Source organism: Psychrobacillus sp., from assembly GCF_032154225.1.
Lineage (GTDB): Bacteria > Bacillota > Bacilli > Bacillales_A > Planococcaceae > Psychrobacillus.
In genome coordinates this window covers 1-115,343 of sequence record NZ_JALDYF010000009.1, presented here as the reverse complement: position 1 = coordinate 115,343, position 115,343 = coordinate 1, and the positions used below count along the sequence as shown (strand labels likewise).

The window sequence follows — 115,343 nt, the reverse complement described above, 5'->3', positions numbered from 1 at the left end:
TTCTTGCTGTAGCCAAATCGAATAATCCGATACTCTCTGTCAATTCCAAACATATATATTTCGGATCAATACCGTGATCTGAAACCATTCTCACTAAATTCTTGACAAAATTAGGGACATAAAAATGATTCGTTGAAATATTAACAGAGATTTTAAATAGCTGTAATTTCTCCGCTTTCCTTCGCACTAACCAACTTAAAACTTGCTCGATAATTTGTATTTCTAACTCTTGTATTTTCCCCAAAGATTCCGCTTCGTGTATAAATACATCTGGTCTCACTGATCCCAAACTGCTTGAATCCCATCTCGCTAGTGCTTCAAAACTCTCTATTAAACCTGTTTGCACATTTACCTTAGGCTGAAAATGCACGTAAAACTCTTTGTTTTTAATAGCGTAAATCAGCGCATTTTGTATTGCCATTTTTTCTTGAATTTCAGTGCCGAACCTATCTTCATAAAATACAACAGATTCACCAGCTTGTAATTTTGTACGTGTAAGTGCAATATCCGCAAGTCTTACAATATCCCCTGAGCTCCCCGAATACTTACTAAGTGAAACTACCCCAATTCTTAGCGAGATGAAAAGCTCCATTCCATCCAATATAATGGGATCCTTTGCTGCTTGCAAAAATCTGCTCATGCAAAGTGGAATATCTTCTTCCTCACATTCTCCTGCAATAATAAGCGATGCTTCTGAACTTCTAGAAATAATTATTTCCATTTTATGCGCTAACTTTCGAATACGGCCACTCAATTGACTGAGTAAAGATGCTAACTGCTTTTTCCCATATGAATCTACAATATTCGTATATCCCGAAGGCTGTATTAACAATAAAAATCCACTTGGCTTATCACTCATCATCTCTTCAAATTCCGACAAAAAATAATTGTAATTTGTTAATTTGGAAAAAGGATCAATATATGCAAGATTAAGTATTTTCTCTTGATTTTCTGCATTTTTTAATGCTAATAAAACTAAAGGAGTCACTTTTCGAATAAATTCTAATTCTAATTCTTTCGCTTTTCTTTTTTCCGAAAAATAAATTCCAAATGTCGCAATGACACAATTCTCATGATTTATAACTGGGAAACTCCAACAAGCTTTTAAATGGTGCTTTTCCGTAATTTCTCTAAAATCCTTCCAGCATTCAGCATGTTGAATATCATCTACTATTACATTTCGTTTTGTATAGGCAGCATTTCCACAAGATCCCATATTCGTACCAATGCTTAGCCCATGAACAATTTCATTGAATTCTGTTGGTAATGACTTTGCTGCTGCAATTCTCATCGTTTCATCGTTTGCAATTTGCAATATGCTGCATTTAGCACCTGCTGGGAAAAAAGTTTCGGTCATATCACAAATTTTTTGAAGAGAAATACTAAGGGCATATCCCTTTTCAATTCCTTTATATATTTCTTGTTGCAATAGCACGATAGCCTCTTGCTGTTTTTCTCTCGTAATATCGCTAAATATTGCTATATTATATATATTTTTTTGTTCTTCATTATGTAAAGCTTGGATAACTAAATCATTCCAAAAAGGTGTTCCATCTTTTTTATAATGTAATATTTCCACTTTCGCAATTGCATCATTCTTTATACTTTCTGCAATTTGCACTAATGTGTTCAAACATGTATCTTTTCCGTTCAAAAAATGATTGGTTTCCCCAAGTACCTCTTGTTCGGTATATCCCGTTATTTCAGTAAACTTTTCATTTGCAAAAACAATCGGTTCATTTGGAAAATCTGGATCTGTTATAAGAAAAGCAGAATTAAATTGAGAACCTATATGACATAGCCATACAAATAGATCTTCTTTATCTATTTTCTTTGTATCTATCATTGCCCCATTCGCCCCATTCATACCCTTTCAATTTATTCTAATCAATAGCATAAAAATAATCTACCTTATCTTTCGACAAAGGTAGATTATTTTCTTACTATTCTATTAATTATATAATGGGAACCTAGAAGTTAAAGCAGAAACTCTATCTTTTGATTCGTTAATAACTGCTTCGTCTTCATGATTTTTCAATAGTTTCGCAATAATAGAAGCAATTTCTTTCATTTCGTCTTCTTTAAAACCACGTGAAGTAACAGCTGGAGTTCCAATTCGAACTCCCGAAGTGATGAACGGGCTTGCTGTATCGAATGGAATTGTATTTTTGTTTACTGTAATTCCAACTTCGTCTAATACATGCTCCGCAACTTTACCTGTTAAACCAAGTGCAGTTACGTCTAATAACATAAGGTGATTGTCCGTTCCACCAGAAACGATACGAACTCCTTCTTCTATTAAACTACTTGCTAACACTTTCGCATTTGCAATTACTTGTGCTTGGTATTCTTTGAAACTTGGTTGAAGCGCTTCGCCAAATGCAACAGCTTTCGCAGCGATTACGTGCATTAACGGACCACCTTGAATTCCAGGGAAAATTGTTTTATCAATTTTTTTCGCAAATTCTTCTGTCGTTAAAATAAGCCCACCACGAGGTCCTCGTAATGTTTTATGTGTTGTTGAAGTAACAAAATGTGCATGTGGAACTGGATTTGGATGAAGACCAGCAGCAACTAGGCCTGCAATATGAGCCATATCTACAAAAAGATACGCCCCTATTTCATCAGCGATTTCACGGAATTTAGCAAAGTCGATTATACGTGCATATGCACTCGCTCCCGCTACGATCATTTTCGGTTTGTGCTCTAATGCAATTGCACGAACTTCATCATAATCAATTAGTTCCGTTCCTTTATTAACACCGTATTCGATAAAGTTATATTGTAATCCACTAAAGTTAACAGGAGAACCATGTGTTAAGTGACCACCATGTGATAAATTCATTCCTAAAATCGTGTCACCCTGTTGTAAAGCCGTCATATAAACAGCCATATTTGCTTGAGAACCTGAATGCGGCTGCACATTTGCATGCTCAGCTCCAAAAATTTCTTTCAAACGATCACGAGCAATATCTTCTACTACATCAACATGCTCACAGCCACCATAGTAGCGTTTACCTGGGTAACCTTCAGCATATTTATTTGTTAAAACAGAACCTTGTGCTTCCATAACTGCTTCGGATACAAAGTTTTCTGATGCGATTAACTCAATATTTACTTGCTGACGCTTTTTCTCTGCTTGCATTGCCTCATATACTGCTGGATCTTGTGATAAAATTTTCTCCACTTTTGTTCTCCTCCAATATCATCCGTAAAATGCACGTTCTCCGCCAATTAGCTTTGGACGTGTTTTCGCAATCGTAACAATTGCTTCCCCAATTTGTTTTGTAGACACACGAATTGGTACGGCAACTGGTGCCAGCTGCATACCAATAAGAGTTTGTCCTATATCAATGCCAGCACGTGCTTGAACATGCTCGACTACTACTGGGTCATGGAATTTAGTATACGCGTATGCAGACATAGAACCCCCTGCACGAGCAACTGGAATGACCGAAACTTCTGGTAATCTATATAGTGTTTGCGCATTTCGTTCCATTGTAATTGCCCTATTTATATGTTCACACCCTTGAAAAGCTAAATGAACTCTATTTCTTTCGGCAAATGCATACAAAGGTTCGAATAGCACTTCTGCTACTTCTAATCCACCGGCAGTTCCTATTTTTTCGCCTATTATTTCCGAGGTCGAACAGCCAATGACAAATATATCATTTTCTCTTAAAAAAGCTTGCTGCTCTACTTCGATAAGAAGCTGTTCTATTTGTTGTTTCCACAAATGTTTTGCTTCCATCTGAAATCCCCTCTTCTTAAATTATGCGTTCTCAATTGCAGTGATTTTTTCTACGCGTTGTACATGGCGACCACCTTCAAAATCTTGAGCAAGCCAAGTAGCAACGATTTCTCTCGCTAGCCCTGGACCGATTACTCGTTCTCCCATCGCAAGGATGTTCGAGTCATTATGACATCTAGTAGCTTTTGCAGAAAATACGTCATGTACTAATGCACAACGAATGCCTTTTACTTTATTTGCAGCAATCGACATACCAATGCCTGTACCACAAATTAGTATTCCGCGATCAAATTTACCACTTGCAACACCTTCTGAAACTGGCTTTGCATAATCTGGATAATCTACCGAATCATTATTTGTTGGACCGAAATCCTCATAGGAAAGCCCAAGCTCTTCTAACTGTTGAATAATTTCTTTACGAAGGTTATTACCACCGTGATCTGAAGAAATTGCGATTTTCAACTCGTTCCCTCTTTTCTGTTTGAATTCTAATCCATCATACCATTTTTCAGAATAAAAAAATACAATTCACACAAAGTGAATTGTATTTTATATTAAAAATCAAATGAATTTCTGACATTTTTTTTAATTACGCTTCATTTTTTCCACCAAAAAACTCCGAAATACGAACATTTTATAGTTATTTCTTTTTTATGTTCGTTAATTTATTGAGACGTTCGATCGAATTGATTGATCACTTTATACAGATCTTCCGATTGGTGTTTAAGATCCACGGATAAACGATCGATTTCTCCAATTGAACGAGCTTGCTCGTCTGTTGCACTTCTTACTTCCTCTGCACCAGCAGATGTTTCTTCCGCAATTGCTGCAACTTCTTGAGATTGACGTGCTGTATTTTCGATATTCGTTAATTGTTTTTCAACAAATGTAGAAATTTCTACGACGGAATCTGCCATCTCGTGAATTTTATTGGACATACCTTCCACGGCAGCATTCGTTTCAGAAACTCGTTTCGCTTCTCCAACCGCAAAGCTTACTTGATCTGTCATTTGGTGCACAACGGTTTGCACATTGGATTGAATCGCTTGGATTAATTCTGTAATTCCTTGCACTGCTTTCGCGCTTTCATCTGCTAGTTTACGAACTTCTTCTGCTACAACTGCAAAACCCTTACCATGCTCCCCTGCACGCGCGGCTTCAATAGATGCATTTAGCGCAAGTAAATTCGTTTGCGCCGCAATATCTCCAACAAGTTGGATAATGTTTTCGACTTTTACAGCATTTTCTTCTAATTGATGAATATTTCCAAGCGCTGATTCATTACCTGTAGCAATTTTTTGAATGCCACTAACAAGGGATTGAATTACTACTGTTGTTTGTGTAAGCTCTTGGATCATTTCTTTCGATTGAAGAGTCGATTTTTCTGCCCTATTATTCACTTCTGATGCAAGAACACGTACATCTTCTATCGATTCGGCTGTATCTTGAATAGCCGCTGCTGAGTTTTCCGCACCTTCCGAAATTTGTGCGATCGTTGATGCTATTGCGTCCGCTTGTTCAGATGCAATTGCCGATTCCTTCGAAAGTTGTTGAACAGTATTATTTGTTTTATCAAAGTTGTTTTCAATACTTTGGACCATATCTCTTAAATTAACGAGCATCGCTTGAAAAGCAATAGCTACAGATTGAATTTCATCTTTTGAATTCGGTACTTCTACTTCTACCCCAATTTTACCTTCCGAAGCTAAAGTAGCTGCCTTTTCTAAACTAAATAACGGTTTGATAATAATGCCACTGAAAAAATAAGCTAAAATTCCGGACCACAAAATACCCGCAGCATATGTCAGAATTTCAAATTGCACAGTTGCTGCTCCGCTCCCAAAGACAAACGCTTGTACATAATGAATAAAAAATGCACTTGTTGAGTATGTAATTAAAGCTAAAATCGCAACGAATAACACAATTTTCTTTTGTATTCCAAACGAATACCTTTTCTTCTTTTCCCTCATCACAAATCCCCCTGAATTTTTTTCACTAGTTCATCTGTTAGTGCGTTCAATTCTTGAAACGTTTTTTCATAAGTTTGCAAACTTCCTCCATAAGGATCTGACACATCACGCACATTTTGTGGAGTAACAAACTCTTTATACATATAGATTTTCGATATTGCATGTGGAAATGCTAGAATAATATTCTGTCTATGCGAGGCTGTCATCGTAAGTACAATATCTGCCCATTCTATCATTTCTTCTTGCAAAGAGGAAGATTCATGAGTAAATGGAATGAGGGCATTTTCTAATACCAATTGCCCATTCAAAGACATTTCCTCTCCATTCATCGCATAAATTCCTGCTGAGCGAACATGTACATTTTCAAGATTCCGAGCTTTCAATATCGCTTCCGCCATAGGACTACGACAAGTATTCCCAGTACAGACAAATAAAATATTCATCGATCATTTCCCCATCTCTAGTATATAGTAAATTGTTCTAAAATAGATTGAAAATTGTTAAATATTTTTGAAAACTAAATAACCCATTACAATTAATAATAAACCAGCTAGTTTCATAATGATACTTCGATTCATAAAGGTATATTTAAAAATAAACTGCTGTGCAATAAATACGGCAATAAACGAAAATACTCCCGAGCTTATAATAAACAATAATTTCTCTAATTTAAGCATACCAAATGAAATACTTACTGAAAAGGTGTCCAAGCTTGCGAGTACCGCAATTAAATAAGGAGAAAATAAAGGAGATTTTTTAGGTGACTGTGTGAGAAGCATTTGTAGCCCAACTAGAATAAGCAATACTGCCGATAAGTAAGGACTTGCATATTGTAAATATTGTTGCACAATCGTTCCTGCTAAATAGCCGATTAAAGGAAGAATCATATGTAATATCGCTGTCCATATCGCAAGCAAAACTACTTGTTTTCTATACGATACGAGAGAAAATAAAATAAGTACATCCACAGACACCAAAACCCCAGCTAAAATTTCCTTCCACAAAAAAATCTCCCCCGTTCGTTCGCATAATTAAATGTATGCAAACAACTAGAAGAGAATACAATTATTGAATAACACGCCTGTTGATTAACCATTTTATTCAATTTTGTATTTCCGTACGTTTTCTACATAAAGTACGAATGAGGACGTAACGCAAATAGAAAACGAGTTTTTTAGCACTAAAAGGTATTAGTTTTTTTCCTATTAGCACAAATTTTCAAGAAATTAGATAACCAACAGACGGGATTGAATAAGTGCATACTGGGATTGATTGATTCTGCAATACACCACTATTCATAATAATTTCCATCTGCAGCTTTCTCTAGGCGATTCATAATAGCACTTCCCACATCTTGCTTCGTAAAAACGGGTGCTAGTACGATATCGGCATCTGTACCATCACAATTTCTAAGTGCATCAAATAATAACGCCGCTGCATCTTCTAGCTGATTTTCTTTTCCTAATGAAAAAAAATAATCAGCTGCTGTTTGACCAAACTGCTCACTTGCAATTAGCGCTACTTTTTTATGTTCCTTATGTATGTCCGCAACTGCATTTTTCACCACTTCAATAGAAGATTCAATTAAATACACAGGTGCATTCGGTGCATAGTGTGCGTACTTCATTCCAGGAGCACGTGGTGCTTTTACATCGTCAGTAAATTTAGATTCATTCACTTGCCCAATTACTTTTTCAAGCATCTCTTTTGTGACACCACCCGGTCGAAGAATTGTCGGGATGTCCGTAGTGAAGTCTAATACTGTTGATTCTAACCCAATTCCAGTCGTACCTCCATCCACGATAAACGGAATTTTGCCATTTAAGTCATCCCATACATGGATTGCTTTCGTCGGGCTCGGTTTACCACTTTTATTTGCGCTAGGGGCAGCTACTGGTTGTTTTAAACGCTTCAATAATTCCAGTGCTACTGGATGTTCTGGTATGCGTACACCAACTGTATCTAAACCTGCCGTAACATTTTTCGCAAGTGAAAATTCTTTTAACGGCAACACAAGTGTAAGTGGTCCTGGCCAAAAAGCATCGATGCATACGTATGCCAAAGATGAGATATTCGTTGTAAATGCCTCTAGTTCTGCCACTTCTCCAATATGAACAATAAGTGGATTATCTTGAGGTCTACCTTTTGCTCCAAAAATTTTGCGAACCGCCGCTTCATCCGTCGCAACTGCACCTAATCCATATACAGTTTCTGTTGGAAAAGCGACTACTTCTCCAGATTTCAACAAATCCACAGCCTGTGTATAACCCTGTTCTTTTGTGGATAAGTTATCCACATTCACCATTCCAGTTTTCATCTTGTTTTTTCTCCTCTCTTCTATACTTATACACAATTTGTTGATAACTTCACTCTCTTTGTGGATAACTACGTGGAAAACTTTTTCTTTAACCATTCCCATACAAAAAACTTTGGCTTTTCCTCTACTTCTTCTTTAAAGCAAGCTTTTGGAAATACTGAGCACCACCAGTTATCCCCACGACCAGCACCAATTTTTATGACAATCGAATCCACTAATGCTTGCGGTGCAATGCCGTCATTCCACTCTTTCGGCGGAAATAATGCTTGTCCGATTGAAATATTTATTGGTTTGTTTAATTTTTCTGACAACTTATCCACAGCTTGTTCGAGTTCTGCATATGTCTCGCGTTGATTATTATTGTATTTCATTAAAATCGGTTCGATTGACTGCTTCACTTCATTTTTTACTTGTTGATCTGCCGTTGTGTTGCTGTTTGCGATTAGTCGGAAACGTAAACCGTCTGTATTTTGGTCTTCTTGGAATAAAAGAAATAAAAACATTTGTATGATAAGAAGCACCCATACAAAGAAAATAATGGAATCTATTTTTTGTCTAGTAGTAGTCGCTCTTTTTATCTCGTAATCTGGTAACATTGTGCATTCCCCCTTAGGAACATTGTTACCAGTAGATTCATATTTTATTCATTGATTGTGCAAAATACAAAACGATTTTTTTTATTAATATCTTGGACTACTTCTACCAAAGCAGTAGGAAATGCGTGTTGAAGCATTTTTTGGACTGCCGGACCTTGTTCATAACCAATCTCAAATGCTATGAAACTCGGATTATTCATAAGAGGCGGTAGCTGTTCTGCCATTTTTCTATACAACTGCAAACCATCTTCTTCAGCGAATAAAGCAAGATGTGGCTCGTAGTCAATAACCGTATCAGACATCGTTTCCGCTTCATGATTTCCTATATATGGTGGGTTCGATACAATAACATCCCACTTACGTTCAGCAATAGGTGCAAGTAAATCACCTTGTTTAAATTCTAGATTTACTTCTAAAAGTTGTGCATTTTTTGTTGCGATTTCAAGTGCTCCGTCGGAAATATCTGTTGCAGTAACGTGGGCATATGGAATTTCTTTTTTTATCGTAATAGCAATTGCACCACTGCCTGTCCCTATATCGGCAATTTGTAGTGGTTCATGCGCTTTAAAAAGTGATTGTACTCGTTGTTTTACTTCTTCTATTAACTCTTCTGTTTCAGGTCGTGGGATTAAAACATTTTCATTGACGAAGAAATCTCGACCGTAAAATGTTTCCTGCCCAATAATATATTGAAAAGGTCGCCCTGTTGCATGCTCCTCCACATAGGTCCAAAATGTTTCGTAATCTTCTGTGGATATCTTCTCTTGCATTCCCATCACGAGCTGTGAATAACTTTTTTGGAGTATATGCTGCAATAAGTGGCGCGCTACTTCCTTTTCTCTATTTTTCTCCTCTAAAAAAGAAGAAGCCCGTTTTAGGGCCTCAAAAATTGTCTTAGACATTCGCATCATTCAATCTATCTAATTTATCTGCTTGATCCTCTAGGATTAATGCATCAACTACTTCATTTAGCTTACCTTCCAAGATTTGGTCAAGTTTTTGAATCGTTAATCCTATACGATGATCCGTTACTCGATTCTGTGGATAATTATATGTGCGAATTCGTTCTGAACGGTCCCCAGTACCTACCGCTGATTTTCGAACAGCATCATATTCCGCTTGTGCTTCTCGTAGGAATTTATCTGCAACACGCGCACGAAGAATCTTCATCGCTTTTTCTCTGTTTTTAATTTGTGATTTCTCATCTTGCATAGAAACCGTTATACCTGTTGGAAGATGCGTCATACGAACCGCCGACATCGTCGTATTAACCGATTGTCCACCAGCACCTGATGATGCAAATGTATCGACACGCACATCTTTCTCGTGAATATCCACATCTACCTCTTCTACTTCAGGAAGTACTGCAACTGTCGCGGTTGACGTATGTATTCGCCCGCCTGATTCTGTCTCTGGAACACGTTGTACACGATGCGCTCCGTTTTCGTATTTCATTTTTGAAAAAGCGTTGTTTCCGTTAATCATGAAAATAATTTCTTTGAAGCCACCAAGCCCTGTTGGAGAAGCTTCCATCACTTCAACTTTCCAATTTTGAGTTTCCGCATAACGGCTGTACATACGGAATAGATTACCAGCAAATAACGCCGCTTCATCTCCACCAGCTGCTCCACGAATTTCCATAATTACGTTTTTATCATCATTCGGATCTTTCGGGATCAATAAAATCTTTAAACGCTCTTCTAATTGTTCGATTTGTTCTTCCAGATCATTTACTTCTTCTTTTACCATATCGCGCATTTCAGCATCTAGCTTTTCTTCTAGCATAAGCTTTGCATCTGCATACTGCGATTTGACATCTTTGTATTCACGATAAGCATCTACCGTATTTTGCAAATCCGATTGTTCCTTCGAATATTGTCTTAGTTTATTTGTGTCATTGACCACATCTGGGTCACTTAGCATTTCATTTAATTTATCATAACGATCTTCTACCGATTGTAATCGATCAAACATCGAGCTCACCTCGTTCGTTTCAAGTGTTTAACATTCTTATTATAAAGAAAAATAGTAGTAACCGCTACTTTTTTCACATAAATCAAAAGAAAAGAGCAGCGACGGCTACTCTTCAAAATATTATTGTTCTAATGCGGTTGTCCCAACAAGTACTTCATGATGATGACGACATCTAGGCTCGTAAGCTTCAGCTGCACCTACTAGAATAATCGGATCTTCTGCTCCCGCAGGTTGTCCATTAATAAGTCTTTGCGTTCTACTAGCTTCTGAACCACAAACCGCACATACTGCATGAAGCTTTGTTACTTGCTCCGCCATACATAAAATAGCTGCCATCGGTCCAAACGGCTTCCCACGGAAATCTTGATCAAGCCCCGCAACAATTACACGATAGCCGTGATTCGCAAATTGCGATACAACCTCTATTATGCCTTCATCGAAAAATTGTGCCTCATCAACTGCAATGACATCGACTTCATCTGAAATATGCTGCCACATTTCTTCTGAATGTTGAATGGGAATCGCAATTGTTGATGTTCCATCATGACTTACTACTGCTTCTTCACTATACCTATTATCAATCATCGGCTTAAACACGACAATTTTCTGTTTGGCAAATTGTACACGTCTAATACGACGAATTAATTCTTCTGATTTCCCAGAAAACATACTTCCACATATAACTTCTACCCAGCCCATTTGGGATGTAATAAACATTTAAATAATCCCCTTTCAAATAACCTTTACTCATCATACCTAAAAAAAAAATAAAAATCTTGTCTTTTATTTATACTGGAAATGTGCTTCATGGCAGATAGTCACTTTTTATAGTTAGAGCCACCCTTTCTCACTTGCACTATTTACAGCTTGTTGTCTAGACTCTACATGAAGTTTTTGAATAGAAGTAGATAAATAGTTTCGAATCGTTCCTTTTGTTAAAAATAGTTTCTTACTAATCTCCGTTGTCGTTAAACCCTCTTTAACTAATCTTAGTACTACAATCTCTCGTTCATTCAATGGGTTTTGTTCTTTCATAAACAGAGTAGCAGCTAAATCTCGACTGACAACATTCTCCCCAGCCATTACCTTTCGAATTGCTTCAATTAAATAATCAATCGGCTCATCCTTCAGCAAATAGCCACTTACCTGATAGTCCATCGCCTTTTGCAAGTAACCAGGACGCGCAAATGTTGTAACAATCATAACTTTACAAGGTAAATGAGCATCTCTAATTCTTCCTGCAAGTTCTAGTCCAGTAATATGAGGCATTTCAATATCTAAAATGCAAACATCAGGTGTTTCGCTCTGAATATATTCCCAAGCTTGTTGCCCGTCTGACACTTCTGCCACTACTTCTATATCAGGCTCAAACGATAATAATGATGTTAATGCTCCGCGTAGCATCTGTTGATCTTCTGCTATTATCACACGTATCATGAAAGTAACTCATCCTTTCTTAATGAGGGATAGGGAATTTTATAGTTACAACAGTTCCTCCAATTGAAGTATCTTCAATAAAGGCGGTTCCTTGTAGCGCATGCATACGCTCCTTCATGGAAGTAATACCATTCCCACGACCTTCACTTGCCGATCCAATACCATCGTCTATTATTTGAAGAGTATAAACTTGATTTGATATTTCAATGTGAACAGCACAATGCTTTGCTTGACTATGTTTTATAATATTTGTCATAGCTTCTCTAACACATAATGAGACCATTGTTTCTTCCACACTCGATAAAAGAACGGATGAATCTTTCTTATGAAGGGTAAAGGAAATACCAGCTGTTTTCATTAGTTTACTCGAATTTATTAACTCACTTTCTAAGGAAATGAACCTCATATCTGAAACAAGTTCCCTCACTTGTTTTAAAGCTGTTCTAGTTGTAGTTAATATATCATCTAGCTCATTTTTTACCCTAAGCAGATCTTTATCCACTAGTTTTGTTGTCAGCTCGGTTTTTAATTTGATCATTGTTAATGTATGACCAATTGTATCATGAAGGTCTCTTGCAATTCGGTGCCTTTCTTCTTGCAGAACAAACTGTTTGTTAACTTCTGCTAACTCGCCTTGTAGTTTTTTTGTTTTTTCAAGAAAGTAGATAAGGCCAGGTAATACTATTTGAATCATCATAATCGGAATTAAAATCGGTGGATCTATTTTTAGGAACTGACCAGTCTCAAACCATAAAACGACGACAAACATAAGCGCAATCACTATCATTGCTAGACCGATATGCCATTTCACTCTAGCTCTTCCGACTAAATCAGCAAATAGAAATCCAAAGGTTAGCATTATGGCTCCTTCAAAAATACTAACAATCGTAAGTAACGAGAAACCTAATAATGAAGCTATCAATAGCCGCCAATCTCTATACCATAATGCAATATAAAATGAAATTAGTATTAGTACTATTAGAACAATCTTTGATAATAGTGATAAATCAGAGTTCGAGCTTAGTACCATCGTAATAAAGAATATAATTGTGATTACATCAATTATTAAATATTGTTTCGCTTGTTCCCTTGGATAAATTTTAATTTTTACCACCAGCCTTATCGAATTATCTAGACACGACAGCTTGGATTGCACGTCTTCGAACCCATTCTAATGGTCCGAATTGAAATCTTTTTATACATATGTGAGCAAACAAAAGCTGTATTAGCGAGATAAATCCCCAACTAATAATAATCTCTATGCTACCAAGTTTTCCACCTAAACCAAAGCCCCAACCATAAAAAATAGTAGATGCTATTAAGTTTTGTAGTACGTAGCAACTTAAAGACATTTTCCCGACTTCTTCAAAACGTTTCCACAGCCAGTCCCACTTCTTATATTCTATCAACTTTCCTAAAAGCCCTATATAGCCGAGTGACATGATAGGCGCAAATAAATAACGAACAGGAAAATCAAAAGCTCCACCTGGAATAAAAATGAACAAATTTAATGGCACACCAATATATATCCCAATTGAAAATAGCTTTTTCCGACATGCACGACCATTTTCATCTGGGGAAAATACACCCGCACGCATTAGGCGTACACCAAGTAAAAACAAAAAGATGTTCATCGGTATAATTAAAATCGCTTCTGATCTAAAATAAACAAAATTAGCTAAACGATTTTGAACTTGCTCGAACCAAGCACCTTGTTGATATAACGTTACAATCCAATCAAAGCTACCTACTGACATATTCGCCCCTAATAATGCGCTTATTAAAACAAGTACAATAATGGCCACATGAAAACTTCCAATAATAATTAGAGCACGTTTTATAAAACGGTCTCCACCTTTCAAAATCAATGAAACGATGATCGCTGTCACAGCATAGCTCATTAAAATGTCATATTCCATTACTAGTGTAAAATGAATGAATCCTTCTAACAGTAAAAACAAAATAGTCCAAACATATACACCCGGCCAAGCAGTCCCTTTTCGAATCGCTTGCTGGTACTTCATTTCTAAGCCAACACCAAACATAATCGTTAAAAGTCCAAGCAGTTTTCCATTTACCAAAAATAGTACGAGCATTCTAAAAAAATCTTCGAATGACCACCAACCCGAATAATTACTAGTCGTTATGTAAGATAAGTCTCCTAAATATGCAAAAATCCAAATGTTTGTACCGAGCGTTCCTAATACTGCAAAGCCACGCAAAATATCTATTAAAGGTAACCTTTTGTTAATTTCCATCATCGATATCACTCTTCTCTTAATTTTTCTTATAAGAAAATGATACCGATTAATGTATTGTAATCACATTCACATTAGTCAAAAGTATTTTATGACAGGTGTCATAAAATACTTTTGAGACGAGTAACTACAAAAGATTCATTTAAAATAATGAAAATAAGGCCAAGTATAAAATTAGCCCAAATTATTAAGGAAAACGTAAGTGCCTTTTAAAACCAAAACATTAGTTTCCGGCTCGCTCTAGGTTTCTCATTAGGCTATACGATGAACGGGGATGCGTTGGAAGCGGTTACGCCACTTCCAACGCACTTTTTGTTCGGTCATCGTATGGCAAATATTCGCCTTCAACTCCCACGCCAAGTAGTTAAATATTTTTGGCAATAGAAGAAGCAAGTGACATTCTATATCATTTGAAGCCGCCAAAGATGCAATTTTGGCGGCTCTTGTATTTTTTTCAAAGAGACACATCTACATCTTGATTTAGTGTGCTGTATGAGTACTTGCTACTTACAAAAATAAACTTTACCTTTTTAACAAGAAAGAAGGAATGACAAATTATTCTCGTTCCCAACAGATTCGATTCTCTGCTTACTATCTAAAAAAACAGAAAAATAAGTACTTCGTAAAAAAAACTAGATTTGAAAAAATATGATTACATTCTTCTAAACTAGTTGGATGGAGTGGAAAGCAGCGACTCGGGCGGGAACAGCGGGTGTTTTATGCGACGAGTAATCGCAGGAGCACTCTTTTTTCGACGAGGAGATTGAAGCTACGTCCGCTAGGAACGGAATCCTTGCTAACTAATTCATATACTTTTTTGGCCATTTAAAAATACCTGCAAAGCACAGTGTGCCTTACAGGTACTAGGTTCTTAGTTTTGAATTTCTTCTTTGATGCCGTATTTTTTGTTGAAGCGATCAACACGACCATCTGCTGCTGCGAATTTTTGACGTCCAGTGTAAAATGGATGACATTCGTTACAGAACTCGACTTTAATGTCTGATTTTACAGAACCAGTTGTAAATGCGTTACCACATGAACATGATACTGTTGCTTCTTTGTATTCCGGATGAATTCCTGCTTTCATCTGTATCTCTCCTCTCGCCCTGAACCATCTGGAACAGAGTTGGCTATGAAACTGATACCTTACACGATCCGTAAATGCCAATCGTATATGTAGCAGAAAAATTTATTCTTACGAATGATATAATACCATATCATTCTTTTCTATGCAAGCTTTCGTACATACAAAAAAGCCTTATAGTGATACTTTTCCGCTGCGGTGAGCCTTCATCTCTTCTGCTAATTGCTCGAAGAAAGCTTCGTTTGTTTTTGTTTGACGTAACTTTTTCAAGAAACGTTCTGCAAAATCAGAGGTGTCAGAGAAAGTTTTACGAATAGCCCAAAGTTTATCAAGCTGTTCTTTTGGAATAAGTAGTTCTTCTTTTCGTGTCCCTGAACGACGGATATCTAACGCTGGGAAAATCCGACGTTCTGCAAGGTTTCTATCCAGATGAAGTTCCATGTTTCCAGTTCCTTTAAACTCTTCATAAATAACTTCGTCCATACGGGATCCAGTATCTACTAAAGCAGTAGCCAAAATTGTTAAGCTTCCACCTTCTTCAATATTACGCGCTGCACCGAAAAATCGTTTCGGACGATGGAATGCTGCCGGATCAATACCACCAGATAATGTACGTCCGCTTGGTGGAATAACTAAGTTATACGCACGAGCAAGTCTAGTAATAGAGTCCATCAAAATAACTACGTCTCTCTTATGCTCTACTAAACGCATTGCTCTTTCTAATACAAGCTCCGCTACTTTTACGTGATTTTCTGGAACTTCATCAAATGTTGAACTAACAACATCCGCTTTTACAGAACGCTCAATATCTGTCACTTCTTCTGGACGTTCATCTATCAATAAAACAATCAATTCTGCATCCGGGTGATTCGTAGTAATAGAGTTAGCAATTTCTTTTATTAATAATGTTTTCCCAGCTTTTGGTGGAGCAACGATTAACCCACGTTGTCCAAATCCAACTGGTGATACTAAATCCATAATACGCGTCGATAAGTGTTCCGCATCCGTTTCTAACTTAATATGGCGATCAGGATACAATGCTGTAAGCCCTGGGAAATGTACACGTTCTTTTGCTATTTCTGGATCTTCTCCATTTACTAGCTCAACATGTAATAAACCATAATAACGTTCACTTTCCTTCGGAGGTCGCACTTTTCCTGTTACTTTGTCTCCGTTACGAAGGTCAAATCTTCTAATTTGGGAAGCGGAAATATAAATATCTTCCGAACTAGGAGAGTAATTTATTGGACGTAAAAATCCAAAGCCTTCTTGTTGGATAATTTCTAAAACACCTTCCATGAAGAAAAAGCCTTCTTGCTCTGCACGAGTTTTTAAAATAGCAAAAATAAGTTCTTTTTTTGTTAACTTACTGTATGAAGCAATTTTAAATTTTCGCGCTAGTGCATAAAGTTCTTTTAACGTCATGTTTTCTAATTCATTGATTGTAGTTTGGGTCATCGGTAAGGCACCACTCTTTATAATATTTTATTGTGTTATCTTTTTTGGGTTAAATAGGGATGAAGTTTACTAAGAGGATACCCGGTTTTAAATAACCGGGTATACATAAGGAAAGTTAAAGCTTATAAAACTAAATTCGGTTTTTTGTTTAAGCTATGACGGCCTTCAACAAATCGAATTGTTCCTGATTTTGCACGCATAACGATAGAATGAGTAGAACCGAAAGCACCTTTAAACTGTACCCCTCTTAGAAGCTCTCCATCTGTTACTCCCGTTGCTGCAAAAATTGCATCGTCGCCTTTTACTAAGTCTTCCATACGTAAAATTTTATTTACATCTAGACCCATTTTAATACAACGAGCTAATTCTGATTCATCTTGTGGCATAAGTCTTCCTTGTATTTCTCCACCTAAGCATTTTAAACCTACTGCAGAAATAACTCCTTCAGGTGCTCCACCCATACCAAATAGTATATCGACACCAGTATTATCAAATGCCGTATTAATAGCCCCAGCTACATCACCATCTGTAATTAGCTTAATACGAGCTCCAGCAGCTCTGATTTCCTCGATAATTTTTTCGTGGCGTGGACGGCCTAAAATAGTTGCCACCACATCTTCAATGTCTTTATTTTTTGCACGAGCTACTGCTCTTAAGTTATCAACAACAGATGCGTTAATATCTACTTGTCCAACAGATTCCGGACCTACAGCGAGTTTTTCCATATACATATCTGGAGCATGAAGTAAATTTCCACGATCTGCAACTGCAAGTACTGCTAATGCATTCCAGCCGCCTGCTGCAACTATATTCGTTCCTTCCAAAGGATCTACTGCTACATCTACTTGAGGACCACCAATGCTATGACCAAGTTTTTCTCCGATATACAACATCGGTGCTTCGTCCATTTCACCTTCCCCAATTACGACAATACCTTCCATTGGAATAGTATCGAAAACTGTACGCATCGCAGTAGTTGCTGCGTCGTCTGCTTCATTTTTTAATCCGCGTCCCATCCAACGTGCAGATGCAAGTGCCGCTGCTTCTGTAACGCGAACTAACTCCATTGATAAACTACGTTCCATCTAATATATGCCTCCCGTTTTACGGTTTATTAATCCGTCCTGTCTTACTTCCTGTTACATTGTAGCATATTTTTAAAATAAAATAAGATGGAATTTACTCATTATTAACTTCTATTTCTTTGATTTCCACTCGTCTTATATCTGCTCCAATTCCTTGAAGCTTTTCGATAATTGAGCTATAACCCCGCTCAATATGAAAAATATCTTGAATTTCTGTTTCTCCATCAGCCAACAAACCTGCAATGACAAGTGCTGCACCAGCACGCAAATCACTTGCGCGTACAGTTGCTGCTTCTAGAGGTACTGGACCTGTAATAATAGCTGTTCTGCCATCTACACGTCCATTTGCATTCATTCTTCGAAGCTCATCAATCTGTTTGAAACGAGCAGAGTAAATTGTATCTGTAATAACAGAAGTACCTGTTGCTTGCGTCATTAACACAGAAAAGGGTTGTTGTAAATCTGTTGGGAAGCCTGGGTAAACAAGCGTTTTAACATCAACAGCTTGCAAGTTTGTCGTTTTCGGAATGAAAATCTTTTCCTCATATTCTTCGACTTTAACTCCCATTTCACGAAGCTTGGCAGTTAATGCTTCGACGTGAAAAGGAATGACATTATCAATTACAACACCGTCGCCTGCAACTGCGGCCATAATCATGAATGTGCCTGCTTCAATACGATCTGGAATAATTGTATGCTTTGTTCCATGTAATTCTTCTACGCCATCTATACGAATAACATTTGTTCCTGCACCTTTTATGTTAGCACCCATATTCGATAATAGTGTAGCAACATCGATAATTTCTGGCTCTTTTGCAGCATTTTCAATAATCGTTCTACCTTTTGCCAGAACGGCTGCCAGCATAATATTAATCGTTGCACCAACACTCACAACGTCTAAGTATATTTTGGAGCCGACTAATTCTTCTGCTCGCAAGTAAATAGCTCCATACTCATTCGATACAGAAGCACCCAATGCTTCAAACCCTTTAATATGCTGATCAATTGGACGTGGGCCTAGATGACATCCACCTGGAAGTCCAATTGCAGCCTTTTTAAATCGGCCAAGAAGTGCTCCCATTAAATAATAGGATGCTCGAAGCTTTTTAATATTGCCATTCGGGAGGGCCATGTCTACTACATTTGTCGGATCTATTGTCATCGTTCCATCTGCAAACGTAACATGAGCTCCTAGTTCTTCTAAAATTTCTTTCAATGTCCAAACGTCTAAAATTTCAGGTAAACCTTCTATAGTTACTGGGGAATTCGCCAATAAAGAAGCGGGAATAAGTGCCACTGCACTATTCTTAGCACCACTTACTTTAATCGTTCCTTGCAGACGATTTCCCCCTTTTACTTTATAAACATCCATATGTTTCTCCTTCATCCTGTTACTCGCTTTTACGATTGTTCCAGTCAGCTAAAAATCCTTCAATTCCTTTATCCGTCAGAGGGTGGTGGAATAATTGTTGCAATACTTTAAATGGTGTTGTAGAAATATGCGCACCGTTTAATGCAGCATCTGTAATATGTTGTGGGTGTCTAATAGAAGCAGCAATAATTTCTGTATCAATATTATGAATATCAAAAATGGTAGCAATTTTTGCGATTAGCTCCATACCATCATGCCCAATATCATCTAAACGTCCTAAGAAAGGAGATACATATGTCGCACCTGCACGAGCTGCAAGCAATGCTTGGTTTGCACTAAAAATTAAAGTAACATTCGTTTTAATTCCTTCTGCACGGAAAACCGAACAAGCTTTAAGTCCTTCAGGAGTCATTGGTAATTTCACTGTAATATTTGGTGCAATTGCAGCAAGTTCTCTTCCTTCTTTAATCATACCTTCAGCATCTAATGCGATTACTTCTGCACTAACAGATCCATCTACTAATGCAGTGATTTCACGAAGACGATCGTGAAAAGAAATGTTCTCTTTTGCTACTAATGATGGGTTCGTCGTAACACCCGATAAAATCCCCCATGCGTGCGCTTCTTTTATTTCCTCAAAGTTTGCTGTGTCGATAAAAAATTTCATGTTAATATGTCCTCCTCAGGATGGAAAAATAGGAGAAGGTTCTTTTGGTTACGAACTCTTCTCCTTTATTTTTTATATTTGTCCGTTATTATGCTTTGTTTGAACTACCAAATTCGCGCATTTTGCCAGCAACAGTTGCTTTAATCGCTTCACGTGCTGGGATTAAATATTTACGTGGATCATATTGATCTAAGTTTGCATTCAAATAGTCACGAATTGCTTTTGTAGCAGAAATTTGGTTTTCTGTATTTACGTTAATTTTTGCAGTTCCAAGAGAAATAGCACGTGTAATATCATGTGTTGGGATTCCTGTACCGCCGTGAAGTACTAGTGGAAGGTCTGCTAATTGAGAAATTTCTTCCATTTCTTTAAAACCTAAGTTCGGTTCACCTTTATATGGACCATGAACTGACCCTAGTGCTGGTGCTAAACAGTCGATAGCTGTACGTTTTACAAGATCCGCACATTCAGCAGGATCCGCATAAATAACGCCCTCTGCAATTACGTCGTCTTCTTGTCCGCCAACTGTTCCAAGCTCAGCTTCTACAGATACATTGCGTTCATGCGCATATTCTACTACTTTTGAAGTAATTTCTACATTCTCTTCAAATGGATGATGAGATGCGTCAATCATAACAGAAGTGAAGCCTGCATCAATTGCAGCTTTACATTTATCAAAGCTTGAACCGTGGTCTAAATGAATTGCTACTGGTACCGTTGTTTGATAATCTACCATCAGACCTTTTACCATATGTACAACTGTTGTGAAGCCACCCATATATTTTGCAGCACCTTCTGAAACACCTAAAATAACTGGTGATTTCTCTTCTTCAGCCGCTTGTAAAATAGCTTGTGTGAATTCAAGATTATTAATATTAAACTGCCCTACTGCATATCCTTCTTTTTTCCCTTTTTCAAGCATTTCTTTCATCGATACTAAAGCCATTGAAATGGACCTCCTCTATTATGTTTCTCAATTCTTTTTTCATCATAACAAAAACAGGCGATGTTTTCCACTGCCTGTATGTATACTATCTATTTAATTCTTTATTCACCGCATCCCGAACTTCAAATATGTCAAAAGGCTTTGTAAAATAAAGAGCTGCACCTAAGCTGATTGACTCTTGGATTAAGTTTAACTCTCCATAAGCAGTCATCATCATAACTGGAAGCTTCGGCCACTTTTCCTTCAACTTTTTCAAAATTTGAATGCCATCCATTCCAGGTATTTTCATATCTAATAAAACACCATCTATTTTTTGCTCTTCCATAATTTGAAGCGCCTCAAAACCATTAGACGCTAAACTTACTTCGTACCCTTCTTGCGAAAAGACTTCTTTTAAAAGCATCCTAATCCCCAATTGATCATCAACAATTAATAAGTGCTTCACAATATTTAATCTCCTTTTTTATTTCCCCCATCCCTTACTATTACCTATTCGCCAAAAGTTTCCACATTCCTTCATAAATTTTATAAAATTACTTATTTTGCGTTTTTCATTTCCTCTTCTATAATTGAGGAGAGGTGATTATACAATGAAAATGTTAACTACACAGCTTTCCGGGCTCATTCAAAAAATTGCTACTTCCGAAGAAGAAAATATAGAAGAAACTGCCCGACTGCTTGCACAAGCTGCTGCAAGAGAAGGTTTTATTTATTTTGCGACGTTTGGAGAAATGGAAAGTATTACGGTAAATGCAAAGTATGCTGCCGAATCTTTTCCAAGTATGAAAATTTGGACAGCCGATAAACAGCTGACGAGTGCAGACCGTGTCTGGATTATTGCAAGATCAAGTAAGGATATTGATGTTTTGGCACTTGCAAAGCAGTTACATGATGCATTTATTCCTTTTAGCGTAACTGCCGCAGAGCCTGCAAGTGATGAAAATGAGTTGTCTAATTTGGCTTATACGTATGTTTCATTGAAGCTTGCGAAAGGGTTGCTTCCTGCTGAGGATGGTAGTCGTATTGTTTTGCCGTATGCACTTAGTGCCATGTTTGTGTATGAGGCAGTGAAAATGAAGCTAGATGAAATGCTTATTGGGGAAGAAGATTAAGGGATAATGTTCTTGGGCATTTTTTTGTTGTGTTTTGGTTTTTTTTGAGGCTTTATTTGGCTTTATGGAGCTTTCGCTTGCCTCTTTGCACCTTTCAGTTTATTTTCCCCATAAAAAGCAAAAAGCAGTTCGACAAGTCGAACTGCTTTTCTATATTTTAGTTACCTACTGCAGCTCTGATGAACTCTCGGAATAATGGTTGTGGACGTTGTGGACGTGACACAAACTCCGGATGGAACTGAGAAGCTACGAAGAATGGGTGATCTGGAAGCTCGATAATTTCGATTAAACGACCATCTGGGCTTGTACCAGAGAACACAAATCCTGCTGCTTCGAACTGCTCACGGTATTCATTGTTAAACTCATAACGGTGACGGTGACGTTCGTATACTAATTCTTCACCATATGCTTCATACGCTTTTGAACCAACAGTTAATTTACATGGGAAGAGGCCAAGACGAAGCGTTCCACCTAAGTCTTCCACATCTTTTTGTTCTGGCAATAAATCAATAATTGGGTGTGCCGTTTTTGGATTTAATTCAGAAGAATGAGCACCTTGAAGTTCTAAAATAGAACGTGCAAATTCAACTGTTGCTAATTGCATTCCTAAACAAATACCAAAGAAAGGTACATTGTTTTCACGCGCAAATTTTGTAGCAGAGATTTTACCTTCAACACCACGGTCACCGAATCCACCTGGGACAATGATTCCGTCAACGTCTGAAAGGATTTCTGCAACGTTCGCATCATTTACTTCTTCCGCATTAACCCATTTCACTTCTACATCTGCGTCGAATTTATAGCCTGCATGTTTCATTGCTTCTACTACAGAAATGTATGCATCTTGCAGTTCTACGTACTTACCAACTAAACCAATTCGAACTTTTTTCGATAGTGATTTTACTTGGTCAACTAGTGCTTTCCAGTCTGTCATATCCGCATCTTTTGTTTCCATTTGTAAATGATCTACAACGATTTGATCCAAATTTTGTGCTTGAAGTGCTAATGGAATTTCGTATAGCGTATCTGCATCGATACATTCAATTACTTCACTTGCCTCGATATCACAGAAAAGAGCAATTTTATCTTTCATATCTTGAGGAACTGGCATTTCAGAACGCACAACAATAACATTTGGTTGAATACCTAGACTGCGTAATTCTTTTACACTATGTTGTGTTGGTTTTGTTTTAATCTCACCAGCAGCTTTGATAAAAGGAACAAGAGTACAGTGAATATACATAACATTTCGGCTACCTACATCACGTTTCATTTGGCGAATCGTTTCTAGGAATGGAAGTGATTCGATATCTCCAACTGTTCCACCGATTTCTGTAATAACGATATCTGCATTCGTTTCTTTTGCAGCTAAAAATAAGCGATCTTTAATTTCGTTTGTAATATGTGGAATAACTTGTACAGTTCCACCATTATAATCTCCACGACGCTCTTTTCTTAAAACAGAAGAATACACTTTTCCTGTTGTAATATTCGAGTATTTGTTTAAATTAATATCGATGAAACGCTCATAGTGACCTAAGTCTAAATCTGTTTCAGCACCATCATCTGTTACAAAAACTTCTCCGTGTTGGTATGGACTCATCGTCCCTGGGTCTAAGTTAATATACGGATCAAATTTTTGAATCGTTACGTTTAACCCTCTGTTTTTCAATAAACGTCCTAGTGATGCTGCTGTAATTCCTTTTCCTAATGAAGATACAACTCCACCAGTAACAAAAATAAATTTTGTCATTTTTTGTTCCTCCTCTAATTGTTGTATATACAATAACAAAAAGCGCCCCGCCTGCTGTTCGGCAGGGGAGCGCATATGCACATGAGTAATGTCTCTTCAAAAAGAGCCCAATAGAATCTTATAGCGTACAGAAGAAGAAGTCAAGAATTATTCTTCGTCTTCTAAATCTTCATCATCTAAATCCTCATCTTCGTCGATAACTTCGAACTCATCTTCGTCTTCATCGATTAAATCTTCTTCGATTACTTCATCGATTTCAGCTCCAACAAAGTCGACTACCTCTTCCTCTTCATCGTCTTCTTCAACAAATTCATCGAATTCTTCTTCAAATACAATTTCATCTTCTTCAATATCATCCAGATCATCATCGTCTGCATTTTTGGCTTTCTTTTTACGCACTTTAACTGTAGGGGCTGTTTCTTCTTCAATTTGATCAACTGGGTACCACTCTCTAAGTCCCCATTGGTTTTCAGCAGTTGCTAAAAAACGGCCATCGATATTCATGTCCGTGTAAAATTGTGGTTTACGTGCTGCCATATCTTCATCTGTAAATTCATTTAACTTTTGGATTGCCTCAAATAGCTCCGTTAATGTTAATGAACTTTTCTTATCTTCTAAAATTGCAAATCCTAAATCTATTAGCGATTCTTCCTGTAGTTGTGCTGTCGTCATTTTACGAAAATTCAAATCGTGCACGTCCTTTCTCTGTCCGTTTGCATACTTTCCATTATATACAAACATTTATGTTCTATGCTACATTCATTTGTTCTTTTTGGAAAGGGAAATCTTCGCTCCCGCTAATGTAAATAAATAAAAAGAAAGCACGAGTAAAGGAATTGATCCCAATTGTCTATTATATAGGAAAACTGTGAGTAGTAGGAGTATTATAATGACCATTATGTGAATAGACGTTTTCATCCCAACTCTCCTCCACTGCTTATTCATTTCATTATACAAAAAAAGAAGAAAAGTGTCCCGAAAATACATCGAGACACTCATTTTTTTTACATATTTCTTCTATATTGTCCGCCTACTTCGTAAAGGGCATTCGTAATTTGACCTAAACTTGCTTTTTGAACCGTTGACATTAGTTCTTCAAAAATATTGCCACCTGTAATAGCTACTTGCTTCAATTGACTAAGAGCTTCTGCTGTTTCGGCTTCGTGCTTCTCTTGAAAGTTTCGGAGATTAGCAATTTGCGTTTCCTTTTCTTCTGTTGTTGCACGTGCAATTTCCATATTATTAATATCCTCTTCAGAAGCAGGATTTGGATTCAAATAAGTATTTACACCGATAATTGGTAGCTCACCAGTATGTTTTTTCATTTCGTAATGCATGGACTCTTCTTGAATTTTGCCTCGTTGATATTGCGTTTCCATCGCGCCTAGAACACCGCCACGATCATTCATGCGATCAAATTCAGCCAAAACAGCTTCTTCTACAAGGTCAGTCATTTCTTCCACAATGAATGCTCCTTGTAATGGATTTTCATTTTTTGATAATCCATGCTCTTTTGTAATAATCATTTGAATCGCCATTGCTCGACGAACCGATTCCTCCGTTGGTGTTGTAATTGCTTCGTCATAAGCATTTGTATGAAGCGAGTTACAATTATCTTGTAATGCCATCAATGCTTGTAATGTTGTACGAATATCGTTGAAGTCAATTTCCTGCGCATGTAAGCTTCTACCCGAAGTTTGTACATGGTATTTCAGTTTTTGACTGCGATCATTCGCACCATATTTGTCACGCATAACGACAGCCCAAATACGGCGAGCAACTCGGCCAATTACCGTATATTCTGGATCTAAACCATTCGAGAAGAAGAATGATAGATTTGGTGCAAAATCATCGATATTCATGCCGCGGCTTAAATAATACTCCACATACGTAAAGCCGTTTGCTAGTGTAAATGCTAGCTGCGAAATCGGATTGGCTCCAGCTTCTGCAATATGATAGCCAGAAATCGACACAGAATAATAGTTACGAACCTTTTGGTCAATAAAATACTGTTGAATATCGCCCATCATACGAAGTGCAAATTCTGTAGAGAAAATACAAGTATTTTGACCTTGATCTTCTTTCAAAATATCCGCTTGCACCGTTCCACGCACAACTTGTAATGTTGCAGCTTTTACTTCCGTAAATTCTTCCATCGTAAGTGTGCGACCAAGTGCTTCTTCACGGATACGTACTTGCTGATCAATTGCCGTATTCATAAACATCGCTAAAATAATTGGAGCAGGCCCATTAATCGTCATCGATACGGATGTCGATGGTGCGCATAAATCAAATCCATCATAAAGCTTTTTCATATCTTCTAATGTACAAATACTGACACCAGATTCTCCCACTTTTCCATATATATCTGGACGGTGATCTGGATCTTCCCCATATAAAGTTACTGAGTCAAACGCAGTAGAAAGACGTTTGGCATCATCATCTTTTGATAAATAGTGAAATCTGCGATTAGTACGCTCTGGCGTCCCTTCCCCAGCAAATTGGCGCTTCGGATCTTCCCCTTCCCGTTTAAACGGGAATACTCCAGCTGTATATGGGAATGAACCCGGAACATTTTCCTTATACACCCATCTTAATATTTCACCAAAATCGACAAACTTCGGAAGCACTACTTTTGGTATTTTTAAGCCTGATAAACTTTCTGTACGAAGAATCGTGCGCAGCTCTTTATCACGAACTTTCGTTACAAATTCATCGCCAGCATATGCTTCTTTCAAAGCTGCCCAATTTTCTAATATACGTTTTGACTCCGCAGTTAATTCATCACGAACACCTGCTGCTAAAGACTGTAGAGATTGTACTAGTACATCATCCGCTGCTTTTTCATTGACTACTTCGATTGCTCCTTCTAGCTGGAACAGTCTTCTTGCAAAGCTAACTTGCTCTTCTGATTTACTATGATACCCGCGAACAGCATCTGTAATTTCACGAAGATAATAACGTCTATCGTTTGGAATAATAACATTTTGTTTTTGTGTTTTGATAAATTGCTCATAAGAAGTTTCCCATGCAGAGCCAGTTTTTTCATTCAATGTAGCAACAAGTGCTGCGAATAAAGAATTCGTTCCTTTATCATTGAATTGACTCGCAATGGTTCCATATACCGGCATACCATCCAAATTATCATGCCATAGCTCACGGCTTCGTTGATACTGTTTTTGTACTTGGCGAAGCGCATCTTCCGAGCCTTTTCTTTCGAATTTATTGATAACGATTAAATCGGCATAGTCGATCATATCAATTTTTTCTAATTGTGACGGTGCACCAAATTCGCTTGTCATTACATACATCGAAACATCCGATACATTTGTAATTTCAGCATCTCCTTGCCCGATTCCACTTGTTTCTACAACAATTAAATCATAGCCTGCTACTTTCACAACATCCAGTACATCTGCAAGAGCACCAGATAATTCCGTACGAGAGCCACGTGTTGCCAAGCTGCGCATAAATACACGCTTATTGAAAATCGCGTTCATACGAATACGGTCACCAAGTAAAGCCCCACCTGTTTTTTGTTTCGTTGGATCAATTGAAACAATTGCAATTTTTTTGTCTGGAAGCTCTTGAAGGAAACGACGAATTAATTCATCTGTTAAAGAACTTTTCCCTGCTCCACCTGTTCCCGTAATACCAAGGACAGGAGTGCCTTTAGAAAGCATTTTCGCTTGTTCCAACATTACTTTTACGTCGGCATCTTCTGTTTTATATGCTTCTTCTGCAACTGTTATTAAATGTGCTAGTAATTCTGGGTTTTCTGTCGAAACTGTAGCAATTTCTTCTTTTGCACCAGATGCTTTCGTTGGTACATCACACTCGACTAGCATTCGATTGATCATGCCTTGCAAGCCTAGTTTACGGCCATCTTCCGGTGAGAAAATGCCAGAAATACCGTACTCTTGTAGTTCTCTTATTTCTTTTGGAATGATTACTCCACCGCCACCACCGTAAATACGGATATGTGGTGCTCCACGCTCAACGAGTAAATCTTTCATGTATTTGAAGTATTCAACATGTCCTCCTTGATAGGAAGATATTGCAATCCCTTGAACATCCTCTTGAATAGCAGCATTGACTACTTCTTCTACTGAACGATTATGACCTAAGTGGATTACTTCTGCTCCACTTGCTTGTAAAATACGACGCATAATATTAATCGAAGCATCATGTCCATCAAAAAGACTAGATGCTGTTACAAAACGAACATGATTTATTGGACGATATACTTCTACCGTAGACATGTTGTTCCTCCTTTGATTGTGATAGATCTTCCATCCCAAATAAAACTTCCGTTCTTCTTTAATTCATTTCCCCATCCCACTGAGTACAAATTGAATTTGAAGTTCTGTAAATTGTTCGATAGTATGTTCCTTGCGTAAAGCCCATCGTCGGAATGCCCACATTTGCCCTTGAACGACAAGTGTATGAGCATAGAGATGTATTTGCGCTTCTGTTAGCACAAGTTCCCCAACTTGAATACAGCCAACGAGAATTTTTTGGAAGATATCTACCATCTCTAATTCTTTTTTCAATACATATTCAAGCGCACCTCTTGGCAAAGACTTCGATTCTTGATACATAACAACGAACTCATCCTGCATGTCATCTATTACCCCATAATAGTGACGGATCGCCGTTTTCAAGTCTTCAATTGTGCCTTTTTCCAATGATATTTGCGATAGTTTATCATGCACTTCATTGTAAATACTATCGCAAACTAAATAGAGTACATCTTCCTTTGTCCGAATATATTCATACAATGTTCCGATACTAAAGCCAGCTTCTTTTGCAATCTCTCTAGTTGTTGTTCTGTGGAAGCCTTTTTCTTTAAATAAAGTAACAGCTGCACGAATCATTTGTTGACGCCTTTTTTCGATAAGACTTTCATCTTTCACGGTTGTTAGGACTTCATGTTTTTTTTCCATAGTCACTGATTACTTTGTCAACATACGAGAAATAACAAGTCGTTGAATTTCTTGCGTTCCCTCGTAAATTTGTGTAATTTTCGCATCACGCATATAACGCTCTACTGGATAGTCTTTTGTATACCCGTAACCACCAAAAACTTGTACGGCCTCAACTGTTACTTTCATCGCTGTATCTCCAGCCATTAGTTTTGCCATGGCAGATTCTTTTCCGTAAGGCAGACCGTTTGACTCAAGCCATGCTGCTTGATACGTCAGTAAACGAGAAGCTTCTATAGAAGTTGCCATATCTGCAAGTTTGAATGATACCCCTTGGTTTGCAACAATTGGCTTGCCGAATTGAACGCGTTCTTTTGCATATGTCACGGATGCGTCTAGTGCACCTTGTGCAATTCCAACTGCTTGAGCTGCAATTCCATTACGTCCGCCGTCTAATGTTTTCATCGCAATGATGAAGCCATCTCCTTCTTCTCCAAGAAGGTTTTCTTTTGGTATGCGACAGTTTTCGAAAATAATTTCTGTTGTTGGTGAAGAACGGATTCCTAATTTCTTTTCTTTTTTCCCTACAGAAAATCCTTCGAAACCAGCTTCTACGATAAACGCACTCGTTCCTTTATGCTTCGATTCTGGATCTGTTACAGCAAACACGACATAAATATCTGCAATTCCACCATTTGTAATGAAAATCTTAGAACCATTTAGTACATAGTGATCACCATCTAATTTAGCCGTTGTTTTCATGCCACCTGCATCTGATCCTGAACCTGCTTCTGTTAAGCCATATCCACCAATTTTAGTTCCTTCTGCCATTGGACGAAGGTATTTTTGTTTTTGCTCTTCCGTACCATATTTAAAAACTGGCCATCCAGCAAGTGATGTATGAGCAGAAAGCGTTACACCTGTTGATGCACAAACGCGTGATAGTTCTTCTACTGCGATACAATACGCAAGATAATCAGAGCCAATTCCACCGTATTCTTCAGGCCATGGAATTCCCGTTAAACCTAGCTCTGCCATTTTATCGAAAATTTCACGGTCAAAACGCTCTTCTTCATCACGTTCAGCAGCTGTTGGAGCTACTTCATTTTCCGCAAAGTCACGTACCATTTTACGAATCATTTCATGTTCTTCTGAAAGTTGAAAATTCATTGTCAATCCCGCCTTTGTTAGTTTAATCAAATTCGCCTTGGCGTATTTGCGTCCAAATTTTGCATCGAACTTGTTCGATGCAAAATTTGTGACATCCGCCGGAGGCTCTAACTTAATCTAGCAAATTTTTACATGCTAAATTAAGTTAGATGTTTTGCAATTACTATTTTCTGAATCTCACTAGTGCCTTCGTAAATTTCCGTTATTTTAGCGTCACGGAAGTAGCGTTCCACAGGATAATCTTCTGTATATCCGTAGCCACCGAATACTTGCACTGCTTCTATTGCTACATTTACTGCTGTTTGTGAAGCAAATAGTTTAGCCATGGAAGCTTCTTTTCCACAAGGAAGTCCTTGCTCTCTTAAACTAGCTGCTCGGTAAACAAGAAGTCTAGCTGCCTCTACTGCTGTCCCCATATCAGCCAGCTTAAAGCCGACTCCTTGGTTTGCAGCAATTGGCTTACCAAATTGCACACGTTCTTTCGAATACTCCACTGCCGCCTCGAACGCCGCTTCTGCAATTCCAAGTGCCTGAGTAGCAATCCCAATACGGCCTGTATTTAAGTTGGCCATGGCGATCTTAAAACCATCGCCTTCTTCACCTAGTAAATTCTCAACTGGTATTTTCATATTTTCAAATGTAATTTGTACCGTTCGAGAACCGTGCAAGCCCATTTTCTTTTCATCTTTACCGACAATAAAACCTGGTGTATCCTTCTCTACGATAAATGCGGAAATCCCTCTTGATCCTTGAGTCAGATCTGTTGAAGCAAAAACGATGTTTACATCTGCTTCTCCACCATTTGTTATAAATACTTTTGAACCATTTAATACATAATGATCGTCTTGCTTAACTGCTTTCGTTTTTAATGCACCAGCATCTGAACCAGCAGAAGCTTCTGTTAAACAAAATGCACCTAAATGTTCTCCAGAAGCAAGCTTTGGAATGTACTTGTTTTTTTGCTCTTCATTTCCAAAATATAAAATTGGATTCGTGCCGACAGATGTATGAACAGATAAAATTACACCAACAACTGCACTTACTTTAGAAAGTTCATTTATCGCAATCACATAACTAGTGAAATCCATTTCTGAGCCACCGTATTGTTCAGGAACGGTAATTCCCATTAATCCTAGTTCACCCATTTTTCGAATAATTTCGCGTGGAAATTCTCCTTGCTCCATTTTTTCGATAAATGGTTCAATTTCTGTTTTGGCGAAATCTCGAACCATGTTTCGCATCATTAGTTGTTCATCTGTAAATTTCAATTCCATATTTTCGTCCCTCTATTCATAAATGTAAAAGCCACGACCCGATTTCTTCCCTAGCCAACCAGCTTTTACGTATTTTCTAAGCAATGGGCATGGACGGTATTTACTGTCCCCAAAGCCTTCATGCAAAATTTCCATAATGTATAAGCAAGTATCTAAACCGATGAAATCTGCAAGTTGCAGTGGCCCCATTGGATGATTCATACCCATTTTCATGACATCGTCGATTGCTTCTTTAGAGGCAACTCCCTCGTAAAGTGTATAAATTGCTTCATTGATCATTGGCATTAAAATACGGTTAGAAACGAATCCTGGGAAATCATTTACTTCCACTGGCACTTTGCCAATTTTTTTCGTCATTTCTTCAATTGCCGTATACACTTCATCCGACGTTGCAAGGCCGCGAATTATCTCGACTAACTTCATCACTGGCACTGGGTTCATAAAATGCATCCCAATTACTTGTTCCGGGCGGTTCGTTACTGCTGCGATTTCCGTAATTGGTAATGAAGATGTATTTGTTGCTAGAATCGTATGCTTTGGCGTAATTTCGTCTAGTTGTTTGAAAATAGATTGTTTAATTTCCATGTTTTCTACTGCTGCTTCAATCACGATATCCACGTCATTAGCATCTTCGATAGACAATGATTTTGTAATATTATTTAGTACTGCGAGTTTTTCGTCTTCTGTCATACGACCTTTTTCGACATTACGATCTAAATTTTTCGTAATTGTTTGAAGACCACGTTGAAAAAATTGTTCTTCTCGGTCATTCAGTTTTACTTCAAATCCAGCTTGCGCACATACTTGAGCAATACCTGCTCCCATTTGTCCTGCTCCAATAACCATTACCTTTTGGATTGTCATTCGTTGCTTCCTCCTGTTTTTGGAACTTCAATCATGATCGCGTCGCCCTGTCCTCCACCGGAACAAATTGCAGCAATTCCAATACCACCACCACGGCGTTTCAGCTCATAAGCTAGTGTTAGAATAATGCGAGCTCCAGAGGCTCCAATTGGATGACCTAGTGCTACTGCTCCACCATTCACATTTACTTTTTCTTCGTCCAAGTTAGCGAGTTTGCAACTAGCAAGTGCTACTGCCGCAAAAGCTTCATTTATTTCAAATAAATCGATTTCTGCAAGTGACTTACCTGTTTTCTCTAGTAATTTATTAATTACTAATCCTGGAGTTTGAGGAAAGTTTTCTGGTTCAATTGCAACTTCCGCATGCCCGATTACATATGCAAGTGGCTCTTTTCCAAGATCTTTCGCTTTTGCTTCATTTGTTAAAACGATTGCACAAGCACCGTCATTTATACCAGGTGCATTACCTGCTGTAATTGTTCCGTCACTTCCGAATGCAGGCTTTAGCTTAGCTAATGATTCCAATGATGAATCACGTCGCGGTGCTTCATCTTCTTGGACATGAACGGGCTCACCTTTACGTTGTGGAATACTAACAGAAACAATTTCTTCTGCAAAAATTCCATTATCGATTGCCTGTAATGCACGTTCGTGGCTTCGCAATGACCAAGCATCTTGATTTTCACGACTTAGTTCAAAAGCTTCCGCTGTAGTGTTTCCGTACGTTCCCATATGCACATGTTTTGGATGGAATGAACAAGAAAGTCCGTCATAGATCATGCCGTCTACCATTGACGCATCTCCCATACGAAGTCCAAATCTACCTTTTGGTAAATAATACGGAGCATTTGACATAGACTCCATGCCGCCCGCTACGACTATTTCTTCATCCCCGAGACGAATCAACTGGTCTGCTAAAGTAACGCTTCGCATACCTGAAGCACACACTTTATTGATCGTTTCCGTTTTAACTGACCAAGGAATCCCTGCTTTTGTTGCTGCTTGTCTGGAAGGAATTTGCCCTTGCCCTGCTTGTAATACGGATCCCATAATGACTTCATCTACTTGGTCTGCTGCGATTCCTGTTCGAGTTAGCGCCTCTTTAATCGCAACCCCACCTAAATCAGAAGCAGTTAGACTACTTAATGCTCCACCGAACTTTCCAAATGCTGTACGTGCCCCATCCAAAATAACTGTTTTCGTCAACACAGCCACCCCTTGCTTCATTTTGTATACGCTTTCATTGCCTATAAAATAAAAAACGTTGACTGAACGCTCGCTCGATTTAATGAGAAATAAAAAGGGAGCACAATACTCCCTTTTCTGTTAATGCAAGTTTACGAAATTATTATATATTTTGCAATCTAAATTTGTCTAATTATTGAACGATTGCAATTTCCTCTTCCATTACGGGAAGATTTTCTCCAAAGATTGATTTTTCAAGTAGCTCTGCGATATCGTACGTTCCAACTGTTTCTTCTACTTCCTTCGCTTTCGTACCGTCTGATAACATCGTTAAGCAATACGGACATCCCGAAGAAATAATTGTTGGGTTCACTTCTAATGCTTGTTCTGTACGAGCAACGTTAATGCGATTTCCTACATGTTCTTCCATCCACATTAGTCCACCACCAGCTCCACAGCACATTCCTGTTTCACGGTTGCGTTGCATTTCTACTAATTTCACACCAGGAATCGCTTTTAACACTTCACGAGGTGCGTCATATACATCATTGTATCGACCTAAATAACACGAATCATGGAATGTTATTGTTTCATTTACTGCATATTGTGGCTTCAAACGACCTGCTTGCACTAAGTCATACAGCATTTCCGTATGGTGAAGCACTTCTCCACTCCAACCAAAATCACTATATTCGTTTTTAAAAATATTATATGCATGCGGATCGATTGTAACTATTTTCGTTACCCCAGCTTTTTCGAATTCATCAATATTCGAAGTTGCTAACTCTTGGAATAAAAACTCGTTTCCAAGACGACGCGGTGTGTCACCAGAGTTCTTTTCTTTATTGCCAAGAATGGCGAACTTCACGCCAGCTTCGTTCATCAAATGTGCAAATGCTAAAGCAATTTTTTGTGAACGGCTGTCGAATGATCCCATTGAACCCACCCAGAATAAGTATTCAAATTCTTCTCCAGCTTTCGAAACTTCTTTCACTGTTGGAATATGAACTTCTGGACGTGCATCTCTCCAATTTTCTTTTTCTTTACGGTTTAAGCCCCATGGATTTCCTTGACGTTCAATGTTTGTCATTGCGCGTTGTGCATCCGGATCTACTCTTCCTTCTGTCATTACTAAGTAACGACGAAGGTCAATAATTTTATCCACATGCTCATTCATTACTGGACATTGGTCTTCACAGTTACGGCAAGTTGTACAAGCCCAAATTTCTTCTTCTGTAATAACGTCCCCAATAAGTGATGGGCTATAAATATCTCCGATAATTGCACCTTCTGCACCAGCAGCCATTGCAAGTTGATTACCTTTTGTTCCTTGGAAAGCAAGTGCTGGAACCCATGGCTTTTGTTTTGTTTCCACAGCCCCAGTAAATGTTAAATGATCACGAAGTTTTACAATTAAGTCCATAGGAGACAGCATTTTACCTGTACCTGTTGCTGGACACATATTTGTACAACGCCCACACTCTACGCATGCATAGAAGTCGATCATTTGCGCTTGTGTAAAGTCATGAATATCGCCGACACCAAACGAAGGCATTACTTCTTCATCAGACTCTTCGTCTTCTTCCTCTTCAAAATTGATCGGACGTAACTTCCCAACATTGTCTAAACGGTTAAAGTAAACGTTTGCAGGACCAGTGATTAAATGGAAATGCTTTGATTGTGGAACATATACTAAAAATGATAGTAGGAATAATAAGTGCACCCACCACATGATATAGAAAATTGTTGTTGCGACTACTTCTGGTACGAATGCAAAAACTACACTAATAGCGGATGCAATTGGCTCTGACCAAGCTGCTGCATGACCATGCCAAACCATTCCCATACCATTACCAACAAGTACAGATACCATTAATCCACCGATGAAAATAAGCACAAGTCCACTTTTCCATCCTCGTTTTAAACGAACTAGCTTTTCAATATAGCGGCGGTAGAAAGCCCACACAACTGCTACTAAAATGGTAAATGTCACGATTTCTTGGAAAAATGTAAACGCTGGGTATAGCGGACCTAATGGCAAATGTGAACCCGGTGCTAAGCCTTTCCAAATAAAATCAATTGCTCCAAATTGAACAAGTAAAAAACCATAAAAAAACATAACATGGATTGCTCCACTTTTTTTATCTTTTAAAAGTTTCTTTTGACCAAACACATACACCCAAATCTTTTGAAGCCTTTCTTTCAAATTGTCTTCAAATTCGACTTTTTTCCCCAGTTTGATATATGCATATCTAGTTTTCAACAAATACGCAAATAATCCGATTGCATACAAAGTTACTGCTACAAACAATATCCAGTTTGCGATTAATAATGGACTCATCTTATTCTCCCCCTCTAAGACGTAAAATGACGTTATTGATAGAATAACATTATGATAACTAATTTTTAAGAATTATTTTAATAATAAAACTGAATGAGCATTCAGTCAACACTTATTTTAAAATGGTGCCAGTTGCTGCCACAATTCAAAATACACAAATTGTGTCAGTAACTAGCACCAAATATTGTTCTAGCAATTAATTTTCTCTAAATATCTTCCAAAATGAAGTACTGCTTCGTCTATTCGATCAGTTACAATTCCAAGTAGAGTAGAAGTTGCTGGTCCCGCAGATTTTAAAACATCCCAGCCTTCTACTTCTCCCTGCAGCCCGAGTCGCTTACATTCTGCTAATATCCCAGTAGAGCCAACCGGCCAGACTTGCACAACTAAACCATTCGTCAGACCGTCCCAAATTTTTTTCAAATCCGCCACTTTTTCTGACTCGTTCAGCACTTCATCTCCGACACATGGCACCCCGTAAACATACCATACAAATTCCTCGCTACTTCCAAACACTTTTTCACCAATCATCGTAACCGCTACCGCCGACTGTAGCATTTCTATATTAGATTCTGTGCTCCCCGTAATAGCAGGACAAGGCTCGCCTATCGTCGCAAATAGATGCTCAATACCAGCTACATAGTTATCCCAACTTTTATTGCCAGAAAAATTATGCACAACGATAGACAGCGGAGTTGCCCTGGCCGCCCATTGCTCGAGCAATGCTACTCTTGCCGCAAAATAGGACACAATTTCATCATCTACCCGAACAACATCTGCCGCTTTTCCACCAATTCCAGCTGAATTATCAGTTGTTAGCACCAAATCATTTGGCAATAAAATCGCATTACGCATGCATTTTCACTCGCCCCATCACTCTTACAATTACTGGTAAAATGACTATAGCAATCGCCGCATTAATAACTGTTGCAATCGTAATTCCAGGTACTGCCGCTACAAAAAACGCTGGCGAAATAAGCCAATAAAAAGGAAGCGTCGCTAAAATGCTGTTTGCAAAAATGAAAAACACCCATTTCCATACATGATGACCAGCTCGATGGAGCTTCGTAAACACGAATAGTATGATAAACATTTCAAGCGCAATAATGATATGCAAAGGTCCAAATGGAAAGCCCGCATATAAAGACGAAGATAAATGACCGATTAATGACGCAGCCCCAGCATAAACGGGTGGTAAAAATGCAGCTGATACTAGTGCTGGCACTGTATCAAGTGCTGCACTCCCGATTCCAACTGGTATTTTAATAAATGCACCAATCGCTGATAATGCTGCAAACATGGCCGCTAGAGTAAGTAATCGAAGTTTCATCCTACTTACTCCCCCTCTTTTTTCACACTTCCTACGTTTTTAAACACTTTTGCACTTCGAACATATTCTACATCCGACACATTCATTCTCGCATTCGCCACACGAGCAGCTGCAAATAAATAATCAGATAAACGATTCAAATAGCGTTGAACAACAGCAGGAACATCTTCCTCTGTTTTCATAAGCGTAACCATCAATCTTTCTGCACGTCTCGTAATCGTGCGAGCAATATGAAGCGTTGCCGCTGCCGGTGTACCCCCTGGTAAGATAAAGCGTTCTAAAGCTGGACCTTCTTCTACTAACACATCAATCCGCTTTTCCATTGCTTCAATTGGCTCATCTGACATTTTATACACACGACGATTCGATACATTCGCTAAATCTCCCCCACAATCGAAAAGCTCATGCTGAATTGTTTCCAAATCCTCTAACATATCCGAGAAAATAGTAGGATCTAGTTCCGACACTGCTTTTCCGATGAACGAATTTAGCTCATCAATTGTGCCGTACGTTTCTATACGAATATTGTCTTTATCCGCTCTTGCCCCTATTAAACTCGTTTGCCCTTTATCGCCCGTTTTTGTGTAAATTTTCATCCTTGTCATCTCCCTTTTATCGTTTGTGGAATCCCATACCAAATTCTCGTAACTTGCTCTGCCTTTGCAAAAATTTGTTGATAAAATCTGCCGACATCATCTCGTAATATGCGTAGACTAGCACTCATCGGCACAATGCCTCGACCAATTTCCGTTGCAATGACATACACTTGCACAGTTTCACCCCAACTCTCTAACTGATCAATCCATCTCGTCAAAGTGCTTTCTGTTACCGTTTCTACCCCACTCAAAACAATCGCTTCTGTTGTTGGCAATAAAACCGGAGCCTCCGCTGCTGCATCAAGCCATTGAACAACCTGAATATCCTGTTCTATTAATAACTTTTCTACATGCGCTCGTTTTCCATTAAATGCTCCACCGAAAATGATGTGCACAGCTTCCCCTCCAGTATGTCTTCTTTACTCGCCCAACTTAAATTATACATACAACCATGTGGTACATCCCATTCCCAAAAAGACTTCTCGTTATTCGCAAACTTCGTTAATAAAAAACGAATTGGGCCACCATGCGTTAGTATAATTGGCGATGAAACTTCTTCCACCGACTCCATCAGCCCTTGTAAAACTCGTTTTTCCATCGTCGTTAACGACTCTCCATTCGGCGGTGTAACTCCTCTTGGGTTAGCAATCCATGCCCTATACAAAACGTTTTCTTTTAACTCATTATATATTTTTTCTTCCCAATCTCCAAAGGAACATTCTCTCCAGTTTGCATTTGCTAAATAAGGAGTTTCACCGAATAATTGCTTAGCCGTTTGCCTGCAACGAAGTAAATCACTGCCGACCACTTGCTTTACTTCTTCGTTCATTTCTTTCGTTCGAACTGCTGCAATAATCGGCTCATCCGTCCAACCAATATACCGCTTTTCTCGATTTCCTTTCGTCGGCAAATGTCTTATGAGAGTAATAGTAAAAGCGTCAGCCAAAGTACCACCTCCGATATTTCTACACTAGCCCCAAGTAAATCACCCGTAACGCCACCAAAATGCTTCAAAGCCCAACTGCGAAAATAACAAATAAACACGAACAACACAGCTGCGAATGTAACCGAAATCATCCAATTAACAAGCAAACCAATCACAATAAAACCTATAACAAAATGAAGAACAGCAGCATATTGAACAGCAACCGCACTCATCTTCTTTTTAAAATAATGAGCAAGTCCACTCGTCTTTGCATTAGTCGTTAAAGAAAATAACATCGTCAAAGTTGCTCTTGAGAAAAAAGGAATGAGTAATACAAAGGCCCAATGAAACGATTCCGCAGCCAAAACTTCTGAGACAATAATCACTTTACCAACAATAAGTAAAACGACTGCCATTGTACCGAATGCCCCAACTCTTGGATCATCTAATATTTCGAATCGCTTTAGCCGATCTTTATACGAAAAAAAAGCATCCGAAGTGTCTATAAAACCATCTAGATGAAGTCCACCTGAAAAGAAAATACCGAAAAGAACAATACCAAACGCTATCATGAGCGGACTCCACTCAAAGTAAAGCAACAAACAAGCAAAAGCACCTATTGCAGCCCCAATTAAAGGAAAAAGACTATACATCCCCGTAATATGGCGCTTTTCCATCGGCAAATTTTTATGCACTGGAATAATCGTGAAAAACTGAAGTGTTAACAAAAAACTGGTCATGACTTCACCTCATCATTTTCCAAAACAGCCAAGACTTTATCCCATTTCACATACTTTTTAACGTGGTTCGCCCATTCATTTATTTGCTCATCAGATGCTTCCTCGCTACCTTTTCGTTCCCCGTCTTCTTCCTCTAAGTCATTTTGCATAAACGGAATGACCCCAAGCACTTCAACACCTGTATACGTTTCGATAAAATCTACGCCATCTTGAAATAGCGAGATGTCCCCTTGAAACTTATTAATAACAATCCCCTTGACCCGCGCTCTTTGTTCTTCTGGCAAAAGGGCTAATGTACCAGCAATCGATGCAAACACTCCGCCATACTCAATATTCGCGACCAATAAAACCGGAACATCTGCTATATCAGCAACACGCATATTTACTAATTCTCTATCCCGTAAATTCATTTCAACAGGGCTTCCAGCACCTTCTAAAATCAAATATTCATAGGATGAAGATAGTTTTTCTAAACTTCTTTGAATCAGCTTTTGTCCTTCTTCAAAAAATTGCTCTCTATAGCGCATTCCGTTTAGTCTGTTCATTTTTTTCCCGAGAATAATAATATCTGTTTCCATATTTCCAGCTGGTTTCAATAAAATCGGATTCATCTCGGCTAAATAAGGAATTTTCGCCGCTCTTGCCTGCAATGCTTGTGACACGCTTACTTCCATATCATCCGCTAAGTGGATACTTAAACTAGACATATTTTGCGATTTAAAAGGTGCTACTCGTTTTCCTTCATTTGCAAGGAGTCTGCAAATAGCTGTACATACTAGACTTTTCCCTACGCTAGAAGCTGTACCTTGCACCATTAATCCCTTCATATCCATTCCTCATTTCCACTGATGCTTCAATCCATATTCCATTTCAAATGCATGATTTGCTTTACTTACAAGCTGCTGGTGAATGCGCCCAATCCATTTTTGATACAGTAATGTTGCATCATACGTCGATAATGTTTCATCCAATACTTCGTTTGATACAATTACAACTACTTGCGCTTTTTCTAGCAATGTATCAATCGTTTGAAATAGCTTTTTCTCGACTATTTCCATTTCTGAAACGAATAATTCATTCGCGAGCCAAGTCGTTACACAGTCCCAAAGAATACCGTCACCTTGCTCGATTTGTGGAATGGTTTGCTCTAAATGACGAGGCTGTTCGATCGTCACCCAATCTACCGAATAACTTTCCCGGTCCAGCTTATGTCTTTCAATACGTTCGGTCATTTCGCCATCTACCGCTACTCCAGAAGCGATATACACATTTCGTTGTGTCTGCTCGTTCATCAAATAATGTTCAGCAAAGCTACTTTTCCCACTTCGCACGCCACCTGTTATGAAGACAAGTTTTCCTTGAACCATGCAATCATCTCCTTTTGTAAAAGCTCCATTTGGGCCATTTCCTTCATTCCCACACGGAACCACTTACCATTGAGCCCTTTAAAATTTTCGGTATGTCGAAGCACAAAGCCTTGTTCCAATAAATGCTCGAAAAATGGCTTCGAAAATGCTGGATTACGCAATTGAAAACAAATGAAGTTCGTCTGTGATGACAGTACATTACAATGCCAACTTTCCAGAAAAGCAGTGAACTCCTCTCGCATCTCTTTTGCAAAAGCAATGGACTTCATCCGGTAATCCTCCTCCTTCAAGCAATCCGCTCCAATTGTCGTAGCAATCGCATTACTATTCCAATGTGGCATTCTCGAACGAATATCATGAATCATTTGTTCGCTTGCGACAGCATAACCAAGCCTCAAACCAGGAATAGCATACATTTTCGTCATCGAACGTACGACAATAACGTTTGGATAATCTTGTATAAAAGGAATAAACGATTCTTTTTCATCAATAAAATCCAGAAATGCTTCATCCAATACAACTTCGCACTTATACCTCTTCGCGTAGTCCGCTATTTGTATAATTTCTTCTAATGGTATCAAATATCCTGTTGGATTATTCGGGCGGCAGATATAAATAACTTCCGCAAATTCTATTTCATCTAATATTAAATCCATCGGTAATTGCTGGATCGCAACTATTTCTTTTATATAAACATGGTAAGGAGCAAGTGTCGCTGCATACTCTGAAAAGGTTGGGTGAATCAAAATAGCCCGTTTCTTTTCATATCGCTTGGCTAGACTAGCAAAAATTTCAGCTGCTCCGTTTCCAACAACGACATTTCCTACCGAAACGTCGTGATAATCTGCTGCGGCCGATAAAAACGGTTCCCCGTGTGGATCAGGATATTTCGAGATGAGCGCTGCATAAGAACCCCAACGTTCCTTCACAAATGCAGGAGGTCCAAACGGATTCACATTTTCACTAAAATCGATTACAGTCTCAGGCATCGATATACCGAGACGTTCATATAAATGATGGGCATTTGCTCCGTGACTAGGTAATGACAAATAATATCCCTCCAATTACCATCATCCATAACCAAAACAAAAATACGGAAGTGTTCATATGCGAAATCGTACTAATGATATGAGCAGGTTTTAATGGAACTTCTACTATTCCCATCAATGCTCGATTAGAAGTAATTCCTTTGTATGTATTTACCCCTCCAAGTTGAATGCCAAGCTGATAGGCTGTTGCAGCTTCTAAGTAGCCACTATTAGGGCTCGGATGTTTTTTAGCATCCTGCCACCAACCTTTCATTCGTTTATTGAAGGATAAAGAACTTTCTTTCTTGCCCCAAAGCATAATAAGATAGCCTGTTAAACGGCTTGGAATATAGTTTGCAATGTCGTCTAACTTTGCCGCTGCATAGCCAAAATCACTATATTTTTCATTTTTATACCCTACCATGGAGTCCAATGTATTAATGGCCTTGTACACCCAAAGTCCAGGTGCACCAGCGAAAAGGAAAGCATAAAAAAGTGGAGCGGTAATGCCGTCACTTATATTTTCCGAAACCGTTTCTACGACTCCGCGAGTAATTTCTTGTTCATTGAGCTTGGCTGTATCTCTTCCAACAATCCATGAAAGCTTTTCTCTCGCAGCAGGGATATCCTTCGCCACTAGTGGTTTGTATACATCCATTGCCGCGTCCTTCAAGCTTTTTTGTGCGAGGCCAGATGCGATTAATATACTTTCTACTGCAATTCCAACCCACATATGAATGGAGTAAGCTGTTAGTAAAATCGCAACAGTAGTAAAGAAAGTTAGTCCGACAACTATTACAACGAGCAGAAATCCTTTTGTTTTTCTAGAGCTTCCTTTATTCAACCAAGTAGTTAGCTTCGTAATAATCAAACCGATTAGACGTACTGGATGCGGCCATTTTGGTGGATCACCGATTAGTCGGTCGAGCAGTAATCCTATTGCAATTGCAATAATATGTGGACCCATTATGAATCCCAACCTTTTGCTTTTTTATAAATTTGAATAGCTTCAACTGTACATTCATACACACCAAGTCCAATTTTCTTGCCGATTTCTGTTATCGGGCCAGCGTATTGAATATGCGCTCCTTTTTGCGTTGCTGCAACTAATACGCTATCTGTAGAAGTGCCTGTTGCAATTGTCCCTGTTCTCGGATCTTTTACTTGTTCAAATGTAAGCGCTTTTGTTTTTGCTTCGGTTGCGGTAATAACTGCTTGAATAAATGCTTCATCTGAAAGCTCTCCGCTAATGATAATCCAAGTATTGATCGTCCCTATTGCAGGAAGCATTTCCACTTCATGTGCTCTAGATACGTCTACAGCATTACCAACACCTGCTGTAACCATAATAACAATGCTACCAAATGGAATGTCATATTCTTTGATGACAACGTCCTTTGTATTAACAGCTGTCATCATGCCGACTGTTTCGGTTTCAGAAAATCCTTTATTCGCCAAGAACTCGAGCATTTCCTCTTGTACATTATCACAAGCATAATTTGCATCGACTCTTCTGTTTACAAATGTTTTGTACCAGCCACTTCCTGCATTAATGACTGCAGATGACCATGTTTTTAATTGGTGTTCTGCTTGAAATACAACTAAATCTCCTGTTACTCGAAAGTTTTCAGTCGTAATTAGCTTATCATTGTTCTTTTCTTGCACTTCTGGAAGAATAGTTATTTGTGGCTTTGGACGTTCTGGATGTGGATTTGTACTTATTCGCGCTTTGTAGACTTTCTCAATTTGATGCGTCGTTACTACTTCATGCGGTGCTCCAATTACTTCTATTTTCCCTTGATCCATTAACAACAAACGATCGCAGTACAAAGAAGCAAGATTAATATCATGAAACACACTAATAACCGTAATTCCTTTTTCAATAGCTTGTGTCTTGATCGTATCAAGTAATTGTTTTTGATGCGCAATATCTAAATGATTTGTCGGTTCGTCTAACAATAAAATAGGAGCCTGCTGGGCAAGTGCTTGCGCAACAAATACACGTTGTTGCTCTCCACCAGACAACAAATCTAACATTTGATGCTCGTATTTTTCCATTGCAGTGAGCTTCATCGCCTCTACAACAGCTCTTTCATCTGCATCTGACCAAGAGGAAAACAAGCCACTTTGATGCGGATATCTACCAAGCCCAATCGTATCTCGCACCGTATGTGAAAATGCATGACTATGTAATTGTGGCAAAACAGCCATTTTTTTGGCTAATTCTTTCGATGAATAAGACTTTAAAGACTTTCCATCAATCAAGACATCTCCTGATACCATATGTAATATGCCACTTATAATCTTAAGTAAAGTGGATTTCCCACTACCATTCGGTCCAAGAATACCTAGCATTTCACCTTTTTCTACTTCAAAGGAGACATTTTCAACAATTAATCGGTCATTATATCCACCAGATAAATTTTCTACTTTTAACATATTAAATGCCTCCTTTTTTTCGTTGTCTAAAGAAAATAAATGCAAATACAGGTGCCCCTATAAAAGAAGTAATCACACCTATTGGTAACTCCGTTGGCGAAATAATTGTGCGAGAAACTAAATCACAAACGATTAATAACGCCGCACCATTAATAAAGCTAAGTGGCAACACATGACGATTATCAGAACCAAATAACAGCCGTGTTATATGTGGAACAACAAGTCCGACAAAGCCAATTGTTCCAGACACTGCAACCGCCGTTCCTGTTAGCATCGAGCCGCCGATTAAAATCATCATTTTTCGTTTTTTCACATCTACACCTAAATGCTTTGCACGCTCTTCTCCAAACAGCATCGCATTTAACTCTCTTCTGTTCAACCACAATAAAAACGTACCAATAATAACAAAAGGTAAAGCCATTTGAACATAGCTCCAGCCTCGCATCGATACACTTCCAAGCAACCAGCTAATAATTTGACGAAGCTCTTCTCCAGTAAGTGCAATCATCAACGAAATGACAGAGCCTAAAAACGAACTGAAAATAATACCCGTCAAAATAATCGTTTCCATTTTCATCGCACGATCCACTAATTTTGCAAAAGTAATTACGAGAAACATTGTCACTAATGCACCGATCATACTGAAAACAGGTAGCGTATATATCCCTAAAAAAGGTACTGAAATACCGAAAAAGAGCGTAGTCACGGCGCCAACTGAGGCACCGGACGACACTCCTAACGTATAAGGATCGGCAAGTGGGTTTTTAAGCAATGCTTGAAATGCTGCACCTGCAATGGCTAGCGATGCACCAACTAGCCCTGCAAGTACCACCCGTGGCATACGAATTTGCCACAAGATATTCGTAGCAATTGCATCCGCTTCCGTATTCCAAAATGTGCTGATCGGTACCTTTACGGATCCGACCGATACACCTAGCCATATTGCGACAATAAGTGCCGCAATCGACAAGATGTAGCCGATCATGGCTTTACTCACCAAATACCTCAGGATAAATTGCTTTCGCTACTTCTTCTAATCCTTCAGCAAGACGTGGACCTGTACGGCTTGTTAAGTTTTCATCTACTTGTATAACTGCATTGTTTTTCACAGCTGTAATCGTATCAAATGCTGGACGTGCTTTTACGCTATCCACAATTCCAGGCACATAACTATACATAACAATAATGACTTCTGGGTTGCGGCTAACAATTTCTTCTGGAGAAATTTCAAACCAGCCTTCTTGGTCTGCTGCAATATTTTCAGCATTCACCATATCTAAAATTTCTTGCATGAATGTTCCATTACCAGGTGTATAAATTTGAGGAACATCAGATGTTTCAACGAAAACTGTTTTTTTCGTTTCTACTTTCGCTACTTTCGCTTTTACATCTTCTACTTTTGCTTTCATATCTTCAACAATTTTTTGTGCTTCTGCTAATTTCCCAGTTGCACGACCAACTTGCTCAATAGTTGTGTATGTTTCATTAAAATCGATTGCATTTTTCACAACAAAAACTTTCACACCTGCATCACGAATTTGTTGTAATCCTGCTTCACCCATTCCAAGGCCAGACTCATGTGCAAATACAATATCAGGATTCATCCCAACGATTTTTTCTACATTAAATTCCATTCCACCGATTTTCTCTTTTTCAAGTGCTTCAGCAGGATAGTTATCGTAATCATTTACTCCAACAATTTCATTATTTAATCCAAGCGCAAACAAAATTTCTGTATTACTTGGCATCATGGACACGATTGTTTTTGGAGCTTCTTCTAAAGTAATGTCATTACCAACTGCATCTTTAAGTGTTATAGGAAATGCTGCTTCTACTTGCTCTGTTTGTTGCTCTGCTGTTTGATCTGTCTCAACAGGTTTAGTTTCTTCTTTTGTACCGCATCCTGCTAGTAATAATACCGCTAATAGGGATGCTAATCCTAATTGCCAAATCTTCTTCATGTCTTTTTCCTCCAATTTTCTGCAAATAAAAATCCCTCGTCCTAGTGAACGAGAGATAGAATAGGTATAAATCTGCTAGGTATTTCTTAGACGCCAAGCTGACTCACACACAACCTATCCTCGTAGGTACTTAAGTGTACACGCATAAAGGCAGGTTTTCTGACTTGTGATAGGGTATATCACTTACAGTGGCGGGACCGTGCTGGAATCGAACCAGCTTCCCTTTTAACTTACTCGTTTATTAGTAAGCACCTTTATGTTTTAAATATTCGTAATAATAATGCATCGACTTTATTATACATGAAAAGATTTGGTTGTCGATATGGAGTTTCGTATTTTAATAGTTGCTGTAAAACCCTTGACCTGTTTTTCGTCCGTAATGTCCTGCACGCACAAGTTTTTTCAACAATGGCGGAATACGATATTTCGAATCGCCAGTTTCGTTCAGAAGTGTTTCTTGCACATAAAGTAACGTGTCCAAGCCAATCATATCCGCTAGTTTTAGTGGCCCAATTGGTTGATTTGTACCCAACACCATTCCTTTGTCGATATCTTCCGCAGTTGCAATTCCTTCGCTTAATACAAATATTGCTTCACTAATCATCGGAACGAGAATTCGATTCACAACAAATAACGGTGCATCCGTAACAATTATACTTTCTTTCCCGATTTGAGCCGTTAATTTTTGCACAAAAGTGATTGTTTCATCCGAAGTTCCTTCTCCACGAATCACTTCAACTAGCTTCATCACTGGTACTGGATTAAAAAAATGCATACCGCATACACGAGCTGGACGCTTTGTCACAGCTCCAAGTTCCGTTACAGATAAACTAGAAGTATTTGTTGCAAAAATTGTTTTCTGCTCACAAATTTCATCCAGCTCGCTGAAAATAGCCTTCTTCATTTCCATATTTTCAATGATTGCTTCTACAATTAAATCGGCGTCTGTAAGTACATTCTTATCCGTAGTAAACTGTATGCATTCTAATATTTCACTACCATTACTATCGCTTTCCTGCTTTTTTAACACTCTTTCTATATTAATAGAAATGACTTCACGAGCTCTCGCAAGTGCATCTTCATTGAGATCATTGATAATTACTTCATGCCCTGCCATTGCAAATATTTGTGCAATGCCATTTCCCATAATTCCTGAGCCTATAACCCCTACTTTCATCACTTTTCACTCATTTCATTTTCAATTACTACCGCAATTCCTTGTCCACCACCGATACATAAACTTGCTACAGCATATTTACCATTGCGGCGCTTTAATTCATAAGCAGCTGATAATAAAATCCTTGCACCGCTCGCTCCAACCGGATGCCCTAGCGCAATAGCACCGCCATTGACATTTGTTTTTGAACGACTTAGCCCAAGTTCTTTTTCAACTGCTAAAAATTGAGCGGAAAACGCTTCATTCACTTCTATTACATCCATATCATTTATAGAAAGATTAGCTCTTTCTAACGCTTGCTTTATTGCCGGAACCGGTCCAATGCCCATGATAGTTGGGTCAACTCCAACTACTCCCCAAGAAATAACGCGTGCTAATGGTTTTAGTCCATGATTTTGCACTGCATTATCGCTTGCGATGATAATAGATGCCGCGCCATCGTTAATCCCCGAGGCATTACCAGCAGTTACTGTTCCATCTTGTTTAAATGCAGGACGAAGCTTCGCCATTCCTTCCGCGTTTACATCAGATTTAATATGTTCGTCTTTATCTATCATCACTGTGCCATTTCTTGTTTTTACTTCAATGGGCACAATTTCTTCAGCAAATATGCCGTTTTGCTGGGCTATTGTAGCTCTCTGATTTGATTCAATTGCAAATGCATCTTGTTCTTCTCTTGATATCGAGTATTGCTCGGATAACTTTTCTGCCGTTAGCCCCATGCCGCTTCCTGTATACTGATCTGTCAATGTTGCTTGGAGCATGTCTTGAAATTTCAGTTCACCCATTTTAGCTCCACCAAATCGTTGCTCAAAGTTAGAATACGGTGATTGCGACATATTTTCTGCACCACCAGCTAAAATGATATCTGCTTCGCCCAGTAGTATATGCTGAGCTCCTGATACAATAGCTTGCATACCAGATCCACATAACCTATTCAACGTTAAGGCAGGAACTTCTTGTGGGACTCCTGCCTGAAGACCTATGTGACGTGCAAGATAAGATGCATTCTTTCCAGTATGAATGACATTACCGTAAATGACATGATCTACTTGATTTGGTTGGACATTGGAACGTTTCATCGCTTCAATAGCTGTCGCTGCTCCTAGTTCAGTTGCACCCACGCTTGCAAATGAACCTCCAAATGCTGTGAATGCTGTTCTTGCTCCATCAATAATATATACGTTACTCATAATCCCACTTCTCCTTCTACATCCTATTTCGACGCTAATGTATGCTTCAACACCTTACCAGAAGCATTCCTTGGTAATTCATCCATGAATTCTACTTCCATTGGTACTTTATATTTCGCTAATTGTGTTGCACAATATTCCTTCACTTGCTCTTCCGTAATCGTTTTTCCTACTTTCGTAACTGCGAAAGCTTTTGGTACTTCCCCATATACTTGGTGAGGTACTCCGATAACTGCTGCTTCTAGTAGTTCGGGAATTTGATATAACACCTCTTCCACTTCAACTGGATAAACATTTTCTCCACCTCGAATGATCATATCTTTTTTACGATCTACAATATAAAGAAGTCCATCCTCGTCGAATCTTCCTAAGTCTCCCGAATATAACCAACCGTCTTTAATCGCTCGATCTGTCTCTTCTTGGTTGCTTAAATAGCCTTTCATTACTTGTGGGCCTTTCACTACAATTTCTCCAACATAACCTACAGGGAGCGGTTGTCCAAATTCATCTACTATTCGGATTTCCGTTTGAGGTAGTGGTTCACCAACCGAACCAATCTTTTCAAGTGCAAGATGGTCTTTTAGTGAAGAGGCAGCAGGTGCATTTTCCGTTTGACCATATAAGTTTTGTACCTTTATATTTGGAAATGTTTCTTTCAATTTCTTCAAAATTTCATATGGCATTGGTGCCGCTCCATAACCGAACAAACGAAGTGTTGGAAGTTTAATGTCCTGTATATGAGGAAAATTTAACATAATCGTATACATCGCTGGAACTCCAAAGAACATTGTCGGCTCTTCCTCTTGCAATAAAGTTAGCGTTTTATCAGTAGAGAATGCTTCCTCAATAATAAATGAGCCACCTTTATACGTTACTGGAACAATGAATACATGCGCTGCTGCACAATGGAATAATGGAGTGGAGACAAGCATCCGATCATTTTCCGTAATATCCATTACCTCTGACCAGATTTCTCCAGCAGCAACTATATTTTTATTCGTCAACATTACCCCTTTAGGCTTTCCGGTTGTTCCAGATGTGTACATAATAACTGAAGTATCATCTGCACTTAATTGCACAGAAGTAAATTCAAGAGATTCGTCTTCCATGATCTTTCCGATATGATCCTCTCCGCCAATTGTTAACTTTTCAAGAAAGATGTGCTTCGTCTCGTTAATCACATTTTCAATACGCACATCATACACAATCGTCTTTGCTTCCGAATGTTTGAAAATGTATTCGACCTCAGGAGCAGCTAGTTTAGTATTAATTGGCATAACGGAGAATCCTCCTAATTGAATACCAAAATAACAAACTAAGAATATATCAGTGTTTAATGAATAAAGAGCAATTATATCCTCTTTTTCATATCCTTTAGATTGAAAGTATGCAGCAACTCTTTTGGCTTTTTCGTAAAACTCACTGTACGTCCACTCCCTTCCGTTATAAGATGTAAAAACTTTACCCGGTTGACTTTTAGAATAGTTACCTAATATTTCTGGAATAAACATTTCCCACTCTCCTTTATTTCAATAGTTTTATAATATAATCTGCAAAATATTGCTCTAGTTCTTCTTTGGTCATTCTTCCAGTTGGCTTATACCATTGTTGAATCCAGTTCATCGCGCCGAGTACTATCATTCTCACAATAATCGGCTCTTTTGCATGAAATTCCCCAGTGGCAATTCCTTTTTCAATTACATTATCAAATAAACTAGAATAATGTTTTCGCAGTTTTAACACTGGCTCTATTTGTTCTTCGTTAAACATTTGTCTTGGTTCTATAATTAAGTTGAATGTTTCTTTTTCCTCAATCGCATAATTTATATGTGTCACTACCATTTTTCGAAGGATTTCCTCCGCCGTTCCTTCTTCGTTCAAGTTTACTTCTAGCTCTTTCGTTGCTTGAGAAAGAACAAGATTATGACACTGATACATTAAATCGCCTTTATTTTTGAAGTAGTAATATAAAGAACCTTTTGTCATCAATAACTCTGCGGCTATTTCTTCCATCGTTGCACCGTCATAACCCTTTCGATTAACAATAGTAATTGCAGACAATAAGATTTCTTCCTTCTTCTTCAGTATCTTTTTCTCAGAGAGCTTCATTTCTCATCCCCCTACGAGAGTATTTGTTTTGCGATAATCCCTTTCATGATTTCAGTCGTCCCAGCATAAATGGACGTCACGGCAATATCGCGATATCTACGAGCAATTTCATATTCCTCCATATAACCATAGCCACCATGGAGCTGAACGCATTCTGCCGCTACTCTTTTGGCCATTTCACTAATCCACCATTTAGCCATTGAAACTTCCTTCACAATGTCTTCCCCTTGAAGGTGCTTTTCAGTTAGCGTATTTACATATGTTCGTCCCAAGTCAATTTCTGTCGCCATTTCAGCAAGTTTAAATTGTGTATTTTGGAAATCAGCAATTCTACTACCAAAAGCTTTACGACCTTTCACATACTCAATTGTGATTCTAAGCATTTCTTCTGCTTCCACTTGTACTTGAAGTGCTACGACAAGACGTTCTTGCTGTAACTTTTCCATTAGATAATAAAACCCTTTACCTTCTTCACCAAGCAGATTTTCAATAGGAACTTTTGCATCTTCAAAAATTAGTTCCGCTGTATCACCCGAATGCATGCCGATTTTATTTAACTTCTTCCCGCGTTTGAACCCCGATGTCCCATTTTCAACTACTAGTAAACTAATACCTCGATAGGCAGGTTCTACCTTAGAATCTGTTTTACAAACTACAACTACATAGTCTGCATGTAGGCCATTTGTGATAAACGTCTTCTCACCGTTTAAAATATAGTGATTTCCTTCTTTACGGGCAGTTGTTTTTATGCCTGCCAAGTCAGATCCAGCACCGGGTTCAGTCATTGCTATAGCTGATATAAATTCACCAGTGATGCTCTTCGGTAACCACTTTTGTTTTTGCTCTTCAGTTCCATACGCCGAAATGTAAGGGCTTACAATATCCGAGTGCAAACAGATTCCACTAGCTAAACCAACTCCTACTCTCTCCAATTCTTCTGTCAGAATCATAGAATAAGAGAAATCAAGTCCTAATCCTCCATATTGTTCATCCACCCATGGAAGCAAAAAGCCATTTTCACCCAACTTCAACCAAAAATCACGCGGGATTTCACGTTCCTGTTCCCACTTTTCATAGTAAGGATACGCTTCCTTATCAAGCATTTTTCGAAGTGCTTCTCGAAACATATCATGCTCTTCTGTTAAAAATGATGCCTTCACATATATTCCTCCATTTATTAAACACCACTAAATTGCCTGTAAATTCCGAACTTTAAGTTATTTTAACAATGCATTTTCTTAATTGCAATACTTTTTTGAACAACGTTCAATTTTTTAATCTATGTTCAAATTTTTATTTTTATACTCAATTTGAAGTGTGAAAATATCGTTTTTCCAACTAATTAAGATTTCCAACAAAAAAACACTCCGACCGAAGTCGAAGTGTTGGACATGTAATATTACATTTTTTCCGGAGCAGCTACACCTAGTAAACGAAGTGCGTTTGCGATTGTTTGGCGTGCTGCCGTTACTAGTGCTAGACGAGCTTCTGATTGCGCTACGTTTTCTGCATCGAGTACTTTATCCGCATTGTAGAAACTGTGGAAAGTTGCAGCTAGTTCTTGAATATACGTTGCTACACGGTGAGGTGCGCGAAGTTTTGCAGCGTCTGCTACAACTTGTGGGAAGTCACCGATTTTTTTCAATAAATCTAACTCTTTTTCGCTTTGTAATAATTCAAGTGAGTTTGTAGAAATGCTCATATTTTGCGTTTCAGCTGCCCGTAGAATCGAGCAAATACGTGCATGTGCATATTGTGCATAATACACTGGGTTTTCATTCGACTGAGAAACAGCTAGGTCTAGGTCAAAGTCCATATGTGCATCGCCTGAACGCATACCGAAGAAATAACGAACTGCGTCTAGTCCAACTTCTTCTACTAGTTCACGCATTGTTACAGCTTTTCCTGTACGCTTACTCATCTTCATTTTTTCGCCGTCTTTATACAACTGTACCATTTGAATAATCGATACTTCTAACTTTTCACGCTTGTATCCAAGCGCTTCAATAGCTGCTTTCATACGCGGAATATATCCGTGGTGATCTGCTCCCCAAATATTAATAAGCTGATCAAAGCCACGCTCTAATTTATCTTCATGATACGCAATATCTGGCAATAAATAAGTGAAAGATCCATCGCCTTTGATCAATACACGGTCTTTATCATCGCCAAAAGTAGTAGAACGGAACCAAGTTGCTCCACCTTCTTCAAAAATATGACCATTCGCGCGTAATTTATCTAATGCTACTTCGATTTTTCCTGCTTCGTATAAAGAAGTTTCAGAATACCAGTTATCAAAGCCAACACGGAAATCAGCTAAATCTTTTTGTAATTTAGCAAGTTCCACTTTTAGTCCATGTGCACGGAATTCCTTAAAGCGTTCGTCGTCTGACATATGAACAAATTTATCGCCATTGTCTTTTACAAGAGCTGCTGCGATATCAATAATGTCTTGACCACGATATCCGTCTTCCGGCATTTCTTTTTCTAGCCCTAATGCTTCGAAGTATCTTACTTCAATAGATACCGCTAGATTGTGGATTTGGTTTCCTGCGTCGTTAATATAATATTCACGAGCTACATCGTATCCTGCAAAATCCAATACATTACTTAATGAATCTCCTACAGATGCACCACGAGCATGCCCTAAATGTAAGTCGCCAGTTGGGTTTGCAGAAACAAATTCCACTTGCACTTTTTCTCCTGCACCTGAAGTAGTACGTCCATATTTTTCAACTTCAGTAAGAACAGCTTTTACTACTTCTTGTAAATAATCTTTACGAACAGAAATGTTCATAAATCCTGGACCAGCAATATCGATTTTCTCCATCATTGTGCCTGTCATATCTAAATTCTCCACAATCGCTTCTGCTACTTGACGTGGATTTTTTTTAGCAAGCTTTGTAAGCTGCATTGCAATATTCGTTGCATAATCACCATTTGCTTTGTCTTTTGGTGTTTCTAAGTGGATCGCAGGAATTTGATCTGCTTCTACCAATTCCGCTTTCATAATTGCTGCTTGCAATGCTTCTTTAATCGATTGTTGTACTTTTTCTACTGCATTCATTCAATTCGCCTCCGTGTAAATTAGTTCTAATGTATATGTACCAGCAACTTCTTCATTTACTAAAAGTTCGTATTCCACTTGAAAATGTCCATTTGTAAAATCGAGCTTTTTCGTATTCGTTATAATCATTAATGTACCGTATTCTGTATCATAGCTTCCATTTTGAAGCTCTCCTATTTGAAACGGTAAGCGCATTTTTACTCCGCCGCTTCGCATGATTAAAGCTGATTCTTTATGGAGCTTCACAGTTGTTTTAACAGCTTTTTCATTTTGTATTTCTTCATAAACTAAATAGGGCTGTGCTCCTTTTATTGTGAGCTCCCCTACTGTTTGAACATCGAATTTTTCTTCTGCCACATTCGGGTGACGAATCGTTGATAATAAACGAACATTCACTGTTTTTTTTATTAGTTGAGACATTGCTTTCATCCTTTAGAGCATTTTTTACTATAACCTTCTCATTTTACATCAAAAAAAACGCAATGTCCAAATAGGATCATTACGTTTTTATCGTTTGTTATTTCACCCAGCCAAGTAACATCTCTCGAATTAACTTCGATGCCGTGTTCGCTGTTTGTTCAGAAGAATCATAAATTGGTGCAACTTCTACTAAATCAAAGCCGACTACATTTACTCCCGAATTCGCAATTGCATGGATAGAAGCAAGTAATTCGCGGCTTGTAATTCCACCGCAATCTACTGTTCCTGTTCCAGGCGCATGAGCAGGGTCTAATACATCTATATCAATCGTGACATAAACTGGACGACCCGCAAGTGTTGGAAGTACTTCTTTCAAAGGCTCCAATACTTCAAATTTTGAAATATGCATACCATTTTCTTTTGCCCAGTCAAATTCTTCTTTCATTCCAGAACGAATGCCAAAAGAATAAACATTTTTCGGACCGATATGCTCCGCAATTTTACGAATTGGCGTCGAATGCGAAAGTGGCTCGCCCTCATACTCTACACGTAAATCCGTATGTGCATCCATATGAATAATAGCTAGATCAGCATACTTCTCCGACACTGTTTTCATCACTGGCCACGACACTAAATGCTCACCGCCCATGCCGACAGGAATTTTCCCATCTTGCATCAGTTGACGAATAAAATCTGCAATTAGCTCGATACTTTTTGCTGCATTTCCAAATGGAAGTGGTATATCTCCTGCATCAAAATAATTCACATCGTCCAGTTCACGATCTAAATACGGGCTATATTCCTCTAAACCAATCGATACTTCACGAATACGCTGGGGACCAAAACGTGAGCCTGGACGATAGCTTACCGTCCAGTCCATTGGCATCCCATAAATTACTGCTTGCGCTTCTTCGTAATTTTGCTTGCTTTTAATAAATACATTTCCTGAATAAGCTTCATCAAATCGCATGGACTTACTCACCTGCTAAATCTTTCACGAATTTTGGTAACACGAAAGCTGCACTATGTAGCTCTTTCGTGTAGTATTTCGTGTCAATTTCATGGAAATGCTCGTCCGGCACTTGAAGTGGGTCGTATTTTTTCGAACCAATTGTGAAGCACCAAAGTCCACTTGGGTATGTTGGAATATTTGCCAAATACATATTTGTAATTGGGAATATTTCCTTTACATCCTTTTGAACTTGTTTGATCAAATCAGCTTTAAACCAAGGATTGTCCGACTGTGCAACGAATAATCCATCTTCTTTTAATGCTCTTGAAATACCCGCATAGAAACCTTTTGTAAACAAGTTTACTGCTGGTCCAACTGGTTCTGTAGAATCTACCATGATCACATCGTACTCGTTTTCCGACTCTGCGATATGCATGAAACCGTCTCCCACTTTTACTTCCACGCGTGGGTTTTCTAACTCACATGCAATTTCTGGTAAATATATTTTCGAAAACTCAATAACTTTTCCATCTATATCAACAAGCGTTGCTTTTTTCACTTTTGGATGCTTCATAATCTCACGAATTACTCCACCATCTCCGCCTCCAACAACTAAAACATTTTCAGGATTTGGATGTGTAAATAAAGGTACATGTGCAACCATTTCATGGTACACAAACTCATCTCTTTGTGATGTCATAACCATGCCATCTAAAAATAGCATATTTCCCCATTCTGCTGTCTCTGCCATTTCTAACAGTTGAAAATCCGTTTGCTCCGTATGAAGTGTACGATTCACCTTCATTGTGATGCCAAAATTCTCGGTTTGCTTTTCTGTAAACCAAAATCCAGCCATTCATCTATCTCCCTTAGCTATGTAATTTGTATTTAACTTTCGAAAAAGAAATACAAAGAAAGTATAGAGGTTTTTCACAAAAGTGCAATAGTTTTTTCAATTCCGGTTTAATTTGAATCTATTGTTCTCATACTAATGAAAATACCTTAAAGAACGGAGTAGATTTTTATGCGTCGCGTACAGTACAGAAAAAAAGCAGTTCGAACAAAACGCATGAAAAGATTTTTTCTACTAACTATTGCTGCTTCTTGCGCTTTACTAGGCGCTTTTATTACACTTCGGGTCTATGCACAAATCGTTGGTGCACCGATTATTCAAGTGCCGATTTCCTCCGTTTTCTTAGACAATCAAGGGAATGTTATCGGGGATCGATTTGAGGATCAGCGCAGATATTGGGTGTCACTGGACAAAATTTCACCGTTCGTTGTAGACGCTGTCATTGCTGTAGAGGATCAAGAATTTTATGAGCATCACGGATTTGATTATTCTCGAATTGCTTCTGCTCTTTTGAAAGATGTGAAAGCGGGTAAAAAAGTAGAGGGTGCTAGTACGATTACGCAACAATATGCACGAAATTTATTTTTAACACATGAAAAAACATGGACTCGTAAGATTAACGAAGCATTATACGCTTACCGTTTAGAAATATTTTATGAAAAAGATGACTTGTTAGAAGGCTATTTAAATACGGTTTATTTTGGGCATGGCATGTATGGAATTGAGGCAGCAAGTAGGTTTTATTTCGGGAAAAGTGCAAATTCCTTAACGCTAGCGGAATCTGCCCTCATAATGGGCGTTCCAAAAGGACCAACCCACTACTCTCCAGTTGTAAATGAAGAAAAAGCCGTAGCCCGACAGCAGCTCATTTTAAAACTAATGAAAGCCCAACAGTTTATAACAGAGGAACAGCAAACGGCGGCTTTAGGAGAAAATTTTGTATTAAAAGCAAAAGATTCAGCTGTTACTAGGAAAACAGCCCCATACTTTTTAGAGGAAGTATGGAAGGAAGCAACAGAAATCGTTGCCAAAAAAGGGCATCGAATTGAAGAAGGTGGCTGGACGATTGAAACTACTTTAAACAGGCAGCATCAGCTAGCAGCAGAAGAAGTTATGAAAAAGTGGATGCCAGAAGGTGAGCTGCAAATAGGTTTTATTAGCATGGAGCCGAAAACCGGATATGTCACCGCGATGATTGGGGGGCGTAATTTTGCAGAAAGTCCATTTAATCGTGTGACACAAGCAAAAAGACAGCCCGGTTCCACGATCAAACCACTTTTGTATGCGGCAGCACTAGAAAATGGCTTCTCTCCTTTGACCTATATGAAGAGTGAACGAACTATTTTTACTTATGACAATGGGCGCAGGGAATATGAACCGAAAAATGTAAACGGTGAATTTGCAGAGCATCCAATATCTCTCGCACAGGCTCTTGCTATTTCAGATAATATTTACGCCGTGAAAACACTCGAGCATATCGGCTATAAGCCATTCGAACAAGTGCTAGCTCGTTTTCATGTGGACTTAAAGTTGAAAGATACTCCTGCAACAGCACTTGGCACATCGGAAGTTTCCCTTTTCGATATGACGAAATCGTATAATGCTATTTCTGCGCAAGGAATTCAAAAGGAGCCGACGTATATCACTAAAATTATAGATAATGAAGGCAACACACTTTACGATATTGAAAAAGAAAAATTAAAAGAAAACAAAGTACTTATTCAACAGGATGCATTTTTGTTAACTCATTTACTAACTGGCATGTTCGATCCAATTTTTAATGACTACACACCGGCAACTGGTATTAGTATTCGTTCTAAACAAACTCGTCCGTATGCAGCAAAGTCAGGAACGACTATTTCTGACCAATATTTAATCGGTTTTTCTCCGCAATTGACTGCGGGTGTTTGGAATGGATTTGATCAAGGAAAGCAAGTAAGTGATGCGGAAGCAAAGCAAGTAACGAAGCAAGTATGGATTGAATTTATGGAAAAGGCACATCAAGGATTACCAGTGGAGCCGTTCATTCCACCATCGGGAGTTCGTGGGGTCATTGTTGATATCGAAACAGGAGGAATTGCAACATCCGCTTGTAAAAAGCAAAGACTCGTCTATTTAAAGGAAAAAGACGTGCCAACTAAATTATGTACAGATCCTAAGTTGAAGCAGCAAACATTCGAGCCAAATGGTTCGGAAGACGATCTTAACCCATGGTCCCTCTTCCCATTTTCTTTCTTTGATAATGAATAACTAAAATTAAAAAAGCCTTCTACTACCTGAAAAGGTCGTAAAAGGCTTTTTTCTTAATGAAACGATTTAGCAACATAACAGCAGTCATTGGATATGGGTTTTCACAAATTCCACATATAAATTGCCGACCATTACACTAAGTGTCCTAGCATTACTCTGAAGTAAGCTTTAAGTAAATTGTACTTTCTTTTCGCATTTAATTCAACCTAATAAAGTAACTATAAATAAATGTCGCTATTTAGCAACAAATTTCCAAATATTACACAGTTAAATCTTCCTGTAATTTCGCTTCGCTTCTATCCCACATTTCTTGATTATGTGATTGTAAGAAATCACGTAGAATATCTTTAGATGGATTATCCATGAAATCAACCATGATATGGCGTTTCATTGATTTATCCATGCGGTTTACATGATCTGCTAAAATTTTATACCCTCGACGCTTTTCTCGGTTTACAACCATTTCACAAGCTGTAACGCCTGCATAATAGGGACCTTCTTGCCTATGATCAATTGTCACCCATACTAGCCAGTAGCGCTTACCACCTTCCGAATCTTCTCGGTTAGTTGTAAATTTAACGCCCCGTTCTGTGTCACTTCTCGCATGCATCGCACCGATTTCTACTCTTGCGACGCCTTCTTCTATATCAACTATGACTGGTGATATGTTCTCAAGTGAGAGAGAACCAATACCAAATCCCTTATGTCCATCGGTCGGATCATTTTTTATAATCGTGAAGCCAATTTTTTGTTTTGGTTTTTCTTCATTTGTCATTCGAAAGTTCCCTCCGTTCTGTTATCATATCTAGTATACAGAAAATTTCACTAAAGGAGGAAATGATATGCCATATGTAACAGTAAAAATGCTTGAAGGTCGTACAGAAGAACAGAAAAGGGCATTAGTAGAAAAAGTAACTGCTGTAGTTTCTGAAACAGTTAATGCTCCTGTTGAAAATGTAGTTGTGTTTATTGAAGAAATGCCCAAAAATCATTATGCAGTAGCTGGAAAACTTTTTAGCGATAAATAAGTATTCATGTATAAAGAGTGTTGCAAGAGGTTCTGCCGCTTACAACACTCTTTGTAGTTTTTAGAAAGTGAAACTTCTGTAACTTGTAGAGATTGTCCAATTCCTTTTAATCAATCTACCCTAAGAAAAAAACGTTATTTTCCTCTCCAGTTTGACGAGGAAAACAACGTTTTTAATGAATAGCTCGTTGATTCATAAGATTCATTACAAAAATATACGCCTCGTCGATTTCTACCTCGCTGAAATTCAGCTTCCCTTTTACGACATGAAGCTTTTCGACTTGTTCTTCTTTTGGCAAATGCTCAAAATATAACAAAGTCGACACTAACTCTAAAAAACGAGAGCTTTTTTCCTTCATTAGGTTAATGCACGTAAATAATGCCGGACTCGCCTCTTCTAATTGGGCCATTTGCACAAAATGATCGCCTGCGTCCGTCGCTTGGTATTTATATTGCACATAGGAGCCTTTATCTTGTCTTTCCTCTTGTAAAAATCCCATATTGCAAAGTTCTTCTACTCGCAATGTTAACTCTTCTGAATACGGACCATACATATGGAACTCATATTTTTCTTTGTAGGCATACTGTAGTTTTTTTGCGATATAAACCATTTTTTGTAGTTTTTTTCTTCCGGTAATCCCGTCAGCTGCTCCGATAAATTGAACAATTTTTGCATGTTCTATTACTTGCAATTCAAACCCACCTTTACTTTAACAGTTCTAATATTTGCTTCTTCAATGCCTTTTTCTTTCCATCTGCAGTTAAGAAATCTTCTGGAAAATAAAGCTTATGGTCCGTCCGACGTTTACCAGTTATCGCTTCTACTACATTCGATTCACGAGACAACTCTCGAATTTCTCCCGAAGGCATTAATAAATGAATTGGAATACGTTCTCCCTCTTCGCCAGGACGATAAAAATCATATGGCAAATCTGATGACGAATCAAACACCAAATAATACGCTGGATCAATTCCTGCTTTTTTAAATAGCTGCTCCAGCTCTTTCATTTTCACATAGTCCTTCGCAAGATCAAATTCAATATACTGAAACAACTTCCGATTAACAAAACGATCACATAAATCTGCTAAAATAGCATCTTTCTCGGACATCCAAATTTGGAAGTATGTCAATAAAACACCTTCATCAAGCGCCAAATAATCTTTCAATGTAAAGGTTCCATCAAAAAAACCTTTAAAGTGATTAGGCTGTTGCTCAAAATGATAACCGGTTTCACTTAGCACTTTTGCACGATGTAATATTTTCGTTAAAATAACTTCCGCACTTCGAGAAACTGGATGAAAATACACTTGCCAATACATTTGGTATCGACTCATGATGTAATCCTCGACAGCATGCATTCCACTCGATTTAATAACGACTTGATCTTCTCTAGGTCGCATCACACGTAAAATTCGTTCCATATCAAAATGACCGTAGCTTACACCTGTAAAATAAGCATCACGCTGTAAATAATCCATGCGATCCGCATCGATTTGACTTGATATTAAACTAACTACTTGTTTATTGGAATATGTTTTTGCAATAACATCCGCTACTTTTTGTGGAAAATCATCACTCACTCGTTTTAAAATCTCATTTACTTCCGTATCTTCGAGTAATATTTTTCGCGTAAACTCTTCATGATCTAAGTTGAAAACATTTTCAAAGGCATGAGAAAATGGACCATGTCCTAAATCATGTAATAGAGCAGCACATAATACAACGAGTCTTTCAGAGGCGTCCCATTCTGGTCTTCCTTCAAACACATCATCTACAATTCGACGAACGATTTCATATACACCGAGTGAATGGTGGAAACGACTATGTTCTGCACCATGAAAAACTAGATAAGTAGTACCAAGCTGTTTAATGCGGCGCAATCGTTGAAATTCCTTTGAGCCAATAACGTCCCATATGACTTGATCTCGTACATGAATATATCTATGAACAGGATCTTTAAACACTTTTTCTTCTGCTAGCTTTTGTGTTGCATAACTCATCTATCTATCCACCCCCACAATTAACTTCATTATAAAGAAAAAAGCCGCTCTTTGAAAGGCGGCATACATTTTGTTTAGTCTTCTAGTTTAGCGCGTACTTTTTCCATTAATTCGTCTTCAGTTAACGCTGCAACTGGACGATTATTAATAAATGCGAAGGTTTTTTTCCGACCAGGCCCGCAATATGATTGACATTCTTGTACTTCAATTTCAGCTTCTGGATCAATTGCCTGTAGCTTCGGAATTAATGTTTTCAGATTCACGGCCAGACACTCATCACAAACTCGAAAATGGTTTGCCATCAGTAAACAACCCCTTTCCTGAATTATATTAATCATTATAGTCTACAGGTCATTGTATCTTAAAGTTTATATTGCTATCAAGTGTCTTTTCAGTGAATAAAAGAGCGATATGTTGTCCATCATGTTAATAGAACAACGAAACTATGAACATGGTAGGAGGAAAAATATGGTTAAGATTAGACAAGATGCGTGGATGCACGAAAATGACGCGATGCTAGCAGAAATGGTATTGCGCCATGTACGTGAAGGTAGCACACAATTAAATGCATTTGAAGAAGCTGGTGATGAACTAAATAGAACTGCAGCAGCATGTGGTTTTAGATGGAATGCAGTCGTTCGTCATCAATATGAAACTGAATTAAAAGAAGCAAAAAAAGAGCGAAAAGAAAAGCTTCGTATTTTAGGAAAAGATTACCGTAGACGTGGAAACGGAATTTATTTAGCGAAGCCACAAGAAAACGGTGAACGTGTGGCATCTGTACCGGTTTCCGCTTTATCAATCGACATTATTATTGCATATCTCGTTCGACTGCAACATAGTGACTCCGATGTTACAAGATATCGACATTTAGCATCCATTTCAACGGAAAAAATTCGGACATTAGAAAGTGAATTGGCTAAATTGGAGAAAGAAAATATCGCGATTAAACAGGACTACGAACAATTCGTACAAATTATGAACCGTGCAAGAAGACTCGTAACACTAGATGACGAAAGCACACCAACAATGCCAATTTTCCAAATGGAGAAAAACGGAAACCTAGTATCAAAAGAACCACCAACCGTGTAACTACGATTGGTGGTTTTTCCATTTTTATTACTTCTCTAGCATTTTTTTATTTCTATCTAGTACACGCTGCATGTAAAACTGATAGAGTTCCATTTCATCCATCGTGACAGATTGAGAAACTACTTGTGAAGTGAGATGTTGCAACACTTGTTGCAAACGAATGACGATATCTTCCACAGTAAAAGTTGTACCAAGCAGCTCATTTAATGATGCCATCACCTCGGGGTTTATTACCGGATAACTAAACTTAGTTTCCTCCCCTTGCACACCAGTTTCATAAAATTGGCGGATCAATTCAGCACGCGCACTGCCACTACCTTCTATGCATAAATACACTTGCACAGCGATTCCTTGGCGCAGCCTTCTTTGAGAAATACCCGCAAATTTCTTCCCACCAATACTCAAATCATACGAACCTGGACAATAAGAACCTACAATTTCATAAGCTTCTATTTTCCCTTCCGCTTCTGGCAATAAAAGACGAACAAACTCAACCATCACATCGTATCCAGTAGATATATCAATCGCTTGCTGCATCTCCGATAAAACAATGGAAATATTCAACACGCCTTCATCTAAAACAACAGCAAGTCCTCCCGAATTTCGGACGATAGGCGAATAGCCTTGTGTGCGCAAAAAGGTTTGTGCATCATCCACAAATGGAAGACGATGGTCTTGTATTCCTAATACAACCGTGTTGCTATGCACCCATGTCCGAATAGTTGCAGGAGACATACCTTGTCCAACTAAATGACAAAGTAAATCATCTGCCGCAAAGGACTCTAGAGCTGACCTACTTTTACCACTTAATGATTGGTCCCAAAATCGCCAGCTTTCTTGCTGTAATAACGTATCTATTTGTCCCATTTAAAAGCTCCTTACTCTAATGCTTGCGCTGCTGTTATGTAAGCTAATTTATATACATCTTCTGCGGAACAGCCTCGCGACAAATCGTTTACTGGTGCATTTAATCCTTGCAAAATAGGCCCGATTGCTTCAAACCCACCAAGACGTTCTGTAATTTTATAGCCAATATTTCCTGCTTCTAGTGACGGAAATACAAATACATTCGCATCCCCTTGCACGATAGCTCCTGGTGCTTTTTTAGCTGCAATCGCCGGAACGATACTCGCATCAAATTGCAATTCTCCTTCAATTATCATATCCGGTGCCATTTGCTTTGCAAGCTCTGTTGCTTTTACTACTTTTTCTGTTTCGTCTGATTTAGCCGATCCTTTTGTGGAAAATGAAAGCATAGCCACTTTTGGATTTATTCCAAAAGATGCAGCTGTTTTAGCACTTTCCACTGCAATTTCAGCCAAGTCTTCACTAGTTGGGGCAATTGTAATGGCGCAATCTGCGAAGACATATCGAAGATCATCCTTCACCATAACAAAAGCTCCGCTTGTTTTAGAAATCCCAGGCTTCGTTTTAATAATTTGAAGTGCTGGTCGAACTGTTTCGGCAGTTGTATGTGCCGCTCCGCTCACTAATCCATGCGCTCGTTTTGTGTATACTAGCATCGTCCCAAAATAATTTTCATCTTTTAACAGCTCTCTTGCTTGCTCTTCCGTTACTTTTCCTTGTCTACGTTCCACAAGTGCTTGCACTAGCTCGTCCATTTCTTCATACGTCGCTGGATCGATCATCGTTATATATTCAGAAAGCCCTTTAGAAGCTCCTATTACAATTGGTTTAATAATTCCTTCTGCCTGCAATTTCCCTGCAGCTTCAATTACTCGCTCATCTGTTCCTTCAGGTAAAACAATGGATATATTCGCACCTTGTAATTTACTTTTTATTTCTTGAAATAAATCCGCCATTGATACTCCTCCTATTTGATACTGTTGTACGTCAAGCATACACGAATTTGTCACAGATTGTCATGTAATATTGAGGTCAATACAAGATATGAAAGCATTCTTATGATACACTAAAATTGCAAAATTCTTAAATTGAAGGAGTGTCTTATATAATGAATGAAGCAGCAATTACATTAGATGGCTGGTACGTTTTACATGATTTCCGCCAAATGGACTGGACATCATGGAAGCAGGTTTCTCCAGAATTACGCAAACAAGCAACAGATGAATTTGTAGCATTTTTAGATGAACTACAACAAGCAGATGATGCAAAAACTGGTGCTCACGCATTTTACACAATCGTTGGCCAAAAAGCAGATTTCATGTTAATGACATTGCGTCCAACTATTGATGAGCTTCAACAATTAGAAGCAAAATTCAACAAGCTTACAATTGCAGACTTTACTATTCCTGCATACTCTTACGTTTCTGTAGTCGAGTTATCGAACTACTTATCAAAAGAATCTACTGAAGATCCATATCAAAATCCACATGTACGTTCACGTCTATACCCAGAACTTCAACGTTCTCAATACGTGTGCTTCTATCCAATGGATAAACGTCGCGAAGGCGAAGACAACTGGTACATGCTTTCTATGGACAAACGCCGTGAGCTAATGTTAAGTCATGGTAAAATTGGTCGTGGATACGCTGGTAAAGTAAAACAAATCATCTCAGGTTCTGTCGGCTTCGACGATTTTGAGTGGGGTGTAACTTTATTCTCAGATGATGTTCTCCAATTTAAAAAATTAGTATATGAAATGCGTTTTGATGAAGTGAGTGCTCGCTACGCTGCATTTGGTTCGTTCTTCATCGGCACGATTCTTCAAAACGAAAAACGTGAAACATTTTTTGAAATTTAATAACTTCTAAAAGGCTGCTATGTTGCAGCCTTTTTTTTTCGGAAAATGATATAAAAAGAATAAGTGCATGTTCCCCTTACCTAGTTGTTTTCCGAATCTTTCCGCGGGCGAAGCATTTTATTTTGCCTCCTCCTCGCGCTAAAAACATGTGCTCCTGCGGTTACTCATCGCAAAAAAACTGGCTTCGGTGTCTTTCCTGCGGGGGCAAAATGGCATCGCTTTCCCGCTGGATTCGAGCGGACGCTTCTCCAAACAATACGAACAACAGAATGTCTACTTTTATGGAACTCCTTCTAGCATGTCTATAACTCCTGTTACTAGGTAGAATCCGTTTCTCCTTTAGATCCATAGATATAGCCAATTTCATTAATAAACTTGAATTAATGACATCATCCTCTGGCGCCATATCAAGAAAGTATGAAAGACATATCATATTTGGAACGCTCTACTACATCCACATCCGACAATTCAAAGATGGGCTTCAGCAGTAAATATTTAAACATGCGAATCGACGGCACAACGTTGCGAACGTTATCATGGCAATATTTACTTTTCAATTCCTCTAGTATGAATGTGAAATCCACAAGTTCATAAATTTAGCGAATCATATTATCTTTTGGCACAACGATGAATTGCTTCTTTTTACGTTTTATTTTATCTCTATAAGTGGGTAAGCCTCGTTGATAGGAGTGGAAAACGCCAGCTCAGAATGGAAATCAACAGTTCTAGCGTTATCCCATTTAAAAGGACTTTTTCAGTGATCTCGTCATTTTGCCCTGTTTTTTTATTGAAAAAAGAAGGAAACCGAATGATTTTTCATCCCTACGCATAGTGTATTAATAGGAGGTGATGCATTGGCAGTAGTTAAATCTAATACGAAACAATTAGAACTACTCGCAAGGCTAATGCGTGCAGAGGCTGAAGGTGAAGGTCAGCTCGGTATGCTAATGGTCGGAAATGTTGGTGTAAACCGAGTTCGTGCCTTTTGCTTAGATTTCAATAACATCCGCACTATTGAAGATATGGTCTTTCAAAGTCCAGGTGGTTTTGAGGCAACAACCAAATCGTATTTCTATCAACGTGCACGGGAGCTCGATAAAAATCTAGCACAACGAGTTATCAATGGGGAACGATTTCATCCGTCCACTCGATCCTTGTGGTTTTTTGAGCCTTCTGGAGATTGTCCTGCTCAGTGGTATAACCAGTGGAATTCTGGTCGCTTTAAAGCGCACTGCTTTTATTCTCCTTCAACAGAAGATTGCCCAGACATTTAACACGAAAAAACTTCACAGATTTTCACCCGTACGTTAGGTGAACATCTGCTAAGTCATATTTGAATGAAAGAAAGGATGTAGGAATGGTTCAATATTATTGGTATCCAGGCGGAAATTTCCCACAACAACAACCGGGGCAACAGCAGATGGTCCCACCAAATGTACAACTCCCAACTAGACCCAGACAGGAAGAATCGTATATCGAAAACATTTTACGATTAAATAAAGGGAAGCTTGGTACTTTCTACTTTACGTTTGAAAACAACAAGGAGTGGAATTCAAAAATTGTTAAAGGCTATATAGAAGCTGCCGGGCGCGATCATGTCATCATTAGTGAGCCTAATGGCAAACGATACCTAATGCTGATGATTTACTTAGATTACGTTACGTTTGATGAAGAAATAAACTACTTATAAGAACTGTTTAAAGCACCTAGTGATGGGTGCTTTTTACATATTTCCAAAATAGATTATACAACCAAGAGGTAAGTTCAGATTTCCCTTTAAATCCATACTATAGCCTGATGCCTTTTTATAAATAACTAATTGTACTCAAACACTTACTTTCTGTTAAAATAAAATAAACAATTTTAAAATTCAGAATATTAATAGAGGTGTTTTATAATGAATCAAGAGAAAGAACTACTTCTTCGCCTGAATACTTTTATTCAAGTTTCAAAAAATATTACATCTAACAAAAGCTTAAAACAACTTATCCAAAGCATTATTGAAGAAGTTATAAATGCGATTGATAAAGCAGATGCAGGATTCTTAATCCTTTGGGACGAGGAAGAAGAGCTATTAAAAATTGAAGCTGCTGTGAATTTCAAAGAGGAAATGTACTTAAAAAACAAGCTACAAATTGGTGAAGGAATTAGCGGAGAAGTATTTGCAACTGGAAAAAGTACACTTATAAATGGTGAGCAACAAATCCAGGAAGCAATGTCTAGTATGCGTAATCAGTCCCTTCAATACTATTTAAAATCAACTGTTCATAGTTATATTCCGAAGAGTTGTATGTCGGTCCCCATCATCCATCAACAAAAGAAAATTGGCATTCTAACGATTGATAACTTTTTAAATGACGGCTACTTCACTGAGGACGAACTAACCTTTTTAGAAGCAATCGGTAGTCAAATTGCCATTTCTATCGTTACAGCACGCACTTTTCTAGAGCAAGAAGAGCGCACAAAACAGTTGGAAACGATCTTAACATTACATAATCAATTGTACGAAGCTACAGTGAAAGGAAATGGGTTAAAAGCATTGTTTGATAAACTTGCAACGATCATTCAAGGACGTGTTTTTTACTTTGATCCGTTACTGCACCTAGAAGTGACTAATTCTCGTTCCATTGAAAACGTTCCATACTATAAACAATGGATTCAACATAATAGTGAAGCACTAGTAATCTCGCAACAAATTTTACCTATAAAAAAAGATAATAGTATTATTGGACATGCTCTCGCTGTGCAGTCCTCTTTTGGAACAATTGGCTATTTGCTCATCGAGGGCTTAGAAACACCTATTGAAATTACAAAGGAGCTTATGATTAAACATGCCTCCTCCATCATTGCCATTGAACAGATAAAGTATCAGGAACACTATAAATACGAAAAAGAAGAAAAAGGAAAACTTCTATCTGAGCTATTACAACAAAACCTAACGTCTGAAGTACAACACTCGTTAAAAAAATACGGCATGCTGGACGCAGTCTATTACAATATTTTAGCCATTAAAAATGAACAGTTGGATTTTGCTGATTTTCAATCCATGAATATTTTCGAACAAACCATTTCGCGAATGTTCTCAAAAGATTATTACGTCATTTCATTTCCTTCTTACCAAGGAACATTCGTCTTACTCGGGTCACGAACAGAGCATGCAGAAGACTCACTTTCTAGAATTACGCTTACTGCTGAAAAATTTCTTTCCATCTATTCTGATTCGCACATATCAATCGGTCGTGCAGTAAACTCACTTCAGCATGTATCCATATCCTATACAGACGCTGAGCTTATTTCACTTGAGGCATTTGATTCGAAAACGTCCAAACAAATACAATCCTTCCGCGATTTAGGAATTAAGCGCCATTTACTAGAGTTGAATGAAGAAGAGCAACATTATTTTATAAAAGAAATATTAGGCCCTATCCTCTCTACTACCGAAAATGGAGAGAAAAATGAACTTATGATTACATTAAACACTTATTTTTATTGCAATAAAAACGTGGTACTTACAGCAAAAACACTACATCTTCACCAAAATTCAGTGTATTACCGACTTCAGCAGCTACAAGAAAAACTTAACTATAACTTTGATAACGTAGAAGACATTTCCAATATAGATGCTGCACTATTTCTCTATAATCGCCTGAAAAAAAGATAACCGGCGCCAATTACTGGCACCGGTTATCTTTATTTATTATTTAAAAAATGTAATGTCGCTGCTCCAAGTGTGTTCGCCGCAATTAAAAGCGCACGCTCATCAATATTAAACCTTGGATGATGATGTGGATACACTTCTTCCCATTCTGGATTACGCGCTCCTGTGAAGAAAAAGGCCCCTTTCACATGCTGTAAATAATATGCGAAATCTTCTCCACCCATCATCGGATCACAAATTCGAACTTCTTCAACTCCTGTGACATCTGCTGCTACCTCTATTAAAAAGTCTGTTTCTTCCTCATGATTAATAACTGCGGGATACCCTCGTTTATATACATACTCATAAGATGCATCCATCAAGGTGCAAGAAGCTTTTAATACATGTTCAAGCTCAACTTCCAATAAATCCCGCACTTCTTCATCAAATGTGCGAACCGTTCCTTTTAAGAAAGCCGTATCCGCAATTACATTGAATGGATTAAGTGCTTCAAAATGTCCTACCGATACGACAGCTGGATGAATTGGATTCACTCGACGAGAGACTAACTGCTGTAAATTGGATACAAATTGAGCACCAATTACAATTGCATCTTTCGTCAAATGTGGCTCTGCGCCATGTCCGCCTTTACCTATTACTTTCACTTCAAAGGAATCCGCTGCCGCCATAAGAGGGCCACTTTTCAGCATAATATTACCCAAAGGCTCTGTTGACCATAAATGCGTACCGAAAATAACATCTACGCCCTCTAAGCAGCCATCTTCAATCATTGCAATAGCCCCACCTGGAGCAATTTCTTCCGCATGTTGATGGATAAATACAATATTGCCTTCTATTTCATCTTTCATCGAATGAAGAACCTTTGCTAACACTAACAATGTTGCAGTATGTCCATCATGCCCACAAGCGTGCATAACTCCATCCACTTTAGACTTATAAGGAATATCATTCAGTTCATGAATAGCAAGTGCATCAAAATCCGCTCTCAAAGCAACTGTTTTTCCTCGTTTACCGCCACGAAGCGTCGCAACTACCCCACGCTCTCCTACATTTGTACGCACTTCATGTCCTAATTTTTCATGATATGCCGCAATATATGCCGGTGTATTTACTTCTTCAAATGATAGCTCTGGATTTTCATGTAGATAACGTCTGATAGATACCATTTCATCATAATGCTGTTCTAAAATAGAAAATAATTTTTCCATTTAAATCCCTCCATTTTTTTATTTATTGTTTCCAAAATATTGGATCTCCTGGTCCTAGTGGCCAGCCCAACAAATACCAAACTACAAACAAAGCAATCCAACTAATTGCGAAAAAGAAAGAAAACGGCAATAACGCTGAAATTAATGTACCCATCCCAATAGACTTGTCATACTTCTTAGCGAATGCAAGCAATATGGCAAAATAAGCGAGCATTGGTGTAATTGGATTTGTAACGGAATCCCCAATACGATAAGCCATCTGTGTAAATGCTGGACTATAACCTAAATACATAAACATTGGGATAAAAATCGGTCCAAGTAACGCCCATTTAGCAGACGCACTTGCAATTAGTAAATTAATAAATGCACAAATAAGGATGAAACCTATAATCATTGGAACGCCTGTGAAATTCATTGCTTGTAAAAGCTCTGCACCTTTTATAGCAATGATTGGTCCAATATTACTCCAACCGAAATATGCAATCATTTGAGCAGCAGCAAACGCTAATACGATAAATGGAGATAGATCTGCTATCGATTTAAACATTTTATCTGCTACATCTTTATCATTTTTCAATGTTTGCGCTCCGAACCCAAACGCAAGGGCTGGAATAAGAAAAAGAAATAACATAATTGGCACAATGGAAGACATGAATGGTGAATTGATAATTGACCCTGTTTCCGCATCACGTAATAATCCGTTTTCAGGAATGATCGTAAACAGTACAATAGCAACGTATATTGCTACAGAAATTCCTGCATAACGAAGCCCTTTTTTCTCGGCGTCGGTAATAGATTCTAGCTTTTCGACTTTACCTTGATATTTACCAAAACGTGGCTCTACAAACTTCACTGTTACCCAAGTACCAACTGCTACTAGAATAAAACTTGAAACGATAAGGAAGTAATAATTCATCGTCGGATTTGCTACATAAGTAGGATCAACTATCCTTGCCGACTCTTGCGTAATTCCCGCTAATAAAACATCTAGTGAGTTAATAATAAGATTCGCACTATAACCTCCTGCAACAGCTGCGTATGTCACAACTAATCCAACAATTGGATTTCGTCCAACGCTCATAAAAATAAGTGCCGCAATTGGTGGCAATACGATGAAAGCTGCATCTACTGCAACATTTCCTATCATCCCTGTAAAAACAATCGTTGGCACGATAAGCGCTGGTGGTGCTGCTAATACCGTACGCTTCATTAATGCTGAAATTAGACCAGATGACTCTGCAATTCCAACTCCAAGCATAACGACAATTACTAAACCTAGAGGTGGAAACGCTATAAAATTACTAACCATAGAAGTTAATACTTTTATGATTCCTTCACGGTTTAGAAGATTTACGACCTCAATTGTTTCTTGTGTTCCAGGTTTTACAGCACTAACACCTAATTGAGATAAAATAAATGATGCCCCTAATGTCAACAATGACATGATGACAAACAAAGTTACTGGATCAGGAAGCTTATTACCCGCTCTTTCAATTACGTCTAAAAAACGATCTGTTAATTTCTTTTTACCTATACTAGCAGGTTCGTTCTGTTTTTTTTCATGGACGGTCATTTTAATCCTCCTATTTAATTGTCGAAATTTTAGAATATTTGAATTATACAATAAATGACCTATCGTTTAATATGTATCAAATTCCAAAAAACTATTTTTTTTTTGTGTTTTATTCCAATCAGTAAGTTACTCATAGTTGTAAATTAGTTTTTTGCTTTATAAAAGGCTTATCCAAAATCGGATAAGCCTTTTCACGTATGATTTTATTTAGTTTGCATATTTCACTGCTGCGACGATTAACATAATCCATCCAACCAAAAATGCCACTCCACCGATTGGCGTTATTGCACCTAAAATACCGATACCAGTCAAACTTAATACGTACAAACTTCCAGAAAAAATAACAATACCAGCTAATATTAAGTACCCCGCTGCACTTAATGAAGGTACCGATCCGAATAATTTACTACTCATCAAAATACCAATTGCTACTAAAGCAAGTGCATGGAACATTTGATACTGAACTGCGGTTTCCCAAACAGCTAAATACTTCTCAGACAATCGCTCTTTTAACGCATGTGCACCAAACGCACCAAATGCAACAGCTAAAAATCCATTAATAGCCCCTGCAATAATAAATAACTTCATCGATGTCTCCTACCTTCTCTCAAAAATCAAATAATGAATCTCCGTTTGCGCCGCTGTCCTGTAGAGGTGTACTTTGCATAGAAACAGGAATAGCAGTCGGACTCGCCATAGTAGTAGGTATAGAAACCTCTGTATCTAGCGCAACAGCACATAACGCACCGATGGCAGATAAAGCTTCTCTTTTCATTTGCTCATTACTACCCATTTTTGCTTTTTGAAGCTGTTTTTCTATTTGACTGACAATTTGATCATACGAAATCATCTTCTCTGCCCCTCTTCTTGCTTTGGTTCGAACTTTAAACATTCCACGCCTGAGGATTGCTTGACTACAACAGATGGAAGTGCCTTCGTTTTAAATCCATAAGCCTTACATCCACGTGGATTTCTCGCATCCCATGTTGTAAAAAAATGTCGGCATTTAAAACAATTCACAGCCATTATATTTCCCCACTTTCCACTCCATATATTAACATAATTAGAGAGAAAAATCGATTGGTTTCTCCCCCCACGACTCCAGAATCGCATTCATCGTAGAATATGGTTTACTGCCGAAAAAGCCTCTATGTGCACTTAATGGGCTAGGATGTGGAGCTTCTAAAACAACATGCTTTGATCGATCAATCCATTTTATTTTGGACTGCGCAGGCCTGCCCCATAACACAAAAATAATCGGTTCCGCTCGTTCAGAAAGCCTTTGAATAACTGCATCCGTAAAAGTTTCCCATCCCATTCCTTTATGAGAATTCGCCTCTCCTGCACGAACAGTTAGTACCGTATTAAGTAATAAAACCCCTTGCTTTGCCCATTTTTCTAAATATCCAGTCGTCGGAATTTCTACCTCTAAATCGCTAGAAAGCTCCTTGAACATATTGCGCAAGCTTGGAGGAATAGAAACACCAGGCTTCACCGAAAAACTCATACCATGAGCTTGTCCTTCGCCATGATACGGATCTTGCCCTAAAATAACGATTTTCACCTCATGGAAAGGGGTCATTTGAAACGCACTACCAATCTCCGTACGAGCTGGATACACCGTTTGATTTTCATATTCCTCGTCTAAAAACTGACGCAACTCAGCAATATACGGCTTCTCCAATTCCTCTGCTAATACCTCTTTCCAGCTAAGCAACTTACTCACTCCTTAAACTCTATCTGCACATCGTAATCTACTAAACGAAACATTTCCTGCACGGATTTTGCCGCATTTTCCTCTGCTAACTGTAAAATCCCTTGTCCCGTCGTTTCTTCAATCATCATATCCTTCGCCGTTTGGGCAAGCTCATATGCTTCATCTATATCCGCTTTTTCACGAAATAGCCCCTCATACGAAAATACTTCCACTTGGTCAAATAAAATCTCAGGTCCACCTAAAAAAGTTGACTTCGGCAGTATAAGTTTCGCCGTTTTATTTTTCTCATCTACTTTTATATCTGCCTCGGAAACTTCCGAAAAATCGACGCCTGCTTTTACAATTCCGGGTACTACAACAAGGAGCTGTCGCTTCGTCCCCGGTAAGTCCAACCCAATCTCTTTCCCAAATAACGCATTATCTTGTCGTTCAACAATTGCTTTTGTATATGCTTGCACAGTAGAAAGTTCATTCAACGCTTGTACTTGTTCCACGAAAGAACCCCTCGTTTCCGTAAACGTACTTCCTTTAATTGCCCAAAAAGCGGCAAATGGTAATGCAGCTAATAAAAGTACAGCAATCAGTACCAAAATTAGAAATGATTTTGATCCTAATTTATATAAAACACGAGGCATTTTCCAAAAACCAAAACTCGACCTCGAAGGATTTTCTGCAAACGTTGCCGCTGACTCTTTATCTTGCGCCTTCAATTCTTCCAAAAGCTTTTCCATTTCGCGAATTTTGTCGCTATTTCTCATATCATCCCTCTTTTCCTCTTATTCTAGTACGTTCACAATACCGAAAAGTTTCACTATTAACAACTCTCCAAAACATGGTAGGATAAAGAAAAGGAGAATCGTTATGGCAGATTTACATTATCGCGAAAAGTTAAAAAAAATCGAACAAGCAGCTCTCTCTTCCGATGAAATTCCAGAACAGGTTAAAACCTTTGGTATGGGTTGTTTCCATATAGGAGTAATTCTAGTCATTGGCTTTCTTATCTTTTTAACAGTTTCATTATTTTTGAATGATATTTTCATTGGTTCTATTATAACGCTTGTCGTTGCATGTGCATTTATTTACATACTATTTAAGTTATGGACTGCGCCAAGACTTCCTTAATGGCAAAACTATACCTATCTGATACAATGAAAAATATTAACTTTCTTATAAAGGGGAATTGTGAAATGTCTATAAAAAAAACGTTAACAATTGCAGGCTCTGACACTTCAGGCGGAGCTGGAATACAAGCAGATTTAAAAACATTCCAAGAGCATGGTACATATGGGATGAATGTTCTAACAGTTGTTGCAACAATGGATCCTGATAATGGTTGGAGCCATAACGTATTCTCTCTTCCAGTGGAAGAGATTAATCGTCAAGCGAAAACAGCCCTATCTACAGGTATTGATGCGATTAAAACTGGTATGTTAAGCACAGAAGAAATCATTGAAACAGCTGGTCAAATTATTGCAACATCAGGTGTAACGAATGTAGTCATCGACCCTGTAATGGTTTGTAAAGGCGAAGATGAAGTATTAAACCCTGGTACAGTGGACGCAATGATTGAATTTTTACTTCCACGCGCACTAGTAGTGACACCAAATTTATTCGAAGCTGGACAACTGTCTGGTATTGGTGCACTTAAAACAATTGATGACATGAAAGCCGCTGCTGAGAAAATTCATGCACTAGGCGCAAAAAATGTTGTCATTAAAGGCGGAAAACAATTAGCACACGAAAAAGCAGTTGATTTGTTTTACGACGGACAAACTCATACATTGCTTGAAACAGCAAAAACAGAAACAACATTTAACCACGGAGCTGGCTGTACATTCGCTGCTGCAATAACTGCTAACTTAGCAAATGGTTTTTCTGTAGCTGACTCTGTATTCGAAGCAAAAGAATTCGTTTCTGCTGCTATCGCACACGGTTGGAAATTAAATCAATACGTTGGTCCAGTTCTTCATGGTGCAAAAGGTAAATTTGGTGCTCCAGAAATTACGACAACAACTGTATAAAAATACTCTACTCGCAAAGTCATTTTTGGCATTGCGAGTTTTTTTATTGAAATTAGAAACATTGGTGTCCACTGCTTCAGACGCTTTTCGAAATCGGCTGAGCTATCGCTCCATTAAATGCTCTAAAATTCCAACTACATCGTCCATTTTTCAAACTAAAAAGTATTACACACTTTTAAACACCACAAATAATACATTCAGACCATTCTCATATTTACGCGATAAAAAGCGAAATCTGTTGCGATTTTTTACAAAGCAAGCTCCTAATAATAGAAATTGAACATAATTGCATGATTTTATATACTAGATTAACCTTTCATTCCACTTGTAACGAAACTCACCGCCTCCACTTACATACTTTTTTCTTCAACAAAATCTCAATCATTCGCTTCATAAACTTTTTTTCATTATACTGATAACAGACAGTATGTTAGGAGGCAATTTAAATGGAACTAGTTCAAATAGAACAATTACAAAATCATTTAAACGGATTTGCAAACGAGGACGTTTATATACATTTAGAAACAACGAATGGTGCATATGCTGCACATTTTGATGAAAAAGTATTTAATGCGGGAGCTTTTATCCGTAACGTTATGCTTCAATTTGAGCTTGGAAAAGTCGTTGGAGAGTCTCCACATCGTGTTGGGCTAAAATTACCGCACGGTTGGGTTTACGCACAAGGCATTACACATTTTGAGTTAGATGAACACGGCCGCTTATTAATGGCAGGTCACGATCAAAGTGGAAAACTTGCTGTTGCACTACAAATAAGCAGAACACCGTTTACTTACTAAGGAGGAAAAACAATGACTTTACCAAATGAAAGACATGTCCTAGTCGTATTCCCTCACCCTGATGATGAGGCTTTCGGCGTTTCTGGCACAATTGCCACTTATATAAAACAAGGAACACCTGTAACGTATGCATGCTTAACACTTGGAGAAATGGGTAGAAACCTAGGTAATCCACCGTTTGCAACAAGAGAAACACTTCCTCATGTTCGAAAAGAGGAGCTTCTTGCTTCTGCTAAAGCAATGGGCGTTACAGACCTTCGTATGATGGGACTTCGAGATAAAACAATCGAATTTGAAGACGATGAAAAAATGGTTAAAATGATGGAAGATCTAATAGAAGATACGAATCCTTCTCTGGTCATTACTTTTTATCCAAACTACGCAGTTCATCCTGACCATGATGCAACCGCGAGAGCAGTCATTCGTGCAATTCGTCGTATGCCGGAAGAAAGTAGACCAACTATTTATGCAGTTGCTTTCTCTAACAATTCAAAAGAAGATCTTGGAGAGCCAGATGTTGTGCATAATATTAAAGAGTCTAGAGAAGAAAAAATGGGTGCAATGAGAGCTCATATTTCTCAAACTGCGTGGATGCTAGAAGAAATGGAGAAGCGATTAGCTGATGGAGAACCAGAAGCAGAAAATTGGTTACATTTTGAACGCTTCTATACGTATGATTTTAGCAAAGATTTCGAATAATAGAACATAATCTATGTTTATAGACATTTCTATGTGCATGAATTATTATGTAAAAATGATCACAATAAATGCATAAATATTCACATATAGAAAGTTGGTCTTTTCATTGAAGAAGTTTTCATTATCTACTTGGTTGTTATTCCTGCTTCCATCAATAGCAGGTGTTATTTTATTCATGATTCCACTCCCAACTTCGGAAGGGCTTAAAATTCCAATTGCATTTTTCGCTAGTCTACTTTCTGGTACTTTAGAGCCTATCGTACACTGGATTGCACTCGCAACATTATTTATCGCCGCTATTGGTTCAGTTTTATTTTTATTCGTTCCATACAAAAGTACGTTTATCAACAACTTGTTTAAAGTGTCTATCTTTTGGACGATTACACGAGTAGTTGGGGCAATTTTTGCAGTATTAATCATTTTCCAAGTTGGACCTGAATTTATTTGGAGTGAAAATACAGGTGGTCTATTATTAAGCCCGGATGGATTAGTATCATTCTTATTTACGATTTTCTTATTCGCTGGTTTATTATTACCTCTTTTATTGAACTTTGGATTGTTAGAGTTTTTCGGTACAATGATGGTAAAAATTATGCGCCCATTATTCAAATTGCCAGGACGTTCCGCTGTTGATGCACTAACTTCTTGGGTTGGTGATGGAACAATCGGCGTTTTACTAACTAGCCGACAGTACGAGGAAGGATACTACACGAAAAAAGAGGCAGCTATAATTGGTTCTTCTTTCTCTGTTGTATCTATTACTTTTTGTATCGTGGTCCTTGATGAAGTTGGATTAGGTAACTACTTCATACCATATTATTTAACTGTTTTGCTTTGTGGAATTGTCTTAGCATTTATAATGCCAAGAATTTATCCACTTAAAGGGAAGGATGAAACTTATATAAATGGTCGTCCTTTAGATTTGGAAAAAGAAAAGTTTTCAGAAAATTACAATGCGTTTACACATGGTTTGGAAAATGCATTAACTACTGCGAATAAAAACCGTTCTGTTGTAAAAGTTGTAACAGATGGTTTGAAAAACGTAATTGATATGTATATTGGGGTAGCACCTGTTGTTTTAGCATTTGGAACGATTGCTCTAGTGCTTGCAGAGTACACGTCTATCTTCATGATTTTAGGAAAACCGTTTGAACCACTATTAATGTTATTCGGTATACCAGAAGCTGCAGCAGCTGCGCAAACGATGGTTGTTGGATTTGCCGATATGTTCCTTCCATCTATTTTAGGTGCATCGATTGATTCGGAATTGACTCGTTTTGTTATTGCAACGATGTCTGTGACGCAGTTAATCTATATGTCGGAAGTCGGAGGACTGCTACTTGGTTCGAAAATTCCGGTTAATTTAAAAGATTTGATCATTATTTTCTTATTACGTACAATCATTTCTTTACCAATTATCGCCGCAGTAGCGCATTTACTGTTTTAATAATGCAAAACGGACACTTACAAGAAAAACTTGTGAGTGTCTGTTTTTTTATATAGACTTTGCAATAACTTCACACTTTTTTATAGCCCAAATATAATGATTGGAAGTGTTTGCTGCAAAATAGCTGTATAAGTTACTTGTTTTTGTCCACTTATAGCATTTTTTCGTCATGATTTCTTCATTGTTATGTAATTTAATTAAGTTCATTACTCTTTCATGGCTTAACGTCAATTTTTTTATAGCTTGATTTAATGTTACATCTTGATAGTTCTCCCAAATTTGCATATTAAGTAGCTTGATAGTACTCCATTTAAACCCGGGTGCTGGCATAAAAGGAATATCTCCATCCATACCTTCTCTATACCACCTCTCCAGCATTACATGCCATTCATACAGATGCATTAGTACATCACGAAAATTCTTATCTCTTTCCCCTGTTTCAATAGAAATGCATCTTTTTCTACTAGGTACAGATTCAATTATTTCAAGCAATGATTTAAAATTTTTATCGCTATTCAGCAATAGGATTTCTTTTTCATTTTCCGCTATCATAATAGTTCCCTCCTTTATTACTGTATATTAACAAAATAATGTATGTCCTTGTAATAAAGTTCAGAAAAATAACTTCACTTGAAATAAACCCTCAAAATTTCGTCCATCCACCACCCAATGGATGAGATAAGGCTGGATGCGACTAAGAAGTATGCGTCACCAGCATTATTGTCTGTCAAAATAAACCTTGAATCGAAAATCAACATAAATATAATGACAAAACTGGTGCCAAAAAATAAATGGGTAATTAGTGCAGTGCATACTCGTTTTTTATTAGAAAAGTACTTGTTCACTTTATCAGATAGAATGGATGAAGGAATTCCCCAAAGAAGAGTAATAGGAATTGTATACATACTAACAAAAGCAATCAATGCAGGTACTTCCCGTATTGTACTGCCTTCTAGAAGCATAAAAACCAACCCTATAATTGGAGCAGATAGTAAGACTGTGAAAATAAATGCTAATGTCTTTCTTTTAATCATTTCATCCCTCCTTAGTTTCTTCCCTTAACTAAAAACACTCCAGAACCCATTAGTAAAAAGAATTTTAATCCGAAAAAGTTTCCCCTTTATCCAAGTTCAACATGTGATCGTTAATTGTTATAGTATGGTTATTCATCCAAGCTACATCTGCCTTATCCATACGGTAATCATAGTAGATCGCCTTTTTGAACCAAAGTGGACCATTTACTATTCCTACTACAGCAATAGATGTAGTCGCACCGCCGTTTATTGTGTAGAAGTCGATTGTCGTTTTAGAATCTGGTGATTGAGTTGTTGAAATGTATTCTCTTGCAGAAGCATTCACTATTGTCCCTAAGAGAAAAATTGCTGAAAGAGGAAATGCGATTAAAACAGTGAGCCAACTTCTCCATCTTGCTCCCCTGCTGCTTTTGTCTCTAAATCCTGAAACACCCATAAAAAAAGTAATAGCAGTGAGCAACCATAAAACCGAAGTAGATGGCGCTATTGACCAAGAAGCAGCATAAGAAGCGTATAAAGCCTGCAAGGAAAGAGCTGTTAATAGCAAACATAATAAGAAAGACCATAAATTATGTTTTCTTTTCACTATATTACCTCCTGATTAGAAGTTCTGGAATTCCGCAAAGAATCTACTTATTCTGCTAACCTTTTCCTATAGTTAAGAGATCCTCATCTTTCTAAACTTTTTGAAGCCCAAGTTCTATAAAGATATTTACTTCTCAGTAAAAATACATTAATCCTTCTTAAATTAACTCACCTGTTAGTTAAAGATGAATTACTAATTATTCAACCCTAAAAAAATATTTGCCTCATTTTTAATCCTTGATATTATCCCGTCTGCATTAAACTCTGTAGGTATATCACCAAATCGTAATTCATCAATCATTTCACTTATTTCGTACCACTCCATCAAATCATCTGGATAATCTAAATCCGAGGAAACAACCCAAAAAATCATATAAGCTAAGTCAAATGCCAGTGAATGGTTATTTGCAATTAATATTTTATTTGCTAAATGACCTATATAGGCTCTAGCACATATCTCAGAGGCTGGTTCCTCTATTGCCATTTCATTTAAAGCTCTTTTAAAATAAACTTCTACTTCGAAAATACTTTCACCAAATGAATATGAAGAAATTATATTTATAGCTGGTGATGACACATCGTTTTCTAGTAAATTATGCGACCAATTTACATAGTCCTCAGTAGAAACAGTCCCCTTTTGTATTTTATAAAATATAGCATTTATTTGCACTTTAACAACCACCTTATCAATTTTCCCATAACCAAATTATAATCCTGATTGTACTAAACCGCTTCGTTAATGAAAAACGACTGCTCTATTGAACAATCGTATCCTTTACTTAAAAACGCTTGAGACAAATAAATGTTCCAATAAAAAATCATCCCTAGGAAATAAGAGATGATTTTTATCAATCTTTATTTTTTAGATGAACTTAACTCACTACGCAAAGCTGCTTATAATACAACATATGTTAGTGAGCACTCTAGCCATTTTTCATGCGGAACAGCAATTATTGCTGCAGTAACGCATTTACTGTTTTAATAATGCAAAACGGACACTTACAAGAGAAACTTGTGAGTGTCTGTTTTTTTTATTTATCTACTTTATATATTGCATTTATAGCATCCCAATTAAGTGGTCTTTCCATACTCTTTTCTGTTTGTTCTAGAGGCTTAAAACCAAATTGTGCATAAAGCGAATGAGCATCTTTTGTACGTAGATGAAAATTCGTTCCTTTCAATTTTGGGTGCTCTGTGATATTGGTCATTAACCATTTACTTATTCCCTTTTTTCTAAATTCAGGGAGTACAAATACATCCGCTAACCACGAATACCTAACCATATCAGATAGGACACGGGCAAAACCTATTTGTTTCGGCATCCCTTTAGTAGGGTCTCCATCGTAAATACCATAACAAATAGTTGAATTTTCAATAGAAGCTATAACCAATTCCTTAGACGTACCTTCAAGCCAATAGGATTCTTTACTAAGATAATTATAAATGATTTCCACATCCAATAAACTTTTATCGGTACTAATATAAAATCCGTCTTTACTTATTAACACTTCCTGCTCCTTCGTTAACATTTCCTTGCCCCCAATGTTCTGTTTTCCATAAATAGATCCATCCATAAAGTATAAATCATATCTTTTTAGATCCAATTTAAACTATTCGTTATACACCACCAATATTCCTTTATTTTTACAGCATGACTTTTATCTGTTCTTTTAAATAAAATTTATATTTAATTCATCTTTTTTAGCAAATGCTCCAATAAAAAATCATCCCTAGGAAATAAGAGATGATTTTATCAATCTTTATTTTTTATAAGATGAACTCAACTCACTACGCAGAGCTGCTTTCAAAAACTTTCCTACTGAAGTTTTCGGAATTTCTTTCAAGAATACAACATCATCTGGAACCCACCATTTAGCAAATTCTCCTTCTAAATAAGTGAGTAAGTCTTCTTTTGTCACACGATCCTCATAACCTGCTTTTAATACAACACATGCAAGTGGACGCTCTAGCCATTTTTCATGCGGAACGGCAATAACAGCAGCTTCTGCGACTGCTTCATGTGTCATTAGCGCATTTTCTAAATCTACAGACGATATCCACTCGCCGCCACTCTTGATCAAATCTTTTGTTCTATCTGTAATTTTAATATAGCCATCCTTTGTCATCACAGCAATATCCCCTGTGTATAACCAACCATCTTTAAAAGCTTCCTGCGTCCGTTCATCTTTGTAATACTCGTCTGCAATCCATGGGCCACGAACCGTTAACTCACCCATCGTTTTGCCGTCCCATGGTACTTCACCGTTTTCATTGACAACACGAGTTTCTAAACCTGACACCGTTAACCCTTGTAGTGCACGCATATCAATTCGTTCATCCATCGTCATATTTTTCATCGACGAAGTAAATGTTGATAAGCTGACAATTGGAGTCGTTTCCGTCATCCCGTAGCCAACGATAAACGGTACTTTATATTTTTCCTCAAACGCACGGATTAATCCTTTTGGAGAAGCCGACCCTCCACAAACAATCGCACGTAAAGAAGACAAATCTCTCGGTCGCTGCTCCTGCTCATTCAATACAGCCATCCAAATCGTTGGTACACCTGCCGTGAGCGTCACTTTTTCCTGTTCGATTAAATCTAGTAATGTTGCAGGATTAAACCCTGGTCCAGACAACACTTGCGTCGTTCCAAAATTCACCGCTGCAAAAGGCATCCCCCATGCATTTACATGGAACATCGGCACAACTGGCATCGCAACATCATTTTCGCGAAGCCCCATCGAATCCGCAAGACCAAGCGCATAACTATGCAATACAAGCCCGCGATGTGTATAGACTACACCTTTTGGATTCCCCGTTGTAGCAGAAGTGTAGCACATTCCTGCTGGCGTATTTTCATCTAGATCCTCTGGAAATACAAATTCATCCGAAGCATCTTCCAACAACTGCTCATAAGAATGGACATTTTCCAGCGTCGTCTCCGGTAAATCCATACCATCCTTCATAATAACGTAATGCTTTACTGTCTTTAGCATCGGTGCAATCTTCTCAAATAATGGGAATAAATCTGCATCTACTAGTATAATTTCATCTTCGGCATGATTGATAATATACACAATATGCTCCGGCGATAATCTAATATTAATCATATGCAATACAGACCCTGCACATGGTACTGCGAAATATGCTTCTAAATGTCGGTGATGATTCCACGCAAAAGATCCCACTTTCATGCCCCGTGTCATCCCAAGCTTCGTTAGCGCATCTGCCAGCTTTCGAGTTCGCTTCGCATACTCCCTATATGGAATACGATGAATCGAATTTTCGCCTGTTCTTGAAATAATCAGCTTTTTCGGAAAATACCTTTCTGCTCTCTTTAAAAAATCTGTCAATAAAAGCGGTGTTTGCATCATAACCATTCATCCCCTTTTGTAATAATCAGAATTTAAAGACTATTATTATAATATTATTGTACCTAAAACAAATTGAAAGCGCTACCACTAATTTTGTAATTCTTACCAACAAAAAGTCGACTCACCAATTGGCAAGTCGACATTTATTTTATATACCTTTTCTTTTCAACGTTTCTAACATATCAATCGTCATAGAATCCAGGTCATACTTCGCTTGGAAGCCCCATTCCTCTTTTGCAGCAGTAGCATCGATCGAATCTGGCCAGCTATTTGCAATTGCTTGTCGAACAGGATCAACATCATAATCGAGTGTAAATGTAGAAATCACTTTCTTTATTGATGCAGCAATCTGCTCTGGCGCAAAGCTCATTGCCGTTACATTAAATGCATTTCGATGAATTAATTGAGAAGAATCTGCCTCCATTAAATCCACAATCGCTTGAAGCGCATCCGGCATATACATCATATCCATATACGTTCCTTCCGCAATATACGATGTGTATTTCCCTTCTGCTAACGCTTTATAATAAATATCCACTGCATAATCCGTCGTTCCCCCACCTGGTAATGTTTCATTCGAAATCAAACCTGGGAAACGCACGCCACGAGTGTCTAATCCAAACTTCTGAAAATAATAATCACAAAGCAGCTCACCCGACACCTTATTTACACCATACATTGTCGTTGGACGTTGCAATGTATCTTGAGGCGTATTCATCTTAGGAGTAGAAGGTCCAAAAGCTCCAATCGAACTCGGTGTGAAAAACTGCATATTCAGCTCTCTCGAAGCCTCCAGTGCATTGATCAAGCCACCCATATTCAAATTCCAAGCAAACAATGGTTTCTCTTCCGCAGTTGCAGATAAAAGTGCAGCCATATGCATCATCGTGTCTGCTCCAAAATCCTTTGCAAGCTGATGCATCTTCTCTCCATCTGTTACATCCAAAATTTCAAAAGGACCTGCTTCTGTCACATCAGCAGATGCTTTCCTTATATCAGTTGCCAGTATATTTTCTGTTCCATATGTATTGCGAAGTTTCGTAACTAATTCCGAACCAATTTGACCAAGAGCTCCGGTGACAATAATCTTCTTCATGTTAATTTCTCCTTCTGAAAAACAAGTGTATTTTTGGAAAGAACATTATATTAGTAAAATCATTGATTTAACAAGGTTTTATTAGTTATTATTATATGATGTTCTTTCCTAAAACACAATAAAAGAATACAAATTAGATATGCTACAATAGACAAAAAGGAGGAAAATATGAAATTTTTACGATTTCTTTTGATTTTTTTAGTAGGTGTCGCTCTTACAGTAGTTTTGTTAATGCTAGAAATTCCAATTTGGATTATTTACGGTAGCATTGTTGTATTATATTTACTCATCATGATGGGTCCTCAAATGTTTACTATATACAAATCAAATAACTTAAAACGAATCGAACGTTATTTAAATGAAAACAAACGAAAACCAATATTTGCTTATCCACTCGCAATTCAAGATGGAAATCAGGAAAAAATTATCCAAGCAGTTCAAGCTATTTTAATGAAATATAAACAGCCATACGTTCAGGAAGTATACAAAACGAATTTAGCCTTACACGAACATCATGTCTCTAAAATTGAACAGCTAGCTAAACAAATAAGCAAAGACCCTCTCCGTACATACTACATCGCATATGCGGAAGCTTTGAAAGGCAATTTCGACGAGGCCCGCACACTAAAAGCAAATTTAAAACAACAATGGATGCCGCATGCAATAGAAGCACTCATCGCTAAACAAAACGACGACATGCTTACATTTCGCACACATGCGAATACTAGTATCGAACATGCCCGAGGTGTACAAAAATTTAATCTTGTCTATTCTTTTGCGAATATGGAGAAGTAAAAAAGTAGCCGGATTGTGGCTGCTTTTTTACTTCCTTTTTTTATAAATTGATGGAACCTTGAAATTTTTCCTAATAATAAAAAAGTGAACAACTTCGTAATTAGTGTTTCTACAAAGTTGTTCACTATTCATGTTTTTTTGATGACTGATTACTCGGTTAGTAGAGCTGAAATGTTATTTCAATACATCTAAGGTTGGGATTCAGAGTTACGACGCGTTATGTTCCTAATGTGAGCCAACGATTGTTGACTTAGCTTGTTAAACTAAACCACCCGTTAGTTGAATAAGAAAGTATTTTAGCTTATTAGAATAGAGGTAATTAAATTATTCTCAATATTAACTGTAACTATCATTTCTTTGCAAACTCTTGCAAGAGCTTGAACTGCAATTCTGTCTTTAAAGGATTCATCAAATGACCACCCACTTGGTATTATAGCCATTCCTCCATTTGCCTGCACAAAAGTATGTTCAAAAAAATCCCACATTGATAAAATATCATGATTAGCTGTATTTCTTACAAGATTTAGATTAACTTTATATTCTTTTGGTGTGAATGATTCTCCCCAACTTGAAGTCGCTTCTGAATATATATATCACTTACAACTGCATTAATTTTACGATTTTCTTTTAGATTCATAAAATGTACTTTTGAGCTTTCTCTAAGATTCTGCAATCTAATTACTATTTGGTTTTCATCAGTTGTAATTTTTACAACTTTATTGAAGTGAGGGGCTATTTCTTTTACAATTTTATTGAAAGTCTTGTAATCGTTTATCGGAATATCCAATATGCCACTAGAACTAACTAATATGAAAGGAGCTAATAAATACTGAGCAATTGATGAAATTTCTTGACCAGAAGATTCATAGATGTCTAATTTCTCATACTCCACCTTTGGTTGTTCATTTCTTCCCCTAATTTCAATTATTGTACTTTGTTCATCTTCTATTCACTATACTTTTCATAAATTTAGCTCACTTAACAAAAACTTTCTTGTTAAACTAAACTGCCGCGTTAGTTCAATAAGAAAATAGCGTTATTCTTGAAGTAAAGTAACCGTTAGATTAATAATATTACTTTTTATTATGTCGTTTTTTTACATTTGGAAATTTGTTATTAACTTTGTTCCAAATTTTTAATGCACTTGGATAACAATTATTAATCGAATGTGCTTCACTCACCGAAAACATTTTATCAAAGACCTTTTGTATCACTACAGCTAATTCTTCAACAGAAGTTACAGTTGGTAATAGCGAAACAATGAGACTTATTTCTCGATCATATTCATCCTCAGATGTGTAACGTAAAAGGTACTTCGGGTCCCATTCATTAATTACTTCTTTTACAATTTGGTAGTGGTCCATAATATCCCTCTTTTAAATTGTATTTTTAGCGATTTATTCTACACCCTTATTAAACTAACCTCCCCGTTAGTAAAAAATGCTCTACTCCTTCTTGAAGTAAAGCACCCGTTAGTGAAAAAACCTATAAACCCTGGCATTTTGAAAAGAGGTTGTTTAAAATGCCTGGGTTTGATTTTGAGGTAAATTTAGTTTTCCAAAAAAGTTTGATGAAAACATAGTAGAAAAATTCTAAGGTTCACGGTTTACTTTTTTTGCTAAAGCAATATAAGCTCCTAACATAGCTAGAATTATTCCTATAATCAGATTAAAAGAAAGAGTTGATTCTCCCATCATAACGCTTGCAAATCCACCAATTGCTGGGAAAATCGCAACCATATAACTACTCTCAGCAGCACCAACATTTTTAATCAAATATAAATAAAATAACCACGCTACAAATGAAGCTAAAATAGCTAAATAGAGTAATCCAATCCAATAATCTAAAGAGCTTGGAAAATTAATGTCTTTTCCACTTCCAAAAGTTATCAGCGTTATTAGAATAATTGCTGAAAACATACCAATGGTGTTAGCTGTAATCGGCTCAATTTGCTTTTTATTATTGTAATAAGACAATGTATCACCAACTGAAGTGATAACCGTTCCAACGAATGCCAAAATAATTCCTAAAATAAAATTTGAAGAAATAGTATGAAGATCTGGGTATAAAATAATGATTACGCTTAATAAGCCTAGCGAACCTCCTAAGTATATTCGGGGTTCAAGTTTCACTCTAAACGCGATGCTTAGAAAAATGGGTGTGATAATAGCTTTTAAAGAAAAGATTAATGTCACGAGAGCAGCAGTGCTGTAAATTGTACCATAGTAAAGTAATAGATAACTTATCGCAAAGTTACACACACCGAAGCCAATAACCGTTAGAAAATTAACATTCGCTTTCATAATCTTGATTTTCTTTATCTTTAATAATATGTAGAAAAGAACAAATGCAATAATAGATCTGTATAATAATGAAGCTTCTAATGAGGTTTCTGTTCCTTGAATTTTAACGGCTATAAAATTCAATCCCCATATAAGCATACAAGCTATATACATAAAATAATTCAAGTAAACTACTTCCTTTGTCTTTATAAATAGTATTCTAAAAAGCTCAATAAACTCTCCATAACCATTATATAATATTCCAATTTTAATATTGTAGCTGAAGATTTTATCCGTATGGGGATAGACTAAAATTACTAGCAGTCCATTCCTTCCACTAACCTGCTGCTTTAGTTCAATAAGTAAAAAGGCTGTACTCCTTCTTCAAGTAAAGCACCTCGTTAGTTTAAGTACATTGATTCACAGGCTCTCCACTGTATTTATCCACTATTTATCAATAACAATCGATAATTTATAGTTTGCATGTTCGTTTAAGGCTATCAAAAAATCATTCATTACTTCATTAGAAGGAAATTTGCATTCGAGAAGGTAACAACCTTCCCCACTTATTTTATAGTTACTGATTAAGTGTTGTTCTTGCGTTTTTATAAACGACAAATAAGGCTCATGATAAGTACTTTGCGTAATGATTATAATAAAAGCATGTATATAACACCCCAATTTTACTCTATTAACGTTAATTGAATAACCTTCAATTACTCCTTGATCTTCTAATTTCGCCACTCTAGCGGAAACAGCTGGTCCAGTCAAATGGACTTTCTCACCTAATTCTTTCATCGTGCTCCGACTATTCTTGGATAGTTCATCTAAGATCCGAATGTCCGTCTTATCTAACATTTATTTAACTCCTTTCATTTATAAAGTCAAACGAGCAAAAGACTTTATTTAGTCTCTGTATCCGTCAATGGGTCATAGTATAGACTATACATTGTACCAAGAAAATATCAAAAAAGGAGTTAATAAATATGAATATACATCACATTCGAAATGCAACAGCGGTTGTAGAATATGCAGGCAAAAAGTTTTTAATTGATCCGATGTTAGCAGAAAAAGGGACTATGCCGCCTTTTGGAACTGGTGTTGGTTTACCCCCTGCGCCAAGAGAATACCAAAATAATCCTTTGGTAAGCTTACCGACATCTATTGACAATATAATATCTAATATTGATGCTGTCATTGTCACTCATCTGCATCCTGACCACTGGGATGATGCTGCTAAAGATGCATTGCCAAAAGCAATAAAAATATTTGCCCAAAATGATGACGATGCGACAGAAATTCGAGACGCCGGTTTCAAAAATGTGGAGGTTTTACAAGAGAATACAGTTTATGAAGCTATTCAATTGATTAAAACAAAAGGCGAACATGGTAGAGGCGAAATCTTAAAGCATGCTGGTGAAGTGTGTGGCGTTGTCTTCAAACACTCAAATGAGAAAACACTATATTTTACTGGTGATACAGTATGGTATGAAGCAGTTCAAGAAATCATCGATGCACAAAAACCGGAAATCATTGTGGCCAATGCAGGAAATAATCAATTCCTTGTGGGTGGTTCTCTTGTCATGGGGAAAGAAGATTTATTTGAAGTGTACAATGCTGCCCCTGATGCAAAAATCATTGCTGTTCACATGGAAGCTGTAAACCATTGGGGACTGTCCAGAGAAGAATTAAAGAGCTTTATTAACGAAAAAAGAATCTCGTCTAATGTGTCAGTGCCAGATGACGGGGAAACTTATTCATTTTAAGGTGAAAACAAAAAAATTGGAGAGTTGTAATTATGTCAGTTGAAGCTAATAAAGAATTAGTTCGCCGTTTTTTTGAAACGATAGAAGAAGAGAACTATGATGCTCTTAGAGATTTTTGTCATGAAGACTATGTATTTTATCCACAAATTAATACCCCATTTCCAGGTGTGAGAGGATTGATTGAATCAGAAAAGAAAAACTTTGATGCTTTCCCAGGCTTTAAAATGCCCATTGTAGAAATGGTAGCTGAAGGTAATCTTGTAGCCGCTAATTTTATCTTTGAAGGAAAACATACCGGTATCCCATTTGCCGGTGTCTCTGCAACTGGAAAAGAAGCTAGATTTTCACTTATGATACTTTTAAGTATTTCTGAAAGCAAAATTATTGAGCAAAGATCTTTTGTAGATATTCATGACATCATGCGACAAATAAAGGTTTAAGTTTAAAAATAAGTTTATTTGTAAGGAAAGAGACCCTATATGGGTCTCTTCAGGCTGTAGACAAACCCGACGAAAGTTCAGGTTTGCCTACAGTCTATTTTTTTATAAATATAGGTATATCAATCTTCAACTAAACTGCTGCGTTAGTTGAATAAGGAAGATGCACATTATTTTCCAAATATGCAACAAAAAATCCTACTTAATGTTGCTTAACTGGTAAACTAAAGCCTCCGTTACCTGAATAAGAAAAAGACATTGCTTCTTTATTTTGGAACTCAGGACATTTTTTAAATATATGCTTCCTCAAGAATTAATTTCAAATTCTCACTTCGTTTGGAAGTAAATGAAGTCCAAAACATCACTCGCATTTCGTGTAGGTACTATTTTCAAATTTCCCCCAACAACCATCTTTTGTTAACTTGTCCAAAAAGATATAATCGGCAAATTTCCTATTTTCTGATGGTACATCAGAACCCATTGACTGCAATTTCACCAATTCAGGACATAACCATATTGCAGTACATACGGATAACAAGCCTGCATGCACCTCATTTAGTCCTTCTGGTCCAGCTTCCTTTATAACTTCTTCCCATTCTAGATGATGATATGTTGTAATTAAAATCAACTCTGGATGTTTATAGTTGATATGCTTTACAAAAGCTGAATCCCCAGAAGATTGCCATATCAACCTTTAGAGGACTTTTATTTGGTGCCAATATGGTGTGGTGTCTAAATAGTGCCATTCAATTTATTAGGTCTTACCTAAAATATCTTATGATATAAACCTAGCATAATTCACTTTGACATGGTGGAGGTCGCTGGTTCGAACCCAGTCGAGATCATTGGGTGCCTAACCCGAAAGAACCCTTAAGGAACGAAGGGTTCCTTCCAAAAAGCATCATCTCTTTTGAGATGATGCTTTTTGGAAGGAATAAAAGATGGGTTCGAAATTGGCTAGATTATACTTTACACAAAGTCATTCAAAAAAGACCATGCTAAAACTTTTCTATCATTAGTTTTATAAATGCTTCTGCCGCTTTGCTTAAATATCTATCGTTGCGGTAGAAGATTTCTAGTTCACGTGTTGGCGCACTTTCAATTGGAATAGAACGAATGCCCAGTGAATGAAAGTTTTCTATTAGTTGACTAGGCTGAATCGTGGATCCGATATCTTCTCGAACTAGCTGAAACAGAGAAGTAGCCGAACCGGTTTCCATCACACTATCAATGGTGACACCTTGCTTTACGCACCATTTATCGATTAAATCCCGACCACATTTCCCTTGAGGGTACATGACGAGTGGAATTTCGGACAACTCTCCTGATATAACACTTTTCTTTTGTGCAAATTCGTGGGTTTCATTTACAAATAGACTGTACGTCTCCGTATAGAATGGTATACGTTCTATACGACTATCCACTTCCGTTTTTAAACCGATGCCAATATCAACGTCATTATCTAACACCCTGGTCAAACTCTCAATAGTTGGGAACACTTGCACTTTCGTATTGGGGAAATCCTTTCGAAAATCGATCAAGATTTCTGTCAAACGATAGTCAAGATCAGATGGTAACACCGCGATCCGTAAACTTCCTGTATGTAGATTGTTCAAGTCACCGATTGCTTTCTTGGCATTGCTCAGCTGTTGAACCACTTGTAAGGCATAGGATTCAAGTACCTCACCTGCCTCCGTTTTTGCTATTTTTTTACCCATTCGATCGAATAAAGGCACCTCTAATTCATCCTCTAGAACACGTATCTGCTGGCTCAATGTTGGTTGTGAAATGCCTATTTTAAAAGCTGCTTCAGAAAAGTGTAATTCTTTACAGAGCACTAGAAAATATTGCAGTTGCCTAATTTCCATTCTGTTTCCCCCTTCATTTATAGCCTGTTACTATCATTATGATAGAAAAAATAGTATTGAACTATTATATTTCTAATTCTACAATGTACATATCGATAAAGAAAGGAATGTTATAAATTATTTTGGAAGAAAATTTTCACGCAAACCATTCAAAAAAAGGGGATTACAAATATGAAGAACAATTATATTGAATTAATGGAAAAGAGACGTACAGTTTACTCACTAGGCAATAATGTGGAACAGACAGAAGAGGCTCTAGTAAACACAATTACAGAGGCTATGAAGCATAGCCCAAGTGCATTTAACTCACAAACATCTCGAGCGGTAATTTTATTTAACGAACACCACCATAAACTCTGGTCTATCGTCGAAAAAGAACTGCGTGTTATTGTACCAGCGGAACGTTTCAAGGCAACGGAAGATAAATTAGCATCTTTTAGTGCTGGATTTGGTACCATTTTATTCTTTGAAGATCAGGACATCATCAAGCAGTTACAAGATCAATTCGCTTTATACGCAGAACAATTCCCTACCTGGTCCGAACAAGGCACTGGTATAGCGCAACATTCTGTATGGACAGCATTAGCACAAGACGGCATCGGTGCTTCACTGCAACACTATAATCCAATCATTGATCAAGCTGTGAAAAACGAATGGGAATTGCCAGATACATGGAAATTGACCGCTCAAATGCCATTTGGAAGTATCGAAGGAGTTCCAGGCAAAAAAGAATTCATTGCAGATGAAGAACGTATTCAAGTTTTTCGTTAATTTTCCTAGTTACAAGAACGGAGTCTTCCTATAAATGACAACAAATACGAAAGCCTATTTCGCTGCAATCTTATATGCGCTTATTGTCGGCTTTTCGTTCATGTTTGTAAAACTGAGCCTTATTGTCGCTACTCCTCTTGATACGTTGGCACATCGCTTTACAATTGCTTTAATCATTGCCAGTGTAATTATCATTTTGAAAAAGGTTCCCTTAAACATGACGAAAAGGGCAGTATGGCGCATTTTACCTTTAGCTTTGATTTACCCAATATTATTTTTCACATTTCAAACGTTCGGTCTAGTCTATGCATCTTCTTCAGAAGCAGGTATCATTCAAGCAACCGTTCCTGTTTTCACATTGCTATTAGCTGCATTTTTTTTGAAAGAACATACAACACCTTTGCAGAAAATTTCTGTTCTATTATCAGTTTCCGGCGTCATCTACATTTTCGTGATGAATGGAGCGAGTATAGACTCACAAAATATGAAGGGAATTATCCTAATTCTGCTATCAGCCTTAACCGCTTCCTGCAATACCGTTCTTGCACGTAGGCTCGTGAAGCAGTATTCTTTTTTCACTGTGACCTATGTCATGACATTCTTCGGGTTCATATTTTTTAATGTAGTAGCAATAGGCAATCATACAATGACACACACAATGCTTCTATTCATCGAACCACTTTCAAGCGGGACTTTCATTGTAGCGATTCTTTACTTAGGTGCACTTTCGTCTTTAGCGACATCATTCTTCTCCAATTATGCGCTATTGCATATCGAAGCATCAAAGATGAGCGTTTTCAGTAATCTAGCAACCTTGATTTCGATAATTGCTGGGGTTTTCTTCCTAAATGAAACAATTGAGAAGTATCATATGATTGGAACCCTTATCATCCTAGTTGGCGTAGCAGGAACGATTTATTGTAGAAAGAAAGTATGAATTTCAACACTACTATATAAACTTAAAGTACCTTTATCCAAGTTATGAACTATCCCACATGTCTCTAATACTAAAAAAGACCCGATATTCGGGTCTTTTTTGTTCAAGCATTCCCTATTGAACTAAACTGCTCTGTTAGTAAAAAGGCTCTACTCCTTATTGAAGTAAAGCACCCGTTAGTTGAATAAGGATCTGAGAAGAAAATAATTTTTATGTTACTTAATTACACGATTAACATATGATACAATATTAAAATTACAGATACAGAAATAATCATAATTAGAAGGGGAGAAATAAAATGGAAAACTTTTATCTGTTTATCCTTATGTGTATTTTTTTCGTCATTTTACCCGGTCCTGATATTGCAATTGCTACTAAAAATACTATTACCGCTGGGAAAGTCGGAGGACTTAAAACAGCTTTAGGTATTTGTTGTGCCCTTCTTATCCATACTTCTGCTGCTATATTAGGACTTTCAGCCATCATTGTGAAATCAGCGTTATTATTTTCTGTCCTTAAATATGTGGGTGCTGTTTACTTAATATATTTGGGTGTTAAGACATTATGGTCTCTGAAGAAGAAAAAGGAAGAAACAGCAAGCGTTGAGATGAACACAAAAAACAAATTTAAAAGCACTTCTTATTTTAAACAAGGGTTCCTTACAAATCTTCTAAATCCCAAAGTTGCTATCTTATTCTTAACCTTCTTCCCTCAATTCGTTAGTTCTGGAAGCAATACTTTTTTACCGTTTCTTATAATGGGTGCGACTTATACTTTATTGACTGCTGTTTGGTCTATACTCTATGTATATTTAATCAATTATATTAATGCTTTTATGAAAAAACCTAAAACACAAAATATTATTGAAGGCATCACAGGAACAATTCTAATAGGTTTTGGAATGAAACTGTTTCTTGAAAAGAGTCATAATTAAATTATTCATATGAGTTAAGACCCTTTATTTATCTAAATCAAAGGGTCTTATTTTTGCTAAAATTTATGATGCTTTTCTTCAACTAAACTGCTTCGTTAGTTTAAGTGAAGGTCTTCACAATCTTTATATTGATAGTAACATAAATTTCCAATATAAAATCAAAATTTCTTACAAAGTTACGCTTTATTCAGGTTCAACTAGCCCGAAAACAACAGATTCTCAGTCGTTTTTGCGTTAATCCTTCTTTCCTTAATCCTAGGGGAAAATAATAAACACCCAAAACCCCTGGTATATAAGGATTTTGAGTATTTTTAAGTAAAGGTGGTTATTTGCGTTAATCACGACATTATGAGAAGCCTTGGGCATGAACGGTTAGAAACAACTGAGATCTATTTAGAGAAAGTATTCTCAATAAAAACCATGCTATTCATAGTTGGAAACCGGAGTTGTTTGGAGAGTATATATAATAGAAAAGATTTCAAGACATCTGTAAAAAAATCCTAAGTTTAAAAGTCCTCTTTAACCTAATAAAACCAAAATTAAAAGAATCCATTTTGAATAGTTTCTTCAAAATGGATTCTTTCTTTGGTTGTAAGTTAGTAGTCGACCTCATAAGAAAGGCTGTTTATTTTAGTGGTCCTTCTTTAACTAAAGCATCCGTTAGTTTAAGTGTATCCATTCACAAATAGTAATTTCATCTTATATCACTTATAATATATTTTCAAAATTGGTTCTAAAACAAATTAAAGAGCATCATTCTATATGTGAATGATACTCCTCTAAAAAACGCACTTACTTATGATACGGTTCACCTAAATTAATATTAAATTCGTTATAAAAATGGAATTCCTTATTGGACTAAACTGCTGCGTTAGTTGAATAAGAAAAAAAGCTTTACTCCTTCTTGAAGTAAAGCACCCGTTAGCTTAATAAGAACCCCTGTATTGAAACATTAAAAGCAAACATAAAAACAATGATGCACATATAACCCGTAAACCCTTTTCTATCTATTTGAAGTTCAATTCCTCCTGTAATCAATATCGAAATACCTAATATCAACATTAAATAAGGCATAAACTCAAAGTTTTTAGTTATCAGACCAAAACCTGCTAACACAACACCAACTATTGATAAGATAATTCTTAATGTTTTTAGCATACTTCTCCCCCTTACAACAAGTCACTTTCCCAAGTTCTTGTTTAATCGTATCATCATTTACGTTATTATTTTGTGTAAAAACGGAAATTCCTACTTTAACAATCCTGCTGTGTTAGAACAATAAGAAAAAAGGCTTTACCCCTACTTGAAGTAAAGCACCCTTTAACGGAATAAGACAATATTGCTACTCATTAACCGCTTTCATCCACATTCTTTTCTTTTAGGTTAACAAGCCAAATTACGAATAGAAAGAACAGTCCAAAACAAACTCTATATAACGTATTTAAAACTCTACTACTTTCGTCAAATAAATCTGTTGATAAAATAAAACTTAAACAAAATCCAAGAATAAAAATAAAAAGATAGCGATATTTCATTTATACCCCCCTATTAATTAAAAGGTTTTCTTAAACTAACCTGCTCCGTTAGTTGAACAAGAAAAAGGTGCTTAACCCCAAATTGAAGTAAAGCACACATTAGCTTAAGAACATTACTTGATTTTTTTCTCCAAATCTATCTTGCAATAATAAGTATAATACCAATCGAAGCCCCAATAATTTGGTCTAATAAAAGTTCAGTAGTTCTAAAGTAACGCATGGTAAAAGTTCCTCCAAAATAACAATTATCGTAACTGCTAATTGAATAAGATATGTATTTATTTTCATCATTTATCCCTAATTGTATAACTTCCACTTCTTCCCCTAAATAGCTTTGTTTGTTGAAGAAAAGCTTTCTATTATCCTCATCCTTGATTTTTGTTTTTTCTGCTTAAACCAAATACTGTGGAAGAGAAAATAAATATGGCTGTACATAACCACATTGTAATTCCATTCCATTGTCCATCAAAAAGAGTTAAATTAGTTAAAATTATCACTTGCATCAAACAAATTAAAATATATAAAACTAAATTATATCGCATTTATTTATCCCCCCTTTACTTTTATACGGTTAGAAAGAAAAAAGGTTACATTTATTAACAATATCCATTCCTGCTTATTCAACTAAACTGCTGCGTTAGTTGAATAAGGATGATGCACATTATGTTCCAACTGTTTAACAACTAGCAGAGTTCTAATTGTATTTCCTATCTAGACTTCTACTTTTTTACTTTGAACTTCACCAAATCATTTTTGGTACTCAATTATTAAATAATAACAATAAATGAATTGCCGCAAGGACTCCCATGAAATAAATAATTGATCTGGAGAAGGTATTCTTAAATCCATTACGATGGTGCTTTTCAAAAAATAGATGCAGAATTGCATGGATAATCAAAAAAATATCTAGGAGCCAAAAAGTGATTATTTGATATTGGCTGAAAAGTAAAGTAAGTATTATTGTGTAAAGAGGAAGGTGAATAAATGTGAAGACTTTATATGCTTTAGCATCTTCCATATCTTTAAGTACGATAAATAATGTCCACTCCGAACGTCTTACCGCATCCATTTCGTGCAAAAGAAATAAAGATAAGTTAAACAAAAATAATACAAGTAAAAAATCAGGCATATTAATCCTCCTACAAATCTATAACTTCATGTTACTATAGTTTAATAAATTCATATAGCAAAATATGTCACTTTTTAAAATGAATATCTGCTTTAAGTTCGAATAATTTCTCCACAACATATCGCAGCTTTTTTAATATTGATTAAAGTTTCCAACCTTTCTTTATTCCAATAAGATTATTGATACCAAACAAAATGGCACGAAAGATGATGCACATTCCATATACGTCGTATACAAAGTTATTTCAATACATCAAATGTTTAGGTTCTTCCCGCTATTTCTCCACCAAAAAACGACCCTAAAGGGTCGTTTTTTCCATTCCACTATTTACAAAATCACACCAAGCTCTTTACCAACTTTTTCGTAAATCGCCAATGCCTCATCCAGCATTTCTTTTGTGTGGTCGGCTGTTGGCATGTTGCGAACGCGACCTGTTCCTTTTGCTACGGTTGGGAAGACGATCGATTTTGCGTATACACCTTCTTCGAATAATCGTTTAGAGAAGGTTTGTGTTAGTTTTTCATCACCGATGATACATGGAGTGATTGGTGTTTCGGATGCTCCGATGTTGAAGCCTAGTTTCGATAAACCTGCTTTCAAGTAGTCGCCGTTTTCCCAAAGCTTGTCGTGCAGCTCAGTAGAATCGATGATTATTTGAACAGCAGCAGTAATTGCTGCTACATCTCCTGGTGGTAAAGCAGTGGAGAATAAAAACGGACGAGAGCGAACTTTTAACCAGTCGATCAAGTCTTTTTTCCCTGCAACGTATCCGCCTACTACACCGATCGCTTTTGATAAAGTACCGATTTGGAAATCTATTTCTTTTTCTAAACCGAAGTGTTTTACAGTTCCTTTACCTTTACCAGTAACACCTGAACCGTGTGCGTCATCTACGTACGTAATTAGGTCAAACTCTTTTGCGATTTCTACTATTTCTGGAAGTTTTGCAATATCCCCGTCCATTGAGAATACGCCGTCTGTAATAACCATTACTTTATTGTATAGGCCTGATTCTGTTGCTGCTTTTGCTTTGTTACGTAAGTCTTCCATATCAGCGTGTTTAAATGGAAGAATTTTCGCTTTAGATAATCGGCAACCATCGATAATAGATGCGTGATTTAATTCGTCAGACAAGATTGCGTCGTTTTTATCCATAACTGCTGAAATTGCAGCCATATTACAATTGAAGCCCGATTGATACGAGATTGCTGCTTCTGTTCCTTTAAATTCAGCTAATTTTTGCTCCAGTTTTACGTGAAGATCTAGCGTTCCGTTAATTGTACGAACTGCACCAGCTCCAACTCCGTACTTGTCCACCGCATCTTTTGCAATTTGCTTTAATGTTGGGTTTGTTGCAAGCCCTAAATAGTTGTTTGAGGATAAGTTAATAAGTTCTGATCCACGAACAATAATTTTAGCTCCATTTGGTCCTTCTACAGGATCGATTTCGTTATACAATCCTTGGCTTTTTAAATCATTTAGGTTATCTGTTAAAAAAGTATCTAGTACGTTCGACAAGGTCATCTTCCTTTCAACCGAAATATTCTCTTCTATTTTAGCATGATTCATATAAAATACGAAGAGAACATCCCGAAAGCTAGGAAGTTTCCTGTTTTCAGCTGACTGTTGCGACCATTTTATCCTGCAATTCTCTCCACTTGTCTCCACTAATAGCAGAGTCATACAATGTTTTGATTGTTTTCAATTCTTCTGCGTGCGTACAAAGATAATCTTGTGCAACAGACATTTCCTCGGAGTATGAGGTTCTCAATTCCAGTATCTTTTCTTCATCTAACAATGTTTCATCAATATGAGGGAAAAAATCGAGTATTGCATCCCCTTCACGTTCTGGTTCATATACATGCGGACTTGTTGCATCGGATATGCAAAGCTGTAATTCAGGAAGAACAACCCCATCTATGCTGTTTGCATCAAGTCCACACCAGATAAAACGAATATCTAATCCATGAATTTTCGCTTCTTCTGCAAATTTTCTCATGAAGGAAGATTTGCCGCTCCCTGGTAAACCTTTTATAAACAGCCTTGTTTTTAAGTTTTTGGAGATGGAGTCGAGCGTATCTTTTGCACCAAGTGGAGTGAGAGAACCCATTAGTCGGTGCGTCACTTTTGGATTTTTTTGCAGACTAATATTGCCTATATTTTTCTTTTTCAGTTGTTCTAGCAATGTATTAATGCCTTCCCAGTTCATCGCTGGCTCAATCAGTTTTTCCCAATCGTCATGTATTTTTTTCGCACGCGCCAATGATTGCAAACCTTTTATAAGCCAAATATCATTAATTATTTGCTTTTCACGAATTAAAGGACCTATTTCTTGGAGTTTCTTTTCATCGTATGCGTTGTAGTACGGAACCCATTCATGCCCCGCTCCGTAAAAGGAAGGATCAACTGCATCTGTTTGTAAATAGAGTGTTTTCGTTTCAGTAATATAAACCCCTTCAATTACTTCTTCATGAAGTGGATCATAAAACCATTCCATATTTCTTCCTCTGCGAGCAGCCGTGTATCCTATTTCTTTTAACACTTCTGTTAACCTGCGAGAAGTTGGTCCTTTAAAAAAATACACCTTTTGTGCTTCTTGGATGATTTCTTTATAAAAGTTTTTAACACCTTGTCCAGTATATGATTTCCCCATATAATGCGTTATTGTCCCGCTCAAATAATCATCCTTTCTATTTGGACAATGTATGCAAAAAAAGCAGCCATTATGAAAAAAAGTGCTAAAAATCATTTCTGATTTTCCGCACTTTTTAACGTATTAAACTGAGAATAACCACTTATTTTAAACAATAGTTTTTGTGAACTCGGCAATGTATAGTGCACGAGCTGTCCGAGTAAAAGCGCAATTGCAACTGTTCCTATGCCGACCGGTCCTCCTAGTATCCACCCTATACAAGCAACCAGTACTTCTAAGCCTGTCCGCACATTTTTAATGCTCCAACCCGTTTTCTTCATAATAAGAAGCATTAAAGAGTCACGTGGACCCGCTCCAACATTCGGAGATACGTATACACCGACACCTATCGCCATGACGATCAATCCTGCTAAATAGATAAGCACTTGACCACCGTAGCTTTGAATATCTGGAATCATCCAGTTAAATATATCGATAAATGAACCTATCAAAAGTATGTTAAGCCATGTTCCTAACTTCGGCAATTGTTTCGTCCCTATAACTGTACCAATTACGATAATGATACCTGTTAAAATCGACCACGTACCAATCGTCAAGCCTAAATGTTTGAATAGGCCAACATGTAAAACATCCCATGGACCAATTCCAAGTCGCTGTCCTTTAATCGTCATCGAAATGCCAAGAGACATTAACAGCACACCGCTAATAAAAAATGTCCAACGCCAAACAAATTCTTTTTTCATGTTTATATCCTTCTCTCTACGCTAAAAAACCACTCACAACATCGTTGGAATGGACTAAGTTTACTTATCTATTATAGCTTTCTATCGAAAAAAAGCTATTCATTTGTAGTTTTACTAATTTCCGCTGTAATTCCTTTTGTCATTTTTACTAAGTCTTGCAAAGCTAGCTTCACTTGCAATCCTATTTTCCCACCACTTACAATGATAAACTCTTTGTCCTCTGCACTCGCATCAATGACGGTAGGAAAAAGCTTTTTCATGCCGATTGGCGAGCATCCCCCGCGAATATATCCAGTAGTTGGCAATAAATCCTTCAGCGGCAACAACTCTACTTTTTTCTCTCCAACCATTTTAGCTACTGCTTTCAAGTTTAGTTCGTCGTTTACTGGAATAATGCATACATAATGTTTTTGTGGACCAGCTGTCACGATTAATGTTTTAAACACAACAAAAACGGGGTAGCCGATTTTATTGGCCACGGTTACCCCGTCTACTTGAGAGCCTGTCAGCTCGTATTCTATTAAGTCGAATGTTATTTTTTGTTGCTCTAACATTCGAACTGCATTTGTTTTTTGTTTTTTTGCCATACGGTTACAGCTCCTATGCTACACGGAAGAAACTAGGCTGCTGCTCTGCGAAACCATAGCGCGTCATCTGCACTTGATACGAGTATTTTGCAATTGCTTGTTCTACGAATCTTTTTTTCTGTATTTCCGCCAAATCATCTGCTAACACTTTCGGCGATTGAAAATCGGATGGAACAGAGCGATTTGACACAGCCAACTCATCTTCTACTTGTCTTTGTACTTCATTTGAAATTTGACGGTTTGCTTCTTCATTTAACGTAATTTGTGTGTGAACTTGCTGAATTTTAGCAGATGCACTGGCAGCAATACGTAAATCTTGCGTTGATGGTACAGATGGTGCTAAAGCAGAACTTCTTACTTTTTCTAAAAGTGCTACCGTATTATCAAGCGTCGGACCTCCGATTGTTTGTACTGGTATATGTGGCCCTTTAATCTCTTGTAAACTTTGTTGTTGCTGAGAATATTCTATTTGCTGGAATTCCCTCACTGCTGCTCTTACTTCCGGTGTTTCTTTTTCTCTTTCTTTTCTCCCAAGAAGTAAATCTTCTAACTGCGCTAACGACGGTGTTTTAGGTTGGAAATACTCCGCTTGTTTGCGATATGCATCTCCCGCGTCTTTTCTTTGCATCGCGCGCTTTCTTTCCTCATTGTTCGAAATTAAGCTAGACATGCCATTCCCAGTGGATTTAACTAAATTCATACAATTCACCTCTTTCTATATAACTCTCCTAATTAACATTTTAACACATTTTCAGAAATTTCAATCACACTATAGTCATACAGTATGAGTAGGAAAAAAGAATCAAGTGTTTTTGTTCATCACACCTACCCCTTAGCCTTAGTACCCACCATCATAAAAAGATAATTTGAAACATTCAATGAAATAGTGTTAAATTTATACAATAGACTTATAAATAGGGGAATGATTCATTTTGAAAAATAAAATCATCTGGATAAGTACGCTCATCATTGCTATTTTCATCAGTTTCCAGTATTGGAACGCTCTTCAAGTTCAAACAGCGTTCCCGTCCGAGCAATGGAGTCGATCTTTTCCTATAACGACAGAGCAAAGCAATTACTCGAAACTACAAAGTGTTGCACACGAAGACGGTTATACAATTAGTCTTCTTGATTTCAAAAAACTAGTCGTACTATCTTGTGACTCGAACATGATATGTGAAACGAATCGCATAATCGACGAATTAAGCACATCAAGAAATACTTGGAGCGATCACGAAAACTCTTTTTACATACGGGATAACCAGCTTATCCACTCCACTTCACAAACGGCAGAAGTGGTAATTGCCGCAAACGTGATGAATTTTACGAAGACGGATAACACGCTTATTTATTGGACAGAAGATCAGCAAGTTATCGTTTTGGATCAGTCATTTTCTAAAGAACAACAACGTCTTCAACTAGCGGAACCTATCACTTTCGCAAAGATTTTAAATAACGAAGTTTTTATTGTCACGGAAAATAAAAAAGGGCAATATTTTACTGTACATCATGTATCAGATCAATTGTCTAAGCTATTTACGATTCCTGTGAATGGACCTGAAGTGCTTTCATCTATGCACATTTTACAATTAGCAGATGGTGGCTATTCCTTTTTACTCGATACAGATATTTTAGCTGGAGGAAAACGTACGAAAACAATTTTAGCCGCTCCTTTTGATTTATCTTTGAATCAGTCTCCTACTTTTTCAAAGCTTACTTTTGTCGATAACGAAAAACAGCTAAAAAACATTCGTTTTCCACAAATTTATCAAAGCGAACAAGGACCGATTATTACGTTTTCTGCATCGTTAAATGATATGGATGGTAATCGAGTGGATAAAGTTTTTGTTAGTAATTCTTTTGGTGACGTAGTGGACGTTAGCGCTGTCACAAAAATAGATAATCGCTATGAGCGCTCGATGCTTATAAACGATCAAACAGTTGTCTATTTTAAAATGACCGGTCCCAATCGTTCATTAGAATATTCATCTTCCAATGAACAAATTAAACAAGCAAGCAATGGAATTATGGAGGGTGATTATCTTGCGGCAGCTTATGCAGTAATCGGCGACCTATTTAATGGCTTACTGTTAATCCTTTTTTCGTTTATATGGATTACGATCACTTTAGCTATTACGTATGGAGTATCTTCCATATTGCATAGGATTAAATTAGCTTCTGCTTACAAAGTAGCGTACATGATTCACCTTATCGTATTATTTAGTACGCAGTTCGTTTTCTTTCATAAGTTTTCTTTGTTAGAAAATCTAATTTTCCGTATGCCTTATGTGACAGAAAGCTGGCAGTTCACGATTGTACTAGTAGCTTCGATTATTATTTCAACGCTACCATTCCTTATTTTCAAGTACAAGGTGTCAGAAGATACGTTCCACTCGATCATTTTATATACGACATTCATGAATGTTACCATTCTATTTTTCGCAATAGGACCTTATTTATTTTAATGAAAAAAGCTACCTGGCAACTCATTTTGAGTGTTAGGTAGCTTTTTGGGTTAAGCGAATAGGATAAAAAACTCGAGTCTATTATTTTTTAATTCGAATCCAAAATCCAACTCATGATTGTCCAAAATGGTCTTAATAATTGGTAAGCCTAAACCTGTTCCTGAAAGCTCTTTGCTTCTCGATTTTTCCAATACATAAAATGGTCTCCATATATTTTCTAAATCACTTTCATCCATTTCGCCAACGCCGTTAGCAATAATCAACTTCACATGATTATCGTTTTTCGTTACAGTGATTTCAATGTTTTTATCGCTAGAATACTTAATAGAATTGGTCATTATATTATCCAGTACAACATCTATTTCCTCTTTATCTGCATGAACAAAATAGTCCTTATCCATTTCTACATTCATCGATACATTCATATCGTTTTCCTGTAGTATAAGTGCATATTTCGCTGTCATATCAATCATTCTTTTCCCCAAATCAAATGTCGATTTGTTCAATACATTGCTTTCTAATTCTGTCCAGAACAACAGCTTCTCTATTAAGAAATCCATTTTTTCTAACTGTTCTTCAATTGTGTCTTTGAATGTCCCATCGTCCAAGCCATCCGATATTCCTTGCTCATACACTTTCACTAACGATAATGGTGTTTTTAACTCATGCGAAATATCTGCCATTAAATCTTTCAAACGCTTATTTTGACTATTGATTTCATCATGAGCTTTCTCTAAGTTTTCACTCATTCTATTTATACTTTTGGCAAGGTCCCCTACTTCGTCATTCGATTGAATTTCTACTTTTCTAAAATTCAAATTGGCTATATCCTGAGACAACGTTTTCAACGATTCTAATGGTTTTGTAATTTTTTTTGAAATGATCACTACAAGTAAAATAATCACAATGACAGAAAGGCTCATTAAAAAAATCGTAAATCGGTTAATTATTCCGATCGTTTCTTCCATATGCGCCAACGGTAATCCAATTGCAAAAATAGTATGATCTATTTTTAGAAATTTGGTTAAAACTTTATATTTACTTGCTCCTTGATCATATATTTTATTCACCGTTTTATCCTGCAAACTGTTGAGTGTATGTTCGGTAATCCAAAACTTATTTAACTTTATTTTTTTCCGGTCAAATTCGAATATGATTCGCTCGTTAATTTGCTCCAGGTTTCCACTTGTATCTGAATAAACAATCGTTAACCCATACTTGTCTTCTATCCGATTCAAATCGTTTAACAGATCATTATGAGATGCAAGGACAATATCTTCTGCTGCTTTATCTAAAATTTTTCGTTGCTCATAAATATAATATTTGTCGACTAGAAAAATATTAGCGAGTATGGACAAAATAAAAATGCAAATGACAACAGATGATATCCCTATGGAAAACTTGCTCCTAATTTTAATCTTCCTTCACCTCCAGGCAATAGCCAATGCCTCTATAGGTTTTAATCATATCATCGCCAATTTTCGCCCGTAATCGGCGTATATGCGTATCGACAGTTCGATGATCTCCTTCATAATCCATTCCCCATACAATATCAATTAACTTGTCCCTCGATAAAATAACGCCTTTATTTTTAATAAAGAAAAGCAATAAATCGTATTCTATTTTCGTTAAAGGTAACAATTCTTTATGCTTATATGCCTTCTTTTCCATTTCATTAATCCTTATACTACTTACTTGAATATCTTCCCCCACTCTTAGCAGTTTCTTCACTCGCAACATGAGTATTCTTGGATCAAATGGCTTCTTTATATATTCATCTGCTCCATTATGTAAGGCTTTTATTTCATCTTCATTTTGACTTTTTGCTGTTAATATTAAAACTTTCGTTTGACTGTTTTCCTTCATATATTTACATACTTCTATTCCATCTATTTTTGGCATCATCCAATCTAATATTGCTAGATCAATCTTGTTTGCGTCAAAAATAGCTAATGCTTCCTCACCATCTTTTGCTTCAAAAACAGTGAAACCTTCCTTTTTTAAATAGGAAGAAAGTATTTTCACCATTTGTTGTTCATCATCTGCGATTAAAATATTCATGTCCATCCTCCTCCCATTTTATAAAAACACGTCAAACACCGAAATTTCTGGGGGATTCCCAAAACGAATAGCTATCTTTGTCGTACCTATTCCGCTATTTACATATAGATGCTTACCGACTTCGAGCGCATACAGCCCTTTTTCATATTTCTGCGCTAGAGGGGGAGTATATAGAGGACCAATACCAGGTAGGACTACTTGTCCTCCATGACTATGCCCCGCCAGTATCAAGTCCACTTTGTCATATGCAACTTCCTCTACAAGATCAGGCTCATGCAATAAAAGAAGTGTCGGCAGATGACTATTAATACCTGCAAATGCCATTTGAATATCGGGATTTCCTAGCATCGCATCATCTACCCCTACTACATTTAATGCTTTGCCGTTTTCAAGCTCTATTATACCGTTCTCATTTTTAAGTATCTCGAATCCTGATGCTGTCATAATATCCTCATAAAATCTGACGCCACCACCTCCATAGTCATGATTCCCCCACACAGCGTAATTTCCATATGTATTGTTTAACTTGCTTAAAATCTCACTTATTTTCGATCGATCGTCGAATTGGGAAGGTATATCCATAAGATCTCCTGTAAAAGTGATAATGTCCGGTCTGAGTTTATTGATTTTATGTACGAGCTTTTCTAGCTGCTTTAGCGAATAATTCGGACCTAAATGAACATCCGAAAATTGAACGATTCTGATCGAATCCTCCCCTCCTGATACGAGTTCAAAATCAAACTCATTTACGACCAAGCGGTTCGGCTCTATTTTAACTGAATATACAACAATTCCAGCTACTGCGGTACTAATTATCATGATGCATTTTATAATTGCCCAAATTAATGTTTTCATCTTTTCCTATCATCCTCATATAAAGTAATCTTCTTCGATTAGAATAAATGACGTATGTGGCGTGAATGTTACACAAATAAAAAAACACCACATATTCGACCGAGTAAACGGCTTTATATGTGGTGTGACTATTAGTTATTCATCATTTTGTTGGAACAGCTTTTTCAATGCTTCTGCCATTGCATTGTTTTCAGGTTCCTCTTGTTTTTGTAAAAACTTTTGTACATCTTTCTTATTTCCTTTTGCAGAACCTGAATTTTCTCTACGCTTTTCAAATGCCGAAAGCTTTTCTCGGTACCCACATTTACAAACGAAGATTTTCCCATCTCCGTCACCACGTAGTTCCAATTTTTTCTTACATTGTGGGCAACGAGCATTCGTTTGAACAGCAACACTCTTTTTATAACCACATTCTCTATCTTGACAAACGAGCATTTTCCCACGTTTCCCATTCACTTCTAACAATAGTTTCCCACAAGTTGGACATGTCTTTCCTGTCACATTATCATGCTTAAATTGGTGCGTGCTTTGCTTCACTTCTTTTACAACATCTTCTGCAAAAGTAACCATTTCTTTTACGAAAACTTCTTTCTTCAATTGGCCTTTTGCTATTTTTGTCAGCTGTTGCTCCCATTCTGCTGTAAGTGCAGGAGATTTTAACTGCTCCGGAACTAGTTCAAGCAATTGTCTACCTTTAGAAGTCGTGAAAATATCTTTTCCTTTTTTCTCTAATACAAAGGAGCTAAATAATTTCTCGATAATATCCGCTCGCGTCGCTACCGTTCCAAGTCCACCAGTTTCTCCGATTGTTTGGATTAACTCTTTTGATTCGCCTGCCATAAATTGCTTTGGATTTTCCATCGCAGCAAGTAATGTTCCTTCATTGAAACGAGCTGGTGGTTTTGTCATACCTTCTGTCATCGTAATTGCACGAATCGGAAGTACTTGTCCTTTTTCAAATGAAGGAAGTTCACGTTCATCCTCAGAGTCTTCTTCGTCATTCGATTGATATACTTTTTTCCAACCACTATCTCGAATCGTTCGACCTTTTGCTTGGAATGTTTCTCCTGCTACTGAAATTGCAACAATCGTTTGATCGTATGAAAATGGTCCCAGAAATACCGCTAAAAATCGCTTCGCAATTAAATCGTATAATTTGTTTTCTTTATCGGTTAAATCTCGAAGATTAGGCGTTTCTTCCGTTGGAATGATTGCGTGATGATCACTAACTCTAGCATCATCAATAACTCCTTTTTGTGGTTCCACTTTGCCAGCGCGTAAAATTTGGTTTGCTATTTGGCGATACGGTGCAATATCTAATGCTTGTAATCGCTCTTTCAAAGTAGAACGCATATCTGACGTTAAATGCTTTGAATCTGTTCTCGGATACGTCACGATTTTATGACGTTCGTATAAACCTTGAAGTGTGGACAAAGTCTCTTTCGCTGACCATCCCCAGCGTTTATGTGCTTCTTTTTGTAATTCAGTTAAGTCAAAAAGATGTGGTGCCGGCTGTTTTTTAGGCGTTGTTTGAATGGAAGAAACTTTCCCTTCCTTCTCTTTATCTAACTTTTTGAAAAGCTCAGCTATTTTTTCTTGTTGAAAAGAACTCGTCTGATTCGATTTTGCATCCATCCATGTGAAAGTTGCTTTTTCCGCTAATGCTTGCATTCCATAATACGGTTTCGGCTGGAACTCACGAATTTGTCTTTCACGTTCTGCAATCATTGCAAGTGTTGGCGTCTGCACCCGACCCGATGATAGCTGTGCGTTATGCTTCACCGTTAACGCTCTTGTTGCATTTATTCCTACTACCCAATCCGCTTCTGCACGGGCAACCGCTGCTGCGTATAACGACTCGTATGCCTTGCCATCTTTTAATTCTTTAAAGCCTTTTTTAATTGCTTGGTCCGTCACAGATGAAATCCATAATCTTTTGACTGGCTTTTTACAGTTTGCCTTTTCGAGAATCCATCTTGCTACGAGTTCTCCTTCGCGTCCTGCATCTGTTGCAATAATAATTTGGTTCACATCAGCTCTTGCCAACTGTGCTTTTACTGCATTAAACTGCTTCATCGTTTGTTTGATTGGAACTAGTTTAAATGGTTTTGGGAGTATTGGTAAATCTTCTAATTTCCACTCTTTGTATTCGTTTTTATATTGTTCTGGATCTGCATGTGTTACAAGATGCCCCAATGCCCATGTCACTATATATTGCGGGCCTTCTAAAAAACCATTTCCTTTTTTCGTGCAGCCTAATACTCGTGCAATATCTCGTGCAACGGACGGCTTTTCTGCTAATACTACTGATTTTGCCATGATGATTCCGCTCCTTTTCTATTCTCCTATTATAACAGGTCTTTTATTTCCGATGGATTTCAATGAGCTTGAAGTTGTCATATTTTTTTAAAGTACGGGTACATTTTACTTACACTTCCAATAAAAAATGGTATTATTAACATAATAGTTATTATTATGGAGGTGAAATATTTGAGTATAAATAACCACTTTATGCAAACGGTCGTAGATAAGCTAGAAGATTTAATCCTTATTGTGGATGACAATGGCAAGATTGTCTTTAAAAATATAGCCATGGACGAAAGCAGTAAAATAAGCGGGCATAATACAATGATTCAAGAAAATGCAAATTTCTTTGAACTCCTTGAAGCGACTCATAATGAGAAGGAGCTCACACTTATCCAGCAAGTTTTACGTGGAGAAATGGAAGAAGTTTACGAAGAAATTCCCGGTCAGACTGGCTCAAAACCTTATTGGTATGCATTTAGAGTTTTTAAAACAACCCTTCCAAACAATCGAACCGGCGCTATCATTATCTACTCTATAATTACAAGTAAAGTAATTGCAAACTCGGAAATTACAAATATATTAGCAAGTATGACAGATGCCTTTTTCTCGGTTGATCCAAATTGGAATATTACATATTTTAATATTTCCGCGAAAAAATTATTGAATAAATTACAGCAAAACATAAAAGGTGATCCTAATTTCGACGAAATACCTAAAATAATCGAAGCTGATTTATTTCCCGTTCTTCAAAAGATAATGAACGAAAAATCAACTATTCAAGAAGAGCTATTCATCCCTCAACTTGGTTCTTGGCTAGAAATAAAAGCCTTCCCAAGAATCGAAGGGGGAGTATCTGTTTTTTTCCATCAAATTGACTCTAGGAAAGAAACAGAAGACAAACTGCATTCGTATGCATATTATGATTTTCTAACAAACTTACCAAATCGCCGAATGACATATGATATTATTCAAAAAAATATTGATAATAATATGCCATTTTCTATTTTTTATATTAATGTTGATGGTTTCAAATCGGTAAATGATGTATATGGACATGCTCATGGAGACACACTTTTAGTGAAAGTCGCAAATCTACTTCAACAAACGATCCAGCCACCAAAAACATTGACGCGAGTTGGCGGAGACGAATTTATGATTTTTACAGATGAAGTAGACAAAGAAGAACTAAGTAAAATTGCGGACAAGATTATTAGTTCTTTCCAAGACTTGCACGAAGCTAGTTCCGTTCCAACAATTAGTATGGGAATTGCTCGTTTTCCAAATGATGCTCCCAATTCGGACTCACTATTTAGATATTCCAACATCGCCATGTCTTACGCGAAGCGAGTAAAACATAATAGCTATAACTTTTTTGAAGCTAATATGGTCGATAAATTAGAACGGCAAGTAGTGTTAGAAAATGAAATGGCTGGCGATTTGAAAGATACGACCATACAATTTGTTGTACAACCTCAATACTGTATTGCTTCAAAAGAAGTTATTGGAATTGAAGTACTATCTAGATGGCTTCATCCGAAATACGGTTATATTTCTCCTCCCGATTTTATCGAAATAGCAGAGAAAACGGGACAGATCGGAAGTTTAACGAAATATTTATTAACTGAAATTTTTTCACATACTTCGAGATGGATCACGGAATATGGATTCAATAAAATAATTGCTGTAAACATTACGCCGAAATTACTAGCAAATGCACCATTTTTCCAAGAGCTAATTCAATTACTTGAAGATTATCAAATTCCTCCGCATTTACTAGAAATAGAAATTACGGAAAATGCGGAACTCATCACGACAACGACTATTCAAGATAATCTTGCATTATGTAGAAAACTCGGGATCAAAGTCTCTTTAGATGATTTTGGTACAGGTTATTCTAAACTAGCAGATTTAGTCGCTTTTCATATTGATAAAATCAAGATTGACAAATATTTTGTTGATAAAATCGGAGAAGAAACGAGTGCTGAGCACATCCTCCAAACATTTATGGATTTAGCAAAAGGATTAAAATGTGAAATTCTTGCAGAAGGTGTAGAAACAAAAGAACAAGTAGATCATCTAACCGCGCTTGGCGTGAACTTTTTTCAAGGATATTATTTTTCAAAACCTATTACGATTGATGATTTTGAAAAAAATTATATACAGGCGGAATATAAAATAATACATAGTTAAACAGGATGTCCATGAAGATCATGGGCACCCTGTTTTTCTTTATTTAATAAGTTAATTCCCCAAAATAAGCAGCCAAATATACAAACCGACCAATGTGATAAACAGTGTTGGAACCGTTAGAACAATTCCTACTTTAAAATAAGTTCCCCACGATACTTTGACTCCTTTATACGATAAAACATGTAGCCAAAGTAGCGTTGCAAGAGATCCAATTGGTGTAATTTTCGGACCTAAATCTGATCCGATAACATTCGCATATATGAGGGCTTCTCTCATTACTCCGGTCGTAGAAGTTTCTGCAATTGCCAGAGCATCAATCATTACGGTCGGCAAATTGTTCATCACAGAGGATAATATCGCTGCGATGAATCCCATTGATATTGTCCCGACGAATAAACCTTGATCCGCTGCCATTTGGATAATATCCGCAAGTATGGAAGTTAGACCAACATTTTGAAGACCGTATACAACGACGTACATTCCGATTGAGAAAAATACAATATTCCATGGTGCGCCTTTCACAATCTTCGCAGTTTCTAGAGACGCACTATTTCTTGCCAACATTAAAAAGAGAATCGCAATAAATCCAACTATAAACGAAACCGGAATACCGATAAATTCACTAGAGAAGTATCCAATGAGTAATAATCCAAGTATCCACCATGATAGATGAAACATTTTCATATCTTTCACTGCTTCTATCGGTTTTTTCAATTCCGCAGTTTCATAGTTTTTCGGAATACTTTTTCGGAAAAATAAATATAGAACAAGAATACTTGCAAATAGCGAAAAAATATTAGGCACAATCATTCGAGAAGCATATTCAACGAATCCGATGCCAAAAAAATCAGCTGACACGATGTTTACTAAATTACTGATGACAAATGGTAACGAAGTAGTATCAGCGATAAAACCACTTGCCATAATAAATGGGAAAATCATTTTTTCATTGAAATTCAAATTCCGAACCATTGCCAATACAATCGGAGTCAAAATCAGTGCGGCCCCATCATTCGCAAATAATGCTGCGACCATTGCCCCAAGAATAGATACGTAGATAAACATTCTTACGCCATTTCCTTTTGCCGCTCTCGCCATATGAAGTGCCGACCATTCGAAAAGTCCAATTTCATCTAAAATTAATGAAATTATAATAATACCTATGAATGCTAGTGTTGCATTCCAAACGATACTCGTCACATCGAGCACATCTTGAAAATCGACAACTCCGACTAATAACGCAACGATTGCTCCTCCACACGCAGACCAACCTATCGACAAATTTCTAGGCTGTAAAATCACAAGCGCAAGCGTTATTACCAAAATAATGATCGCCATACTAGTAGAAACCAAACAAAACCCTCCAGAACAAACAATTCTCAAATAATACTACTATATATGGATTTGGTTGTTCAGTAAACTTTCGCAGTTCGAGATTTTTTGTCTGAACTCGACTACATCAATTCTTTAAACTTTCTTCATCTTCTATATCAAAGTATTCATAGAAAATATCCTTTACTTCATCAATGGTAGTAGTACCATCATTATCTAGTTTTGAATCCCATACATGCTCGAATGTTTCCACAAGCACTATTGTTCTTTTGCACCATTCAATATACTCTGCCTCTTGCTCTAGTCCTCTTTTTAATACAGCCGAACTCATTAGTAAGCGCGTAGTTAACTTATTTTTTTCTTTAATTTGCTGCCACTGCTCGTATAAAGTTTGTTTTAATTTTTCTAACCTAGCTTCACGTTGTTTTTGATAATGCTTTAACTGAAACAAAACATCTTTCGCTGAAAGATTATCCATGAAAAAGGCTTGCATTAGAAAAGAATCCTTCACATTTGGAGTTTCGGGAGGCTTCTCAAGCCAATGAGATAACTCTTTCTTTCCTGCATCTGTAATAGAATATAATTTCTTATCCGGCTTTCCTTCTTGTAAAATCATTCTACTTTCGATTAAATTTTCTTTTTCTAATTTATTTAATTCAGGATAAATTTGCGATAAATGAGTATGCCAAAAAATACTCATAAAAGAATCGAATTCTTTTTTTATATCATAACCCGTGGCTTCCCACTTACTTAATAGCCCTAGCATTCCAAATTTTAAAGACAATTTATTCCTCTCCTCTTCTACGATGCCTCTCTCCTCCCTCCTTTCCCAAGAGCTGGGACAGAAAAGCAACTTGTAATTGCTATGAGTAAAAGAGCGATTACCATCACTGAAATTGTGTTCATTGTTCCTATTTTATTGAGTAATATACCAAAAACTATTATTCCTGGAAGTGCCATGGAGCTCGTAATCATATTAAATAAGCTAAATGTACGGGTCATATTTTCTTGCGGTACAACATCTTGCAAATAAGTCACAAACGTAACCTGATATACACCTAAAGCTATTCCTTGCATTATGAATAGAGGCAAAATAAGCCACCAAGTTGGGACTATAAATAATACTCCTAATGACAAACATATAGCAAATAGAGAAGGAACAATAAGATTTTTCCTATCTACCTTACGATACCATTTTGGCGTGATACTTGCTCCAATAATTATTCCTATTAAGGTTGATGTTCCGATAAAACTTAAATTTTCTACTCCAACTTTTAAATACTCCGTTAAAAAGGAGATTAACACAAGGTCAATTGAAGTGGCGATAAGCATGGCAAAAGCTAGTAATAGAAAAAGTGGCTTTAAGGTAGAGTGAGTTGCTATGTACCCTATTCCATCAATCATCATTCTCCATTGCCCCGTTTTCTCTGCCGCTTCCCTTCGTGACCACGGTTTTACATTCCAAATAAATAGTAATGAAAGTGATAAACAAATAGCTGCGATTAGTAATAGCATAGGAATTGGAATTCCTAGTTTAATAAGAGACGCTGTACTAATTTGTCCTATCATTTTTACAACAGTAAAACCTAATTGAAACAAACTATTTGCTTTTGCTCGATCGTCTTGCTTCACAATAAATGGCAGTAATGATTGGCTTGCTGGTACAAAGAACAAGCTTAATATACTAATAATCATCAACATGAAATATGTCCACTCTACTTGAATAAAACTCATAGTCAGCAAAAAAATTACTAAAACAAATACACGTATACCATCTGAAAAAGCCATCACCTTTTGAAGTGTTTTATTCTCAATCCACGCCCCTATCGGAAGTGCGAATAGTGTCATCGGCAAGAAATATGCAATATAAAACCATGTAAACGATGTAGAATTTATTGAATTTAACTCAATCCATTTTAATAATGAAAAAAATACAATCGAATCTGCAAATACACTAAGAACTCTCCCAGCAAACAAATTTCTAAAAGCTTTTTCATGAAATAACTGCATATAAAAACCTCCATTCATTTTTTTACAGTTTAATTGATATTAATTAATATATAAATAATTATATATAAATATTTATATATAATAGAATTTTGAATGAGACAATTTTTTTGACATTCAAAGAATTCCAATAATCTCGAATGCATATTTCCTTGTTTAACCAACTAAATGTACTCTATAATTTAATGAACCATTTTAATTGATAGGAGAAGTTTACCTGATGAAACAAAACAAATATGATGATCCAAATTTTTTTACTGCATATAAACAAATGACACGCTCGATTAAAGGGCTTGAAGGTGCAGGGGAGTGGCATGTATTTAAATCACTCATTCCAGAATTGCAAAATAAGCATGTGCTCGATTTAGGATGCGGCTATGGCTGGCATTGTCGATTTGCTAGTGAGCAGCAAGCAAGTTCAGTAATCGGAGTCGATATTTCCGAAAAAATGCTTCTACAGGCTAATGAGCTGACGGATGATCCTACAATCTCTTACTTGCGTATGCCAATTGAAGATATCAACTTCTCCAATTCTCAATTTGATGTAGTTATTAGTTCATTGGCTTTTCATTATATTGAATCATTTGAAGGTATTTGCAAGAAGGTATATGGCTATTTAAAGCCAGGCGGTACATTCACTTTCTCTGTGGAGCATCCCATTTTCACTTCAAGAAATGAACAAGATTGGCATTACGATGATCAAGGAAATCGTCTGCACTGGCCAGTCGATCATTATCAGTCCGAAGGCTTACGCGCAACAACATTTTTAAATGAAAATGTAACAAAATATCATCGAACGATTTCCACATATATGAACAATTTGATAGTAGCTGGCTTCACAATAAAAGCTGTTAATGAGCCAATGCCATCTAATGAGATGTTAGAAAATGATCCTATGATGCAAGATGAAACTCGTAGACCAATGTTTATCATTATTTCAGCAGAAAAATAAACAAGGCAAGGAGAGTTTTATATACTCTCCTTGCCTTGTTCTCTACTAATTTTTACTTCTAACTCAATTTCTACATTGCCTTTGAGGGCGCGACTTATCATACAAGATGCTTCAGCTTTTTCTGCAAGTTTTCTTACAAGGGCTTCCCCTTTTTCAGTCACACTACTAGCTAATACAATATGCGGCTTATGTATAATTTTTTTATATGTAAACACTCCATTTGTTACATCCACGACACCAATGGAACTCATTGTTAAATTTTCTTTTGGAATTCTTGCACGCTCTAGCATTGCCGCAAGCGTAATAATATAACAAGTCGCCGCTGCTCCAAGTAACATTTCATCTGGGTTTGTTCCCACCCCCGGCCCATCCATTTCAGGAGGAATAGACACTTCCGTTTTTAATTTTCCAGCCTCTATTGTTCCCACATCATTTCGAAGCCCAGGCCAACTCGCTTGCAAATAAAATAAATGTTCTGCCATAATACCCCTCCTCTTTTTTCTATTATAACGAAAATATGTAGCTTTTGAATAAGAGTTGAAATATCACGTCTGTTGATTATCCTATTTCTTAAAAAATTTGTGCTAATAGGAAAAAGAACTTATACCCTTTAATACTAAAACACTCGTTTTCGACTTGCTTTACTTCCTCATTCGTATTTTACATAAAATGCGTCTTAGTGGTAGTTTCCGCTACAGGGGTGGACGCTTTCCGCGGGCGTTGCCTCAGCCGCTT

The 115,343-nt window shown here is 37.2% G+C and carries 118 protein-coding genes, 1 pseudogene and 1 riboswitch (1 of these 120 running past the window's edge); of the genes and pseudogenes, 22 read left to right on the top strand and 97 right to left on the bottom strand.

Going from position 1 to position 115,343, the window contains the following annotated elements:
- The 22 genes from RUH95_RS13240 to RUH95_RS13135 form a co-directional block, all read right to left on the bottom strand.
- Positions 1-1,846, bottom strand: the 5' portion of a protein-coding gene (locus RUH95_RS13240) for a bifunctional diguanylate cyclase/phosphodiesterase (protein ID WP_313893359.1). Its footprint begins 344 nt before the window's first position; 1,846 of the gene's 2,190 nt are visible here — the first part of the coding sequence; the start codon lies at positions 1,844-1,846; its stop codon lies off the left edge, out of view.
- Positions 1,847-1,951: 105 nt separating this feature from the next.
- Complete coding sequence (gene glyA / locus RUH95_RS13235) at positions 1,952-3,187, bottom strand: serine hydroxymethyltransferase (RefSeq protein WP_313893358.1); 1,236 nt, start codon at positions 3,185-3,187, stop codon at positions 1,952-1,954.
- Between the two features lie 18 nt (positions 3,188-3,205).
- Positions 3,206-3,751: a TIGR01440 family protein gene (locus RUH95_RS13230; RefSeq protein WP_313893357.1), complete on the bottom strand. Its 546-nt coding sequence runs from the start codon at positions 3,749-3,751 to the stop codon at positions 3,206-3,208.
- A gap of 21 nt (positions 3,752-3,772) precedes the next feature.
- Positions 3,773-4,213 (bottom strand): ribose 5-phosphate isomerase B, encoded by a 441-nt coding sequence (rpiB, locus tag RUH95_RS13225; RefSeq protein ID WP_313893356.1) that lies wholly within the window; start codon positions 4,211-4,213, stop codon positions 3,773-3,775.
- 203 nt (positions 4,214-4,416) lie between these two features.
- Positions 4,417-5,721, bottom strand: a complete 1,305-nt coding sequence (locus RUH95_RS13220) for a methyl-accepting chemotaxis protein (RefSeq protein WP_313893355.1) — start codon at positions 5,719-5,721, stop codon at positions 4,417-4,419.
- Positions 5,721-6,164, bottom strand: coding sequence for a low molecular weight protein arginine phosphatase (locus RUH95_RS13215; RefSeq protein WP_313893354.1), 444 nt, complete (start codon positions 6,162-6,164; stop codon positions 5,721-5,723). Before RUH95_RS13215 ends, RUH95_RS13220 begins: the two co-directional genes overlap by 1 nt.
- Positions 6,165-6,221: 57 nt before the next feature.
- Positions 6,222-6,725, bottom strand: coding sequence for a manganese efflux pump (locus RUH95_RS13210; protein ID WP_313893353.1), 504 nt, complete (start codon positions 6,723-6,725; stop codon positions 6,222-6,224).
- 287 nt (positions 6,726-7,012) lie between these two features.
- Positions 7,013-8,038: an L-threonylcarbamoyladenylate synthase gene (locus RUH95_RS13205; protein ID WP_313893352.1), complete on the bottom strand. Its 1,026-nt coding sequence runs from the start codon at positions 8,036-8,038 to the stop codon at positions 7,013-7,015.
- A gap of 68 nt (positions 8,039-8,106) precedes the next feature.
- Positions 8,107-8,634 carry a stage II sporulation protein R gene (locus tag RUH95_RS13200; protein WP_313893351.1) on the bottom strand — a complete coding sequence of 176 codons (528 nt, stop codon included), beginning with the start codon at positions 8,632-8,634 and terminating at the stop codon, positions 8,107-8,109.
- Positions 8,635-8,678: 44 nt separating this feature from the next.
- Positions 8,679-9,536, bottom strand: a complete 858-nt coding sequence (gene prmC, locus RUH95_RS13195; RefSeq protein ID WP_313893350.1) for a peptide chain release factor N(5)-glutamine methyltransferase — start codon at positions 9,534-9,536, stop codon at positions 8,679-8,681.
- Complete coding sequence (gene prfA, locus RUH95_RS13190) at positions 9,529-10,608, bottom strand: peptide chain release factor 1 (RefSeq protein WP_313893349.1); 1,080 nt, start codon at positions 10,606-10,608, stop codon at positions 9,529-9,531. Before prfA ends, prmC begins: the two co-directional genes overlap by 8 nt.
- Positions 10,609-10,728: 120 nt before the next feature.
- A complete protein-coding gene (locus RUH95_RS13185; RefSeq protein WP_313893348.1) occupies positions 10,729-11,325 on the bottom strand; it encodes a thymidine kinase in 597 nt (198 codons plus the stop codon).
- Between the two features lie 114 nt (positions 11,326-11,439).
- Positions 11,440-12,045 carry a response regulator gene (locus tag RUH95_RS13180; protein WP_313893347.1) on the bottom strand — a complete coding sequence of 202 codons (606 nt, stop codon included), beginning with the start codon at positions 12,043-12,045 and terminating at the stop codon, positions 11,440-11,442.
- Positions 12,046-12,064: 19 nt separating this feature from the next.
- Positions 12,065-13,159, bottom strand: coding sequence for a sensor histidine kinase (locus RUH95_RS13175; protein WP_313893346.1), 1,095 nt, complete (start codon positions 13,157-13,159; stop codon positions 12,065-12,067).
- A gap of 13 nt (positions 13,160-13,172) precedes the next feature.
- Entirely contained in the window at positions 13,173-14,306 is a 1,134-nt protein-coding gene (locus RUH95_RS13170; RefSeq protein WP_397469506.1) for a DUF418 domain-containing protein, read from the bottom strand.
- 868 nt (positions 14,307-15,174) lie between these two features.
- Positions 15,175-15,390, bottom strand: coding sequence for a 50S ribosomal protein L31 (gene rpmE / locus RUH95_RS13165; RefSeq protein WP_313893345.1), 216 nt, complete (start codon positions 15,388-15,390; stop codon positions 15,175-15,177).
- A gap of 171 nt (positions 15,391-15,561) precedes the next feature.
- Positions 15,562-16,845 carry a transcription termination factor Rho gene (gene rho / locus RUH95_RS13160; protein ID WP_313893344.1) on the bottom strand — a complete coding sequence of 428 codons (1,284 nt, stop codon included), beginning with the start codon at positions 16,843-16,845 and terminating at the stop codon, positions 15,562-15,564.
- Between the two features lie 122 nt (positions 16,846-16,967).
- Entirely contained in the window at positions 16,968-17,930 is a 963-nt protein-coding gene (glpX, locus tag RUH95_RS13155; RefSeq protein ID WP_313893343.1) for a class II fructose-bisphosphatase, read from the bottom strand.
- Positions 17,931-18,024: 94 nt separating this feature from the next.
- Complete coding sequence (locus RUH95_RS13150) at positions 18,025-19,302, bottom strand: UDP-N-acetylglucosamine 1-carboxyvinyltransferase (protein WP_313893342.1); 1,278 nt, start codon at positions 19,300-19,302, stop codon at positions 18,025-18,027.
- Between the two features lie 19 nt (positions 19,303-19,321).
- Complete coding sequence (gene fsa / locus RUH95_RS13145) at positions 19,322-19,969, bottom strand: fructose-6-phosphate aldolase (RefSeq protein WP_313893341.1); 648 nt, start codon at positions 19,967-19,969, stop codon at positions 19,322-19,324.
- A gap of 88 nt (positions 19,970-20,057) precedes the next feature.
- Complete coding sequence (locus tag RUH95_RS13140; protein WP_313893340.1) at positions 20,058-20,915, bottom strand: class II fructose-bisphosphate aldolase; 858 nt, start codon at positions 20,913-20,915, stop codon at positions 20,058-20,060.
- 85 nt (positions 20,916-21,000) lie between these two features.
- On the bottom strand, positions 21,001-21,360 hold the full coding sequence (locus RUH95_RS13135; RefSeq protein ID WP_313893339.1) for a response regulator: 360 nt from the start codon (positions 21,358-21,360) through the stop codon (positions 21,001-21,003).
- A gap of 145 nt (positions 21,361-21,505) precedes the next feature.
- On the opposite strand from RUH95_RS13135, the gene RUH95_RS13130 reads away from it, so the two are divergent.
- A complete protein-coding gene (locus RUH95_RS13130; RefSeq protein ID WP_313893338.1) occupies positions 21,506-22,027 on the top strand; it encodes a DUF2529 family protein in 522 nt (173 codons plus the stop codon).
- Positions 22,028-22,184: 157 nt separating this feature from the next.
- Here RUH95_RS13130 and RUH95_RS13125 read toward each other — a convergent pair whose 3' ends face one another.
- The 31 genes from RUH95_RS13125 to speE form a co-directional block, all read right to left on the bottom strand.
- Positions 22,185-23,780 carry a CTP synthase gene (locus RUH95_RS13125; protein WP_313893337.1) on the bottom strand — a complete coding sequence of 532 codons (1,596 nt, stop codon included), beginning with the start codon at positions 23,778-23,780 and terminating at the stop codon, positions 22,185-22,187.
- A gap of 147 nt (positions 23,781-23,927) precedes the next feature.
- On the bottom strand, positions 23,928-24,467 hold the full coding sequence (rpoE, locus tag RUH95_RS13120; RefSeq protein ID WP_313893336.1) for a DNA-directed RNA polymerase subunit delta: 540 nt from the start codon (positions 24,465-24,467) through the stop codon (positions 23,928-23,930).
- Positions 24,468-24,784: 317 nt separating this feature from the next.
- A complete protein-coding gene (icmF, locus tag RUH95_RS13115; RefSeq protein ID WP_313893335.1) occupies positions 24,785-28,042 on the bottom strand; it encodes a fused isobutyryl-CoA mutase/GTPase IcmF in 3,258 nt (1,085 codons plus the stop codon).
- Between the two features lie 63 nt (positions 28,043-28,105).
- The gene (locus RUH95_RS13110; protein ID WP_313893334.1) at positions 28,106-28,726 is read right to left on the bottom strand and encodes a TetR/AcrR family transcriptional regulator; all 621 of its coding nucleotides are present in this window, start codon (positions 28,724-28,726) and stop codon (positions 28,106-28,108) included.
- 9 nt (positions 28,727-28,735) lie between these two features.
- Positions 28,736-29,875 carry an acyl-CoA dehydrogenase gene (locus RUH95_RS13105; RefSeq protein WP_313893333.1) on the bottom strand — a complete coding sequence of 380 codons (1,140 nt, stop codon included), beginning with the start codon at positions 29,873-29,875 and terminating at the stop codon, positions 28,736-28,738.
- Between the two features lie 140 nt (positions 29,876-30,015).
- Complete coding sequence (locus tag RUH95_RS13100) at positions 30,016-31,149, bottom strand: acyl-CoA dehydrogenase (RefSeq protein ID WP_313893332.1); 1,134 nt, start codon at positions 31,147-31,149, stop codon at positions 30,016-30,018.
- A gap of 12 nt (positions 31,150-31,161) precedes the next feature.
- Positions 31,162-32,013 carry a 3-hydroxybutyryl-CoA dehydrogenase gene (locus RUH95_RS13095; RefSeq protein WP_313893331.1) on the bottom strand — a complete coding sequence of 284 codons (852 nt, stop codon included), beginning with the start codon at positions 32,011-32,013 and terminating at the stop codon, positions 31,162-31,164.
- Entirely contained in the window at positions 32,010-33,218 is a 1,209-nt protein-coding gene (locus RUH95_RS13090; RefSeq protein WP_313893330.1) for an acetyl-CoA C-acetyltransferase, read from the bottom strand. Before RUH95_RS13090 ends, RUH95_RS13095 begins: the two co-directional genes overlap by 4 nt.
- 172 nt (positions 33,219-33,390) lie before the next feature.
- Positions 33,391-35,538 (bottom strand): (Fe-S)-binding protein, encoded by a 2,148-nt coding sequence (locus tag RUH95_RS13085; RefSeq protein ID WP_313893329.1) that lies wholly within the window; start codon positions 35,536-35,538, stop codon positions 33,391-33,393.
- A gap of 189 nt (positions 35,539-35,727) precedes the next feature.
- Positions 35,728-36,393 carry a hypothetical protein gene (locus RUH95_RS13080; RefSeq protein WP_313893328.1) on the bottom strand — a complete coding sequence of 222 codons (666 nt, stop codon included), beginning with the start codon at positions 36,391-36,393 and terminating at the stop codon, positions 35,728-35,730.
- On the bottom strand, positions 36,386-36,868 hold the full coding sequence (locus tag RUH95_RS13075) for an ECF transporter S component (RefSeq protein ID WP_313893327.1): 483 nt from the start codon (positions 36,866-36,868) through the stop codon (positions 36,386-36,388). The genes RUH95_RS13080 and RUH95_RS13075 overlap by 8 nt, the downstream gene beginning before the upstream one ends.
- A 5-nt stretch (positions 36,869-36,873) precedes the next feature.
- Entirely contained in the window at positions 36,874-37,464 is a 591-nt protein-coding gene (locus RUH95_RS13070) for a cob(I)yrinic acid a,c-diamide adenosyltransferase (RefSeq protein ID WP_313893326.1), read from the bottom strand.
- Positions 37,465-37,469: 5 nt separating this feature from the next.
- Positions 37,470-37,859, bottom strand: a complete 390-nt coding sequence (locus RUH95_RS13065) for a bifunctional adenosylcobinamide kinase/adenosylcobinamide-phosphate guanylyltransferase (RefSeq protein WP_313893325.1) — start codon at positions 37,857-37,859, stop codon at positions 37,470-37,472.
- Positions 37,811-38,410 carry a histidine phosphatase family protein gene (locus RUH95_RS13060; RefSeq protein WP_313893324.1) on the bottom strand — a complete coding sequence of 200 codons (600 nt, stop codon included), beginning with the start codon at positions 38,408-38,410 and terminating at the stop codon, positions 37,811-37,813. The genes RUH95_RS13065 and RUH95_RS13060 overlap by 49 nt, the downstream gene beginning before the upstream one ends.
- Positions 38,380-39,129 carry an adenosylcobinamide-GDP ribazoletransferase gene (gene cobS, locus RUH95_RS13055; protein WP_313893323.1) on the bottom strand — a complete coding sequence of 250 codons (750 nt, stop codon included), beginning with the start codon at positions 39,127-39,129 and terminating at the stop codon, positions 38,380-38,382. The genes RUH95_RS13060 and cobS overlap by 31 nt, the downstream gene beginning before the upstream one ends.
- Positions 39,126-39,956 (bottom strand): cobyric acid synthase, encoded by an 831-nt coding sequence (locus RUH95_RS13050; protein WP_313893322.1) that lies wholly within the window; start codon positions 39,954-39,956, stop codon positions 39,126-39,128. Before RUH95_RS13050 ends, cobS begins: the two co-directional genes overlap by 4 nt.
- A gap of 9 nt (positions 39,957-39,965) precedes the next feature.
- Positions 39,966-40,496 carry a bifunctional adenosylcobinamide kinase/adenosylcobinamide-phosphate guanylyltransferase gene (locus RUH95_RS13045; protein WP_313893321.1) on the bottom strand — a complete coding sequence of 177 codons (531 nt, stop codon included), beginning with the start codon at positions 40,494-40,496 and terminating at the stop codon, positions 39,966-39,968.
- The gene (locus RUH95_RS13040) at positions 40,469-41,545 is read right to left on the bottom strand and encodes a pyridoxal phosphate-dependent aminotransferase (RefSeq protein ID WP_313893320.1); all 1,077 of its coding nucleotides are present in this window, start codon (positions 41,543-41,545) and stop codon (positions 40,469-40,471) included. The genes RUH95_RS13045 and RUH95_RS13040 overlap by 28 nt, the downstream gene beginning before the upstream one ends.
- Positions 41,532-42,491 (bottom strand): adenosylcobinamide-phosphate synthase CbiB, encoded by a 960-nt coding sequence (gene cbiB / locus RUH95_RS13035; RefSeq protein ID WP_313893319.1) that lies wholly within the window; start codon positions 42,489-42,491, stop codon positions 41,532-41,534. Before cbiB ends, RUH95_RS13040 begins: the two co-directional genes overlap by 14 nt.
- Positions 42,491-43,963: an adenosylcobinamide amidohydrolase gene (locus tag RUH95_RS13030; RefSeq protein ID WP_313893318.1), complete on the bottom strand. Its 1,473-nt coding sequence runs from the start codon at positions 43,961-43,963 to the stop codon at positions 42,491-42,493. The genes cbiB and RUH95_RS13030 overlap by 1 nt, the downstream gene beginning before the upstream one ends.
- Before the next feature lies 1 nt (position 43,964).
- Complete coding sequence (locus RUH95_RS13025) at positions 43,965-44,948, bottom strand: FecCD family ABC transporter permease (protein ID WP_313893380.1); 984 nt, start codon at positions 44,946-44,948, stop codon at positions 43,965-43,967.
- Positions 44,949-44,952: 4 nt separating this feature from the next.
- A complete protein-coding gene (locus RUH95_RS13020; RefSeq protein ID WP_313893317.1) occupies positions 44,953-45,924 on the bottom strand; it encodes an ABC transporter substrate-binding protein in 972 nt (323 codons plus the stop codon).
- Between the two features lie 132 nt (positions 45,925-46,056).
- Positions 46,057-46,195, bottom strand: a riboswitch (cobalamin riboswitch).
- 66 nt (positions 46,196-46,261) lie between these two features.
- Complete coding sequence (locus RUH95_RS13015) at positions 46,262-47,101, bottom strand: 3-hydroxyacyl-CoA dehydrogenase NAD-binding domain-containing protein (protein WP_313893316.1); 840 nt, start codon at positions 47,099-47,101, stop codon at positions 46,262-46,264.
- Positions 47,101-48,294, bottom strand: coding sequence for an acetyl-CoA C-acetyltransferase (locus RUH95_RS13010; RefSeq protein ID WP_313893315.1), 1,194 nt, complete (start codon positions 48,292-48,294; stop codon positions 47,101-47,103). Before RUH95_RS13010 ends, RUH95_RS13015 begins: the two co-directional genes overlap by 1 nt.
- A 23-nt stretch (positions 48,295-48,317) precedes the next feature.
- On the bottom strand, positions 48,318-49,805 hold the full coding sequence (locus tag RUH95_RS13005) for a class I adenylate-forming enzyme family protein (protein ID WP_313893314.1): 1,488 nt from the start codon (positions 49,803-49,805) through the stop codon (positions 48,318-48,320).
- Between the two features lie 13 nt (positions 49,806-49,818).
- Positions 49,819-50,403, bottom strand: a complete 585-nt coding sequence (locus RUH95_RS13000; RefSeq protein WP_313893313.1) for a TetR/AcrR family transcriptional regulator — start codon at positions 50,401-50,403, stop codon at positions 49,819-49,821.
- 11 nt (positions 50,404-50,414) lie between these two features.
- Complete coding sequence (locus tag RUH95_RS12995) at positions 50,415-51,563, bottom strand: acyl-CoA dehydrogenase family protein (protein ID WP_313893312.1); 1,149 nt, start codon at positions 51,561-51,563, stop codon at positions 50,415-50,417.
- A gap of 239 nt (positions 51,564-51,802) precedes the next feature.
- Positions 51,803-53,470, bottom strand: coding sequence for an arginine--tRNA ligase (argS, locus tag RUH95_RS12990; protein WP_313893311.1), 1,668 nt, complete (start codon positions 53,468-53,470; stop codon positions 51,803-51,805).
- Positions 53,471-53,890, bottom strand: coding sequence for a YwiB family protein (locus RUH95_RS12985; RefSeq protein WP_313893310.1), 420 nt, complete (start codon positions 53,888-53,890; stop codon positions 53,471-53,473).
- A 97-nt stretch (positions 53,891-53,987) separates the two neighbouring features.
- Complete coding sequence (gene speB, locus RUH95_RS12980; protein WP_313893309.1) at positions 53,988-54,860, bottom strand: agmatinase; 873 nt, start codon at positions 54,858-54,860, stop codon at positions 53,988-53,990.
- Between the two features lie 4 nt (positions 54,861-54,864).
- The gene (gene speE, locus RUH95_RS12975; RefSeq protein ID WP_313893308.1) at positions 54,865-55,698 is read right to left on the bottom strand and encodes a spermidine synthase; all 834 of its coding nucleotides are present in this window, start codon (positions 55,696-55,698) and stop codon (positions 54,865-54,867) included.
- 168 nt (positions 55,699-55,866) lie between these two features.
- Here speE and RUH95_RS12970 point away from each other — a divergent pair, with 168 nt between their 5' ends.
- Positions 55,867-57,945, top strand: coding sequence for a transglycosylase domain-containing protein (locus RUH95_RS12970; RefSeq protein WP_313893307.1), 2,079 nt, complete (start codon positions 55,867-55,869; stop codon positions 57,943-57,945).
- Positions 57,946-58,204: 259 nt separating this feature from the next.
- Here the strand turns inward: RUH95_RS12970 and RUH95_RS12965 are convergent, their stop codons facing one another.
- On the bottom strand, positions 58,205-58,720 hold the full coding sequence (locus tag RUH95_RS12965) for a YwhD family protein (RefSeq protein WP_313893306.1): 516 nt from the start codon (positions 58,718-58,720) through the stop codon (positions 58,205-58,207).
- A 67-nt stretch (positions 58,721-58,787) separates the two neighbouring features.
- Here RUH95_RS12965 and RUH95_RS12960 point away from each other — a divergent pair, with 67 nt between their 5' ends.
- Complete coding sequence (locus RUH95_RS12960; protein WP_313893305.1) at positions 58,788-58,973, top strand: 2-hydroxymuconate tautomerase; 186 nt, start codon at positions 58,788-58,790, stop codon at positions 58,971-58,973.
- A 172-nt stretch (positions 58,974-59,145) separates the two neighbouring features.
- Here RUH95_RS12960 and RUH95_RS12955 read toward each other — a convergent pair whose 3' ends face one another.
- The 3 genes from RUH95_RS12955 to RUH95_RS12945 form a co-directional block, all read right to left on the bottom strand.
- The gene (locus RUH95_RS12955) at positions 59,146-59,664 is read right to left on the bottom strand and encodes a YwgA family protein (RefSeq protein WP_313893304.1); all 519 of its coding nucleotides are present in this window, start codon (positions 59,662-59,664) and stop codon (positions 59,146-59,148) included.
- A 13-nt stretch (positions 59,665-59,677) separates the two neighbouring features.
- Complete coding sequence (locus RUH95_RS12950) at positions 59,678-60,973, bottom strand: HD domain-containing protein (RefSeq protein ID WP_313893303.1); 1,296 nt, start codon at positions 60,971-60,973, stop codon at positions 59,678-59,680.
- Positions 60,974-61,047: 74 nt separating this feature from the next.
- On the bottom strand, positions 61,048-61,275 hold the full coding sequence (locus RUH95_RS12945; RefSeq protein WP_313893302.1) for a YuzB family protein: 228 nt from the start codon (positions 61,273-61,275) through the stop codon (positions 61,048-61,050).
- A 166-nt stretch (positions 61,276-61,441) separates the two neighbouring features.
- Between RUH95_RS12945 and RUH95_RS12940 the strand changes: the two genes are divergently transcribed.
- Complete coding sequence (locus RUH95_RS12940) at positions 61,442-62,065, top strand: RsfA family transcriptional regulator (RefSeq protein ID WP_313893301.1); 624 nt, start codon at positions 61,442-61,444, stop codon at positions 62,063-62,065.
- Between the two features lie 27 nt (positions 62,066-62,092).
- On the opposite strand, the gene lipL is transcribed toward RUH95_RS12940, so the two are convergent.
- Together lipL and pta are read right to left on the bottom strand one after the other, a co-directional pair.
- Complete coding sequence (lipL, locus tag RUH95_RS12935) at positions 62,093-62,932, bottom strand: octanoyl-[GcvH]:protein N-octanoyltransferase (protein ID WP_313893300.1); 840 nt, start codon at positions 62,930-62,932, stop codon at positions 62,093-62,095.
- A gap of 11 nt (positions 62,933-62,943) precedes the next feature.
- The gene (gene pta / locus RUH95_RS12930) at positions 62,944-63,888 is read right to left on the bottom strand and encodes a phosphate acetyltransferase (protein WP_313893299.1); all 945 of its coding nucleotides are present in this window, start codon (positions 63,886-63,888) and stop codon (positions 62,944-62,946) included.
- A gap of 152 nt (positions 63,889-64,040) precedes the next feature.
- Here pta and hemQ point away from each other — a divergent pair, with 152 nt between their 5' ends.
- Complete coding sequence (gene hemQ, locus RUH95_RS12925) at positions 64,041-64,790, top strand: hydrogen peroxide-dependent heme synthase (RefSeq protein WP_313893298.1); 750 nt, start codon at positions 64,041-64,043, stop codon at positions 64,788-64,790.
- A 361-nt stretch (positions 64,791-65,151) separates the two neighbouring features.
- Here hemQ and RUH95_RS12920 read toward each other — a convergent pair.
- A pseudogene (locus RUH95_RS12920) lies at positions 65,152-65,443 on the bottom strand (transposase); the annotation flags it as partial.
- A gap of 252 nt (positions 65,444-65,695) precedes the next feature.
- Between RUH95_RS12920 and RUH95_RS12915 the strand changes: the two are divergent.
- From RUH95_RS12915 to RUH95_RS12905, 3 genes are all read left to right on the top strand, one after another.
- Entirely contained in the window at positions 65,696-66,064 is a 369-nt protein-coding gene (locus RUH95_RS12915; protein WP_397469509.1) for a cell wall hydrolase, read from the top strand.
- A gap of 83 nt (positions 66,065-66,147) precedes the next feature.
- A complete protein-coding gene (gene gerQ / locus RUH95_RS12910; protein ID WP_313893296.1) occupies positions 66,148-66,480 on the top strand; it encodes a spore coat protein GerQ in 333 nt (110 codons plus the stop codon).
- Positions 66,481-66,687: 207 nt separating this feature from the next.
- Positions 66,688-68,451 (top strand): GAF domain-containing protein, encoded by a 1,764-nt coding sequence (locus RUH95_RS12905; protein ID WP_313893295.1) that lies wholly within the window; start codon positions 66,688-66,690, stop codon positions 68,449-68,451.
- 29 nt (positions 68,452-68,480) lie between these two features.
- Here the strand turns inward: RUH95_RS12905 and RUH95_RS12900 are convergent, their stop codons facing one another.
- From RUH95_RS12900 to RUH95_RS12870, 7 genes are all read right to left on the bottom strand, one after another.
- Positions 68,481-69,656, bottom strand: a complete 1,176-nt coding sequence (locus tag RUH95_RS12900; RefSeq protein ID WP_313893294.1) for a M20 family metallopeptidase — start codon at positions 69,654-69,656, stop codon at positions 68,481-68,483.
- Positions 69,657-69,678: 22 nt separating this feature from the next.
- Positions 69,679-71,229 carry an AbgT family transporter gene (locus RUH95_RS12895; RefSeq protein WP_313893293.1) on the bottom strand — a complete coding sequence of 517 codons (1,551 nt, stop codon included), beginning with the start codon at positions 71,227-71,229 and terminating at the stop codon, positions 69,679-69,681.
- Positions 71,230-71,436: 207 nt separating this feature from the next.
- Positions 71,437-71,817, bottom strand: coding sequence for a DUF423 domain-containing protein (locus tag RUH95_RS12890; RefSeq protein ID WP_313893292.1), 381 nt, complete (start codon positions 71,815-71,817; stop codon positions 71,437-71,439).
- A 19-nt stretch (positions 71,818-71,836) separates the two neighbouring features.
- Positions 71,837-72,079, bottom strand: a complete 243-nt coding sequence (locus RUH95_RS12885) for a YwdI family protein (protein ID WP_313893291.1) — start codon at positions 72,077-72,079, stop codon at positions 71,837-71,839.
- On the bottom strand, positions 72,076-72,255 hold the full coding sequence (locus RUH95_RS12880) for a uracil-DNA glycosylase (protein WP_313893290.1): 180 nt from the start codon (positions 72,253-72,255) through the stop codon (positions 72,076-72,078). The genes RUH95_RS12885 and RUH95_RS12880 overlap by 4 nt, the downstream gene beginning before the upstream one ends.
- A 37-nt stretch (positions 72,256-72,292) precedes the next feature.
- Positions 72,293-72,955, bottom strand: a complete 663-nt coding sequence (gene ung / locus RUH95_RS12875) for a uracil-DNA glycosylase (protein ID WP_313893289.1) — start codon at positions 72,953-72,955, stop codon at positions 72,293-72,295.
- The gene (locus RUH95_RS12870) at positions 72,952-73,704 is read right to left on the bottom strand and encodes a DUF4230 domain-containing protein (RefSeq protein ID WP_313893288.1); all 753 of its coding nucleotides are present in this window, start codon (positions 73,702-73,704) and stop codon (positions 72,952-72,954) included. The genes ung and RUH95_RS12870 overlap by 4 nt, the downstream gene beginning before the upstream one ends.
- 103 nt (positions 73,705-73,807) lie before the next feature.
- Between RUH95_RS12870 and RUH95_RS12865 the strand changes: the two genes are divergently transcribed.
- From RUH95_RS12865 to RUH95_RS12845, 5 genes are all read left to right on the top strand, one after another.
- Complete coding sequence (locus tag RUH95_RS12865; protein ID WP_313893287.1) at positions 73,808-74,068, top strand: hypothetical protein; 261 nt, start codon at positions 73,808-73,810, stop codon at positions 74,066-74,068.
- 65 nt (positions 74,069-74,133) lie between these two features.
- Positions 74,134-74,967 (top strand): bifunctional hydroxymethylpyrimidine kinase/phosphomethylpyrimidine kinase, encoded by an 834-nt coding sequence (thiD, locus tag RUH95_RS12860; protein ID WP_313893286.1) that lies wholly within the window; start codon positions 74,134-74,136, stop codon positions 74,965-74,967.
- A 446-nt stretch (positions 74,968-75,413) separates the two neighbouring features.
- The gene (locus RUH95_RS12855) at positions 75,414-75,764 is read left to right on the top strand and encodes a YojF family protein (RefSeq protein ID WP_313893285.1); all 351 of its coding nucleotides are present in this window, start codon (positions 75,414-75,416) and stop codon (positions 75,762-75,764) included.
- Positions 75,765-75,776: 12 nt separating this feature from the next.
- Positions 75,777-76,463 (top strand): bacillithiol biosynthesis deacetylase BshB2, encoded by a 687-nt coding sequence (gene bshB2, locus RUH95_RS12850; RefSeq protein WP_313893284.1) that lies wholly within the window; start codon positions 75,777-75,779, stop codon positions 76,461-76,463.
- 106 nt (positions 76,464-76,569) lie between these two features.
- Entirely contained in the window at positions 76,570-77,910 is a 1,341-nt protein-coding gene (locus RUH95_RS12845) for a YjiH family protein (RefSeq protein WP_313893283.1), read from the top strand.
- A gap of 48 nt (positions 77,911-77,958) precedes the next feature.
- Here the strand turns inward: RUH95_RS12845 and RUH95_RS12840 are convergent, their stop codons facing one another.
- From RUH95_RS12840 to RUH95_RS12810, 7 genes are all read right to left on the bottom strand, one after another.
- Entirely contained in the window at positions 77,959-78,462 is a 504-nt protein-coding gene (locus RUH95_RS12840; protein ID WP_313893282.1) for a ClbS/DfsB family four-helix bundle protein, read from the bottom strand.
- Positions 78,463-78,536: 74 nt separating this feature from the next.
- On the bottom strand, positions 78,537-78,944 hold the full coding sequence (locus RUH95_RS12835) for a hypothetical protein (protein ID WP_313893281.1): 408 nt from the start codon (positions 78,942-78,944) through the stop codon (positions 78,537-78,539).
- A gap of 64 nt (positions 78,945-79,008) precedes the next feature.
- Entirely contained in the window at positions 79,009-79,530 is a 522-nt protein-coding gene (locus RUH95_RS12830; protein WP_313893280.1) for a DUF5412 family protein, read from the bottom strand.
- Between the two features lie 192 nt (positions 79,531-79,722).
- The gene (locus RUH95_RS12825) at positions 79,723-80,199 is read right to left on the bottom strand and encodes a hypothetical protein (RefSeq protein WP_313893279.1); all 477 of its coding nucleotides are present in this window, start codon (positions 80,197-80,199) and stop codon (positions 79,723-79,725) included.
- A gap of 361 nt (positions 80,200-80,560) precedes the next feature.
- Positions 80,561-81,058, bottom strand: coding sequence for a GNAT family N-acetyltransferase (locus RUH95_RS12820; protein ID WP_313893278.1), 498 nt, complete (start codon positions 81,056-81,058; stop codon positions 80,561-80,563).
- Between the two features lie 231 nt (positions 81,059-81,289).
- Positions 81,290-82,906, bottom strand: coding sequence for a long-chain fatty acid--CoA ligase (locus tag RUH95_RS12815; protein ID WP_313893277.1), 1,617 nt, complete (start codon positions 82,904-82,906; stop codon positions 81,290-81,292).
- A gap of 148 nt (positions 82,907-83,054) precedes the next feature.
- Positions 83,055-84,002, bottom strand: coding sequence for an L-threonine 3-dehydrogenase (locus RUH95_RS12810; RefSeq protein ID WP_313893276.1), 948 nt, complete (start codon positions 84,000-84,002; stop codon positions 83,055-83,057).
- Between the two features lie 168 nt (positions 84,003-84,170).
- Here RUH95_RS12810 and RUH95_RS12805 point away from each other — a divergent pair, with 168 nt between their 5' ends.
- Entirely contained in the window at positions 84,171-84,797 is a 627-nt protein-coding gene (locus tag RUH95_RS12805; RefSeq protein WP_313893275.1) for a hypothetical protein, read from the top strand.
- Between the two features lie 523 nt (positions 84,798-85,320).
- Here the strand turns inward: RUH95_RS12805 and RUH95_RS12800 are convergent.
- From RUH95_RS12800 to RUH95_RS12785, 4 genes are all read right to left on the bottom strand, one after another.
- Positions 85,321-85,689, bottom strand: coding sequence for a hypothetical protein (locus RUH95_RS12800; RefSeq protein WP_313893274.1), 369 nt, complete (start codon positions 85,687-85,689; stop codon positions 85,321-85,323).
- A gap of 181 nt (positions 85,690-85,870) precedes the next feature.
- Positions 85,871-86,161 (bottom strand): DUF1871 family protein, encoded by a 291-nt coding sequence (locus tag RUH95_RS12795; RefSeq protein ID WP_313893273.1) that lies wholly within the window; start codon positions 86,159-86,161, stop codon positions 85,871-85,873.
- A gap of 228 nt (positions 86,162-86,389) precedes the next feature.
- Entirely contained in the window at positions 86,390-87,265 is an 876-nt protein-coding gene (locus RUH95_RS12790) for a DMT family transporter (RefSeq protein ID WP_313893272.1), read from the bottom strand.
- A gap of 261 nt (positions 87,266-87,526) precedes the next feature.
- Positions 87,527-87,937: an Lrp/AsnC family transcriptional regulator gene (locus RUH95_RS12785; RefSeq protein ID WP_313893271.1), complete on the bottom strand. Its 411-nt coding sequence runs from the start codon at positions 87,935-87,937 to the stop codon at positions 87,527-87,529.
- Positions 87,938-88,065: 128 nt separating this feature from the next.
- Between RUH95_RS12785 and RUH95_RS12780 the strand changes: the two genes are divergently transcribed.
- Complete coding sequence (locus tag RUH95_RS12780) at positions 88,066-88,845, top strand: MBL fold metallo-hydrolase (RefSeq protein ID WP_313893270.1); 780 nt, start codon at positions 88,066-88,068, stop codon at positions 88,843-88,845.
- A 32-nt stretch (positions 88,846-88,877) separates the two neighbouring features.
- A complete protein-coding gene (locus tag RUH95_RS12775; RefSeq protein ID WP_313893269.1) occupies positions 88,878-89,285 on the top strand; it encodes an ester cyclase in 408 nt (135 codons plus the stop codon).
- A 358-nt stretch (positions 89,286-89,643) separates the two neighbouring features.
- Here RUH95_RS12775 and RUH95_RS12770 read toward each other — a convergent pair whose 3' ends face one another.
- Together RUH95_RS12770 and RUH95_RS12765 are read right to left on the bottom strand one after the other, a co-directional pair.
- Positions 89,644-89,973: a hypothetical protein gene (locus RUH95_RS12770; RefSeq protein WP_313893268.1), complete on the bottom strand. Its 330-nt coding sequence runs from the start codon at positions 89,971-89,973 to the stop codon at positions 89,644-89,646.
- Positions 89,974-90,280: 307 nt separating this feature from the next.
- On the bottom strand, positions 90,281-91,150 hold the full coding sequence (locus RUH95_RS12765) for a LysR substrate-binding domain-containing protein (RefSeq protein ID WP_313893267.1): 870 nt from the start codon (positions 91,148-91,150) through the stop codon (positions 90,281-90,283).
- A 171-nt stretch (positions 91,151-91,321) separates the two neighbouring features.
- Between RUH95_RS12765 and RUH95_RS12760 the strand changes: the two genes are divergently transcribed.
- The 3 genes from RUH95_RS12760 to RUH95_RS12750 all read left to right on the top strand — a co-directional run bounded on the left by RUH95_RS12760 (position 91,322) and on the right by RUH95_RS12750 (position 93,792).
- Positions 91,322-91,921: a nitroreductase family protein gene (locus tag RUH95_RS12760; RefSeq protein ID WP_313893266.1), complete on the top strand. Its 600-nt coding sequence runs from the start codon at positions 91,322-91,324 to the stop codon at positions 91,919-91,921.
- 34 nt (positions 91,922-91,955) lie between these two features.
- Complete coding sequence (locus RUH95_RS12755; protein ID WP_313893265.1) at positions 91,956-92,858, top strand: DMT family transporter; 903 nt, start codon at positions 91,956-91,958, stop codon at positions 92,856-92,858.
- Between the two features lie 298 nt (positions 92,859-93,156).
- Entirely contained in the window at positions 93,157-93,792 is a 636-nt protein-coding gene (locus tag RUH95_RS12750; RefSeq protein WP_313893264.1) for a LysE family translocator, read from the top strand.
- Between the two features lie 921 nt (positions 93,793-94,713).
- Here RUH95_RS12750 and RUH95_RS12745 read toward each other — a convergent pair.
- From RUH95_RS12745 to RUH95_RS12705, 9 genes are all read right to left on the bottom strand, one after another.
- The gene (locus RUH95_RS12745) at positions 94,714-94,950 is read right to left on the bottom strand and encodes a hypothetical protein (RefSeq protein ID WP_313893263.1); all 237 of its coding nucleotides are present in this window, start codon (positions 94,948-94,950) and stop codon (positions 94,714-94,716) included.
- 191 nt (positions 94,951-95,141) lie between these two features.
- Positions 95,142-95,327 (bottom strand): hypothetical protein, encoded by a 186-nt coding sequence (locus RUH95_RS12740; RefSeq protein WP_313893262.1) that lies wholly within the window; start codon positions 95,325-95,327, stop codon positions 95,142-95,144.
- Between the two features lie 365 nt (positions 95,328-95,692).
- Complete coding sequence (locus RUH95_RS12735) at positions 95,693-95,869, bottom strand: hypothetical protein (RefSeq protein WP_313893261.1); 177 nt, start codon at positions 95,867-95,869, stop codon at positions 95,693-95,695.
- 218 nt (positions 95,870-96,087) lie between these two features.
- Positions 96,088-96,456: a DUF6713 family protein gene (locus tag RUH95_RS12730; protein WP_313893260.1), complete on the bottom strand. Its 369-nt coding sequence runs from the start codon at positions 96,454-96,456 to the stop codon at positions 96,088-96,090.
- 327 nt (positions 96,457-96,783) lie between these two features.
- Entirely contained in the window at positions 96,784-97,974 is a 1,191-nt protein-coding gene (locus RUH95_RS12725) for a glycine C-acetyltransferase (RefSeq protein WP_313893259.1), read from the bottom strand.
- Between the two features lie 97 nt (positions 97,975-98,071).
- A complete protein-coding gene (locus RUH95_RS12720) occupies positions 98,072-99,133 on the bottom strand; it encodes a hypothetical protein (protein ID WP_313893258.1) in 1,062 nt (353 codons plus the stop codon).
- A 68-nt stretch (positions 99,134-99,201) separates the two neighbouring features.
- Positions 99,202-99,852, bottom strand: a complete 651-nt coding sequence (locus RUH95_RS12715) for a YczE/YyaS/YitT family protein (RefSeq protein WP_313893257.1) — start codon at positions 99,850-99,852, stop codon at positions 99,202-99,204.
- A 95-nt stretch (positions 99,853-99,947) separates the two neighbouring features.
- Positions 99,948-100,439: a Cys-tRNA(Pro) deacylase gene (gene ybaK / locus RUH95_RS12710; RefSeq protein WP_313893256.1), complete on the bottom strand. Its 492-nt coding sequence runs from the start codon at positions 100,437-100,439 to the stop codon at positions 99,948-99,950.
- Between the two features lie 13 nt (positions 100,440-100,452).
- Positions 100,453-101,139, bottom strand: a complete 687-nt coding sequence (locus RUH95_RS12705) for a hypothetical protein (protein ID WP_313893255.1) — start codon at positions 101,137-101,139, stop codon at positions 100,453-100,455.
- A 232-nt stretch (positions 101,140-101,371) separates the two neighbouring features.
- On the opposite strand from RUH95_RS12705, the gene RUH95_RS12700 reads away from it, so the two are divergent.
- Positions 101,372-102,904: a hypothetical protein gene (locus RUH95_RS12700; RefSeq protein ID WP_313893254.1), complete on the top strand. Its 1,533-nt coding sequence runs from the start codon at positions 101,372-101,374 to the stop codon at positions 102,902-102,904.
- Positions 102,905-102,954: 50 nt separating this feature from the next.
- Here the strand turns inward: RUH95_RS12700 and RUH95_RS12695 are convergent, their stop codons facing one another.
- The 4 genes from RUH95_RS12695 to RUH95_RS12680 all read right to left on the bottom strand — a co-directional run bounded on the left by RUH95_RS12695 (position 102,955) and on the right by RUH95_RS12680 (position 108,139).
- A complete protein-coding gene (locus tag RUH95_RS12695) occupies positions 102,955-104,262 on the bottom strand; it encodes a sensor histidine kinase (RefSeq protein ID WP_313893253.1) in 1,308 nt (435 codons plus the stop codon).
- A gap of 55 nt (positions 104,263-104,317) precedes the next feature.
- The gene (locus tag RUH95_RS12690; RefSeq protein WP_313893252.1) at positions 104,318-104,965 is read right to left on the bottom strand and encodes a response regulator transcription factor; all 648 of its coding nucleotides are present in this window, start codon (positions 104,963-104,965) and stop codon (positions 104,318-104,320) included.
- 18 nt (positions 104,966-104,983) lie between these two features.
- Positions 104,984-105,820 carry a metallophosphoesterase gene (locus RUH95_RS12685; protein ID WP_313893251.1) on the bottom strand — a complete coding sequence of 279 codons (837 nt, stop codon included), beginning with the start codon at positions 105,818-105,820 and terminating at the stop codon, positions 104,984-104,986.
- Between the two features lie 135 nt (positions 105,821-105,955).
- The gene (locus RUH95_RS12680) at positions 105,956-108,139 is read right to left on the bottom strand and encodes a DNA topoisomerase III (RefSeq protein ID WP_313893250.1); all 2,184 of its coding nucleotides are present in this window, start codon (positions 108,137-108,139) and stop codon (positions 105,956-105,958) included.
- 171 nt (positions 108,140-108,310) lie between these two features.
- Here RUH95_RS12680 and RUH95_RS12675 point away from each other — a divergent pair, with 171 nt between their 5' ends.
- The gene (locus RUH95_RS12675) at positions 108,311-110,317 is read left to right on the top strand and encodes a sensor domain-containing protein (protein ID WP_313893249.1); all 2,007 of its coding nucleotides are present in this window, start codon (positions 108,311-108,313) and stop codon (positions 110,315-110,317) included.
- A 51-nt stretch (positions 110,318-110,368) separates the two neighbouring features.
- Here RUH95_RS12675 and RUH95_RS12670 read toward each other — a convergent pair whose 3' ends face one another.
- From RUH95_RS12670 to RUH95_RS12660, 3 genes are all read right to left on the bottom strand, one after another.
- Entirely contained in the window at positions 110,369-111,655 is a 1,287-nt protein-coding gene (locus tag RUH95_RS12670; protein ID WP_397469508.1) for an arsenic transporter, read from the bottom strand.
- A 121-nt stretch (positions 111,656-111,776) separates the two neighbouring features.
- A complete protein-coding gene (locus RUH95_RS12665; RefSeq protein ID WP_313893247.1) occupies positions 111,777-112,433 on the bottom strand; it encodes a PadR family transcriptional regulator in 657 nt (218 codons plus the stop codon).
- A gap of 17 nt (positions 112,434-112,450) precedes the next feature.
- Positions 112,451-113,659, bottom strand: a complete 1,209-nt coding sequence (locus tag RUH95_RS12660) for an MFS transporter (RefSeq protein WP_313893246.1) — start codon at positions 113,657-113,659, stop codon at positions 112,451-112,453.
- A gap of 217 nt (positions 113,660-113,876) precedes the next feature.
- Here RUH95_RS12660 and RUH95_RS12655 point away from each other — a divergent pair, with 217 nt between their 5' ends.
- Positions 113,877-114,608 carry a class I SAM-dependent methyltransferase gene (locus RUH95_RS12655; protein ID WP_313893245.1) on the top strand — a complete coding sequence of 244 codons (732 nt, stop codon included), beginning with the start codon at positions 113,877-113,879 and terminating at the stop codon, positions 114,606-114,608.
- 17 nt (positions 114,609-114,625) lie between these two features.
- Here the strand turns inward: RUH95_RS12655 and RUH95_RS12650 are convergent, their stop codons facing one another.
- On the bottom strand, positions 114,626-115,090 hold the full coding sequence (locus RUH95_RS12650) for an OsmC family protein (RefSeq protein ID WP_313893244.1): 465 nt from the start codon (positions 115,088-115,090) through the stop codon (positions 114,626-114,628).
- Between the last annotated feature and the right edge of the window lie 253 nt (positions 115,091-115,343).

Bases quoted from the DNA above. Each gene is read 5' to 3' on its own strand.
- RUH95_RS12840 (WP_313893282.1), bottom strand. From the start codon at position 78,462: ATGATAGCGGAAAATGAAAAAGAAATCCTATTGCTGAATAGCGATAAA.
- RUH95_RS12805 (WP_313893275.1), top strand. From the start codon at position 84,171: ATGAAATTTTTACGATTTCTTTTGATTTTTTTAGTAGGTGTCGCTCTT.
- fsa (WP_313893341.1), bottom strand. From the start codon at position 19,969: ATGAAATTTTTTATCGACACAGCAAACTTTGAGGAAATAAAAGAAGCG.
- RUH95_RS12945 (WP_313893302.1), bottom strand. From the start codon at position 61,275: ATGGCAAACCATTTTCGAGTTTGTGATGAGTGTCTGGCCGTGAATCTG.
- prmC (WP_313893350.1), bottom strand. From the start codon at position 9,536: ATGTCTAAGACAATTTTTGAGGCCCTAAAACGGGCTTCTTCTTTTTTA.
- RUH95_RS13005 (WP_313893314.1), bottom strand. From the start codon at position 49,805: ATGTTTATTCCAGAAATATTAGGTAACTATTCTAAAAGTCAACCGGGT.
- RUH95_RS12880 (WP_313893290.1), bottom strand. From the start codon at position 72,255: ATGGCTGTGAATTGTTTTAAATGCCGACATTTTTTTACAACATGGGAT.
- RUH95_RS13180 (WP_313893347.1), bottom strand. From the start codon at position 12,045: ATGATACGTGTGATAATAGCAGAAGATCAACAGATGCTACGCGGAGCA.
- lipL (WP_313893300.1), bottom strand. From the start codon at position 62,932: ATGGGACAAATAGATACGTTATTACAGCAAGAAAGCTGGCGATTTTGG.
- RUH95_RS12690 (WP_313893252.1), bottom strand. From the start codon at position 104,965: ATGAATATTTTAATCGCAGATGATGAACAACAAATGGTGAAAATACTT.
- RUH95_RS13015 (WP_313893316.1), bottom strand. From the start codon at position 47,101: ATGAAAGTAGGGGTTATAGGCTCAGGAATTATGGGAAATGGCATTGCA.
- RUH95_RS12820 (WP_313893278.1), bottom strand. From the start codon at position 81,058: ATGTTAACGAAGGAGCAGGAAGTGTTAATAAGTAAAGACGGATTTTAT.
- RUH95_RS13030 (WP_313893318.1), bottom strand. From the start codon at position 43,963: ATGTTAAAAGTAGAAAATTTATCTGGTGGATATAATGACCGATTAATT.
- RUH95_RS12755 (WP_313893265.1), top strand. From the start codon at position 91,956: ATGACAACAAATACGAAAGCCTATTTCGCTGCAATCTTATATGCGCTT.
- RUH95_RS13025 (WP_313893380.1), bottom strand. From the start codon at position 44,948: ATGATCGGCTACATCTTGTCGATTGCGGCACTTATTGTCGCAATATGG.
- RUH95_RS12705 (WP_313893255.1), bottom strand. From the start codon at position 101,139: ATGAATTTAGTTAAATCCACTGGGAATGGCATGTCTAGCTTAATTTCG.
- RUH95_RS12885 (WP_313893291.1), bottom strand. From the start codon at position 72,079: ATGATTTCGTATGATCAAATTGTCAGTCAAATAGAAAAACAGCTTCAA.
- RUH95_RS12855 (WP_313893285.1), top strand. From the start codon at position 75,414: ATGGAACTAGTTCAAATAGAACAATTACAAAATCATTTAAACGGATTT.
- RUH95_RS12670 (WP_397469508.1), bottom strand. From the start codon at position 111,655: ATGGCGATCATTATTTTGGTAATAACGCTTGCGCTTGTGATTTTACAG.
- RUH95_RS12815 (WP_313893277.1), bottom strand. From the start codon at position 82,906: ATGATGCAAACACCGCTTTTATTGACAGATTTTTTAAAGAGAGCAGAA.
- RUH95_RS12835 (WP_313893281.1), bottom strand. From the start codon at position 78,944: ATGATTAAAAGAAAGACATTAGCATTTATTTTCACAGTCTTACTATCT.
- RUH95_RS12760 (WP_313893266.1), top strand. From the start codon at position 91,322: ATGAAGAACAATTATATTGAATTAATGGAAAAGAGACGTACAGTTTAC.
- RUH95_RS12795 (WP_313893273.1), bottom strand. From the start codon at position 86,161: ATGGACCACTACCAAATTGTAAAAGAAGTAATTAATGAATGGGACCCG.
- RUH95_RS12750 (WP_313893264.1), top strand. From the start codon at position 93,157: ATGGAAAACTTTTATCTGTTTATCCTTATGTGTATTTTTTTCGTCATT.
- RUH95_RS13185 (WP_313893348.1), bottom strand. From the start codon at position 11,325: ATGTTTATTACATCCCAAATGGGCTGGGTAGAAGTTATATGTGGAAGT.
- RUH95_RS13080 (WP_313893328.1), bottom strand. From the start codon at position 36,393: ATGCGTAATGCGATTTTATTGCCAAATGATTTGGTGCTAACAACTGAT.
- RUH95_RS12965 (WP_313893306.1), bottom strand. From the start codon at position 58,720: ATGACAAATGAAGAAAAACCAAAACAAAAAATTGGCTTCACGATTATA.
- RUH95_RS12870 (WP_313893288.1), bottom strand. From the start codon at position 73,704: ATGAGAAATAGCGACAAAATTCGCGAAATGGAAAAGCTTTTGGAAGAA.
- hemQ (WP_313893298.1), top strand. From the start codon at position 64,041: ATGAATGAAGCAGCAATTACATTAGATGGCTGGTACGTTTTACATGAT.
- RUH95_RS12730 (WP_313893260.1), bottom strand. From the start codon at position 96,456: ATGCCTGATTTTTTACTTGTATTATTTTTGTTTAACTTATCTTTATTT.
- cbiB (WP_313893319.1), bottom strand. From the start codon at position 42,491: ATGGGTCCACATATTATTGCAATTGCAATAGGATTACTGCTCGACCGA.
- speE (WP_313893308.1), bottom strand. From the start codon at position 55,698: ATGGCTGGATTTTGGTTTACAGAAAAGCAAACCGAGAATTTTGGCATC.
- RUH95_RS12960 (WP_313893305.1), top strand. From the start codon at position 58,788: ATGCCATATGTAACAGTAAAAATGCTTGAAGGTCGTACAGAAGAACAG.
- RUH95_RS12915 (WP_397469509.1), top strand. From the start codon at position 65,696: ATGCGTGCAGAGGCTGAAGGTGAAGGTCAGCTCGGTATGCTAATGGTC.
- RUH95_RS13020 (WP_313893317.1), bottom strand. From the start codon at position 45,924: ATGAAGAAGATTTGGCAATTAGGATTAGCATCCCTATTAGCGGTATTA.
- RUH95_RS13220 (WP_313893355.1), bottom strand. From the start codon at position 5,721: ATGAGGGAAAAGAAGAAAAGGTATTCGTTTGGAATACAAAAGAAAATT.
- glpX (WP_313893343.1), bottom strand. From the start codon at position 17,930: ATGGAACGTAGTTTATCAATGGAGTTAGTTCGCGTTACAGAAGCAGCG.
- bshB2 (WP_313893284.1), top strand. From the start codon at position 75,777: ATGACTTTACCAAATGAAAGACATGTCCTAGTCGTATTCCCTCACCCT.
- RUH95_RS13200 (WP_313893351.1), bottom strand. From the start codon at position 8,634: ATGTTACCAGATTACGAGATAAAAAGAGCGACTACTACTAGACAAAAA.
- RUH95_RS12900 (WP_313893294.1), bottom strand. From the start codon at position 69,656: ATGGAAAAATTATTTTCTATTTTAGAACAGCATTATGATGAAATGGTA.
- thiD (WP_313893286.1), top strand. From the start codon at position 74,134: ATGTCTATAAAAAAAACGTTAACAATTGCAGGCTCTGACACTTCAGGC.
- RUH95_RS12680 (WP_313893250.1), bottom strand. From the start codon at position 108,139: ATGGCAAAATCAGTAGTATTAGCAGAAAAGCCGTCCGTTGCACGAGAT.
- RUH95_RS13075 (WP_313893327.1), bottom strand. From the start codon at position 36,868: ATGAAACTTCGATTACTTACTCTAGCGGCCATGTTTGCAGCATTATCA.
- RUH95_RS12895 (WP_313893293.1), bottom strand. From the start codon at position 71,229: ATGACCGTCCATGAAAAAAAACAGAACGAACCTGCTAGTATAGGTAAA.
- prfA (WP_313893349.1), bottom strand. From the start codon at position 10,608: ATGTTTGATCGATTACAATCGGTAGAAGATCGTTATGATAAATTAAAT.
- RUH95_RS12950 (WP_313893303.1), bottom strand. From the start codon at position 60,973: ATGAGTTATGCAACACAAAAGCTAGCAGAAGAAAAAGTGTTTAAAGAT.
- RUH95_RS13125 (WP_313893337.1), bottom strand. From the start codon at position 23,780: ATGACAAAATTTATTTTTGTTACTGGTGGAGTTGTATCTTCATTAGGA.
- RUH95_RS13045 (WP_313893321.1), bottom strand. From the start codon at position 40,496: ATGGTTCAAGGAAAACTTGTCTTCATAACAGGTGGCGTGCGAAGTGGG.
- RUH95_RS12780 (WP_313893270.1), top strand. From the start codon at position 88,066: ATGAATATACATCACATTCGAAATGCAACAGCGGTTGTAGAATATGCA.
- RUH95_RS12735 (WP_313893261.1), bottom strand. From the start codon at position 95,869: ATGCGATATAATTTAGTTTTATATATTTTAATTTGTTTGATGCAAGTG.
- RUH95_RS12715 (WP_313893257.1), bottom strand. From the start codon at position 99,852: ATGAAAAAAGAATTTGTTTGGCGTTGGACATTTTTTATTAGCGGTGTG.
- RUH95_RS12765 (WP_313893267.1), bottom strand. From the start codon at position 91,150: ATGGAAATTAGGCAACTGCAATATTTTCTAGTGCTCTGTAAAGAATTA.
- RUH95_RS12970 (WP_313893307.1), top strand. From the start codon at position 55,867: ATGCGTCGCGTACAGTACAGAAAAAAAGCAGTTCGAACAAAACGCATG.
- RUH95_RS12985 (WP_313893310.1), bottom strand. From the start codon at position 53,890: ATGTCTCAACTAATAAAAAAAACAGTGAATGTTCGTTTATTATCAACG.
- RUH95_RS12940 (WP_313893301.1), top strand. From the start codon at position 61,442: ATGGTTAAGATTAGACAAGATGCGTGGATGCACGAAAATGACGCGATG.
- RUH95_RS13050 (WP_313893322.1), bottom strand. From the start codon at position 39,956: ATGAAGGGATTAATGGTGCAAGGTACAGCTTCTAGCGTAGGGAAAAGT.
- RUH95_RS12810 (WP_313893276.1), bottom strand. From the start codon at position 84,002: ATGAAGAAGATTATTGTCACCGGAGCTCTTGGTCAAATTGGTTCGGAA.
- cobS (WP_313893323.1), bottom strand. From the start codon at position 39,129: ATGACCAGTTTTTTGTTAACACTTCAGTTTTTCACGATTATTCCAGTG.
- RUH95_RS13130 (WP_313893338.1), top strand. From the start codon at position 21,506: ATGAAAATGTTAACTACACAGCTTTCCGGGCTCATTCAAAAAATTGCT.
- RUH95_RS13110 (WP_313893334.1), bottom strand. From the start codon at position 28,726: ATGGAAAAAAAACATGAAGTCCTAACAACCGTGAAAGATGAAAGTCTT.
- pta (WP_313893299.1), bottom strand. From the start codon at position 63,888: ATGGCGGATTTATTTCAAGAAATAAAAAGTAAATTACAAGGTGCGAAT.
- rho (WP_313893344.1), bottom strand. From the start codon at position 16,845: ATGACCCAAACTACAATCAATGAATTAGAAAACATGACGTTAAAAGAA.
- RUH95_RS13105 (WP_313893333.1), bottom strand. From the start codon at position 29,875: ATGAATTTTCAACTTTCAGAAGAACATGAAATGATTCGTAAAATGGTA.
- speB (WP_313893309.1), bottom strand. From the start codon at position 54,860: ATGCGATTTGATGAAGCTTATTCAGGAAATGTATTTATTAAAAGCAAG.
- ybaK (WP_313893256.1), bottom strand. From the start codon at position 100,439: ATGGCAAAAAAACAAAAAACAAATGCAGTTCGAATGTTAGAGCAACAA.
- argS (WP_313893311.1), bottom strand. From the start codon at position 53,470: ATGAATGCAGTAGAAAAAGTACAACAATCGATTAAAGAAGCATTGCAA.
- RUH95_RS13150 (WP_313893342.1), bottom strand. From the start codon at position 19,302: ATGGATGTTTATAAAGTAAAAGGGGGAAATCGTCTGCAAGGAACGATT.
- RUH95_RS13170 (WP_397469506.1), bottom strand. From the start codon at position 14,306: ATGATGGAAATTAACAAAAGGTTACCTTTAATAGATATTTTGCGTGGC.
- RUH95_RS13140 (WP_313893340.1), bottom strand. From the start codon at position 20,915: ATGGCTTTAGTATCGATGAAAGAAATGCTTGAAAAAGGGAAAAAAGAA.
- RUH95_RS13205 (WP_313893352.1), bottom strand. From the start codon at position 8,038: ATGAAAACTGGAATGGTGAATGTGGATAACTTATCCACAAAAGAACAG.
- RUH95_RS13010 (WP_313893315.1), bottom strand. From the start codon at position 48,294: ATGAGTAACGTATATATTATTGATGGAGCAAGAACAGCATTCACAGCA.
- RUH95_RS13085 (WP_313893329.1), bottom strand. From the start codon at position 35,538: ATGAGTCCATTATTAATCGCAAACTGGATATTGTTTGTAGCAGTAACT.
- RUH95_RS12785 (WP_313893271.1), bottom strand. From the start codon at position 87,937: ATGTTAGATAAGACGGACATTCGGATCTTAGATGAACTATCCAAGAAT.
- RUH95_RS13230 (WP_313893357.1), bottom strand. From the start codon at position 3,751: ATGGAAGCAAAACATTTGTGGAAACAACAAATAGAACAGCTTCTTATC.
- gerQ (WP_313893296.1), top strand. From the start codon at position 66,148: ATGGTTCAATATTATTGGTATCCAGGCGGAAATTTCCCACAACAACAA.
- RUH95_RS13100 (WP_313893332.1), bottom strand. From the start codon at position 31,149: ATGGAATTGAAATTTACAGATGAACAACTAATGATGCGAAACATGGTT.
- rpmE (WP_313893345.1), bottom strand. From the start codon at position 15,390: ATGAAAGCAGGAATTCATCCGGAATACAAAGAAGCAACAGTATCATGT.
- RUH95_RS12865 (WP_313893287.1), top strand. From the start codon at position 73,808: ATGGCAGATTTACATTATCGCGAAAAGTTAAAAAAAATCGAACAAGCA.
- RUH95_RS13000 (WP_313893313.1), bottom strand. From the start codon at position 50,403: ATGAAGCTCTCTGAGAAAAAGATACTGAAGAAGAAGGAAGAAATCTTA.
- RUH95_RS12745 (WP_313893263.1), bottom strand. From the start codon at position 94,950: ATGCTAAAAACATTAAGAATTATCTTATCAATAGTTGGTGTTGTGTTA.
- RUH95_RS13070 (WP_313893326.1), bottom strand. From the start codon at position 37,464: ATGAAAATTTACACAAAAACGGGCGATAAAGGGCAAACGAGTTTAATA.
- RUH95_RS13215 (WP_313893354.1), bottom strand. From the start codon at position 6,164: ATGAATATTTTATTTGTCTGTACTGGGAATACTTGTCGTAGTCCTATG.
- RUH95_RS12650 (WP_313893244.1), bottom strand. From the start codon at position 115,090: ATGGCAGAACATTTATTTTATTTGCAAGCGAGTTGGCCTGGGCTTCGA.
- RUH95_RS12660 (WP_313893246.1), bottom strand. From the start codon at position 113,659: ATGCAGTTATTTCATGAAAAAGCTTTTAGAAATTTGTTTGCTGGGAGA.
- RUH95_RS12740 (WP_313893262.1), bottom strand. From the start codon at position 95,327: ATGAAATATCGCTATCTTTTTATTTTTATTCTTGGATTTTGTTTAAGT.
- RUH95_RS12905 (WP_313893295.1), top strand. From the start codon at position 66,688: ATGAATCAAGAGAAAGAACTACTTCTTCGCCTGAATACTTTTATTCAA.
- RUH95_RS12655 (WP_313893245.1), top strand. From the start codon at position 113,877: ATGAAACAAAACAAATATGATGATCCAAATTTTTTTACTGCATATAAA.
- RUH95_RS12685 (WP_313893251.1), bottom strand. From the start codon at position 105,820: ATGAAAACATTAATTTGGGCAATTATAAAATGCATCATGATAATTAGT.
- RUH95_RS12775 (WP_313893269.1), top strand. From the start codon at position 88,878: ATGTCAGTTGAAGCTAATAAAGAATTAGTTCGCCGTTTTTTTGAAACG.
- RUH95_RS13095 (WP_313893331.1), bottom strand. From the start codon at position 32,013: ATGACAATCCAAAAGGTAATGGTTATTGGAGCAGGACAAATGGGAGCA.
- icmF (WP_313893335.1), bottom strand. From the start codon at position 28,042: ATGTCTACGGTAGAAGTATATCGTCCAATAAATCATGTTCGTTTTGTA.
- RUH95_RS12890 (WP_313893292.1), bottom strand. From the start codon at position 71,817: ATGAAGTTATTTATTATTGCAGGGGCTATTAATGGATTTTTAGCTGTT.